112 protein-coding genes and 2 tRNA genes (1 of these 114 cut by a window edge) are annotated in these 114,058 nt (G+C 40.4%); 76 read left to right on the top strand and 38 right to left on the bottom strand.

Annotated features, from left to right (window positions below; all coding sequences use genetic code 11):
* Window positions 1-186 precede the first annotated feature (186 nt).
* The gene (locus AC6JA8_RS16950) at window positions 187-543 is read left to right on the top strand and encodes a response regulator transcription factor (RefSeq protein WP_497974858.1); all 357 of its coding nucleotides are present in this window, start codon (window positions 187-189) and stop codon (window positions 541-543) included.
* A 67-nt stretch (window positions 544-610) separates the two neighbouring features.
* Entirely contained in the window at window positions 611-1,564 is a 954-nt protein-coding gene (locus AC6JA8_RS16945) for an ATPase, T2SS/T4P/T4SS family (RefSeq protein ID WP_497974857.1), read from the top strand.
* A gap of 34 nt (window positions 1,565-1,598) precedes the next feature.
* Here AC6JA8_RS16945 and AC6JA8_RS16940 read toward each other — a convergent pair whose 3' ends face one another.
* Entirely contained in the window at window positions 1,599-1,982 is a 384-nt protein-coding gene (locus AC6JA8_RS16940; RefSeq protein WP_497974856.1) for a hypothetical protein, read from the bottom strand.
* A 189-nt stretch (window positions 1,983-2,171) separates the two neighbouring features.
* On the opposite strand from AC6JA8_RS16940, the gene AC6JA8_RS16935 reads away from it, so the two are divergent.
* Window positions 2,172-2,792 (top strand): response regulator, encoded by a 621-nt coding sequence (locus tag AC6JA8_RS16935; protein ID WP_497974855.1) that lies wholly within the window; start codon window positions 2,172-2,174, stop codon window positions 2,790-2,792.
* Here the strand turns inward: AC6JA8_RS16935 and AC6JA8_RS16930 are convergent.
* On the bottom strand, window positions 2,777-4,120 hold the full coding sequence (locus AC6JA8_RS16930) for an ATP-binding protein (RefSeq protein WP_497976889.1): 1,344 nt from the start codon (window positions 4,118-4,120) through the stop codon (window positions 2,777-2,779). The two genes, AC6JA8_RS16935 and AC6JA8_RS16930, sit on opposite strands and share 16 nt — an antisense overlap.
* Window positions 4,121-4,265: 145 nt before the next feature.
* On the opposite strand from AC6JA8_RS16930, the gene AC6JA8_RS16925 reads away from it, so the two are divergent.
* From AC6JA8_RS16925 to AC6JA8_RS16900, 6 genes are all read left to right on the top strand, one after another.
* Window positions 4,266-4,868, top strand: a complete 603-nt coding sequence (locus AC6JA8_RS16925; RefSeq protein WP_497974854.1) for a hypothetical protein — start codon at window positions 4,266-4,268, stop codon at window positions 4,866-4,868.
* Between the two features lie 210 nt (window positions 4,869-5,078).
* Entirely contained in the window at window positions 5,079-5,642 is a 564-nt protein-coding gene (locus AC6JA8_RS16920; RefSeq protein WP_497974853.1) for a GNAT family N-acetyltransferase, read from the top strand.
* 348 nt (window positions 5,643-5,990) lie between these two features.
* Window positions 5,991-6,503 carry a GNAT family N-acetyltransferase gene (locus tag AC6JA8_RS16915; RefSeq protein WP_497974852.1) on the top strand — a complete coding sequence of 171 codons (513 nt, stop codon included), beginning with the start codon at window positions 5,991-5,993 and terminating at the stop codon, window positions 6,501-6,503.
* Between the two features lie 388 nt (window positions 6,504-6,891).
* A complete protein-coding gene (locus tag AC6JA8_RS16910) occupies window positions 6,892-9,036 on the top strand; it encodes an ATP-binding protein (RefSeq protein ID WP_497974851.1) in 2,145 nt (714 codons plus the stop codon).
* Window positions 9,029-10,171 (top strand): response regulator, encoded by a 1,143-nt coding sequence (locus AC6JA8_RS16905; protein ID WP_497974850.1) that lies wholly within the window; start codon window positions 9,029-9,031, stop codon window positions 10,169-10,171. The genes AC6JA8_RS16910 and AC6JA8_RS16905 overlap by 8 nt, the downstream gene beginning before the upstream one ends.
* Window position 10,172: 1 nt before the next feature.
* Window positions 10,173-11,339 (top strand): DNA cytosine methyltransferase, encoded by a 1,167-nt coding sequence (locus tag AC6JA8_RS16900; RefSeq protein ID WP_497974849.1) that lies wholly within the window; start codon window positions 10,173-10,175, stop codon window positions 11,337-11,339.
* Between the two features lie 832 nt (window positions 11,340-12,171).
* Here AC6JA8_RS16900 and AC6JA8_RS16895 read toward each other — a convergent pair.
* Window positions 12,172-12,247, bottom strand: a tRNA-His gene (locus AC6JA8_RS16895).
* Between the two features lie 162 nt (window positions 12,248-12,409).
* On the opposite strand from AC6JA8_RS16895, the gene AC6JA8_RS16890 reads away from it, so the two are divergent.
* The 8 genes from AC6JA8_RS16890 to arsB are packed head-to-tail and all read left to right on the top strand — an operon-like array spanning window position 12,410 to window position 16,992.
* Window positions 12,410-13,045, top strand: a complete 636-nt coding sequence (locus tag AC6JA8_RS16890) for a hypothetical protein (RefSeq protein ID WP_497974848.1) — start codon at window positions 12,410-12,412, stop codon at window positions 13,043-13,045.
* Between the two features lie 5 nt (window positions 13,046-13,050).
* The gene (locus AC6JA8_RS16885) at window positions 13,051-13,767 is read left to right on the top strand and encodes an HAD family hydrolase (RefSeq protein WP_497974847.1); all 717 of its coding nucleotides are present in this window, start codon (window positions 13,051-13,053) and stop codon (window positions 13,765-13,767) included.
* 53 nt (window positions 13,768-13,820) lie between these two features.
* Window positions 13,821-14,069, top strand: coding sequence for a hypothetical protein (locus tag AC6JA8_RS16880; protein ID WP_497974846.1), 249 nt, complete (start codon window positions 13,821-13,823; stop codon window positions 14,067-14,069).
* Between the two features lie 47 nt (window positions 14,070-14,116).
* Window positions 14,117-14,530: a MerR family DNA-binding protein gene (locus AC6JA8_RS16875; RefSeq protein ID WP_497974845.1), complete on the top strand. Its 414-nt coding sequence runs from the start codon at window positions 14,117-14,119 to the stop codon at window positions 14,528-14,530.
* Window positions 14,531-14,541: 11 nt separating this feature from the next.
* On the top strand, window positions 14,542-14,988 hold the full coding sequence (locus AC6JA8_RS16870; RefSeq protein WP_497974844.1) for an ArsI/CadI family heavy metal resistance metalloenzyme: 447 nt from the start codon (window positions 14,542-14,544) through the stop codon (window positions 14,986-14,988).
* An 8-nt stretch (window positions 14,989-14,996) separates the two neighbouring features.
* A complete protein-coding gene (locus tag AC6JA8_RS16865; protein WP_497974843.1) occupies window positions 14,997-15,422 on the top strand; it encodes an arsenate reductase ArsC in 426 nt (141 codons plus the stop codon).
* Window positions 15,422-15,973, top strand: coding sequence for a hypothetical protein (locus AC6JA8_RS16860; RefSeq protein WP_497974842.1), 552 nt, complete (start codon window positions 15,422-15,424; stop codon window positions 15,971-15,973). The genes AC6JA8_RS16865 and AC6JA8_RS16860 overlap by 1 nt, the downstream gene beginning before the upstream one ends.
* Window positions 15,970-16,992, top strand: a complete 1,023-nt coding sequence (arsB, locus tag AC6JA8_RS16855; RefSeq protein ID WP_497974841.1) for an ACR3 family arsenite efflux transporter — start codon at window positions 15,970-15,972, stop codon at window positions 16,990-16,992. The genes AC6JA8_RS16860 and arsB overlap by 4 nt, the downstream gene beginning before the upstream one ends.
* A gap of 23 nt (window positions 16,993-17,015) precedes the next feature.
* On the opposite strand, the gene AC6JA8_RS16850 is transcribed toward arsB, so the two are convergent.
* From AC6JA8_RS16850 to AC6JA8_RS16830, 5 genes are read right to left on the bottom strand one after another with little or no spacing between them, the layout of a single operon-like run.
* Window positions 17,016-17,657 (bottom strand): DsbA family protein, encoded by a 642-nt coding sequence (locus AC6JA8_RS16850; protein WP_497974840.1) that lies wholly within the window; start codon window positions 17,655-17,657, stop codon window positions 17,016-17,018.
* Window positions 17,654-18,085, bottom strand: a complete 432-nt coding sequence (locus AC6JA8_RS16845) for a disulfide bond formation protein B (protein WP_497974839.1) — start codon at window positions 18,083-18,085, stop codon at window positions 17,654-17,656. The genes AC6JA8_RS16850 and AC6JA8_RS16845 overlap by 4 nt, the downstream gene beginning before the upstream one ends.
* Window positions 18,086-18,122: 37 nt before the next feature.
* The gene (locus AC6JA8_RS16840) at window positions 18,123-18,407 is read right to left on the bottom strand and encodes a hypothetical protein (protein ID WP_497974838.1); all 285 of its coding nucleotides are present in this window, start codon (window positions 18,405-18,407) and stop codon (window positions 18,123-18,125) included.
* Window positions 18,407-19,480, bottom strand: coding sequence for an RluA family pseudouridine synthase (locus AC6JA8_RS16835; protein WP_497974837.1), 1,074 nt, complete (start codon window positions 19,478-19,480; stop codon window positions 18,407-18,409). The genes AC6JA8_RS16840 and AC6JA8_RS16835 overlap by 1 nt, the downstream gene beginning before the upstream one ends.
* A gap of 19 nt (window positions 19,481-19,499) precedes the next feature.
* On the bottom strand, window positions 19,500-21,704 hold the full coding sequence (locus AC6JA8_RS16830; protein WP_497974836.1) for a hypothetical protein: 2,205 nt from the start codon (window positions 21,702-21,704) through the stop codon (window positions 19,500-19,502).
* A gap of 46 nt (window positions 21,705-21,750) precedes the next feature.
* On the opposite strand from AC6JA8_RS16830, the gene AC6JA8_RS16825 reads away from it, so the two are divergent.
* Both AC6JA8_RS16825 and AC6JA8_RS16820 read left to right on the top strand, forming a co-directional pair.
* Window positions 21,751-22,950, top strand: coding sequence for a hypothetical protein (locus AC6JA8_RS16825; protein WP_497974835.1), 1,200 nt, complete (start codon window positions 21,751-21,753; stop codon window positions 22,948-22,950).
* Window positions 22,947-23,813: a hypothetical protein gene (locus tag AC6JA8_RS16820; RefSeq protein ID WP_497974834.1), complete on the top strand. Its 867-nt coding sequence runs from the start codon at window positions 22,947-22,949 to the stop codon at window positions 23,811-23,813. Before AC6JA8_RS16825 ends, AC6JA8_RS16820 begins: the two co-directional genes overlap by 4 nt.
* Here AC6JA8_RS16820 and AC6JA8_RS16815 read toward each other — a convergent pair.
* Genes AC6JA8_RS16815 through AC6JA8_RS16795 form a run of 5 tightly spaced genes read right to left on the bottom strand, consistent with a single transcriptional unit; the run spans window position 23,799 to window position 27,824 of the window.
* Window positions 23,799-24,494, bottom strand: coding sequence for a hypothetical protein (locus AC6JA8_RS16815; RefSeq protein WP_497974833.1), 696 nt, complete (start codon window positions 24,492-24,494; stop codon window positions 23,799-23,801). The two genes, AC6JA8_RS16820 and AC6JA8_RS16815, sit on opposite strands and share 15 nt — an antisense overlap.
* A complete protein-coding gene (locus AC6JA8_RS16810; protein WP_497974832.1) occupies window positions 24,494-25,651 on the bottom strand; it encodes a cysteine desulfurase family protein in 1,158 nt (385 codons plus the stop codon). The genes AC6JA8_RS16815 and AC6JA8_RS16810 overlap by 1 nt, the downstream gene beginning before the upstream one ends.
* An 11-nt stretch (window positions 25,652-25,662) precedes the next feature.
* Entirely contained in the window at window positions 25,663-26,772 is a 1,110-nt protein-coding gene (gene nadA / locus AC6JA8_RS16805) for a quinolinate synthase NadA (protein ID WP_497974831.1), read from the bottom strand.
* 12 nt (window positions 26,773-26,784) lie between these two features.
* Window positions 26,785-27,105, bottom strand: coding sequence for a rhodanese-like domain-containing protein (locus tag AC6JA8_RS16800; RefSeq protein WP_497974830.1), 321 nt, complete (start codon window positions 27,103-27,105; stop codon window positions 26,785-26,787).
* A gap of 14 nt (window positions 27,106-27,119) precedes the next feature.
* Window positions 27,120-27,824, bottom strand: a complete 705-nt coding sequence (locus tag AC6JA8_RS16795) for a DUF481 domain-containing protein (RefSeq protein WP_497974829.1) — start codon at window positions 27,822-27,824, stop codon at window positions 27,120-27,122.
* 151 nt (window positions 27,825-27,975) lie between these two features.
* Here AC6JA8_RS16795 and mscL point away from each other — a divergent pair, with 151 nt between their 5' ends.
* Window positions 27,976-28,398, top strand: a complete 423-nt coding sequence (gene mscL / locus AC6JA8_RS16790) for a large conductance mechanosensitive channel protein MscL (protein ID WP_497974828.1) — start codon at window positions 27,976-27,978, stop codon at window positions 28,396-28,398.
* A 1-nt stretch (window position 28,399) separates the two neighbouring features.
* On the opposite strand, the gene AC6JA8_RS16785 is transcribed toward mscL, so the two are convergent.
* Window positions 28,400-29,545, bottom strand: coding sequence for an esterase-like activity of phytase family protein (locus AC6JA8_RS16785; RefSeq protein WP_497974827.1), 1,146 nt, complete (start codon window positions 29,543-29,545; stop codon window positions 28,400-28,402).
* Between the two features lie 168 nt (window positions 29,546-29,713).
* On the opposite strand from AC6JA8_RS16785, the gene AC6JA8_RS16780 reads away from it, so the two are divergent.
* The 9 genes from AC6JA8_RS16780 (at window position 29,714) to AC6JA8_RS16740 (ending at window position 38,162) form a co-directional block, all read left to right on the top strand.
* Window positions 29,714-30,487 (top strand): ParA family protein, encoded by a 774-nt coding sequence (locus tag AC6JA8_RS16780; RefSeq protein ID WP_102244963.1) that lies wholly within the window; start codon window positions 29,714-29,716, stop codon window positions 30,485-30,487.
* Window positions 30,488-30,529: 42 nt separating this feature from the next.
* Window positions 30,530-31,411 carry a ParB/RepB/Spo0J family partition protein gene (locus tag AC6JA8_RS16775; protein WP_102244962.1) on the top strand — a complete coding sequence of 294 codons (882 nt, stop codon included), beginning with the start codon at window positions 30,530-30,532 and terminating at the stop codon, window positions 31,409-31,411.
* Window positions 31,412-31,522: 111 nt separating this feature from the next.
* Entirely contained in the window at window positions 31,523-32,011 is a 489-nt protein-coding gene (locus AC6JA8_RS16770) for a hypothetical protein (protein WP_497974826.1), read from the top strand.
* Window positions 32,008-34,149 carry a hypothetical protein gene (locus AC6JA8_RS16765; protein WP_497974825.1) on the top strand — a complete coding sequence of 714 codons (2,142 nt, stop codon included), beginning with the start codon at window positions 32,008-32,010 and terminating at the stop codon, window positions 34,147-34,149. The genes AC6JA8_RS16770 and AC6JA8_RS16765 overlap by 4 nt, the downstream gene beginning before the upstream one ends.
* A 194-nt stretch (window positions 34,150-34,343) precedes the next feature.
* A complete protein-coding gene (locus tag AC6JA8_RS16760) occupies window positions 34,344-35,132 on the top strand; it encodes a hypothetical protein (RefSeq protein WP_497974824.1) in 789 nt (262 codons plus the stop codon).
* A 79-nt stretch (window positions 35,133-35,211) separates the two neighbouring features.
* Window positions 35,212-36,471, top strand: a complete 1,260-nt coding sequence (locus AC6JA8_RS16755; RefSeq protein WP_497974823.1) for a Glu/Leu/Phe/Val family dehydrogenase — start codon at window positions 35,212-35,214, stop codon at window positions 36,469-36,471.
* A 148-nt stretch (window positions 36,472-36,619) separates the two neighbouring features.
* Window positions 36,620-37,057, top strand: coding sequence for a hypothetical protein (locus tag AC6JA8_RS16750; RefSeq protein WP_497974822.1), 438 nt, complete (start codon window positions 36,620-36,622; stop codon window positions 37,055-37,057).
* 42 nt (window positions 37,058-37,099) lie between these two features.
* The gene (locus AC6JA8_RS16745; RefSeq protein WP_497974821.1) at window positions 37,100-37,585 is read left to right on the top strand and encodes a hypothetical protein; all 486 of its coding nucleotides are present in this window, start codon (window positions 37,100-37,102) and stop codon (window positions 37,583-37,585) included.
* Entirely contained in the window at window positions 37,572-38,162 is a 591-nt protein-coding gene (locus AC6JA8_RS16740; protein ID WP_497974820.1) for a FecR domain-containing protein, read from the top strand. Before AC6JA8_RS16745 ends, AC6JA8_RS16740 begins: the two co-directional genes overlap by 14 nt.
* Here the strand turns inward: AC6JA8_RS16740 and aspA are convergent.
* Window positions 38,148-39,587 carry an aspartate ammonia-lyase gene (aspA, locus tag AC6JA8_RS16735; protein WP_497974819.1) on the bottom strand — a complete coding sequence of 480 codons (1,440 nt, stop codon included), beginning with the start codon at window positions 39,585-39,587 and terminating at the stop codon, window positions 38,148-38,150. The two genes, AC6JA8_RS16740 and aspA, sit on opposite strands and share 15 nt — an antisense overlap.
* A 125-nt stretch (window positions 39,588-39,712) precedes the next feature.
* Between aspA and AC6JA8_RS16730 the strand changes: the two genes are divergently transcribed.
* The 3 genes from AC6JA8_RS16730 (at window position 39,713) to AC6JA8_RS16720 (ending at window position 41,098) form a co-directional block, all read left to right on the top strand.
* Window positions 39,713-40,234: a hypothetical protein gene (locus AC6JA8_RS16730; protein WP_102244953.1), complete on the top strand. Its 522-nt coding sequence runs from the start codon at window positions 39,713-39,715 to the stop codon at window positions 40,232-40,234.
* A 51-nt stretch (window positions 40,235-40,285) separates the two neighbouring features.
* Window positions 40,286-40,630, top strand: a complete 345-nt coding sequence (locus tag AC6JA8_RS16725; RefSeq protein ID WP_497974818.1) for a hypothetical protein — start codon at window positions 40,286-40,288, stop codon at window positions 40,628-40,630.
* An 84-nt stretch (window positions 40,631-40,714) separates the two neighbouring features.
* Window positions 40,715-41,098: a hypothetical protein gene (locus tag AC6JA8_RS16720; protein WP_497974817.1), complete on the top strand. Its 384-nt coding sequence runs from the start codon at window positions 40,715-40,717 to the stop codon at window positions 41,096-41,098.
* A 6-nt stretch (window positions 41,099-41,104) separates the two neighbouring features.
* On the opposite strand, the gene pfkA is transcribed toward AC6JA8_RS16720, so the two are convergent.
* The 3 genes from pfkA to AC6JA8_RS16705 are packed head-to-tail and all read right to left on the bottom strand — an operon-like array spanning window position 41,105 to window position 44,380.
* The gene (gene pfkA, locus AC6JA8_RS16715; RefSeq protein WP_497974816.1) at window positions 41,105-42,088 is read right to left on the bottom strand and encodes a 6-phosphofructokinase; all 984 of its coding nucleotides are present in this window, start codon (window positions 42,086-42,088) and stop codon (window positions 41,105-41,107) included.
* 11 nt (window positions 42,089-42,099) lie between these two features.
* Entirely contained in the window at window positions 42,100-43,632 is a 1,533-nt protein-coding gene (gene gpmI / locus AC6JA8_RS16710; protein ID WP_497974815.1) for a 2,3-bisphosphoglycerate-independent phosphoglycerate mutase, read from the bottom strand.
* On the bottom strand, window positions 43,607-44,380 hold the full coding sequence (locus tag AC6JA8_RS16705) for a TrmH family RNA methyltransferase (RefSeq protein ID WP_497974814.1): 774 nt from the start codon (window positions 44,378-44,380) through the stop codon (window positions 43,607-43,609). The genes gpmI and AC6JA8_RS16705 overlap by 26 nt, the downstream gene beginning before the upstream one ends.
* A 166-nt stretch (window positions 44,381-44,546) precedes the next feature.
* Here AC6JA8_RS16705 and AC6JA8_RS16700 point away from each other — a divergent pair, with 166 nt between their 5' ends.
* From AC6JA8_RS16700 to AC6JA8_RS16690, 3 genes are read left to right on the top strand one after another with little or no spacing between them, the layout of a single operon-like run.
* Window positions 44,547-45,401, top strand: coding sequence for an SAM-dependent methyltransferase (locus AC6JA8_RS16700; protein ID WP_497974813.1), 855 nt, complete (start codon window positions 44,547-44,549; stop codon window positions 45,399-45,401).
* Window positions 45,398-45,667 (top strand): hypothetical protein, encoded by a 270-nt coding sequence (locus AC6JA8_RS16695; RefSeq protein WP_491638018.1) that lies wholly within the window; start codon window positions 45,398-45,400, stop codon window positions 45,665-45,667. Before AC6JA8_RS16700 ends, AC6JA8_RS16695 begins: the two co-directional genes overlap by 4 nt.
* Window positions 45,651-46,562, top strand: a complete 912-nt coding sequence (locus AC6JA8_RS16690) for a class I SAM-dependent methyltransferase (RefSeq protein ID WP_497974812.1) — start codon at window positions 45,651-45,653, stop codon at window positions 46,560-46,562. The genes AC6JA8_RS16695 and AC6JA8_RS16690 overlap by 17 nt, the downstream gene beginning before the upstream one ends.
* On the opposite strand, the gene AC6JA8_RS16685 is transcribed toward AC6JA8_RS16690, so the two are convergent.
* On the bottom strand, window positions 46,559-47,797 hold the full coding sequence (locus AC6JA8_RS16685) for a hypothetical protein (RefSeq protein ID WP_497974811.1): 1,239 nt from the start codon (window positions 47,795-47,797) through the stop codon (window positions 46,559-46,561). The genes AC6JA8_RS16690 and AC6JA8_RS16685 overlap by 4 nt on opposite strands.
* Before the next feature lie 355 nt (window positions 47,798-48,152).
* On the opposite strand from AC6JA8_RS16685, the gene AC6JA8_RS16680 reads away from it, so the two are divergent.
* The 4 genes from AC6JA8_RS16680 to AC6JA8_RS16665 all read left to right on the top strand — a co-directional run bounded on the left by AC6JA8_RS16680 (window position 48,153) and on the right by AC6JA8_RS16665 (window position 52,740).
* Window positions 48,153-48,728, top strand: coding sequence for a hypothetical protein (locus AC6JA8_RS16680; RefSeq protein WP_497974810.1), 576 nt, complete (start codon window positions 48,153-48,155; stop codon window positions 48,726-48,728).
* Between the two features lie 121 nt (window positions 48,729-48,849).
* Window positions 48,850-50,559 carry an acyl-CoA dehydrogenase family protein gene (locus AC6JA8_RS16675; RefSeq protein ID WP_497974809.1) on the top strand — a complete coding sequence of 570 codons (1,710 nt, stop codon included), beginning with the start codon at window positions 48,850-48,852 and terminating at the stop codon, window positions 50,557-50,559.
* A 52-nt stretch (window positions 50,560-50,611) separates the two neighbouring features.
* The gene (locus AC6JA8_RS16670) at window positions 50,612-51,439 is read left to right on the top strand and encodes a hypothetical protein (protein WP_497974808.1); all 828 of its coding nucleotides are present in this window, start codon (window positions 50,612-50,614) and stop codon (window positions 51,437-51,439) included.
* Window positions 51,440-51,501: 62 nt separating this feature from the next.
* Entirely contained in the window at window positions 51,502-52,740 is a 1,239-nt protein-coding gene (locus AC6JA8_RS16665; protein ID WP_497974807.1) for a formylglycine-generating enzyme family protein, read from the top strand.
* A 33-nt stretch (window positions 52,741-52,773) separates the two neighbouring features.
* Here AC6JA8_RS16665 and AC6JA8_RS16660 read toward each other — a convergent pair whose 3' ends face one another.
* Together AC6JA8_RS16660 and AC6JA8_RS16655 are read right to left on the bottom strand one after the other, a co-directional pair.
* Window positions 52,774-54,183, bottom strand: coding sequence for a THUMP domain-containing class I SAM-dependent RNA methyltransferase (locus AC6JA8_RS16660; RefSeq protein ID WP_497974806.1), 1,410 nt, complete (start codon window positions 54,181-54,183; stop codon window positions 52,774-52,776).
* 3 nt (window positions 54,184-54,186) lie between these two features.
* Window positions 54,187-55,134 carry a phosphotransferase gene (locus tag AC6JA8_RS16655; RefSeq protein ID WP_497974805.1) on the bottom strand — a complete coding sequence of 316 codons (948 nt, stop codon included), beginning with the start codon at window positions 55,132-55,134 and terminating at the stop codon, window positions 54,187-54,189.
* Between the two features lie 89 nt (window positions 55,135-55,223).
* On the opposite strand from AC6JA8_RS16655, the gene ahcY reads away from it, so the two are divergent.
* The 3 genes from ahcY to AC6JA8_RS16640 are packed head-to-tail and all read left to right on the top strand — an operon-like array spanning window position 55,224 to window position 57,630.
* Window positions 55,224-56,519 carry an adenosylhomocysteinase gene (ahcY, locus tag AC6JA8_RS16650; protein WP_497974804.1) on the top strand — a complete coding sequence of 432 codons (1,296 nt, stop codon included), beginning with the start codon at window positions 55,224-55,226 and terminating at the stop codon, window positions 56,517-56,519.
* Between the two features lie 2 nt (window positions 56,520-56,521).
* A complete protein-coding gene (rpiB, locus tag AC6JA8_RS16645; RefSeq protein ID WP_497974803.1) occupies window positions 56,522-56,962 on the top strand; it encodes a ribose 5-phosphate isomerase B in 441 nt (146 codons plus the stop codon).
* Entirely contained in the window at window positions 56,959-57,630 is a 672-nt protein-coding gene (locus AC6JA8_RS16640; RefSeq protein WP_497974802.1) for a hypothetical protein, read from the top strand. Before rpiB ends, AC6JA8_RS16640 begins: the two co-directional genes overlap by 4 nt.
* Here the strand turns inward: AC6JA8_RS16640 and AC6JA8_RS16635 are convergent.
* On the bottom strand, window positions 57,627-58,355 hold the full coding sequence (locus AC6JA8_RS16635) for a polyprenol monophosphomannose synthase (RefSeq protein ID WP_497974801.1): 729 nt from the start codon (window positions 58,353-58,355) through the stop codon (window positions 57,627-57,629). The genes AC6JA8_RS16640 and AC6JA8_RS16635 overlap by 4 nt on opposite strands.
* A 2-nt stretch (window positions 58,356-58,357) precedes the next feature.
* Window positions 58,358-60,148: a hypothetical protein gene (locus tag AC6JA8_RS16630; RefSeq protein ID WP_497974800.1), complete on the bottom strand. Its 1,791-nt coding sequence runs from the start codon at window positions 60,146-60,148 to the stop codon at window positions 58,358-58,360.
* Window positions 60,149-60,328: 180 nt separating this feature from the next.
* On the opposite strand from AC6JA8_RS16630, the gene AC6JA8_RS16625 reads away from it, so the two are divergent.
* From AC6JA8_RS16625 to AC6JA8_RS16605, 5 genes are all read left to right on the top strand, one after another.
* Window positions 60,329-60,883 carry a metal-dependent transcriptional regulator gene (locus AC6JA8_RS16625; RefSeq protein ID WP_491637992.1) on the top strand — a complete coding sequence of 185 codons (555 nt, stop codon included), beginning with the start codon at window positions 60,329-60,331 and terminating at the stop codon, window positions 60,881-60,883.
* Between the two features lie 19 nt (window positions 60,884-60,902).
* Window positions 60,903-61,571, top strand: a complete 669-nt coding sequence (locus tag AC6JA8_RS16620; RefSeq protein ID WP_497974799.1) for a hypothetical protein — start codon at window positions 60,903-60,905, stop codon at window positions 61,569-61,571.
* Window positions 61,572-61,580: 9 nt separating this feature from the next.
* A complete protein-coding gene (locus AC6JA8_RS16615; protein ID WP_497974798.1) occupies window positions 61,581-63,617 on the top strand; it encodes a M3 family metallopeptidase in 2,037 nt (678 codons plus the stop codon).
* Between the two features lie 9 nt (window positions 63,618-63,626).
* The gene (locus tag AC6JA8_RS16610) at window positions 63,627-63,917 is read left to right on the top strand and encodes a hypothetical protein (RefSeq protein ID WP_497974797.1); all 291 of its coding nucleotides are present in this window, start codon (window positions 63,627-63,629) and stop codon (window positions 63,915-63,917) included.
* A gap of 171 nt (window positions 63,918-64,088) precedes the next feature.
* Window positions 64,089-67,535 (top strand): CHASE domain-containing protein, encoded by a 3,447-nt coding sequence (locus AC6JA8_RS16605; protein WP_497974796.1) that lies wholly within the window; start codon window positions 64,089-64,091, stop codon window positions 67,533-67,535.
* Here AC6JA8_RS16605 and AC6JA8_RS16600 read toward each other — a convergent pair.
* A complete protein-coding gene (locus AC6JA8_RS16600; protein ID WP_497974795.1) occupies window positions 67,528-68,517 on the bottom strand; it encodes an NAD(P)H-dependent flavin oxidoreductase in 990 nt (329 codons plus the stop codon). The genes AC6JA8_RS16605 and AC6JA8_RS16600 overlap by 8 nt on opposite strands.
* A gap of 147 nt (window positions 68,518-68,664) precedes the next feature.
* On the opposite strand from AC6JA8_RS16600, the gene AC6JA8_RS16595 reads away from it, so the two are divergent.
* From AC6JA8_RS16595 to AC6JA8_RS16580, 4 genes are read left to right on the top strand one after another with little or no spacing between them, the layout of a single operon-like run.
* Entirely contained in the window at window positions 68,665-69,876 is a 1,212-nt protein-coding gene (locus AC6JA8_RS16595; protein ID WP_497974794.1) for a M20/M25/M40 family metallo-hydrolase, read from the top strand.
* Between the two features lie 48 nt (window positions 69,877-69,924).
* Window positions 69,925-72,594, top strand: a complete 2,670-nt coding sequence (locus AC6JA8_RS16590) for a helicase-related protein (protein ID WP_497974793.1) — start codon at window positions 69,925-69,927, stop codon at window positions 72,592-72,594.
* A 3-nt stretch (window positions 72,595-72,597) separates the two neighbouring features.
* A complete protein-coding gene (locus AC6JA8_RS16585; RefSeq protein WP_497974792.1) occupies window positions 72,598-73,413 on the top strand; it encodes a ferritin-like domain-containing protein in 816 nt (271 codons plus the stop codon).
* Window positions 73,413-74,417: a hypothetical protein gene (locus AC6JA8_RS16580; protein ID WP_497974791.1), complete on the top strand. Its 1,005-nt coding sequence runs from the start codon at window positions 73,413-73,415 to the stop codon at window positions 74,415-74,417. The genes AC6JA8_RS16585 and AC6JA8_RS16580 overlap by 1 nt, the downstream gene beginning before the upstream one ends.
* Here the strand turns inward: AC6JA8_RS16580 and AC6JA8_RS16575 are convergent.
* Window positions 74,414-76,348, bottom strand: coding sequence for a sensor histidine kinase (locus AC6JA8_RS16575; RefSeq protein ID WP_497974790.1), 1,935 nt, complete (start codon window positions 76,346-76,348; stop codon window positions 74,414-74,416). The genes AC6JA8_RS16580 and AC6JA8_RS16575 overlap by 4 nt on opposite strands.
* Window positions 76,349-76,383: 35 nt before the next feature.
* Window positions 76,384-77,019: a class II aldolase/adducin family protein gene (locus tag AC6JA8_RS16570; RefSeq protein WP_497974789.1), complete on the bottom strand. Its 636-nt coding sequence runs from the start codon at window positions 77,017-77,019 to the stop codon at window positions 76,384-76,386.
* A gap of 23 nt (window positions 77,020-77,042) precedes the next feature.
* Between AC6JA8_RS16570 and AC6JA8_RS16565 the strand changes: the two genes are divergently transcribed.
* Entirely contained in the window at window positions 77,043-77,984 is a 942-nt protein-coding gene (locus AC6JA8_RS16565) for a hypothetical protein (protein WP_497974788.1), read from the top strand.
* On the opposite strand, the gene AC6JA8_RS16560 is transcribed toward AC6JA8_RS16565, so the two are convergent.
* Window positions 77,981-78,751, bottom strand: coding sequence for an HD-GYP domain-containing protein (locus AC6JA8_RS16560; RefSeq protein ID WP_102244922.1), 771 nt, complete (start codon window positions 78,749-78,751; stop codon window positions 77,981-77,983). The genes AC6JA8_RS16565 and AC6JA8_RS16560 overlap by 4 nt on opposite strands.
* 223 nt (window positions 78,752-78,974) lie before the next feature.
* On the opposite strand from AC6JA8_RS16560, the gene AC6JA8_RS16555 reads away from it, so the two are divergent.
* Complete coding sequence (locus tag AC6JA8_RS16555; protein WP_497974787.1) at window positions 78,975-80,054, top strand: hypothetical protein; 1,080 nt, start codon at window positions 78,975-78,977, stop codon at window positions 80,052-80,054.
* A 33-nt stretch (window positions 80,055-80,087) separates the two neighbouring features.
* On the opposite strand, the gene AC6JA8_RS16550 is transcribed toward AC6JA8_RS16555, so the two are convergent.
* On the bottom strand, window positions 80,088-80,444 hold the full coding sequence (locus AC6JA8_RS16550; RefSeq protein ID WP_497974786.1) for a MerR family transcriptional regulator: 357 nt from the start codon (window positions 80,442-80,444) through the stop codon (window positions 80,088-80,090).
* 64 nt (window positions 80,445-80,508) lie between these two features.
* Here AC6JA8_RS16550 and AC6JA8_RS16545 point away from each other — a divergent pair, with 64 nt between their 5' ends.
* Window positions 80,509-80,901, top strand: coding sequence for a GFA family protein (locus AC6JA8_RS16545; protein WP_497974785.1), 393 nt, complete (start codon window positions 80,509-80,511; stop codon window positions 80,899-80,901).
* Window positions 80,902-80,929: 28 nt separating this feature from the next.
* Here AC6JA8_RS16545 and AC6JA8_RS16540 read toward each other — a convergent pair whose 3' ends face one another.
* From AC6JA8_RS16540 to AC6JA8_RS16510, 7 genes are read right to left on the bottom strand one after another with little or no spacing between them, the layout of a single operon-like run.
* Window positions 80,930-82,114 (bottom strand): trans-sulfuration enzyme family protein, encoded by a 1,185-nt coding sequence (locus AC6JA8_RS16540; protein WP_497974784.1) that lies wholly within the window; start codon window positions 82,112-82,114, stop codon window positions 80,930-80,932.
* A gap of 11 nt (window positions 82,115-82,125) precedes the next feature.
* Entirely contained in the window at window positions 82,126-83,508 is a 1,383-nt protein-coding gene (locus AC6JA8_RS16535) for a pyridoxal-phosphate dependent enzyme (protein ID WP_102244919.1), read from the bottom strand.
* A 14-nt stretch (window positions 83,509-83,522) separates the two neighbouring features.
* Window positions 83,523-84,740, bottom strand: coding sequence for a glutamate--cysteine ligase (gene gshA, locus AC6JA8_RS16530; RefSeq protein ID WP_497974783.1), 1,218 nt, complete (start codon window positions 84,738-84,740; stop codon window positions 83,523-83,525).
* 16 nt (window positions 84,741-84,756) lie between these two features.
* Window positions 84,757-85,806: an ArsA family ATPase gene (locus AC6JA8_RS16525; protein WP_497974782.1), complete on the bottom strand. Its 1,050-nt coding sequence runs from the start codon at window positions 85,804-85,806 to the stop codon at window positions 84,757-84,759.
* Complete coding sequence (locus AC6JA8_RS16520) at window positions 85,803-86,603, bottom strand: ArsA-related P-loop ATPase (protein WP_497974781.1); 801 nt, start codon at window positions 86,601-86,603, stop codon at window positions 85,803-85,805. Before AC6JA8_RS16520 ends, AC6JA8_RS16525 begins: the two co-directional genes overlap by 4 nt.
* A gap of 1 nt (window position 86,604) precedes the next feature.
* Window positions 86,605-87,285, bottom strand: coding sequence for an outer membrane protein (locus AC6JA8_RS16515; protein ID WP_497974780.1), 681 nt, complete (start codon window positions 87,283-87,285; stop codon window positions 86,605-86,607).
* A 39-nt stretch (window positions 87,286-87,324) separates the two neighbouring features.
* Window positions 87,325-87,696 carry a polyhydroxyalkanoate synthesis regulator DNA-binding domain-containing protein gene (locus AC6JA8_RS16510; protein ID WP_102244914.1) on the bottom strand — a complete coding sequence of 124 codons (372 nt, stop codon included), beginning with the start codon at window positions 87,694-87,696 and terminating at the stop codon, window positions 87,325-87,327.
* Between the two features lie 449 nt (window positions 87,697-88,145).
* Here AC6JA8_RS16510 and AC6JA8_RS16505 point away from each other — a divergent pair, with 449 nt between their 5' ends.
* The 10 genes from AC6JA8_RS16505 to AC6JA8_RS16460 all read left to right on the top strand — a co-directional run bounded on the left by AC6JA8_RS16505 (window position 88,146) and on the right by AC6JA8_RS16460 (window position 100,032).
* Window positions 88,146-89,999, top strand: a complete 1,854-nt coding sequence (locus AC6JA8_RS16505) for a tetratricopeptide repeat protein (RefSeq protein WP_497974779.1) — start codon at window positions 88,146-88,148, stop codon at window positions 89,997-89,999.
* 191 nt (window positions 90,000-90,190) lie between these two features.
* The gene (locus tag AC6JA8_RS16500; RefSeq protein WP_497974778.1) at window positions 90,191-90,598 is read left to right on the top strand and encodes a hypothetical protein; all 408 of its coding nucleotides are present in this window, start codon (window positions 90,191-90,193) and stop codon (window positions 90,596-90,598) included.
* A 107-nt stretch (window positions 90,599-90,705) separates the two neighbouring features.
* Window positions 90,706-92,463 (top strand): ABC transporter substrate-binding protein, encoded by a 1,758-nt coding sequence (locus AC6JA8_RS16495; protein ID WP_497974777.1) that lies wholly within the window; start codon window positions 90,706-90,708, stop codon window positions 92,461-92,463.
* A gap of 21 nt (window positions 92,464-92,484) precedes the next feature.
* Window positions 92,485-93,426 (top strand): ABC transporter permease, encoded by a 942-nt coding sequence (locus tag AC6JA8_RS16490; RefSeq protein ID WP_497974776.1) that lies wholly within the window; start codon window positions 92,485-92,487, stop codon window positions 93,424-93,426.
* Window positions 93,427-93,436: 10 nt separating this feature from the next.
* The gene (locus AC6JA8_RS16485; RefSeq protein WP_102244909.1) at window positions 93,437-94,339 is read left to right on the top strand and encodes an ABC transporter permease; all 903 of its coding nucleotides are present in this window, start codon (window positions 93,437-93,439) and stop codon (window positions 94,337-94,339) included.
* 1 nt (window position 94,340) lies between these two features.
* On the top strand, window positions 94,341-95,354 hold the full coding sequence (locus AC6JA8_RS16480; protein WP_497974775.1) for an ABC transporter ATP-binding protein: 1,014 nt from the start codon (window positions 94,341-94,343) through the stop codon (window positions 95,352-95,354).
* Window positions 95,351-96,328, top strand: a complete 978-nt coding sequence (locus tag AC6JA8_RS16475) for an ABC transporter ATP-binding protein (RefSeq protein ID WP_102244907.1) — start codon at window positions 95,351-95,353, stop codon at window positions 96,326-96,328. The genes AC6JA8_RS16480 and AC6JA8_RS16475 overlap by 4 nt, the downstream gene beginning before the upstream one ends.
* A gap of 150 nt (window positions 96,329-96,478) precedes the next feature.
* On the top strand, window positions 96,479-97,357 hold the full coding sequence (locus tag AC6JA8_RS16470; protein ID WP_497974774.1) for a hypothetical protein: 879 nt from the start codon (window positions 96,479-96,481) through the stop codon (window positions 97,355-97,357).
* A 31-nt stretch (window positions 97,358-97,388) separates the two neighbouring features.
* Window positions 97,389-99,887 (top strand): Rad50 family protein, encoded by a 2,499-nt coding sequence (locus AC6JA8_RS16465; RefSeq protein WP_497974773.1) that lies wholly within the window; start codon window positions 97,389-97,391, stop codon window positions 99,885-99,887.
* A 62-nt stretch (window positions 99,888-99,949) separates the two neighbouring features.
* Window positions 99,950-100,032 (top strand) — tRNA-Leu (locus AC6JA8_RS16460).
* 68 nt (window positions 100,033-100,100) lie between these two features.
* Here the strand turns inward: AC6JA8_RS16460 and AC6JA8_RS16455 are convergent.
* On the bottom strand, window positions 100,101-101,237 hold the full coding sequence (locus AC6JA8_RS16455; RefSeq protein WP_497974772.1) for an SGNH/GDSL hydrolase family protein: 1,137 nt from the start codon (window positions 101,235-101,237) through the stop codon (window positions 100,101-100,103).
* Window positions 101,238-101,316: 79 nt separating this feature from the next.
* Between AC6JA8_RS16455 and AC6JA8_RS16450 the strand changes: the two genes are divergently transcribed.
* Window positions 101,317-101,739: a DUF1761 domain-containing protein gene (locus tag AC6JA8_RS16450; protein WP_497974771.1), complete on the top strand. Its 423-nt coding sequence runs from the start codon at window positions 101,317-101,319 to the stop codon at window positions 101,737-101,739.
* Window positions 101,740-101,770: 31 nt separating this feature from the next.
* On the top strand, window positions 101,771-102,070 hold the full coding sequence (locus AC6JA8_RS16445; protein ID WP_497974770.1) for an MscL family protein: 300 nt from the start codon (window positions 101,771-101,773) through the stop codon (window positions 102,068-102,070).
* Between the two features lie 3 nt (window positions 102,071-102,073).
* On the opposite strand, the gene AC6JA8_RS16440 is transcribed toward AC6JA8_RS16445, so the two are convergent.
* The gene (locus AC6JA8_RS16440; RefSeq protein ID WP_497974769.1) at window positions 102,074-102,976 is read right to left on the bottom strand and encodes a CorA family divalent cation transporter; all 903 of its coding nucleotides are present in this window, start codon (window positions 102,974-102,976) and stop codon (window positions 102,074-102,076) included.
* Between the two features lie 88 nt (window positions 102,977-103,064).
* Between AC6JA8_RS16440 and AC6JA8_RS16435 the strand changes: the two genes are divergently transcribed.
* Window positions 103,065-103,607 carry a MarR family winged helix-turn-helix transcriptional regulator gene (locus AC6JA8_RS16435; RefSeq protein WP_497974768.1) on the top strand — a complete coding sequence of 181 codons (543 nt, stop codon included), beginning with the start codon at window positions 103,065-103,067 and terminating at the stop codon, window positions 103,605-103,607.
* 3 nt (window positions 103,608-103,610) lie between these two features.
* On the opposite strand, the gene AC6JA8_RS16430 is transcribed toward AC6JA8_RS16435, so the two are convergent.
* Window positions 103,611-103,910 carry a hypothetical protein gene (locus AC6JA8_RS16430; protein WP_497974767.1) on the bottom strand — a complete coding sequence of 100 codons (300 nt, stop codon included), beginning with the start codon at window positions 103,908-103,910 and terminating at the stop codon, window positions 103,611-103,613.
* Window positions 103,911-104,363: 453 nt separating this feature from the next.
* On the opposite strand from AC6JA8_RS16430, the gene AC6JA8_RS16425 reads away from it, so the two are divergent.
* The 9 genes from AC6JA8_RS16425 to AC6JA8_RS16385 form a co-directional block, all read left to right on the top strand.
* Window positions 104,364-104,837, top strand: a complete 474-nt coding sequence (locus tag AC6JA8_RS16425) for a fimbrial protein (RefSeq protein ID WP_497974766.1) — start codon at window positions 104,364-104,366, stop codon at window positions 104,835-104,837.
* 67 nt (window positions 104,838-104,904) lie between these two features.
* Entirely contained in the window at window positions 104,905-105,381 is a 477-nt protein-coding gene (locus AC6JA8_RS16420) for a hypothetical protein (protein ID WP_497974765.1), read from the top strand.
* A 53-nt stretch (window positions 105,382-105,434) separates the two neighbouring features.
* Window positions 105,435-105,788: a hypothetical protein gene (locus AC6JA8_RS16415; RefSeq protein WP_497974764.1), complete on the top strand. Its 354-nt coding sequence runs from the start codon at window positions 105,435-105,437 to the stop codon at window positions 105,786-105,788.
* A 62-nt stretch (window positions 105,789-105,850) separates the two neighbouring features.
* Window positions 105,851-106,567 (top strand): fimbrial biogenesis chaperone, encoded by a 717-nt coding sequence (locus AC6JA8_RS16410; protein WP_497974763.1) that lies wholly within the window; start codon window positions 105,851-105,853, stop codon window positions 106,565-106,567.
* On the top strand, window positions 106,554-109,010 hold the full coding sequence (locus AC6JA8_RS16405; RefSeq protein ID WP_497974762.1) for a fimbria/pilus outer membrane usher protein: 2,457 nt from the start codon (window positions 106,554-106,556) through the stop codon (window positions 109,008-109,010). The genes AC6JA8_RS16410 and AC6JA8_RS16405 overlap by 14 nt, the downstream gene beginning before the upstream one ends.
* Window positions 109,007-109,963 carry a spore coat protein U domain-containing protein gene (locus AC6JA8_RS16400; protein ID WP_497974761.1) on the top strand — a complete coding sequence of 319 codons (957 nt, stop codon included), beginning with the start codon at window positions 109,007-109,009 and terminating at the stop codon, window positions 109,961-109,963. Before AC6JA8_RS16405 ends, AC6JA8_RS16400 begins: the two co-directional genes overlap by 4 nt.
* Before the next feature lie 79 nt (window positions 109,964-110,042).
* A complete protein-coding gene (gene trpS / locus AC6JA8_RS16395) occupies window positions 110,043-111,137 on the top strand; it encodes a tryptophan--tRNA ligase (protein ID WP_497974760.1) in 1,095 nt (364 codons plus the stop codon).
* A gap of 14 nt (window positions 111,138-111,151) precedes the next feature.
* A complete protein-coding gene (locus AC6JA8_RS16390; protein ID WP_497974759.1) occupies window positions 111,152-112,228 on the top strand; it encodes a hypothetical protein in 1,077 nt (358 codons plus the stop codon).
* A 161-nt stretch (window positions 112,229-112,389) separates the two neighbouring features.
* Window positions 112,390-114,058, top strand: partial view of a DEAD/DEAH box helicase gene (locus AC6JA8_RS16385; protein WP_497974758.1) — the 5' portion only. 113 nt of this gene lie beyond the right edge of the window; 1,669 of the gene's 1,782 nt are visible here — the first part of the coding sequence; its start codon is at window positions 112,390-112,392; its stop codon lies off the right edge, out of view.

Raw genomic sequence — 114,058 nt, 5'->3', positions numbered from 1 at the left:
CAAAAGAAAAAAAGATCGGAGTTGATATGGTCTTCAAAATGAAACTGTATTGGAGAGTCGGGGACACGATGTCACTGTGTGATTTGGTAGGGAATTGCGAATGTGTTTAGAGGAGATGCAAGTCTATGATAGTCTTCAGTATTAGAATTGCTTGATAGGAATAGAATCTTTCTCTATGATTTCAGAGTGGATAATATTCAGACACTTTTAGGTGAATTAAAGAGACTCTCTAAGGAATGCAGACTGCATTCTAAAGGAGCACGCCCTGAATTGACCCTCATGAGAGTGGCCAATTCTCTTGAATCGCTAGTTGTCTCTTTAAATGATTCTCCCTCTGCAGATAGCCCTCTGACAGCGAGAGAAAAGGAAGTTCTTTTTCACGTTTCACAGGGCTACACCAATAGAGAAATTGCCTCTGCCTTCAATCTTTCTGAAAAAACGATCGAGTTTCATTTGAAGTCGATCTTCGCCAAGACCGAGGCTTCAACCAGGACAGAAGCCGTTAAGAATGCCATTAATAACAGATGGTTAACCCCATCCTAGGGGATTCCCGAGGTTCTTTAAATCCATTTTTTAGTTAAGCTGGTGTTACCTAAAACAGGAGAACACCATGGCAACGAAAACAAAAAAAGAACCGACCTCTGAAATGAAGTCCCTTCTAGGTCCACTATGGAGCGCTTTTAATTTAAAGAATGTTTGGGAGATTGTGGTCGATGCCTATAATGAAGTTTATTACATTGATAATGGTAAAATTGTCGTGCTCGATAAAATTTTTAAAAAGAGCTCCGAACTCGACCAGGTCGTAAGTAAACTTCTGGCCTTTCATTTAAAGAAGAAAAAATCAGATGAGCTTTCCTATTTTTTCAACCTTGATCAATTTACAAAAATTGCGATTGTTCTTCCTCCTCTGAGCGTTAAAGGGCCGAGCATTGTGATCACTAAGCTTCCTGTTCACAATTTAACACTTGATGATCTAATTACTTTTAAAGCTCTCGATACAGAAGGAAAAGACGTCATTGAAAAGATGCTCGCTTCAGGGAAAGGTTTTATCGTTGCCGGAAATATGGGCTCGGGAAAAACGACAATGTTAAATCTTCTGGTAAATGGAATCCCTCAGCCCAATAGAGTTGTGACATTGGAAAGAAGTCCGGATTTAATTATTAATCGTCCTCATGTCTGCCGTATTCAATCGCAGACACATAAAGCAGAAGAGATGATTGAGCTGGTTGGCATGGCCGAAAGAATGAGAGCTGATTATCTTGTGCTCTCAGATTGTGTTGGTCCTGAGTTTATGCCATTTATGGAAATTGTCAGAAGCAATTGCATTGGAGCGATGTTAACGACAGGTGAGAGTGTATTTGACACCATTAAGCGCCTTGAGACAAAGGCCGTGATTTCATCGGATGGAATGACGCTCGAAGAAGTTCGTTATGCCATCGCTCAGTCGTTTAAATACATCTTATTTCAAGAAAAGACCGCAGAAGGCAGAAGACAAGTTTCATCTATTAGTGAATTGAGTTATGAATCTGGTGAATTAAAAGTAAAAGCGATCTATAAAAGGTAAAAAAGAAAGCGGCCCATCTCTGGGCCGCTGTTAATTAGTTTCTAAGCAGTTCACATCTAAAGCTTGAAGCCAGTGGAGTTTCGGCCCCATTTAGATTTAAAGTTCCTTTTAGTTGAACAGAGTTGCTCTTTAGAAGAACTGTTCCAGTAAAAGATGAAGTCTCAGACTTTAAAGTGACAACACCTGTATCCACTTCAGTCGAATCAAAAGCTCCAGTTAAAAGATGTCCACCAAAGATAAGAGTCAGGTCAGTTGTTCTGCCCATCCCATCATCACTTCTATGTTCATATCTGTTAAGAAGAAGAGTTTCTTTTTCTTCGTAAATCATCGTGCTTGTTTTACAAATTGACCACTCGCTGTCGCGAGCAAAAGCTGAGCTTGAAAGAATGACTGCTAAACCTAGAACGATTGCTTTCATGTAAACCTCTTTGAATGTTTTGATCCGAGGAAGAATTAACAATTGTTTTGGGGTTTGTATATTGATATGAATAATTTTTATGGAGCGATTCAGTATGAAAAACATGTTTTTCCTGACACTTAGGTGCCATTTTTTAAGAAAAGTGACAAAGGCCTGCGCTTTACCTACGATCTATTGAAGGAAGAATGAATGGCCAATAAAAAAATTCTTATCTGCGATGATCATCCCATTATCCACGCAGGTATCAAATACACTTTAAAAGAGTTATTTCCCGAAGTGCAATTCGATATAGATTGTGCGACTTCTGGAAATGAAGCTCTTTTGAAAATTGAGGATTGTCCACCTGAGATCTTTTTTTTAGATTTAAGCCTTCCAGACATTTCTGGTCTTGAATTATTAAAAGTGCTCGAAAAAAAGAATCATCAATTTAAAGTTATTATTTTGACGGGTGAAACTAATCTCCCTGTGTTTCTTCAATTATCCAGGTATAAAATTTCTGCTATTTTATTAAAGTCTTATAATAATGATTCTTTTAGGAAAGCTTTTCTGCAGTTGGATACGAATGACGATACAATCTTTCTAGATGCAGAGCTGGAGCAGGGCCTGCAAAAAGAAATGAACAAAAAACAATTGTCGGCCAAAGAATTTGAAGTCCTAAATCTTTTGGTGAAAGGATATAGCAATAAAATCATCGCTCAAAAACTGGAGTGCTCACCAGAGACAGTAAAAACTCATCTAACGAGTATCTCAAGAAAAACCAGCATTGATAACCGGGATGATCTTGTGACTTGGTTTTATGAAGGAAAATAGAAAGAGACTTGTGTCCCTTGATTTTTTTGAGACTTCATTTCAATAGTGCCTCGGTGAATTTCTATCATCATTTTTACCAGGTAAAGTCCTATCCCATACCCTTGCCCAGAACTCTTAATTCTACTTGATTGAAAGAGGTTCTCTAGTACATTCTTTTCCAGACCAACACCATCGTCATTGATTTCAAAGAGTGTTCCCTTTGTCGTCTGATTCACTTTGATGAAGATGCATGGTTCTTTTTTTTGCGCGCAGGCCTTGTAAGCATTAGTTAAAAGATTGCGCAATATTGAGGCCAGCATTTCTTTGTCTGCCTTTAGATAAAGTGGTTCTGGATTGATTTCGTAGACGACTTTTTGTTTTATTTCAGGATAGACCGGAGAAAGTGAATCTATAATGAAGGGAAGAAGTTCCTTAAGATTGATAGATTCTTGCTGAATCGTAAAGTCATGGCTTCCCTGAGATTTTACCCATCTCATCACATTGCTGATTAATTCCGCTGAGGACAATGAGGTGTCGTTGATAACTTTAATAAGCTCTTGATTACCTTCGTCGCTATTGCGAAGTGTATTTGAAAGTCTTGCCAACTGATGAATATTTCCACTCAGGTCATGACCAACTAATGAGAGAAGTTTGTTCTGAAAATGAAACTTGTCACTAATCTTGGTCTCTTCCTTTGCTAATTCAAAGAAAAAACTTTTTTGTAAAAAGTAAAAAATAGCACACTCCGAAATAAGGAATGTTCCAGCTGAAATCATGGTGAAGCGAAAAGGGGGATTGAAAGCAACGCTATAGAGGTCGATTAAGTAACCACAAACCATTCCAAGGGATAAAATTAAGTAGTCTTTGAAGCGCTCTTTTTTTTGAAAAGCCGCTAAAAAAAGCAGAGCACAGGCCAGGACGATAAGTAGGTTGCTCCACAGGTAGTGAAGAAGAAAGAGTGGACCATTATCAAATTGAACGACTGCTAATCCATAGATAGAAGTCGAAAGATGATTTGTGACTAGCAAGTCTTTGGGGATTAAATCCAAGCTAGAAAGAATTGTTATCACTGCAGGAGTGAAGAGAGCGAAGGTAATAGGCTTCTTGTGCAAAAAATTTAATCTATTGGTGATAGATGAAATAAAGAGAAGGCTTGAGGGGCACAAGAGAGCGTATCCAATATAACGAAGCCTGGAAAAAAGTACTTTATGTGCAAGCTCCGAACTAGAGTAAATGTTTAAAGTAAAAAAAGAGACGATTGAAAACGAAATTAAAAGAATGAAAAGATATTGAATCGCTTTTAGTTTTTTATAATTCCATGCTTTGGCCATTAAGAGGACTGAAACAATGAAGATCGTAATATTGAGAGAGGTTAAAAACCAACTGATATAGTCACCCTTCGTGGTTGTATTTGTATCCCCGGTTTTGGGGGATGTTTGAAAAATTTATTTTAAATACAATTTTCTTAAAGATAAATACCCTCAAGGATAAAAAATGAAGTTTATAAGTTTACTCGCATTAATGAGTGCGTCTCTTTTTCTTTTTGGTTGTGGAGATGATAGTAGCACAACAACTGGTGGAAGTGGCGGAGCGAGTGGATCATCTATTTATGCTTTTCAAACTGATCGTACCTTCCAGCCGGGAGATCTAAAGCCAGATGCTTCAAATTTTGCCACTATTTGCAGGGATGCTTTTGCCACTTATACACGCAATGTAAGTTGTTCAAATTTTTATCCCTTCCTCGGAAAAAGTTCTACGAATGGATTCAAGAGTTTTATCTCGGCTAATGGCCTGACGTCGACTGCGGCTGTTAAGCTTATTGATGGCACAACGACGATCGCAAGCTCTTTACAGTCAATGATTGATAATGGACCTAATCTTATTGGTTCCGACACTTGGGGGGGCTGGCCAGATGCTTACTGGTTTTCTGGTGTGGCCAGTGATGGAAGTGCAGGAAACAATTGTCAGGATTATTCTAACGATACAAGCTCTGCAACAATTAACATCGGAACAAATGGTTCATCGTTTGCTTGGGATATGAGAGGACCTGTTTGTGATTATTATGATGATTACAGATACGTTTGTTTATGTAATTAGAATGGCCATTAGGCGTGGAAGCTCACGGCTTGATAATAAATCTGAATATGGTAAGCTTAATCATCCCTAAAAGCCCGGTTTGATAGACCGTTTAGAGATTTTTAATGCCTTGAAACCCCTCTACCATGAGGGGTTTTTTATTGGTGCTTTTCTTTGGCGTTGACTGCAATCATTTTTCTGAATCGAAACAACACGAATTTTGGATTAGCAATGGAAATTCAAACAACAAATCTCATCTTAAGACCTTTTCAATTATCCGACGCTGATGAGCTGCATGTCTTTTGCTCAGATCTTTCAAACGTTGAGCATATGGATTGGGGACCAAATACGTTGGAGGAAACTCAAAAGTTTCTCTTAGAAGCAACAGCTTTACAAAAAGACAAAAATCCCAAGGTGTTTAATTTTGCGATTACTCTAAAGTCTTCTGGGTGTGTGATCGGAAGTTGCAGCATCTGGATTCGAAGTGAAGTTCATCGCCATGGTGGTTTTGGTTATATTCTTAATAAGCAATTTTGGCGTAAAGGTTATGGTGCAGAGTTAGCGGAGGCTTTACTTGAATTTGGATTTAGCACTCTGAAGTTCCATCGAATTTCTGCGACATGTTTTCCTGGTAACCTGGGTTCGAAACGACTATTGGAAAAAGTCGGATTAAAGCAGGAAGGTTATTTGCGTGAAGAACTCTACGTTCGTGGGCAATGGCGAGATTCGTTACTCTTTTCGATTCTTGAAAATGAGTATTTCGACAGTCATAGACAAAATATAATTTCTCCATAGATATAAACAGAGGGAGAATTTCTTCTCCCTCCCAAGTTCTAAAACCAACCTTTTAATAATCTTAAAACTGTTGTTAGCAATTTTAAAATAAGGATAAATAGTCTTAGTACTTTCAACGCTTTGAGCATCCCTGCCTCCTAAGGTAGCCTTCATTGGCCATCAGGAGCTCTCAGCTTTGATCAAATTTATAAATGTGTTACAATGGGGTACCTCCCAAGTTCAGGTTTGTTAGGCCTTTGGGAACTTTCAATGCTTAAACCCCTCTTATCATGAGGGGTTTTTTATTGGTGCAGAAGTTTATAATCCTCAATTGAGATTTTTACATTTGAAATAGGAAGAGTTTCGACGATGGGCCAGGTATATTTAAAAGTACTCACAGGCAAAATTGATGAAATATTAGAACTACAAAAGGTTTTAGAATCAGCTCCAAACTATTCAATGAATGTTTCTGGAAGTCTTCCTTCACCAGTTGAATCTCAAAGTCTCTTCAGCGCTCTTCCTCCAAACAAAGAATACAAAGATAAATTTGTTCTTGGGTTTTATTCAGACAATGAGATGTTTGGATGCGCTGATATCATTCGGGGTTATCCAAATGAAAAAGTTGCGATGATTGGATTACTATTAATATCTGAAAAATTTCAAACAAAAGGATTTGGTCGAATGACATATGACTTAGTTGAAAAACTGTGTCTATCTTGGCCCGAAATTGAAATAGCTCGCATTGGTGTTGTTGAAACAAACTCCGTGGTCATGCCCTTCTGGGAAAAGATGGGGTTTCTTAAAACGGGAGAGCGTAAACCATATAGCGAAGGTGTAATTGAAAGCACAAATATCGTCTTAGAAAAAAGAATTAAAATTTAGCTTAGTTTGAATTTTGGGCAAAAAAAAGCCCGGTGGGTTAAACCGGGCTAATTATGATTCCCTTCTTGCGAAGTTCCTCAATTTGAATTTTTTGAAACGAACCATTCAATCTGGAAGAAGAATGGGGTGGCTTTGTAGGCGAGTTTATAAAAATACTAACTAGTCATCTAGAGTAAATACTCAGCATTTTAAAGACTTACAGCTTATGAGGGGGGGAGTTAAGCCAATAAGTCCTTCTGCCTTAAAAGCTGAACATGCACGTATCCTTATCGAACTACTTTAACTCCTGAGTAAGTATGAATACTTTTAAACTTAGAGATTTCAAATAGTTGTATCTATATCCAAAATAGCATATCATTTGAATATTAAATAAATTCTAAGGGAAAAAATGAAAAAATCATCTCATTTTATGCGGCCTAGCGGAAGACATATTCTGACTATCGGTAAAGATCTAATTCAAGATCCACAAGCAGCGATCATTGAATTGGTGAAAAATGCTTACGATGCAGATTCTTCTGAAGTTCATATCAGCTTAAAGCAAAAAAGAGGCGGAGTTGAAATCATTATTGCAGACACTGGACATGGAATGTCTGGTGATATTCTAGTGAATAAGTGGCTAGTCCCGTCGACTGATGATAAAGCTTCAAGGAAAAAGAGTCCCGCTGGAAGAATTATGCAGGGACGAAAAGGGATCGGGAGATATTCAGCTTCAATCTTGGGAGATATTTTAGAGTTAGAAACTATTGATTTGGAAAAAAATAAAAGCCATTTTATTTTGAATTGGTCTGATTTTCAAAGTGCTAAATTTTTAGATGAAGTACCAGTTGAAATCAGCACTGAGAAAGTTAAAACAGGAACAGGAACTAAGATTACAATTTTTGGAGGGCCTGATTATTTAAAATCTTGGACACCAAAAGAGTATGACAAACTAATTACACAGTTAAAGAAATTAAAATCACCTAATGAGGGGGATGGTTTTAAAATTTTTTTACATTCTGATAATTATTTTTCTCCAAAAGAAGAACACAGAAGTATTGAAATTACTCCTTTTAAAATTTTAGAATATTTTGATTACAAGGTTAACGGGAGTGTTGATTCAACTGGAATTATGAATCTTGAGTTTCATAATCAACGTGGTAAAAATATAAAAAAAGAATCTATAAAAATTAAACTTGACTTTGAAGTGATTTGTGGAAACGTCATATTCGATATCAGAGTATTTGATAGAGAGCCTGCAGCTATAGAGCAGCTAATTAAAAGAGGGCTTCAGGGCGAACGTGGCGAACCGTTACAGAAAATTGAAGCGAGACGATTACTTGATACTTTTAATGGAGTTGCTGTTTATAGAAATGGCTTCAGAGTGCGTCCATTAGGAGAGCCTGGATTTGATTGGCTAAAGCTCGATGCGAGAAGAGTTCAAATGCCTTCATTGCGAATAAGTAGTAATCAAGTTATTGGTTCTATTTTTATTGAATCCGAAGAAGAGTCTAATCTTGATGAGAAAAGTGCTAGAGATGGTTTAAAAGATAACATTTATTATTCAAATTTGATCAATGTTGTAATTAGAGCAATAAAAGAACTTGAGCCAAGAAGATTTAAGTACAGGCAGGCAACTGGGCAAGGAAGAGATTTAGGTAAAATAGAAAACCGTATTGAATCTCTTTTTCATTTTGATGATTTTAAAGCAAAAACTAAAAAAGAATTAGAAAATGCAGGAGTAAAAAAAGAATCGGTCAATGCAATCATGAACATGATTGAGAATGAAGAAAGAGAGAAAAGCAAAATTGCTGAAGAGATCAGAAGAGCAATAGCTTTGTATCAGGGGCAGGCAACATTAGGTAAGATTATGAATGTGGTTCTTCATGAAGGTAGAAGACCACTCGCTTTTTTTAGAAACCAAGTAAAAAATATTAAATTTTGGGGAGAGGAACTTTTGGTTGAGTATAATCAAGAGAGTCATAATTACTTGCTGGAAAGAATGGGGTCAATTGAAGAGAATTCTCAAATGTTAGTAAAGCTTTTTGACAAGATCGATCCACTTGCGTCCGGTCGACGAGGTAATAAGAAAAGTTTTAAGCTAAATAAAGCTATTTCAAAATCATTTGATATTTTTGAAGATGAAATTATAGCAGAAAGAGTTGGTATCGCGGTTGATTGTCCAGACTCAGTAGAGGTCTTTGGTTGGGAGGAAGATTTTATCGTTATTTTTACAAACCTAATTGACAATAGTTTATATTGGCTAAAAAAAGGGCAAATAGAGAATAAAGGTATCAGCATTAGCGTCGAGGAAGATGAGGGAATACTAATAAGTTTTGTCGATAATGGACCAGGTATTCCTGTTGAGTATATTGAGAACAAGCTTATTTTTGAGCCTGAATTTTCATTGAAAGATGAAGGCGGTGGCTCCGGCTTAGGTTTAGCGATTGCAGGAGAAGCTTCCGAGAGAAACGGTTTTACGATTGGAGCAATTGAGTTTGAAGAAGGAGCTTATTTTCAAATTTCATCGGTTTTAAAGGAGAAGGAAGATGAATAACATAAAATTATTTATCTTAGAGGACAGCGATCAAGATTTTCAATCATTTGAAGATAGTCGAAATATTCTTCAAAAACAAAATAAAGTTAATGCAAGTCTTCATCGCTTTGCAAATTGCGAAGACTCCCTAAAGAATTTAGACAATACATTTGATGGTGCAATTTTAGATCTTAAAATTGGGTCAACTTCTGGTGCTGGTAATGAGATTGCAAAAAAGATATTAGCGGATTACAAAATACCGACAATTATTCACACAGCAACTCCTTCAGATAGTGATGTAAATATAGATCAAATTCCTGTTATGAAGAAAGGTGTTATTACTTGTGACGAAATAATTATGCATTTTGATAGTATTTATAGTACGGGTATCACCAAAATATTTGGTGATAGAGGCCACGTTAATATTTTAATGAAGGATTTATTTTGGAATACACTCGTTCCAAATATCAAAACATGGCAGGGGCATTCCTGTTCTGTTGATGAAAAAGAAAAATCACTGCTAAAAGTTACAATAAATCATTTGCAAGAACTAATTGAGAACGACTCAGATTTCGTTCTTGGTGAAGAGATGTATATTAGAGGTACTGCTCGTATAAAAACTGGTACAATTGTAAAATTTAATGGCATTTATTATGTCGTGGTTACTCCTGCTTGTGATCTAGAGCTTAGGGATGATGGTAAAGGCAAAAAAGAACCTAAAACCTCTAGGGTTTTATTATGTGAAGTGGATGAGTCAAATTCTTTTTTTAAAAATGCCATTGGCCCTAAAACTGGTGCAGACCCAATTAAAGATTTATTAAAAAAATTTGTGACAAATCAAGTTCCTTACCATCATTGGTTACCTAAAATAGAAGGATTTCAAGGAGGAGTAATGAACTATAGACATATTATATCTGTTCCTTGGGATGATTTTAACGGAAAGCATGAAATAATACTTCAGATTTCTCAATCATTTACGAAGGATATAATTTCAAGACTCTCAAGTTATTATTCAAGGCAAGGTCAGCCTGATTTTTCTTTGAATTATCACGTAGAAAAATTATTTCAAGACCATGGGGCGAGTGTTGTTGCAGCTGCCGCCGTCGCAGCAGCTGCTCCCAAGAAAGTTATGGCTAAAGAAGAAGGAAAAAAATAAATTGAAAAGTAATGATATTAAAAAATTAGATTTGTTTGCAGGGGCCGGTGGATTTTCACTAGGATTTGTAAATGCGGGTTTTAAACCAGGGGTAATGATTGATTTTTGGCAACCTGCTGTTGAAACTCTTGAAAAAAATTTTTGTTCATCGGGTGGATATGCATTAGAGAAAGACTTAAAAAGTTATACACCCAAAGAACTTTCAAACGATTTAAAAAATCTCAATATTGATGATAGTTTTGATTTGATCATTGGTGGTCCGCCCTGCCAAGGGTGGAGTAGTATCGGGCGCGCCAAGCTAAAGTCTTTGGGAGTTGGACATCACTCGATCTTTGAAGACCCAAGAAATAATATGTTTAAGAATTTTTTTAAATTTGTGAAGTTCTACCAACCTAAAGTCTTTGTAATGGAAAATGTTTCAGGCATGTTGAAATTTAATGGCGTCAACGCTGCGAAGGTTATTGAAGGCTATTTTGAAAAACATGAGTATGTTGTTACATGCAGCTTGCTAAATGCTGTTGATTTTGGAGTTCCACAAAGCCGAAGAAGATTATTTTTTGTTGGAGTTAGAAAGGATTTGGGCATCGAGTTCGAAATGCCTAAAAGTACCCTGAAGAATGGTAAAGCTAAATTTCCAATGGTCAGTGTAAATGAAGCTATCGGTGACCTACCAGCCATTAAGGATGGAAGTCGGAATTGGGTTATGAAATATAAGAAACCAGTCACATTTTCTAACTATGTTGGATTAATGAGAAAAAAAATAAAGGGAGATATTTTATCTGATCATGTGTGTAGAGGACATAGAGAAGAGGATATTGAAGCCTTTAGATTTTTGAAACAAGGGCGAAGATATTCAGATTTGCCAGAAAGATTAAAGCGCTATAGAGACGATATCTTTAAAGACAAGTATAGAAAGTTACAAAGCAACTCTTATAGTAATTGCGTAACAGCACATCTAAGTAAAGATTGCTATTCTCACATACATCCCACTCAGGCACGCACTATTTCAGTAAGGGAAGCTGCAAGATTACAATCTTTTCCTGATCATTATTTTTTTGCAAGCGAAGGAATGACGACAAAGTTTAAATTAATTGGAAATGCCGTGCCTCCACTTTTAGGGGAGGTTGTAGCTAGAGAAGTTAAAAGACAAATTTTTGATAAATTATAATCTAAAGAATTGTAATTGCGATTTCGTTTTGGATTGTTTTTTGAAAAATTGTCTCTAATTCTCCATGCCCTTACAATATTATCTGTTGGAAACACGATTCGCTCGACACTATTTTGGGGAAGCCATTTGATGTCGAGCTTAGATAGGTGTTTCGGATGAAAAGCCATAGGTTGTGAATGTCCAGATGTTGTAATATCTCTAGTCGTAAGATCAATAAATCATATTTTAGATCGTTGCTGTAATGTGTTCTAGAAGGAGATTGGGATATATTGGTCAGACGAATTATTTTTTCTATGATATTTACTTTCACAATGTAGAGAAAACCAATCTCTTTTTTAGACATTGACCACATTAAAATACGCTCATAGTTTTCTATAGAAATTAGTAATTCTTTTACTTCAGTTTTTCTTTTAATTTTTCCAGACATTCAATTGTCGTCTCCGATGAAAGCCATGGTCCCAGCAGATTTTTTGTTAATCTCTCAAGAGGAAAATGGCGAGATTCATTGCTCTTTTCGATTCTTGAAAATGAGTATTTCAACAGTAATCAGTAATTAATAAATATAAGATTTGAATTTAGAATTTTAGACAAAAAAAAGCCCGGTGGGTTGACCGGGCCTTAATATGATCGCTTCTTACGAAGTTTTTCACCGTGAATTTTAGAAGGAGTTCAGTGTAGGAGCTCCTCTTTCGGATTGAATCTGAAGATTCAATCCTCTCTCGCCGCCTCGTTCGCTTCATCGCTTTCGCGCGCTCACTCGGTTCTCGCCCCACTGGAAAAAATCCTGTGAAGGTTTACGAAACATCATTCAAAATGAGAGATGAGTTTTGAATGGGGTGGCTGATGGGGCTCGAACCCACGACACCTAGAATCACAATCTAGTGCTCTACCGACTGAACTACAGCCACCATATTTTCGTAGGACATTTATAGGGGCATCACCCCATACAGTCAACGGAAATGTTCTCATATCTGGGGCTTAATGTAGTTTTTACCCATTAAATTTTGACTCTTTATCTTTTGTGCTATTAAATTAATTAAATGACATTATGCTTATTTAGGACGGTAAACATGAAGAATTTAAAAGGATTATCACTTTTGGCCTTAACCCTGTCAGTAGGACTGGGCTCTAGTGCAGCATTTGGTTACGGGATGGGGATTTCGACATTCCCTCTGGCAGAAGACAAAAAGGTGCTTTCGGCAGAAGTAACTGGAATCGTTTCTAACGGTGGCGGTGTTGGACTTCAGGCAAGATACACTCAAAAACTAAACGAACTTTCATCAATCGATGCAGGTCTGGGGATTTCAGGTGGTGAGCGTTCAGCAAGACTATTTGCTGGTTACGACTATGAACTTTTCCCTGATTACGATATCCAACCTCGTACATCGATCAAAGCTTTCTTAGAAAACTCAAAAGAATTCGGAACAAGAAGAAACATCATTGGACTTGCTCCAACTGTTTCAAAAGGTTTCAGCTTCTGGGGTAACGAAGCTTTCCCATATCTTTCACTTCCATACGGGATCAGCCTTGATGGCAAAAGAAACCGTTATGAAACAACTCTTAGTGCAAACATTGGTATCTCTGGGGTGATCCCAGCTGAAAACCTAATCACTAACAAGCCAGTCACGGCAAACGCTGAAGCAATCATTGGTCTAAAAGACAGCTTCACAGCGGTGTTCGTAGGATTTGGTTACCCGATCGAATAATTAATATGTTTAAAATTGTTTTTAGCGATTTTGATGGGACTCTAACTTACAAAGAAGGTTTGGGTCCCATTTTTTTTGATGTTCTTTCTCATCTTGAGAAAAAACAAGTTCCTTTAGTTATCGTCACTGGGCGCTCACTTTCATGGGGCCATTTCCTTCTGACTCACTTCCCATTCTTAACAGACGTTATCGTTGAAGGTGGGGGAGCGATTGTCACTCGCAATGGAAAATTCATCACTGAAGAATGCCTGATTTCAAAAGAAGAAGTTAAACGCCTGGCGGATTTTTGTGTGAACTTTGAAAAGAAGTTCCCGAACGTTCCTCTTTCGGTTGATTCATTTGGAAGAAAAACTGACAGAGCAATCGAGCTTCACGATCTTCAGGATGGAACACTTTTTCATCATATCGAAGATTACCTGCGCGAAGAAAAAATCAATTTCTCTACATCGAATGTTCACCTTAATTTTTGGTGTGGTGAAGTCTCTAAGTATAAAGCCGTTCAGCATTACTTGGCTGCTAAAGAGACCGACGCTAAAGATTGTGTTTTCTTCGGCGACTCTCTCAATGATCAGACAATGTTTAAGTCATTTAAAAACTCAGTGGGCGTGGCAAATATTTCCGCCGTCATTGATAGACTCGAGTACAAACCGACGACGATTCTTACAGGAGAAGATAACGTTGGTCCTTGGGGCGTTTTGAATTATTTGAAAAAAACACTATAAAACTTCGCAATTTTCGATTTTAAATAAATCCCATCATCCCGTACCTTTAAATAATGAATCAACACAACAAAGAATTAGAAGTTAAGAGCAACTGGTCTTATTTGTATCAAAAATTTCAGCGCATCGATCCCAAAATGAGAAAAAATATCTTAATAGGCGGCAGCATGATTTTCATAGTTGTCGGAACAGGTTTTTTACTGGCCACCATCTCACTAGTGAAAAGTGGTGTAAATTACTTTGATGCAAAAGTAGTTGATTATAAAGCGGGAAAAGAGCGAAAAAACTCATCTGAAAATATCTAAAAAAATTCTTTGACCCTGTACCATACTACAGGGTTTATTATTGTTATATGAAAGATATAACAATCAAAAAATTAGCAGAACTTGTCGACATCAATCCAGAAACCATTCGCTTTTATCACCGTGAAGGAATTCTAAAAGAGCCTGCCAAAAGGGCCAATGGCTATCGTTATTATAACGAAGACCATGCTTTGCGCTTGAACTTCATTAAGCGCGCTAAGGATTTAGGATTTACTTTAAAAGAGATCAAAGATCTTTTTGAAATGAACCAAAAGTCACGCGCGACCTGTGCCACGGTCAAAACGAAGGCCGAACATAAAATAGAAGAAATTGACCAGAAGATTGCAGACCTAATGCAAATTAAAAAATCGCTACAAGATCTTTGTCTTGCCTGTGAAATTGGAAGTGCTGAAATGAAACAATACCGAGTGATGGATTGTTTCGATGCTAGTTGTAAATGCTAAAAGGAGAAATTATGAGAGCTCATTTATCCATTAATGTTTCAAACGTCTCAGAGTCAGTTAAGTTTTACGAAAAGGTATTCGGAGTAAAACCGCAAAAAATGAATGAAACTTATGCCAAGTTCGATTTAGAGTCACCTTCACTTAATTTTTCAATGCAGTCTGGAGATGGGAGAAAAATCAGTAGCGTTAATCATTTAGGAATCGAAGTCGAGTCAGCAGATGAAGTTATGCAATGGCAAAAGAAGCTTACGGAATCAGGACTCGTGAAACTAGTTGAAAGCGATACTAATTGTTGTTTTGCTAGACAAGACAAGGTTTGGATACAAGACCCGGATGGAAATTCATGGGAAATATTTTATGTTCATGAACAACTTCCAGTTGAGGGAGAAATTAATAAGAGCAATGCAAGTGCATGTTGCGCACCCGCGATTGGAAGAAGCAAGTCTTCATGTTGCTAAAAAAAGATATGAAAATTAAAATTAAAATTCTATTTCTTTGCACGGGCAATTCTTGTCGGTCTCAAATGGCTGAAGGATGGGCCCGTCATTTCCATGGAGATAAGTTTGATTTTTACTCAGCTGGTATTGAGAAGCACGGAATGAATTCCCGTGCTATTGCAGTGATGAAAGAAGTTGGAGTCGATCTCTCTACTCATACTTCCAAAACACTTGATGAACTAGGTATTGCGGAATTTGATTTTATATTTACTGTTTGCGGACACGCCAATGAAAATTGTCCTTATTTTCCAGGGAAAGCAAAGATTATTCATGTCGGCTTTGATGACCCACCAAGATTGTCTAAGGGGTTAACAAACGAAGAAGAGATTTTGTCTCATTACCGAAGAGTTAGAGATGAGATTCGCGAATTTGTAAAATTATTGAAGGTTGATTAATGAATATTTATGATTTTTCTCTTATTTTATTAATGATATTTTCATTACTTTCCTTTGTTGATGGGATTGTTATTCATCTTTTTTATTATCGCTTACATGAACATCCCGAATCTCGTAAGGAGCACTACCTTCATAGCTTAAGGGCCTTGTTGTTTTTTCTTACAGTATTACTAATTTACTATTTTGAATCGACAGGTTTCTGGCTTTGGATTGGATGTATAATTATAATTATTGATTACATTGTGGAATCAATTGATATGTTTGCAGAAAAAGAAAGTAGGAGATTAATGGGTGGACTCTCAAGCTTTGAGTATTGGCTTCATGGCACTCTTGTGATGTTTAGGAGTCTGTCTTTAGGATTGTGGTTTTCGGACTTTTCTATTTATCGAGATTCAGCTGAGAGAAAGTTAAGTGGTGTTTCATTAATTGCTATTAAACAGATAATGATTTCTACCTTGATCGTTTTTTTTATCCATGTTTTACTCATTTTAAAGCCGGATCTGTTTTCTCTTTTCAGTAGGCAGTGTTGCCGCATAGGAGAAGAGAGATGAAAAAATTATCTTTTCTGGATAACTACCTGACTCTCTGGATTTTTATCGCCATGGGCTTGGGTCTTTTAATTGCCAGATTTATTCCAGGTTTTTCACATCAAATTCAGGCAATGAACTATGGAGCCACTTCAATTCCTATTGCAATTGGGCTTATTGTTATGATGTATCCTCCACTTGCAAAGGTGAAATACGAGGATATAGGAAAGATCTTTAAAAATAAAAAAATACTTTTATTATCATTGATTCAAAACTGGGTAATCGGACCTGTTTTGATGTTTTTTCTGTCGTTGATTTTCTTAAAAAACTATCCTGATTATATGTTGGGACTAATTTTGATTGGATTGGCCAGATGTATTGCAATGGTTCTCATTTGGAATGATTTAGCTGACGGCAATAGGGAGTACTGTGCAGGTTTAGTTGCTTTTAATTCTATTTTTCAAATTCTGTTTTTCCCCATGTATTCGATGTTCTTTATTACAGTCTTACCTAAATTTTTTGGTTTAAATGGTTTGGAAATTCAGTTCTCGATGGAAGAAATTGCTAAAAATGTAGGAGTTTATTTGGGAATTCCTTTTGTGGCAGGATTTTTAACCAGGTATACTTTTGTGAAAATGAGGGGCGAGGGATGGTATCAAGTTCATGTTGCAAACAAAATTGGACCTCTTTCCTTAATCGCTTTACTCTTTACGATAATTATTATGTTTTCTCTAAAAGGCGAGAAAATTCTTGAATTACCATTAGATGTCGTCCGAATTTCGATACCACTATTAATTTATTTTATCGCAATGTTTTTATTATCATTTTTTGTGAGCAAAAAATTGGGAGCAAATCACTCAGAGTCGACGACTCTTTCATTTACTGCTGCTTCAAATAATTTTGAGCTGGCCATCGCTGTTGCAATTGCTACTTTTGGAATTAATCATGGCGCAGCTTTCGCTTCAGTCATTGGACCGCTGATAGAGGTTCCAGTGATGTTAGGATTAGTTCATGTTGCAGGGTGGTTAAAGAAGGTGCAGTGAATTCTCACTACACCTTCAAATTGTTAACGTTTCAGTTCAGATTCAATTGCTTCTTTTAAATCCTGATAGCTCAGTCTCATCAGCATTTTGCCGTTGATGAAAAATGTTGGTGTACCTTGAACTCCCAATTGATGACCATCGGCCATATCTTTGGCCAGGGCCGCCTTGAAAGTGATGTCTTCATACGACTTGTTGAATTCTTCAATATTAAGGTTAAGTTCTTTAGCAAACTTTTCAAAAATAGAGTTCACTGGTTCTTTCTGGTGAGACCATTCATTTTGTCTCTCTAACATGAAGTTGTACATTTCCCAGAATTTCCCTTGTTTTCCTGCGCCTTCAAGCGCTAGAGCTGCAAAGTGAGAGTTGCCGTGGAAAAGCATGTAGCGAGCAACAAGCTGAACATCGTTAGGGTACTCAGAAATAACTTTCTGAAGGATCGGATGAAAAGCTGCGCAACCTTCGCATTCAGGGTCAAAGAATTCAACGACTGTCACCTTTGCAGAGGCTGGACCTTTTGTGTAGTTGCCTTCTCTTAAAAGTGTAGCTTGAGGAGGTGTTGCTGTTGTGATTTCTTCTTCTTTTTTCCCGTTAACATACCAAAGAGTAACGGCAAAAAGGATAATAGCTGCAATAGGAAGGAGAATAAATTTAATATCTTTTTTCATGAGTGAGATTTCCTTGTGTTTTTGTAAAAGAGAATAAGACAAATAAGTGTAATAGTTAAACTTGTGAAGGCCATTAAAGGGATGGTGATAAATCCTAAGAACTCAATCTGTTTACTGGTGCAAGAGACACCGCTGGTGCAAGTCTTAATCGCTTCAGGGATAATCTTGTAGTAAAGCAGATTGTGATAAAGGGAAATAATCCATCCAATACTGACTAGTGGAATCGTATATGAAAAAACATTTTCATCTTTTTTCAAGAAACCTACGGCCAGAAGAATACTTAGCGGAAAGATACAGATGCGCTGGTACCAGCAAAGAGTACACGGAGGCAGCATCATAAAATTGCTAAAGTACATTGATCCGGCAAAGGAGACGATGTTCACTAGCCACGCGAGGTAAATAAGCGTGAAGTTATCTTTAAATTTCATAAAAATCCTAAATCAGTGTTAGAGCACGAAAGACGTATTAAGCGGTGATTGTCGGAGGTCGATCCACTGGGGGAATGTAGTTCATTTCTTCAATGTGAATAACTTGGAAAAATATTTGTCCGATAAAAACCGGGCGAAGAAAGAGGTGATGGGGAATTGTCTTGATATCGTAAGCAGACTCAGGACTTGTGCCACATACAGAGCATTGGCTTGATGAAGAATGGCGCTCTTCACAACAAAAGTAGCCTCTTTCGCAAGAAAACGAAAGCGATATTGAAATGAATATCGATAGAATCGAGGCAAGGACGAATAGCTTCTTCATTAGAAGCTATTGTAGTATTTTTTCACCGTTAATTGAATCTTTTCTTCAATATCACTTGGTTTGAACTTCGTTTTTTGTTCAATCCATTCGCGAAGATCGTTAGGGATTTTAGTAATAAAGAGCTTTTCTTCACCTTTGTAAGGGATTCTCAAGGCGATAGCGTGAAGCGCATGGCGAGGAAGCTCCATTTCTTCGAAATCTTCCTCTTGTGCTAAATGATCTTTGAAGCGCTGGAACATTTCATAGCTACCCAAATAAAGTTTATCTCCAACTAGTGGAATGCCATGGGCCTTAGCATGAACGCGGATTTGGTGTTGGCGACCTGTTTGAGGACAGGCGATGCCGATAACGTAATCATCGTTTTTCTCTAAAATATAAAAGAATGTACGGGCGTGTTTTCCTTCCAATGAATCTTCAGGATAAGACTGAACTAAAATGCGCTTTAGTCCTTCATCGGGATTGCCCATTCGTTCATTTGCGACAAAATAGTCCTGGTGCTTAAAGCCATCTTTGATCTTAGCGATAAAGAGATAGCATTTTTTTACGTCATCATCTTCAAAGCGCTCCATCATCTCTGTGGCCATCTTCGGATTTTTTCCCAGCATTAAAATGCCGGATGTTTCACGGTCGATGCGGTGAAGAGAGTGAATGGTGTGATTGTATTTCATTTCAAAGAAGACAGTGGCACAGTTAAATAAATGTCTTCCGGCCGGGTGAGTGGACATGAAAGCTGGTTTGGAAATAACGATCAGATCCTGATCCTCATAAACAACATCGGGAGTTGTCTGAAGTTCCAGTTTTTTTCCTTTCCAGTACTCGTCTTCATATTGGCTTTTATAAAACTTAATGATGATTTCATCGCGGTGATGAATAGGGCTTGATGGTTTGTGAGTCCCGGGGCGACCCACGATTTCAATTTCACCGCTCTTGATTTTCTTTTTGATAATTTCACGCGAGAACGACTCTAAATAGACACCAAGAAACTGATCCAGTCTCATGCCATCGTGCTCTTCGTCCGCCATATGGCGGACTTCGAAGAGGTCATCTCGGTAAATTTTATGAATTACAGTCATTTTAACAAAGGTGCAAAGTCTAGTAGCGTTCCTTGATTAGGAATTTTACTAACGACATCGCAGCTCCCTCAGTATAGCCAAAGCGGCTTTCTAAATTCGACAGAACAGACTTAATTAACTTTCTATTTTCATCAGAAAGTGGTGAGTTTTGTCCCGGCCCCAACGTTTTGGCGTATTCTGCTTCAAAGAAGACAATATTGCGAGAAATGTTTTGAATAATCTTCTTTTGCTCACTTCTATAAGATTCTTGTAAACGGTCTACAAGATCAGGGAAAACGTCAGTGTAAATCAGAGTTTTACCACGGTTATCAAGTGAGTAAGCTCCAAGTTTTGACAGTAAGTGTGAGCGGAATGTTTTTGAGTCTTCTTTTAGACCGATAGCTGCTTCAAATTCTTTAATGAAGAAGTCATCCGGGTCAACGAATTTCCCCATCGCTGTGTTTTTGATTTTCTCGCCTTTATTTAAAGCGTTGATGTTTTCAATGTAGCGGCGGATGTAGTCTTCGTATGAACGGTCGTCTACGAGTCCAAGAGCACTTCTTAGCTCGCGGTCGAAGTTATTTAGGTTGTGCTCCTTAATAAGCTCCAGGTAGCGGGCCGGATTGTGGTAATCCGCTTGCGGGGCCATGTTCAGGAAGTCGTATTCACTCTTCTTTTGAATTAAGTGCTGAAGGTACTCAAGCACCTCGACGAACGTCACATTCTTATGAAGTGAAGAAAGCCTGAAGACAATGTGCTTAACATCGCGAGGAGAAAGACCAAACTTTCCTTCGTATAAGCTATCGTTAACGTATTCATTTACGATTTCATCAAAACCTTGTTTTAAAATTTGTTTTGATTCAACGTCTAACTTCTCTGGAAGCTCCATTCCTGCAAGATAAAGAGCTTTTTCAAGTGGGTTGAGGTTTGTAGCGATATTGGCCAATTTTTTATCGTTGTAGTTTTTTGTCTGACAAACTCTTAAACGCGACATCACTGCAAAGAAGCAAAGAGCGTTTAGTGCGTGAGGTGAGAAGTGAGAGCGGTCCTTGATCCCTTCAACTTGTTCAGAATAAATCTTCTCTTCATGTCTTACGTCGAGAAGGTAAGGAACTGTGATGAAGTTAAATCTTCCTTTAAATGAATTGAAGTCCGGGTGCTGTTTAAAAGCAGCAAGGTGGATTTCATTTGAAGTTCCGATAAAGAAAATATCCAGTTCAGTTAAAATCCCTTGCAGGTTGATTGAGCCGGTTTCCATTGTCATTAAAAGATATTTGTAAGCATCAAGTGGACGTTTCAAAAGGTCAGAGTACTCAAGCACCCCACGGTTGGCCATGACAGCTTCACCTTGTAGAGAGAAGAGGTTCAATGACTGAAGGCTTGGTGGAAGACTTGCTAGTCTCTTATCCATCGTAATCTGTTGCATGCGAGCATCAACGTGGATTTGAGGCTCAATTGTTACAGCTGCAGTTGAGTAACGTTTACTGATTGAGAATCTTTCAACTCTGATGTGTTTTAGCACTTCCTGGTGTTTGCCTTTGTAATTTTTTAAAAGGGCATCGTAGATCATGCGGTTTCTTTTTGAGAGGTCTCCGCGGTATAAGTAAGACTTTCTGATTGAGGCCAGAAGTCTTTCATCGCCTTTAAGCGCTTCTTCAATAAGTTTTTGTCTGTGCTCTTTTGGAACTAATAAGAGCGGATGATCTTTGAGTTCACTTGGCATGATGGCCGAAATTTCTTTATCTTCCAGGTAAGCAAAACTTCCATGCTGGCTTTCGCGGATAGTGCTGGTTAATCCCAGTGAACCCTTAACATAAGTGTCTAGCGGGAAGATCCAGCTGAAAGAATAAAGTTTTCCTGATTCAGTTTCAGAGTACTCTTCCAAACCTTTGATCATCTTGTTAACTAGAGATGACTTTGAAGAACCGTTAGGTCCAATAAGCAGAATGAACTTGTTGTTAAATCCTTCTTCGCTGAAATTCACCAGGTTTTGGTAAAGTGCTTGTTGCACTTTTACTTGCCCGTGAACAGCAGGAGAGTCTGGGTGTTTCATTCCAAAAAGTTTAAATGATCCATCGCTGTTAACACCGTAGTGGTTAAGCATGTCGCGGATATATTCATACGTAGGACGACATTCTAGTTTTGCGTTTTTTTCGAAAACGTCCATGTAATCAGAAAATGAAAGTGTTTCTAAATTTGCATCGCTTTGTTCAGAAGCTTGATTAATCCAATCTTGATAACTCATAAGTGTATTTCCTTTGAGGGCATTGTTAGTTATATTGTAATCTCTTATGAAAAATTTCAAAAGGTTCATTGTTCCAGTAGCTCTTTGTGCCGTCCTAATTGGTGCCGGAATTGCTGTTTTCATGAAAGGACTTCCGAAAAGCGATAAACCTGATTATTTTGTTCAAGAAAAAGCTGGTTTAAATCGCCTTATTCAAAACTCTTCAGAGATTCATCGCATGTGGATTGAGGGGGAAGAGTCTCGCGAATGGAGCCTGATGAAGGCCGATTGTTTGAAGTATCTGGAAGTGAATCAAAAGTTTGATGAATCACTTTTGCGCTGTAACCCGATTCTGCTTCAGTGCCACGCTTTATTTTCAAAAAATCTCAATTACAAAATCATAAACCTGGAAGAAGTTAAAAATCTTCCTTACCGTTATCTGACGAAGTCCAATAGTTCTTATGGTGGACTTCGCGAAGTTGGCGTGGCGATGACTATTGAAGACCCGGCGACAAAAAGAAAACTCGATATTTTTTTAGAAGATCAGTGCCAGGAAGTTTATTTAGAGCAGAGAGCTTACGCTTACGGTGAGCAGGTTCAGGAAAAAGATGCGGAAGACTACCGCTTTGATAATTTCAACCGCCATATTTATTTCGATACACATTTAGTGACCAATGGAGAAATCAACCAATGGATTCGTTTTGGGAATCCTGATTTTACTCGTGGGCTAAGAGAAAAAAAGGGAGATGACCTCTTTCTTCCTGCGGTGGATTTAACGTTTAATCAAATGGAGAACTACTGTTCTTTTAAGGGCAGACAAGTCATGCTTGCTCATATTTTTGATGCCGCTACATTTCTTCCAATGGATTTGGGAGATAAAATCCCAAAGAGAAACCTGCGCTCGCCTTATTATTGGACGAAAAAAGCGAGTGAGTATAAGTCAGACTGTAACTTGATTTACTCTAAAGACTGCTTAAGTAAAAAGGCCTATAGCTTAAATTCTACAGAGCCAAGCTGGTCAGGACTGCGCGATTCAATGGGCGGAGTGTTCGAAGCATTTAGAAATCCAATTGATCCCGACAGCAATTTGAAAGCTTCATCGTTTTATTTTGATTCAAAATCTTCATGGCACAAATTAGGCTTTCGCGCCGGATGGGATGGAGAAGGCTTTGACCTGAGGAATTTTGATTTCAGAGGACTTAATCCTTTTGTTGCCGTTGAGAAATTCCAGGTAGGCTTTCGTTGTATGCGCGAGGTGATGCAATGAAAATCCTAAACCTACTTATTCTTGTTCTACTTGTTTCTTGCGTGAAAAGTAACGACAAGATGAGTGTCGCAGAAATGGATTTAAGGCTTTCAGAGGAGTGGATTTATACAACGGCTCTCGATGGCCTTAAAAACTCTGGTGAAATAATCTCTAGACCTCCTGGTTTTGAGCAACTCGTCGTTTCTGTCACTCTACCGGCAAAAGGTGGACTTAACCAAATACGCCAATGCCTTTACTACACGGTTCCTTATAAAGAAATCATTGGAAGCCTAAAGGTGATGGTGTTAAAGAACCTGGAAAATTGCCCGGAGACAGCAGAAAGAGGAGAGAAACTCCTTGAGCTTCAAGGATTATCAAACTTAGCTGTAAGCTTCACACGTTTTAAACTCGCACTAGATTTTGATTACCAAAAAGAGAAAAAGAAAATTGAAATCCCAATGCCTAATATTGAGTCTGGCCTGGTTCACGAAAAGTACAAGGCCTTGACTGAAAGAAGTATGATTAGCGGATTAAAGTTTCTGCGTTTAAACGATGACAGCTTTGATTTTGGCAGCAACAGATACCTTGGAAAGATCTCAGACCGCTTTAGCCGAGGGACGGCCATTAGATGCCAGCAAGTGAATAAAAACTGCGAGACCGTAGGTGAAAACCGCTGTGGTGATTGCCGTTATGGTTGGTATGAAGTCGTCGATTTCCAATGCCCACAAGGTGGATCAAAATTCTGCGGACAAAATCACTGTGGAGAAAAAAATGAACCAGCTTGCCCGCGCGGGGTAAAAGTCGTGCCAGAGGAAGAGGCGGGGATTTGTCAAAGTGACTTAGAGCCGGTGCTTAACGCCGATAAAATCTTAGTCTGCCAGTGAGTTAATGAAATTAGGCGGAAGTCTTTCCATCACTTCATTGATGTCTGCACCCATCGTATGAACAATCACAAATGAAGTCAGTGGCCTCTCCGGATTCGTCGCTTGCGGGTCTTTTAGCGCAGCTTTTCTGGCGCGAAGGATGGCCAGGACGTAGTCGCTTACTAAAAATTTATCCATTGAAAGAAGCTTATCGATGTTTTTATCTGAAAGCCCGATCAGTGCGACGCCGTCGTGGATGACGTAAGGAGCGATATTAGATTTAGCGATAATATTGTCTTCGTTTAAGTCGACAACAGAGCTGTTTAAGAATTTTTGAGGGTATTTCTCAAAAGAGATTTCTTGTTGATCAGCGATGATGAAATCTTCGATTGAAAGATTAACCAGATCGATTCCCTTGCCAGTTAAAGAGTCTAAAACGGCCATGTTTTGAGCTTTTGAAGCGTTGGCCTTTAGTAAGTGACCAGTGTGAACGATAAAAACATTCTCGTTTGTTTTATCGACAATTGCTTCTCTCGCTTCAATTTTATTTGTCAGGTAAAGCGGGAAAGGAACGCTGTGGTTTTTCACCACTCCAGTGCTTGCTGAAGAAATCGAAACGCTGTTTTTTTTCTGTGAGCTTGAACAAGAAGCCACTACCAGCATTGCGAGGATAAGAAGGAACTGGAATTTAAGTTTTGTCATTAGAAGCTCTTTACCTTAGTCAGTTTTGTATAAGCTTTTGTCAGTGCATCTGCCAGTTGGTCGTAGTACTCAAGAGGCGAGTTCAGGCAAAGACTGATGCGAACAACACCGCGACCAACATCGTCTTCAACGCCCATGGCGCGTAGAACTTTAGAAGTCACTGGCATATTGTCAGAGCAGGCAGAAGAAGTGGTTACAAAGATGTCTTGAGACTCAAGTTCAATTTGCACCGCTTGCCCGTGAATACCTGGGTATGAAATGTACGTTGTCGAAGCAAGTCTTGGAGCTTTTTCCCCGATAATGACAACATTCGGGAAAGCTTTTTTCATCTTAGCTTCAAATTCAAGTCTCTTTTCTGCAAGAGCATTAAGGTTATTTAAAACGCTGTCGATCGCTGTTAAGGCAACGGCAAGAGTTTCGTTTCCAAGATAGTTTTGAGTTCCACCGCGGTGACCTTTTTCCTGGCCTCCACCGATGATTAATGGTTTTAGAGTTGTCGCGTCTTTAACTAAAAGAATCCCAGTTCCCGTCATTGCTCCTAGCTTGTGGCCAGAGCAAACAGCGTAGTCGAAGTTTGATTCTTTGAAGTTGAAGCGAGTTTTACCGATGAACTGAGTTGTATCGCAAAGAAAAGGGATGTTGTTAGACTTACAAAGATCGTTGATTTCTTTGTATGGCTGGATAACACCAGTTTCGTTGTTTGCGGCCATGATCGAAACCATAGCGATATTCGTTTTTTCTTCAGCGATCCACTTCTTTAGTGTTTCAAGTTCAACCACGCCGTCTTTAGTGACTGGAAGAACTTTTACATTGTAGCCTTTTTCAGAAGCGTAGTAGTTAGCTGTGTTGATGATGGCAGAGTGCTCGATTCCAGAAATGATGATGGTTTTTTTCGTGTTTTTGTCGCAGCCTAAAATGCTGTGGAAGACAGTTGAGATCCCTTCCGTGGCCCCAGAGTTGAAAATAACCTGGTCATAATCAGCGCCTAATACCTTAGCGCAAACCGCCCTCGCATTCTCCATTCCCATAAGTGTCTTAGCACCAAGGTGATGAATAGCATTTGGGTTAGCAAATGGTCCTTTTTCAAGTCTCTTTAAAAGATACTCTTTTACTGGAGGAGAAAGGGGAGCACTGCCGTTATAGTCTGCGTAAATCATATTTCCTTCTTTTATTTAATAGCGAGCATTCTATCGAGCGCCTTCATAGAAGAGTGCGCGATATCTTCTGGTACACTAATAATATTTATCGGCTTATTCTCTTTGATCGCACGGAAACTGGCAAGTAACCAACGCGGTCTTACGCGGTACATAGTTGTGCAAAGACATTGATAAGGCGATAGCGAAACAATTTTTTTATCGGGAAATTGAGCGGCCAGGCGGTTAATCAGGTTGATCTCGGTTCCTACAGCGAACTTACTTCCTGCTGGAGACTTGGCGATTTTATCGATGATGTACGAAGTTGACCCGTTATCATCGCTTGCTGCCACAACATCAAATGGACACTCAGGGTGAACGATAACTGTCATTTCCGGGTCTTTTTTCTTAATCGCCAGAACTTGATCTTTAGTGAATCCCTGGTGAACAGAGCAGAAGCCGTACCATAGGATGACTTTTGCTTTGTCGATTTGTTCACTTGTTAATCCACCGTTAAGCATGTTCGGGTTGTAGATCACCATATCTTCTAGTGGGATTCCCATTTTAAAACAAGTGTTGCGCCCTAAGTGCTGGTCTGGGAAGAAAAGCAGCTTCTCACCTTGAGAAAGCGCCCATGAGATAATTTTTTCTGCATTTGATGACGTACAGATACTTCCGCCGTTATCGCCTACGAAAGCTTTCAGTGTCGCCGCACAGTTGATGTACGTTACTGGGACAACTTTTTCTTTCGTCGACTTCTGGATGAAGTTCCATGCGCGGTCGATTTCAGATCTTCTTGCCATGTCGGCCATTGAGCATCCCGCTTTTAAATCGGGAAGGATGACTTTCTGGTTTTTTGACGTCAGCATGTCCGCTGTTTCGGCCATAAAGTGTACACCACAGAAAATGATGTATTCTTTATCTAGTTTAGCAGCTTCACGCGCTAGTTGAAGCGAGTCACCAGTGATGTCGGCGAACTCGATGACGTCGTCTTGTTGGTAGTGGTGACCAAGCACCACAACTTTGTCTTTTAATTCTTCTTTAAGCTTTCTTAGTTCAACTAAAACGTCAGCATCTGAAAGCTCGGCTTCCGTGATGGTTGGTTTGTAGCTGTCTTCTTGCTCTTCAGAAAATAAATCTAACATTGCTTTCTATCCTTATGCCTTCGTTGGGAATCCAGCTTCCTGCCATGCCATGATTCCACCTTCAAGATTGTTCAGGTCACTGTAGCCTTTTGAAAGAAGGAACATGCAAGCGTTCATACTTCTTTTTCCGCTTCTACATTGAACAACAATAGTGGCATTTTTGTCTGTTAACACAGCTTCGTATTTTTCCTGGAAAGCAGAAAGAGGGATAAGTGTCGCGCCTTCAATGTGCGCTTCATTCCATTCTTCTTGCTCGCGGCAGTCGATGAAAACGAAGTTTTCTTTGTTATCTAATTTGCTTTTTAATTCTTGTACGTCGATTTCTTTAATCATGATTAATCCTGTAATTAGAATTTCGCTACTAAAGCAGTTGTTAAAAGGGTGTCTGTTTTAGTCGCTGTTCCTGGTGCTGGTAGATGATCATATCTTAGCAGGAATGCTGTCTTAATTGAAAACATAGTTGAAAGAGCGGCAGAAACTGAAAGTTCTGTATTGATTTGGTAATCTTTACTTTCCTTAAGGTTTGGAATGTATTCAAGGAAGTATTTTGTTGAAACAGTTTCAGTCCATTTTTTTTCTGTTTCTGTATAAGCTCTTAAAGAATTTTTATAGACGTGAGAGCCGTTGTTTAGCTTCTCATTCACGTAGCGGTAACCGGCTTCAACAAACCAGTAAAAGTTTTCAACTTTGTAGATGTTGTACTTTCCACCGATGTCATTGTTGTGGCGAAGTTCGTAGCCCGCAAATTTGTCGCTTTCTAATCCTTCTTCAACAAACAGAGAGAATCTATCGCTAAGTTCGCGCTCGTAACGAAGGCTTCCCAGGATATAACGCGCGCTTTCATCGTTGTTGCTGTACGTGTTTAGGAAACGAGCTTTGAACTTTAAAACGTTCGCGTCAAATTTTAGGGCGTTTTCTTGTTTTAAGTTATACGTCTGAGACTTAGTGTTACCGTTAGCAACGGCGATCCCTGCTTCAGATTCATTGGTAAAATCAGCAGCAAATGCTGATGTCATAAGCATTGCAGATAGAAGGAAAACGAGACATTTCATCTATAACCTCACTGTTAAAAATGGTTAAAAAATAGACCCCCTGTAAATCCCTCATACACCCAAAAATGTCTAGTGAAATAGGTGCTTGCCCATCAATAGCTTTTGATGCAATCTCTAAATAAATAACTAATAATTGGTTGAGGATAAGATTATGTTAAAAGAGTTTAAAGAATTTGCGGTCAAAGGAAACGTGGTTGATTTGGCGGTAGGGGTCATTATCGGGGCGGCTTTCGGGACAATCGTAAAATCCCTGGTTGATGACATCATCATGCCACCAATCGGAGCACTTCTAGGAAACGTGGATTTTTCTAACCTGTTTTTAGTCGTCAAAGAAGGAGCGAAAGCACCTGGACCTTACGCGACTCTTGCTGATGCCAATGCGGCCGGTGCTGTTTTAATTAAGTATGGGACTTTTGCCAACACAGTGGTGAGTTTTTTAATCGTTTCATTTTCAGTTTTCATTCTGGTCAATCAGCTTCAAAAACTTAAAAAAGCAGAACCACCAGCGGCGCCGGCAGGCCCGTCTGATGAAGTTAAGCTTTTATCTGAAATTCGCGATCTACTAAAAAAATAATTTAGAGGCTTGAATCAAGCAGGCTTTCTTTGAATTCTAAAACCAACAACTGGTTTGTACTTTCGTTAAGGGGAGTCAGGCCAGTTGTGTGGTTTGATTTCCCGGCAATTTGAAAATCATTGTCATAAACCAGCGCCAGTCTTTTGTTATCAATTAACGCTAGGCCTTCAATCTTTTCAAAGTTGTTAAACGGAGTTGTCTTTAAATCAGCAATCATGGTTTTTTTCACCATCTGGTCTGATTCACCCAAAGTGATCTTGTAGATGTACTTTTGGCTTTGTTCTCCCACTTTTCCATTTTGTTCTAAAACCAGAAAGTTTTTAGCATCAAGCGCGATGGCATCGCCGATTTTGTCGTTGCCTTTGGCAAAAAGGTAGAAGTATTCGGCCGAGGTTTTCATCGTTTCAAGGTCAACTTCCACGATTCTTGAAAACTCACCATCTTTAGAAGTTTCTTTTGGAAGTGGGCTTTGCAGGAATCCGTAAAGTTTAGTCCCCACACGGGCCACGGCTTCAAATCCGCGGTTTGGTTTTCTTTCACTATACATTCTTGGCAACTCTTGGCCTGGCGTCAAACGTCTGGTCATTTTGCCTTCAACATTGAAGTGAACCAGAGAAGGGGCGTACTCATCAGAAAGCCACCATCCGCCCTCACCATCAGTTGTGATCCCTTCCGTGTCCAAACCTTGTGGATCAACTGAGTAATAAAGACCAAAAACGTCCGTTGGGTTTTCTTCAAGTCTGCTGTTTGGAAGTCCTGTTAAAGGAGCGCCATCTTTCTTTTTAAGTTTGATTTCAGCGGCGACAGTAAGTTCTTTTGTTTCTTTTGTGGCCTTTAAGACAACAATCGTCGGGCTGTATTCTGGAAGCAAAAAAGGTCTGTCTGTGCCTTCTGGTTCACCATTGGGCCCCCTGTCAGTGACAGTCTGGAAATAAAGTGAGCCTTCTTGTTCGTGATCAAAGACCAGCCCTGAAAAGCCACCTAGTTTGATTTTTTGTCCCGACATCGTCGTTCCGATCACCGGAGAGTTGGGCATATTATAAAGAGTGAAACTAGAAATTGATTGCGCTTTTTGAGTTCCCGAAGTGCTCGCACATCCAGCAAGCAAAAGAGCGACGAGAGAAGAAGCGAGTGAGATTGATTTCATTTTTTTCTCGATAAAAAGTTTGTCTATTTACGATATACCCAACGGTGGTTTTTTAAAAGCAGGTTAATTTTTATCGCCCCTACAATTTTTGATAGGGGCATTTTTTCTTTGACAACTCATTTCAAGTCCAACAAACTTTTAAATGAGTATAAAAAACAGGAGTGATTCATGGAAGTTATCACAATCGGTAATAACAAGGGTGGCGTTGGTAAGACAATGCAATGCTATCAGTTATCTTGTTACCTAGCTAATAAAGGTCATAAAGTTCTAGTTATTGACCTCGATTCACAAGCAAACCTAAGTTCGACTTTTGGGGTGCAAATTCAAAGAACATTAGTTCCAGAATGGTTAATCGGTGACGTTGGTATTAACGACGTAATCGTGAAGCCGGAAATGTCAGGCAAGCTGTACAAAAATATCAGACTGATCCCTGCCAGCCGCCACCTTTCTAACCTTTCAAAGCTTCTGATCCTTTCAGAAGGTGAGATTAGAAAAGAAGCGGGAAGAAAAGAGCGTCTACTTAGAAAGAGACTTCAGGATGCGAATCTTGATTTTGATTATGTAATCATCGACACTCCACCAATGCTTGGAGATGAGTTGATCATGTCTTTAGTGGCTTCAAACCGCGTTCTTATCCCTACTCAGGCACAAGATTATTCAATCGACGGTCTGGAAGAGTTAATGGACACATTTGAAATCATCAAAGAAACAGAAAACCCATCTTTAGAGTTTTCTATTATTCCATCTATGGTTAACCCGAGAAGAAAAATCGAGCAGGCCAGAATGGAAGAGTTGTCACAATCGTTCAACATCACTCCAATGGTAAGAAACATGGTTCAGCTTCAAGAGTCGATCTCTACAAGAAGACCAGTTTGTGTTATGGGAGCGAAGTCTGCCGGCCGTCGTGACTACGAAGAACTTTGGAAATCATTAAATTTATAATTGATTGACAGTTAATTTACATAAGGATGTGGAGAATTATATATGTCTAAGACATTTGCTGCGCGTGTATCTAAAAAAGAAAGAAACACCATCGACCTGGCAGAAAAAGTAGGTCGCGAAATATTTAAAGTATCAGATGATCGTCTACTTCAGGGAGCTAAGCTTACTGAAATCCAGATGAAGGAAATTGTTGTTAAAGAACAGGTAAGAACTAAGTTTAACGACGATTCAATCAAAGATTTAGCTAAAAACATTGAACTAAACGGTCTTATTCAACCACTGGTTCTTCACCAGGACAAAAACGGCCGTTACAGACTGATTTGTGGTGAGAGACGTTACCGCGCTCTTACTTTCAACAAGGCCGTTTCAGCTCCATGTTTTGTTCTTGAAAACAAGACAGAAGAAGAGTTAATGGCGATCCAGTTCTCTGAGAACTCGGCCCGCGAAGAACTTCACTACGTTGATAAAGCTGACGGTATCCTGAACTATCAAATTGCGACTGAAGCAAGTGAGAGAAAAATCCAGGCGGCGCTTGGGATTTCTAAGTCAGAAGTTCACCGTTCACTGCTTATCGCGAAGATGCCAAAGTTTATTAAAGAAGCTGCTAAGAGATACGACATTGAAAAATACGTTCTTCTTGAGTGGGATGCTCTTCCAAAAGGATCACTAAAATCTGATGTAGAAAAAAAGATCCTGGCTGGAGACATCACTAAGAGAGCTGAGCTTGCTCGCATTATCAATGCAGGTGGATTAGTAAAAGCTGGAAAGAAAACTCCGCTTAAAGCAGCTCTACCAAAAGGTGTGAGTGCCAATGCTTTCTTAAAAGCGATGTCATCTAAAACGAAAGATTTAAATCTTGATAAAAAAACTCAAGAACTTCTAAGAACTTTAGTTGAAGAAACTAAAGAGATGATGGATCAATAATCAAAACAATATCAGGGGGTTTCGGCCCCCTTTTTTTATGTCTTTTTCTAAATAAAGTTCCCTCGTTTCTCCTCCGAAAAGCTAATAGTTTTCTGTAGGTAGGAGAGTCTAATGAAATCCGTCTTAATGTTGTTTCTTTTAGCGCTGACATACTCAGTTCGCGCAGAAATTAAAACTGTAAAATACGAGCAGGGATTATCGCTGAAATTTAGTGATCAAAACTGGAAGTATCAATACATCAAAGAGTTGAGATCAATCACTCCGCATATTTTTGAAAACAAAAAAGACAAAGAATTAAAAGTTGTCGTTCAAAAAGAAACACATCAGGAATCCCATTATAAAAAACAATCACTAGTGAGTGATAAATGTGCTGCCGCCAACAAGTTCTACAAAGAATCAATGCAAGGTTCAGCTCAGAATATGAAAATCAAAGGTCAGGATGTCTGCCTGATTAAGATGGTAAAACAAGATAAGAATAGCTATCAGATTATTTATCCAGTCCATTTTGCCAAAGGCTCTTATGACTTGATCTCGTTTGCTTGGTATGGTGACGAAGGAAAACTTGAAGCAGTCAAAGAACTAGTAGGAGAAAACCTATGAAAATATCTGCTTTCATTTTAATTTTTTCTCTTCTTTCTCCCACTCTTCGAGCTGAAGATTTCCCTAACTTCTTTTATGGTTACGGCGGTGGTGGTGCTTATCCTGGCCTAGGCGTTGGTATGGGTGGTGGTATTGGCGGGGGAATGGGCAGTTACCAGTTTCAGGGCGACAACAACCAATCAGTTCCTGTTTTTGATAATGGTTTAAGTGGAAGTGGTGTTCAGTATAAAAATGTTAAAGTGAATGCGAAGTGTCCGCTTTTAACGTCAATGAATACTGACGAGGCAGACTTACTGTCTGACTTGAAGAGTTTTTTAAGTACAGCTTCTAAAAATCCTAAATGTTCATTAAAGCAGGATGCAATGGCCGATGCCATGGGGAGAAACCAGCTGTCGATGTTAGAAACGATGCTTAATGGATCAGATTCTAACAATCCTTATGCGGGAATGGGTGTTTCAACTGCCAGCGTGAAATGTTACTCAAAAAACGTAGAACTCATTGGACAGAGAAACCTTGCTTATTATTATGCTGAAAAAAAGATGACCCAGGGATCGACAAATCCTTTTTCAAGTTGTCTTACTGATTCATCGGCCACGGGAACAACGGGGTCTACATACACTTATCCATACACGACAACAGAGACAGAAACTAAAGAGATGACTCTGGAAGAAAGAAGAGAGTGTATTTCTAAAAAATACGAAAGTATGGTGGAAGAAAACCAGATGATTTGCCGTGAGAGCATTGCTCCTCAGGCCGTGCAAAAACAAATCAATAAAGGACTGGCGGGACTTGAACAAATTCTTAACCAGGCCATCGCTAATCAAGAAGACTGTGGATTTAAGTCGCAGGATCTCTTTAAGGTGACAATGAACACTTTCTTAAAAACGAAAGCGCTTTCAGTTGTTGGGCCTTGGGGTGCCGTGGCCGGTTTTGGTGCCGACCTGGTATCAAATCTATTAGATAAACTTTTCCCGAGCGATGCCCAGAAAGCGACTGCTCTAATGGAAGAGATTTTAAGCGAAGAAACTTTTGAACAAAATGCGTGTTTATATTTTAACGTTCAACAAAAAATGTACTGTGAAGATAAGCCGGTTGAAATCGCTACACCAAATCCTGGATGCCAGAGCATTCCGGTGAGTTCAGATTTATTATCGTTGATTCAAAAGTACCGCGACATTAAAAAAGTAACGGACTCTATTCCTTCAAGCTCGAAGCCAGGTATGAACATTAACATGATGAATGCACCAGGAATGAATACTATGCCGGGAATGCCTGGAGTTGCATCAACTCCTTCTATTTCGCCGGAGCTGGAATCAGCTGTTTTAGATCATATTGAAGACCTGTCGAAATACGCTGTTTCTAATGAAGAGGAATTGCGCGAAAGAGTAAAGTCTCTTCCAAAAATGCAGCAATCAAGAGAGCAGGCCAAGATTAATAAGTTCATTGGTAAAATGAAAGACTATCAAAACTATGACCCGGCCAATGACCCAACCGGAAAGATGGGAAGCCAGCTTTTAGGCGAGATCGTGGAATTTTTTAGTAGCAAAGACCCGACAGTTGAACTTGATCTCTCAATGTTCATCGTTAGGACAACTCCAGGAACAAAACTGGAAAACATCAAACAAAAGAGTATCGCGCGCACGATCGAACAACTGATGGCAGTTAAAGACGAAGGCTCAGTCCAAGATGAATCAAGTAGAGCGATGGCCCGTTTCAATAAATACAAAAATGGAATGGCGATGCTGGCGAGAAAGAAATTTGAAGACCGCCTAGAAAAGCAGTTTAAAGAATTCGAAACTCAGGTGAAGTTTGTTTCAGGTAAAGATAAAGGTGTCGTCAATGACCCGGTTGCGGAAGGACAGCTACGTAACCTGGTTCGCCACTGTACTCTTTTACAGGAAGTTTACGATCCAGGATTAGAAGGGAAGATGCCGAGAGTTTGCCAGAAGCTTACTTGCGACAACAATAAGCTCGACTACTTTAAACCATCTGCTAATAAGGCCAACTTTTCTGAGTTTAAAAAGAACTACTGTGACAAGAGCTTAAGCTTCCAGAAAATCGAAAACAGCTATATTAAGGATCTCAAAGATAAGTCAGGTGCGAAGATTTGCGGTGTAAAGGCCGATAGCTTCTTCTAAGTCTTAAACCATTATATCCCATAGAACTGACCAAATTTTAGACAGTTCTATGGGAGCAAAATTGTCGGCCATCCCTCGAATAAATCTCTTTTCAATAGATTACCCCTCAATCAGATACAATTTACCCATTCATCTCTTTTGGCACAGGCCTTGCGATAATTAATGGTAAGAAACATTAAAAGAGGCTCAACCTTATGAAAACTATGACAACAGCAACTTTGAAGAACTTACACAGGTGTTTAACTTTTAAACACTCACTGTGCGCATTGTTCGCTTTTGCTGCTTTTCAAGTAAATGCGGCCGACACTAATAAGATGTCGAGAAAGCCAGCGGCCGTTGAGGAAGAAGTCCTGACTGTTCCATTACATGAAGAAAGTTTTTTTACTAACGATAATATGTTCGCTGAAGATGATGCCGGAATTATGAAAGATATGAAGGCTTCAATGAACGGTTGGGAAAAAACAGAAGAGTACGCTCGTCTTTGGGACCTACAATCTACTGGTCTGTACACAACACCGACAGCTTCCCAAAAAGGAAAATATATCAGTAAAAAAATCCTTCGTTATGCTGATAAAAGATTATCAGGTGAAATGAAGAAAGCTGATGAAGGCTCAACTCTACACAGAATGAGTAAGGTTGAAAAAAACCTTCGCCCAAATGCTTCAGTAAACGTTTCTAAAAACTTTGGTTTTAAATTTAAGGTCCGCGTCCTTCAAGGTAAGGCCATCATGGAAGTAAAAAACCCATGGGTTGATTGTTCGGCCCAAGTTGGGGCCAACGGTAAAGCAAAATTAATTACACGCAAAGAGTTCAAGTCTTTAGGCTTGGCGTCAGGAGCAGAGTACTCTGTGAATGATTCTGAAATGCTAACTTACATTGACCAGCAAATTACTGACAATGTGAAGGCCCGTCTTTCAAATACATCAGGAAATGACGCGGACTCAAGGCTAGAAATGACAGCTAGCTTCCCATTTAATCTTTAATTCACTCGGACCACTGGCAATCTCATAGAAGCAAGAGTAGACTCGAGGGCACTTATTTCTATGAATCGGAGGTCCTTAAATGAGTTTATTCGACGCTGCTCTTTTTCAAGACGCTATTAAGCAACTTGAAGACGCTGCAAAGATCATGGGTCTAGACCCAAACGTAGCTGAAAGATTAAAATACCCAAAACGTGCACTACAAGTTTCTGTGCCTATTCGTCTTGATGATGGAACAGTTAAAACGTTCATCGGATACAGAGTTCAGCACAACTTATCTCTAGGGCCAGGTAAAGGTGGGATTCGTTACCATCCAGGTGTAGACCTTTCTGAAACTGCAGGTCTAGCGATGCTTATGACATTTAAGTGTGCCCTTGTTGGTCTTCCATACGGTGGAGCAAAAGGTGGTATCTGTGTTGATCCAACACAACTTTCTCGTCAAGAGCTTCAAGCGCTAACTCGTCGTTACGCTACAGAAATTAACATGATCATCGGGCCTCACGTAGACATCCCAGCTCCAGATATCGGAACTGATGGACAGACTATGGGTTGGTTCATGGATACATACTCTCAAATCAAAGGATACACTGACGGCGCAGTCGTTACTGGTAAGCCAATTGAAATTGGGGGTTCTAAAGGACGTGCTGAATCTACAGGTAAAGGGGTTGCATTCTGTGTAAACTTCGCTGCTGAAAAGATCGGTATGACAATCAACCAAAACACAACTGTAGCGATCCACGGATTCGGTAAAGTTGCTATCCCTGCTGCTAACGATCTTCGCGCTCAAGGTGCAAAAATCGTAGCTGTGTCTGACGTTTCAGGCGGTGTTTATGATCCAAACGGTCTGGACATTGAAAAATGTGAGAAATGGGTAAAGGAAAACAAAGTTCTAAAAGGTATGCCAGGAACAAAACACATCACAAACGACGAGCTATTCGCTCTTAACGTTGATGTTCTTATCCCTGCTGCTATTGACGGTGTTATCACTAAAGACAACGCTCACGTCGTAAAAGCAAAAATCATCGCTGAAGGTGCTAACGGACCTTTAACAAAAGAAGCGATCGATATCGTAACAGAAAAAGGTGCATTCCTTATCCCAGACGTTCTATGTAACGCTGGTGGGGTAATCGTATCTTACTTTGAATGGGTACAAGGTCTTCAGTCATTCTTCTGGGATCTAGACGAAGTTAACAAGCGTCTTCACTCAATTATGAAAGATGCTTTCGAGAACGTTTACTCTGTTTCAAAAGAGTATAACTGTAACATGAAGTCAGCGGCTTTAGTTGCAGCTATCAGACGTCTTGAAAAAGCTATGAAACTTAGAGGGCTATGGCCGTCATAGTCTTTAAAAGGCTTTACGATCTTACTTAGGTATCAAAACAAAAGGGCCATCTTCGGATGGCCCTTTTTTTTGCTGTAAAATCTTCACAAAACCACACCTGATTTTTATTTATGGTAGTTTGCCTAAAAATTTTTTTAGGAGTCATAATATGAAATCATTCATCCTTGCCCTTACTCTTCTTTTTGGAACTGTCTCATTCGCCAACGATTCTATCGAAGCTTCAAATGCTTCAGAACTAAAAATCCTGGATTTGGTTATTGGTGTTCAACAAACATACTCTGTGACATCAGAGCTTCAGGCGAAAGTAGTTGAGATCCTTGCTGGTGACGGGATGAACGCAACTCGTATGATTTTAGTTCTAAATACAGGTTACCAGGATTCAAAAGTATTTGAACTTGATGAGATGATGTATGAAGTAAAGAGAATCGTTTTCCTGGCAAAAGACGTTATCGTTATTAACTACGTTCAGGACAGTTTTGACGACGCTGAAGCGATGAACCCAATCCAAGTAAAAAAATCAATTACTATCAAAGTTTTAAGAAACGCTGATGGAACACTTGCTGACAAGATTGAAATCGTAAGATAATTTTTTTTCTTCGTAGGGGAAATTGGCGATATAATTTCCCCTATGAAGACTATAATCACATTTTGTATTCTGCTTCTTTCCTTAAACGGTTTTGCTGCTGTTTTAAAGCATGAAACTTCCAAAGCCCGCTATGATGAATACCCTTTCCGCGAAGTCTGCGAGAAATTAGGCGCTAAAAATTTTGAACTCATTGAAGCCAAGTCCATGAGCGAGATTGATTGCATGGGGAAGGTCTATCAGGCGATTGATTTTTGCCTTAATAAATTTCCGCTGGATAAAACTCTCTCGCGTGCAATCGTTGATGAAAAAACCAAGATGGTTAAGTGTGAGCACAGTGAAAGTGTCATGATTTCTGTGTCGTGTGATGAGCGCGATTTAAAGTATTGTTTTGACCCTAAAAAAGGCTGTGATGAATTAAAGAAAATCTACGCCAATAGGCTCGATGTGGCCCACTACTCGATGCTGGAGAAAAATATTAACTGTTATTTCGCTAAAAAAATTGGAGAGAGTTTCAATGAAGATCCTTAGTTTAATTTGCTCACTGTGCTTTTCTGTAAGTATTTATGCTAGTGGTTTTCTTCCAATCGCTAATATCGTAAAAGTTAGTGGCCATGCTTTTATTAATAAAGAGGAAATCTCTGTCGGAGCAGAAGTCGCCAAGGGAATGACGATCACAATCCCTAAAAAAGGAGATTACATTGTTGTTAAATTTCAAAATGGTCATATGGTCAGATTTACAGAAGCAACTGTAAAAATCGAAGAACTGACAGAAAAAACAAGCCTGATTAATCTATTAAAAGGACAAGTTCATACATTGGTAAAAAAACTCACTCCAGATGAGACATTTAAAATTAAAACTAAGTATGCTTCTTTTGGAGTGCGCGGAACCAAGTTTGGTGTAAGTCTGGATGAAGAAAAGAAGAAAGCTTATCTTTGTGTTTGCGAGGGTGTTGTCCAAGCTACAAAGGGAAAGCTCTCTGCCAATGTAAGTAAAAATGAAGACCTGTGGGTAGGTGCCCAGACAAAGAAGTTGGAAGTTAAACCTTCAACTGAGCAAATGTTTAATATGACCAACCAGGTCATTGAAGAGCTAGAGCGTTTGTAGCTTAAAGTTCTTCCCGATGTATTTTGGATTTAACATGTTTTCTGTAGAGAAAATCTGGTCTAACTGCTCTTGAGTTAGAAGCTTGTTTTCTAAAACAACTTCGCTGACAGTTTTACCAGTTTTCGCACACTCTTTTCCAATCAGGTCACACTTTTCATGTCCAAGAATCGGATCTAAGAAAGTCACGATAGCAATGCTGTTCATAACGTTGTTCTTACAGATATCCGGGTTAGCTGTGATTCCATCGATACATTTATATTTTAGATTGTATGAAGCATTTTCTAAAAGGTTGATTGATTCAAATAATGAAGACGCAATCACTGGCTCCATTACGTTTAACTGGAGCTGTCCTGCCTCTGAGGCCATGGTAACAGTTAAGTCGTTTCCAATAACTTTGAAACAAACCTGATTGACGACTTCCGGGATAACTGGGTTTACCTTGGCAGGCATAATGCTTGATCCAGCTTGTAGCTCTGGAAGATTGATTTCTTTTAATCCTGCACGAGGGCCACTTGAAAGCAGGCGAAGGTCGTTGCAGATTTTAGAGAGTTTTACGGCCGTTCTTTTTAGAGCGCCAGAGATCATAACGTAAGCTCCACAATCAGATGTGGCTTCAATAAGATCTTCTGAAACTGTGTATTCAAGTCCTGTGATTTCTGCCAGCTTTTTTACGGCCACTCTAGAGTATCCCTCTGGAGCGTTGATACCAGTACCAATCGCAGTGGCACCTAAGTTCACTTCAAGAATTAAATCTTTTAGTTTTGAGATCAGTTTTACTTCTTCTTTTAGGAGAGTGGCATAAGCGTTGAACTCTTGCCCTAATGACATGGGAACTGCATCTTGAAGTTGAGTGCGACCCATTTTTAAAATAGGTTTAAACTCTTCTGCTTTGTGAGCAAATGAAGAGCAAAGAGACTCGAGTGCTTCAATCAAGAGAGTGATATGTCTATAAAGGGCAATCCTGAAAGCCGTTGGATAAGCATCGTTTGTCGACTGGCATTTATTGACGTGATCATTCGGGTGAATGATGTGGTAGCTTCCTTTTTTCTCACCTAAAAGTTCAAGGGCCAGGTTAGCGATGACTTCATTGGCGTTCATGTTAACTGAAGTTCCGGCACCACCTTGGTAGATATCTGAAGGAAACTGATCCATGCAGCGGCCGTGAATAATAATCTCATCACAAGCACGCGCGATGATTTCTGCAATCTTTGCATCGATGGTTCCGATTTCACCGTTTGCTAAAGCACAGGCCTTTTTAGTAATCGCTAAAGACTTAACCATGATGTGGTTGTGACCAATCTGGCTGTCAGAAATCTTAAAGTTTTCAATCGCACGTTGAGTGTGAATCCCATAATAAGCATCCGCTGGCACCGCCAGGTCTCCTAGAAGGTCATGTTCAATTCTCACGTCTTTTTGCGAACTCATAGCGTATTCCTTAAATCCCACGCCTTTCAAAAATTGATTTTTTCAGGCATTTTTTCTATTAAATTTTGGTAATTAAGAATGATCTGCCTGAGCTTCTTTTGCAAGGGGGAGCGCAGGAGATTTTTATGAACATGAGAACGAAAAGCATTTACCCGTACGGCGGAGTTTTGTGTCCGGTGGATATCTTTGGCTACGCTTCAAATGGGATTCCCGGCATCGAAATAGTAGGGTTAGGAAAACATTCCCGAGGAGTGAAAGAAAAATTTATTTATCTCTCGCGAGAGAGGAAGCTCAAGTTCCCGTTAAAGCGTTTTGTTTTATGTATAGAAGGCGAAGTTGAAGGAAAAAAGTTTAAAGAAGAAGAGTATAGGTACTTAGAGCTGCCTTTGCTCCTGATGCTTTGGAGCCTGACTGGGCATTTGCCATTGGGGCATCTGGAAGATTGTTTTGCAGCAGGAAAAATTTCAGTGGAAGGCGAAGTTTCACCGCTTGTTCTGACTTCTACGGTGCAAGAGTTTTTGCGTGACATGTTTAGATTGGAAGACAATCAAATGCTCAAAATTATCGCGCCCGGTAACGTGCAAGTCCTAGATGATCAATATCATCTTCCAATAGAAGGGCTTTTTGAGTCTTTGAGCAGGAATTGAACATAGACAAGGCAGCAGCATCCTCGCTAAGATTTCTTTAGAGAGGTATTTATGAAAACATTCGCAGTTTTATTTTTCACATTTTTCACGACATCTTTATTTGCCGGTGTGGTGAATTTGGGAGTGGGAGAAACGATCACTATCCAGGCCAACACACAAACAGTTGTGACGTGTGGAATTGATGGAAGTAAATGTACAACACCAATTAAGAATCTAAAAAGCCAGCTGGATTATTGCAAAACATCTCAGAGCAACTCGGTAGAGGATTGCCTGGTTGAATACTGGCCGAAGTTTAAAAGAGGCTATGCTAGTTGCGTGGATGAGGCCTTTCAGACGTGCTTAAACTTCTGTAAAAGTGACCCATTTGGATTAGATTGCCTGGAGCTTTGTAAATAAGCCTGTAAATACTTCACAAACTCTTTAAAAAAATCCTGAAAACTGTAATGTCCTTAGACACACAACAGTTTTCAGGAGTTTATCATGAAAAAATCGATTCTTTCACTGGCGCTTGTCGCAGCTTTATCTTCAACATCTGTTTTCGCAGGAAACACGACTGGGGCACAATTGTCTTCAATGCGCGTTTTAGGTGCGGCTTCATGGATTGCTATCACGGTCTATTCTCCAGCAGCAGGAGCTGTTATTGCAGGAGTATCAAGCTCAGGGTTCTCAACGTTGATGGCCTCGGCAGATGAAACTGTAAGAAAGCAAGTTCAGGAAGTTGTAAATAACGACGCTCAACAGTTCTACCAAAACGGAACGGTGACTCTTTCTCTAAGAACGGCAATTAATGAACTACAAAAAGTAGATGAAACATTAACAGATGGTGACGCTGTTGATGCAATCGTTGAAGCTGTTAATCAGTAATTAGTCTTAAATCGACAGCGAAGTCAGTAACTCGACTTCGCTGACGTCAAACTCATTCTTCTTTCTTAGACAGTCACCTAGTGGAGCAAGTGAAACTTTACCGTGGATATAAACGGTCGCGCTGGCATTTTGCCCGCTAGTGATCGCCTTAACTGCTGAGTGCCCCATTTGCGAAGCAATCAAACGATCAGTTGGCGTCGGGTTTCCACCTCGCTGGATATGACCCAAGATACAGACGTGAGCGTCTACCTGGAATTGGTCTTTTAAATTTTTTTGAATAGTGTAGCCGATACCAGCTTCTTCTCCTTCAGCTGCGATAATGATCGATGATGTTTTTCCGCGTTTAATCCCGCGGTCGATATCACCGGCAATTTTTTGGTAATCAATGGTGGCCGTCGGAAGGACAACGTTTTCAGCACCAGTGCAAATCCCAACTTTAAGGGCGATGGCCGGAGACTTTCTTCCCATAACCTCAACGATAAAAGTGCGGGCGTGAGAGTTTGCTGTGTCTCTGATTTTATCCACGGCTTCAACAGCGTTTTGAACAGCAGTATCAAATCCGATTGTATAATCTGTTCCACTAATATCATTGTCGATTGTTCCCGGGATTCCTACAACCGCAATGCCGTGCTCTTGGTGAAGGGCCATAGCACCGTTAAATGATCCGTCTCCACCGATAACGATAAGAGCATCAATGTGACGTTTCTTTAAGATGTCTGCTGCTTTTTTTCTTCCTTCAGGAGTTCTGAATTCTTTTGAGCGCGATGTTTGAAGAATTGTTCCACCGTGCTGAAGAATGTTACCTACAGAAGAAACATTGAGTTCTCTGATATTGTTTTCAAGTAGACCTTCGTATCCTTTTTGAATACCGTACACGCCTAGGCTTTCACCAATTGCCGTTCTGACAACAGCTCTGATTGCGCAGTTCATGCCCGGGCTATCGCCACCACTGCAAAGAACACCGATATTTTTGATAGAAGTTTTACTCATAAAATTAATCCTTACTTAAAGACGCTCACGCCTTCAAAAAGCGGAGCTTGTGGGACACCCATAATATTTAAAACTGTTGGGGCCACGTTTCTTAAGGCCATTGGCCCTTCATTTAACTCTATTGTCTCATTTTTTAATTTAGGATCAACAACAATAAACGGCACCACGGCTTCTGTGTGAGAAGTGTGGACGTCGCCATTTTCATACATCATCTGATCCGAGTTTCCGTGGTCAGCTGTCACTAACATAGTGACACCTTCTTTCGCGCACGTTGCAGTTAATTTCCCCATTACCACATCCAGGGCCTCGATGGCCTTAATCGCGGCTTCAAAGTTACCAGTGTGCCCGACCATATCAGAGTTGGCGAAATTCACGACGTAGAAATCGTATGAGTGATCGCGAAGAGCTTCTTCCAATCTATCGCAAACAAGATAAGCGCTCATCTCAGGTTTTAAGTCATAAGTTGCTACATCTTTTGGAGATGAAATCAGAACCTGGTCTTCGCCTTTAAATGGATGTTTATCTCCACCGTTAAAGAAGAAAGTCACGTGAGCGTATTTTTCTGTTTCAGCGATTTTAAATTGTCTCTTTCCTAAACTTGAAAGGTACTCGCAAAGAGTCCCGCTTAGTTTTTCTTTATCAAAAAGAATAGGAAGGTTTACCCAGTCCTGCACGTATGGAGTCATACACAGGAAGTAGCCTGGGCGAACAGGAACAGAAAATTCTGTAAATTTTGGATCAGTCAGTGCCAGCGTGATTTGAATCGCGCGGTCTGGACGGAAGTTAAAAAATAAAACAGCATCGTCTTTTGTCATCGCCAGAGACTTGTCAAACATTACCGGATTGACGAATTCATCGTAGCGTCCTGCTGCGTATTCGCTTTGCAGGTATTCAAGAGGGGAGAAACTGGTGAAAAGATCTTTCCCCATAAAACATTTATAACAATGCTCAATTTTATTCCATCTGCGGTCGCGGTCCATCCCAATTGAGCGGCCTTGCATCGAAGCGAATTTTAGACCAGGGATATGCATTGCTTCTTCAACATACTTCACCCCGACATCGCGAGCAGTGTCGCGCCCATCAGTAAAAGCGTGCAGGCACATTTCAATTTTATGTTCGTGGAAAATTTTAGCGAGCTCTTTCAGGTGATTGATGTGTGAGTGAACGCCACCATCAGATAAAAGGCCCATCAAGTGAATGCGATTTGAGTGAGACTTAGCATACTTGATAATATTTTTGATTTCTTCCATATCTTTAAGCGAATCGTTTTCAATCGCCTCGTTGATACGAACAAGGTCCTGGCGAACTGAGCGACCTGCGCCCAGGTTCATGTGACCGACTTCAGAGTTACCGGCAACACCTTTAGGAAGCCCGACCAGAGTTCCGCCCGGCTCAATCGTCGTCATTGGGTAGTTGGCCATTAAGGCATCAATGTTTGGTTTCTTGGCGTGCTTGATAGCGTTTTTTAAATCCTTTGGATTGATTCCAAAACCATCGAGGATGCAAAGAAGAACGCGATTACTTAAACCGTGGATTGATTTCATTTGTTTTCACCTTTTGATAATAGTCAGAAAGTATGACTGCACTAGCGACGGAAACGTTTAAGCTTTCAACGTGGTCAGTGCCAGGGATTTTAATAGTTGTACCAACTGCAAGAAGGTCTTTACTTAAACCTTCTGCTTCTTCTCCAAAAACGATCACGACTTTCTTTTCCCATTTCACATCGTAAAGACTGGCCTTAGCGTGTGAAGAAGTTGTGATAATTTGGAATTTACTTTTTGCCAGAAGGGTCAGTGCCTTCTTAAAGTCTTTGGCCTCAAAAACATCGACGAATTCTGATCCACCTTCAGAAGTTCTGATGGCCGAAGCAGAGTCAGCAATTTTTTTATCAGGAACGATAATTCCTGTTGCTCCAAAATGAGCGGCATTTCTTAGGATGGCCCCGATGTTGTGTGGGTTGGATACGTTTTCCAAAGCGATGATAACAGCATTTTCCGGTTTTAATGAAAGATAGGCCTCAAGTGACTTTGATGGAGCCTCTTTAATCAACATGCAGATGTCTTCATGGTGAGTGGCCTTGGTCATTTTCTCGAGTTCTGCGCGCTCGACAATGTGATACGCTTTTTTGTTTTGAGCGCAGTATTTAGTGACGTGAGGAAACCTTTTCATCATTTCCTTAGTCAAAAATAGTTGAATAATATCCTGAGGACGTTTTTTGAAAACGGCCAGGCAGGCGTTTTCTCCGTAAATCCTCATTTCTTTTGTCATTAGTCCGTTGATTTTTTTGGCCATTTGCTCTTTTCTTTTTATCTATTTTGTTAGCTCTTTTGATTCCCAAGTTTACGCCCCTATGGTATCAATTTTAGTACGTATGGGTCAAAGCAATTTAGAACAGACAATCACCGGATATTTAGCCCCGGAGGGCTTCGAGACGGACTTAAAAACCGAACTCGGGCTAATGGGTATTGAAATCCTCTCGCAACATGGCAGATTAGTGCTTTGTAAGGGAGAGGCGCAAGATGTGGTCTTTGCTCAGGATACCTGGTTAAAGGTCGAAATCCTGCCATACACCTCAATTTCTCATGCCGCAGAACTTCTAAAGGCCCGCGCTCGCAGATGGAGCCACTTTTCACTCAACAATCACCGCAGAGCTGAATTAATCCTGGATAAAGTGCCTAAGGCAAAAATTAAACGCTACGATTTCCTGGAAGAAATCCCTAAGACTCCGATTGGTGTTTTCTCACTTCTTTCAGATGCAGAGATCATCATCTCTCCAGAGACGACATGTCCGCTTCCTTTTGGAGAAATCCATTTTAATGAAGATAAAGTGAATCCTCCTTCACGCGCTTATTTAAAGCTGTGGGAGCTCTTCACGCTGTACGGTTATAAACCAGATCCAGGAATGAAGACGATTGACGTTGGAAGCTGTCCTGGTGGATGGACCTGGGTACTGCAGACTGTGGGAACGAATGTCGTGAGTGTTGATAAAGCTCCTCTAGACCCGAAGATCGCAGCTCTTCCCAATATTGAATTTAAACAAGAAAGTGCTTTTGGTTTAAGACCACAGCACGTAGGAAAACTGGATTGGTTTTTCTCTGATATTATTTGTTACCCGGATAAACTTTTAGAACTGGTCAATCGCTGGCGTGAGTCGGGACTTGTCGATAACTTTGCGTGTACGATTAAGTTCCAACAACCGACGGACTTTGAGACGATGTTTAAGTTTAAAGCTATTCCAAATTCTCGCGTTGTTCATCTTTCATGTAATAAACACGAAGTGACGTGGATTCATACTAAGGAGCCCATTAAATGAAGAACTTTCACAAGAATCTAAACATTGCTTTTATCGGAGGCCTTGTTGGTCTTGCTGTCATGACATGGCTTGGGCCAAAAATGATTGGAGTGCTTTTAACTCCTCCAGTGAGTTTTGGCGTTAACTGTGAACCTGCCACTCAGTACTCTATGCAGAAACTTATCCTGGCCCAAATTATCGGGTTAGTGATTGGTGTGCTTTTAACTTTCTTTATCCGCTACAAACTTTTCGGCGGAAAAGCGCAGACGAATGCACCAACTGCTTAATGTGATCAAAGAGCACATTCCTCACAATGGGGAATGTGCCAGGCTTTTCCATGGAAGAGGAAAGAAATGGGAAGGCTATGAGCATCTTTCCATCGATTTTTTTCCACCGACGATTTTAATCACTACCTACAAAGAAATTGAATCCAATGAGAAATCGGCCTTGGTCGATCTTTTACTTTCTATTCCTGAACTTTCATTTGAGTCCATTGTTTTACAAAAGCGCCATTTGAAAAATGACAACGTAGAAGTTTTAAAAGGAGAAATGCCTGCTGAAGCTTTTGCAGTAGAAAAGGGAGAAAGGTACTCGCTCAATCTCAAAAACCCACAGAATACAGGTTTTTTCCTCGATATGGGCCAGGGAAGAGAATGGCTGAGACAACACTCGCAACACAAAAGAGTGCTCAATCTTTTTTCTTATACCTGCTCACTTTCTGTCGCTGCCTTTAAGGGCCATGCCCTGGCCGTGGCCAATGTAGACATGAGCCAGCCGGCGCTTAATGTCGGAGAGAAAAACCACCGCTTAAACGGCATTGAGATCAATGGCAGGAAGACTAAGTTTTTTCACTATGACATTATGAAATCGCTGGGAGTTATCTCTAAAAGAGGCCCTTACGATATTGTGATTATCGATCCACCAACCAATCAGGGGCTGAGTTTTAAAGTCGAAAGAGACTATCATAAAATTGTCCGCCGCCTGCCGGAAATGGCCAGCGAGGATGCTGTGATTATGGCCTGTTTGAATTCGCCATATTTAGGCAGTGATTTTCTTTTAAATGCTTTTAAAGAACACGCACCGGAATTCATTTTTCAAGAGAAAATGTACGCGAGCTTTAGCGACATGGAAGTTAATCCGGAAGAAGGATTAAAGATTCTCTTCTTTAAGCGTCAATCCTAATAATAAGTCCCAATAGTATCCCAGTTAGCATCTTCCGGAATGTCTTTAGACTTTAGTGTATCCAGAGATGTAACGATTCTATTGACATAATCAGCTTCAAAGAATTTCTCCAGAACATCCTGGGCCCTTTCTTTAACTTTTGGGTCAGCGATCTTGTTTTTTATTCCGCCGGCAATCGGGTAATCAAAATCGTCAGCAATTTGATAGTTAGGAGAAGGAAGTTTAATAAAAATTGAATAAGCTGAAAAACCATAGTGATGGTAGACCATACTTTGCTCAATCATCATTGCCAGGTCTTCTTGAGAAGTAGAGTATCCATAAAGGTTAGCAGCTACATCGTGCTTAAATTCATCAACAACTGTGTAGGCCTTAGTATTGATTTCTGTATCCGTGGCTTTTTCACCTTGATAAAGAATGGCCCCCATCTTTTGCAGAAGTTTTGATGTGAGAGGTGACTTAAGTTTTTGAGAAATAATCAGCTCGTGATCCCAACGGTCATTTGTCAGATCGTAATAGGATTGATTTTTATCAAAGCTTGCAGAGTTGTAGTAACTCTTTGGAAAGAAATCGTTGGCATGAGCAAGTTCATGATAAAGAAGCCTGGCGAGAACTGGTCCCAGTGTTTCTTCAGAACGATACTTGGCCGAGTTGTTTCTATAAAGAGACTTTCCATTTTTGTAGTAATCAGAGCTTTCAAGAAATTGCAGGCTAAGTCTGAACTCTTGGCGGTAGTCTTTTCTTTTGATTAAGGCCTTCTCTTCAGGAGTCTTCCAGAAATAAGAACTACTTAAATAAATGGCTCCACTTCCGTAGTGATAAAAGCTTGGAACAATTCTTTCTGAAATGACGATGGCGTTAACGGCTCCAAACATCTGCAATGATTCTTTCGGCATCTGATTAAGGATGTTGCGGAATGTTTGCAGGTAAGAGGCCTGTGAAGACATCGTTCTATTAAGGACATCGTTAACAGTGATCGTATCTTTTCCAACTCCTAATAAAGGAGAGAGTTCAACTTTACATGAATCTTTTGCTGAAACAACAAAAGCACACTTTTTAATGTTTTCAGCATTTAGCTGATTAGGATTATAAAGAGTGACCTCTTCAGGGTGTTGGAAGAACTCATCGTTAGCAGATAAGGCTTCGGTGTTGTGATCGGCCGGTATAGATGATTTTTTAGAGCATCCATAGAAGCTGATGAATCCTAAAAGAAGAAGTGGTAGTAATGATGTTTTCATGTGGCTTTAATTTGCAAAATAAACACCATGTTTATTGAATCATCAAAAGCATCCTTATATAGGTTAAAAAAATTAGCTTAAAAACTATTCAACCTTATGAAACCTCAGAAAAGACCCAAACCTTTGATTAAACACTACCCACTAAAATATAGACATTCTCCTCTGTAATCCCCTGAATAGTGTCTAAAAAATTGACTATTTTTTAGACAGGTGTTTGTAGAATGTTCACACAGCATACACCCCCCTGAGCTAACCCCTATAAATCCATAGAGCACTCTTTGGCATGACTGTTGCTCTAATATAAAGCAAACGGTTTCTAAGAAACTATACTCAATACGCCTTTAGGGAGGACGTTATGAAAAAATTATTATTATCTATGATCGTTTTGGCTTCTTTAGTTTCATGTGGAAAGGACAATAAGGTTTCGTCATCAACTTCATCGTTGAATTACTCGAACCCATACCTTTCAGGTAACACTCAAGCTAATGCGTATGCGCAAACATTGATTGCACAAATTAACAATCCATCTACAAATTTTGGTAATGGTGTGATTGGTGCGAACTCTGCTAACCAAACTTGTGATTCTAAATTATATGGGTTGATCTCTTGGTGTTACACTACTTACTCAAACTCATCTAATTCGCAAACATGGAATCAGTTGACAGCATCTAAACCTGGACTTGTGTATGTTTACAATTATTCACAACCAGTTGTTCATAGCTCAGTAGTTGTTGCGACTAAGCAATCAAGCTTAATTAGCTTATTGAATTCAGCAACAAACATTACGATGACTGCAGTGACTGGTGGTAATGTTTATTACATTCAAACATCTACTGGAGTATATGTTATTGACACAAGATATCCGATCCAGGCTAACCCATCTGCATACCAAACAACTTCAGGATCAGATTTCCTTATCAGAGCTTACTAGTATCAGACCAAATCACTACAAAATAAAAAATAGGGGACCCGAAAGGGTCCTCTCTTTTTTTTTATGCAGTTTGATTTATAATAAAAGGACTTCAAATTAATTAAATCAAGGATGGTTTAACGTGGCTCAGTTCAAAACAGATCTAAAAGATATTCACTTCAACCTTTTTAATATGCTTAAAATCCAAAACAACGGTGTTGGTGAAAACGACATGAAAGACATTATCAATGAATGCAACAAGTTCATTGAAAAAGAAGTCTACCCAAGTAGAACGATTGGGGACCACGAAGGGGTGAAACTTGCTAACGGAAAAGTAACAGCTCCACAATCTTTCAAAGAAGGGATGAAGAAATATTACGAAAACGGATGGCACGCAATTGGATACCCGGAAGAAATTGGTGGTATGCCAGTTCCTCACACTGTGTCTCTTGTTTGTCAGTCGATCATGAACGGAGCCAACGTTTCATTCTCTATGTACCCGGGGCTTTCTCGTGGGGCCATGGATGTAATCCTAAAAGTAGGAACTCAAGAACAAAAAGATACATACGTGCCAAACATGATCTCTGGATTATGGGGTGGGACAATGTGTTTAACTGAGCCGGGAGCGGGGAGTGATGTTGGTGCAGTTATCACGACGGCCACTCCAAATGGCAATGGCACTTATAAAATGAAAGGGATCAAAATTTTTATCTCTTCAGGGGATAATGATTTCTACGAAAACATCATCCATTTAGTTCTGGCAAAAACTCCAGGAGCTCCTGCTGGAACAAAAGGTCTTTCATTATTTATCGTTCCAAAAATTCGCCTTGATGGAACTCCAAACGATGTAGTGTGTACAAAAATTGAAGAGAAAATGGGAATTCACGGTCAAGCGACATGTGAAATGACTTTCGGAGCTCAAGGTAACTGTGAAGGTTACTTGATTGGAAAAGAGTTTGAAGGGATGGTCAACATGTTCATTCTAATGAACGAAGCCAGACTTCTATGTGGTGTTCAAGGTGAAGCACAAGCCAACCTGGTTTATATGCTAACTGAACAATACGCGCGTGAGAGATCGCAATTCGGAAAAGAGATTGTGAATCACCCGGATGTTAAAAGAACACTTTTAAAAATGAGATCAATGGCCCGCTCAATGAGAAGCTTGATTCTTTATACAGGGGATCAGTTCGACCGCGCTCACCACGGAGATAAAGCCGCTGAAGATGAAATCGCATTCTTAACTCCAATTTGTAAATCATACTGCTCAGATGAAGGTTTCCAGGTTGCTGTTGATGCTATCCAGACTCACGGTGGATATGGATTTTGTTCAGAGTACGGAATCGAGCAATTCGCCCGCGATCTAAAAATTGCTTCAATCTACGAAGGGACAAACGCTATTCAGGCGATGGACTTCGTGATGAGAAAAGTTTTAAAAGATAATGCTAAAACATTTATGGGAATCGGAGCAAAAATCCAGAAGACAATGGCGCGTCCTGAGGCCCAAGAGTTTGCTGATGAACTAGCGGCATTAGGAAAGAATCTGCAAAAGGCGCAAGAGATTCTGGCGCAGTTTGGAGCACTGGCAAAGGCCAATAAGTTCGACACTATTCTTTTCCATTCTATGAACTTCTTAAACTTCTCTGCGAACTTAATTGGTGCATGGTTGCTCCTTGAAGGTGCATGCGAAGCAGTGATTGCAGCAAAAACAGCTCAATCTCAAGAAGATAAAGACTATTACCAGAGCAAAAAAGTCGACTTTAGGTTTTATGTCCAGCAACAACTGGTTAAAAATGCGGGAATTGCGCAGTCAATCCTGAATTTTAAAGAGGACTTATCTCAATTGAATGTTTGATCCACTTAGTGTTACACTAGAGAGGATTATACTTTTAAAAATTGAGCGCTAAATGGACATTCAAAAACTAAGTGAAGAGATTAAACTCTTCTCGTCATCTACTCATGGTAGTAGTGACTATGACAGAGATGAATACTTTGTCATGAGCGAAGACCGCAAGGAATTCGCCCCTCTTAAATACATTCAAAAAAAATTGCCTGAATGCAAAGACATCCACTCGCTTCTGCGAGTGGGCTTTGTTTATGACTCTTACGAGCTATCAAGCAATGAACACTTCTCTATCTGGTACGAAAAGCAGTTCTCTAAAAAGCTCTTACGTAAAGATGCCAAGAAGATTTCCATCGTTTATGTTCCCAACAATAAAATGATTCTCGATCAAATCGGAATCGTTAACCGCGCTTATGAAGTGCTGGCAGCAGAACAAATTCTTCTTAATGGAAAAAATCTTCCAACTCAATTAGGTGAGTGGTACGCCAAGTGTATCTTCGGCCTAAAACAAGTGAAGTCGACATCGCAAAGAGGTTTTGACTTCGTGATGGAAGATGGAAAGAGAGTTGAAATCCAGGTTGAGTGGAGTGACGCTTCTTCACCAAAAGGTGTAAAAATCAAAAAAACTCTAGTAGAGCTTTCTGATTACTGCATCATCATTTACGTTGCTAAAAACTTTATGATCAGAGAAGTCTGCTTCCTTGATTCAGAATTTATCTCAAGAAAATTTTCAAATAAAGGACACACGATCTTCTTAAAAGACTCAGATGTGTCTTCGTATTTCTTCTCAAAGTCGTCAAAACACTTTGATAAGATCATTAACCCGATCACTTTTTTAAAGTATGCTTCGCCAAATCTGGCAATGAAGCTCTCTGAAAAACTGAGCGGTTAGACACGCATTTCACCAAAAGAAAATTCATTGTATTCATTTCGTAAATCATTTAGATTTAAGAAATGAATACAATAAAATATTGCCTTTTTTCATGTCTTTTTATCGCGACCTTTTTCTCTCAAATTGCAAAGTCAGATGAACTTTGTGCGCTTGAATTAAAAGGGAAGAATGCCAACCTCACCATGTGTGAGGGCAAAAAAGCACATTCAAAACTCAAATCAGTTTTGATCACTCAACTCTCTCATGCTCTTATATTGCCTTCAGAGTTTGAGGCGATCATCAAAAGAAATAATCCTATTTATAGACCAGACCATAAAGGTTACCGCATGGGACTTGCGGATCTTCAATGGTTAAATGCCAGAGAGGCCCTGGAGCGAGTCAGAATATTTGCTACTAATACCAATTTAACAGCAACTGATCTTAAAGCATGGAGTGAACAGCAAAAAGATTTCCAGGCAGGAATTGATGCTCGTAAAGATTTTCCAGTATGGAGAAAGAAATTCAACACTGCTGTCGAAAAACTAATTCAGGATTTTTCTAAAAAAGAAAATATCACTTTTACTAAAACTCAGATATCCGCCAACGCCATCTTGCGCGATATCTTATCGACTGAGTATTGGAGCGAAAAAAAACAATGGAAAGCCGAGTGGGTTAAAATCCCAAAAGGAAAAAACATTTTAGGGTCTAATAAACTTCAGCCTGGGTATTTCCCTGATGAAGCTGAATTTACCTATGAAAATAAGAGCGAATTTACACTACAAGCTTCTCCGGTCACTCAGATGCAATGGACTCAAATTATGGGCTCAAACCCTTCGCGTTTTAAGCAAAGGTTTTTTTGTCCGGAGAGCATTCAAATTTTTGGCTCAGTTGAGATGTGTCCGGATAATCCGGTGGAAAATATTTCGGCCAATGACGTTCAGGATTTTATCACGATTTTAGCTCTGACTTTTCCAGAGCTAAAAACAAGACTGCCTGATCAAAACGAGTGGGAGTTTGCGGCCAGAGGGCAAGCTCAAACAATTTTCTGGTTTGGATCAAACTTCGATGATGTGGCAAAAAATTGCTGGGAGGAAATCGGGGCAAAAGGGCAGACTCATCCGGTGAAATCAAAACCTCTCAATCCATTTGGCCTTTCGGATACATGTGGAAACGTGTGGCAGTTAACAAAAAATAAAAATGGGTATTCTCTTAAAGGTGGAAGTTGGACTGGTGGTCCGCGCATTCTAAGACCTGCGACGAAGACGGGGATTGCAGCGGATGGAAGATTTATTAATGTTGGGTTTCGTTTAATTAAAGAATAAAAAAAGGCCGCATTGAGCGGCCTTCCTATTTATCTAGTACAGTTCGTACTTTAGTAATCGACATTCAAGACTTCCATTATAAAACGTCTTTCTCTCAGACGTTCCCAGTGAAATCTCTTTTCTTAAAAGCGGATTTGATGTGAAAACGTAAGCTCTGAAACCTTTGAAGTTGTGCTTTAAGTTTTCACCATAAGACTTATAAAGTCCTTTTAGCTCATCTTCTTCACCCATACGCTCTCCGTAAGGAGGGTTACAGATGACGATTCCCGGAGGATCATCCATCGGAGTGATTTTGGTAGCGTCGCGCTTGTTAAGAGTGACGATTTGTTGGTCAATCATAGCGTTGTGAAGGTGGATGCGAGTTGTCTCCATCGCACGTTCTGAAATATCAAAACCAAAAAACTGTCTTGTTTGAAGTTCGTTTAAAGCAGCAAGAGAGTGGTTGTAAATCACTTGTGCTCTTTCATCAAAAAGGCGTTGTGCTTTTCTGTCCGCTTGAAACCATGGGTGCTTGATAAAATCAAAAACTGGCACGCGCTTTTCAATGTATTGTCTGATTTTTAAATAAGTCGGAGCTACTTTTGCTCTGATTAGAATCGCTTCAATTAGAAGTGTTCCTGTTCCACACATTGAATCAGTGAAGATATCTTTTTCTGGATCAAAGTCTGTCGACATGATGATTGAAGCCGCTAAGTTTTCTCTTAGTGGTGCTTTTAGTGACTCTTCTCTATAACCGCGGTTAGAGATCGGGTCACCACACATATCAACCAGGATTCGGGCGTTGAATTGAGGTGTTCCTGGTTTTCTTTCGACTCGTAAAAGGAAAGTGATGTCCGGTCTTCCCGTATCAACACTTGGTCTTTCGCCGTATTTCTCTCTGAAGTTATCAGCGATAGCGTCTTTTAGAAGCTGCGAGAAGATCATTGAGTTGTTGAAACTTTCTTTAGCGTCGCGATCAAAAAGGGTATTGATTTTAAAAGTTTGTTGAACGTTAAAAATCTTATCCCACCACTTCTCTTTTGCCAGAGAGTAGAGGTCTTTTTCAGTTGAGATTGTATAAACTTGAAGCTCTTTAAAAACTCTTGAAGCGACTCTTGAGTTTAAAAGAACATCTAGCGCTTGTTCAGTTTCTGCTTTAAAAGCAACTCCGCCTTTTTCCACTTCAATACGAGTGATGCCAAGGTCTTTGATTTCTTTTTCTAAAAGATGCTCAACTTCTCTCGGGCATGAAGCAAAGAATGTCGACTGGTCGAATTCTTTTGTTCCATCAGCGTTTACTTTTGCTCGTGGAGTGCTTTTAACATCGCTGAACTGTTTAGGTTCTCTGCGGTCTCTGCGATCACCACGGTTGTCACCGCGATCGCCACGATCATTGCGGTCACGACGGTAACCGTCGCTTTCGCGTTTTTTAAATCCATCTTTTTTTGGTGGAACTTTAGCCATGATTTATATTTCCTGTTTTCTCATTTCAAAATAATTTAATGCGCGCACAAGCAGGTCTCTGTAGGAATTTTCCATCAGAGGGTTGAGGTTTCTTTCTTTAAATCTTTTGATTCTCCACAAAGAGATCGAAAGGAGCCCAAGGATAATGGACTGGTCTAAGAATTTCTTTTCAACGGTTGAAAGCGCTCTGACTGATTCATACCCCATAAGGTATGAGTTTACTAGTGGTGTTATGACCATTCCTTTTTCCAGGCATGTCCCTGAAATCGAAATCCCCAGATCGAGGATGTATTCGCCGATGCCGGCCTGCTCGAAGTCCAGTACAGTGCTGATTTTATTGTTATCAAAAAGCGTATTGTCGTAGTAGAGGTCCCCGTGAATGATCCCGGTTTCAAAGCCGGCATTCATAAACCCTTCCAGGCGATCGCTAAAAAGAACCTCAAAACCGGCCTTGAAGTCAGGCGGGCAGCTTGGAGACTTGATGTAGTCTAATATTTCTTTAGGGCCATAACCCACAGACTCATGAGGTCTAAGAGATTTCATTTTCTCTTGGTCATGTTTTAAAACATGGAGCTCAGCAATAGCTCTTCCCACTTCTTGGCAAGTGTAGTCAGAAGGCCCTGGAGGAATCCCTTGGACAAAGGGGTAAAGCACTCCGAAATACGGACCGTAATTGTAAATGAATTCCCCCGAAGTCAGAGGGAAAGGTTTAAGTGAGTAAGGGTAACCACACTCTTTTAAATACACCAAAATAGCTTGCTCATCAGCAAGTTGATGTTGGTTTTTATCATTGGAGATTTTAAGTAAAACTGTTTCGTTCTCCAAATCAACGCGGTAGTTAGAATTCGAAATCCCCAGTGAAAGCGGCGTGCACTTTTTCACCTTTGACCGACCGTAGAGCTTCAATATTTCTTCTGCCTCTGCGAGACTGATTTGTGTATAACTTGCCATGCTTAAATTACCTTGTGAGCTTCTCTCTAGAATGCTATAGTGAGCCTGTTTAATTTTATTACAAAATCAAAAAACCACTAGGGGGAATTATGGCCTTTACGGATTACAAAGTAAAAGATATGTCGCTGGCTGACTGGGGACGTAAGGAAATCGAAATCGCAGAAACAGAAATGCCAGGATTAATGGCCCTACGTGCGGAATTTGGAAAATCAAAGCCTCTAAAAGGCGCAAAAATTGCTGGATGTCTTCACATGACAATCCAAACAGCAGTACTAATCGAAACTCTTGTTGAACTTGGCGCAGAGGTTCGTTGGTCATCATGTAACATCTTCTCAACTCAAGACCAGGCCGCTGCTGCGATTGCTGCTGCAGGGATTCCTGTTTTTGCTTGGAAAGGAATGAACGAAAAAGAATTCGACTGGTGTATCGAGCAAACTCTTAAGTGGCCGGATGGATCAGGACTAAACATGATCCTTGATGACGGTGGTGACTTAACTGTTATGGTTCACAACAAATACCCAGAGCTAATCGCTAACATCAAAGGTCTATCTGAAGAAACAACAACAGGTGTTCATAGACTTTACGACATGATGAAAAAAGGCGAACTAAAAATGCCTGCTATCAACATCAACGATTCAACAACTAAATCAAAATTCGACAACCTTTACGGATGCCGTGAATCTCTAGTTGACTCTGTAAAAAGAGCTACAGACGTAATGGTTGCTGGTAAAGTGTGTGTTGTTGCTGGATACGGTGACGTAGGTAAGGGATCTGCTGGATCATTTCGCGGTCTTGGTGGACGTGTAATCGTTACTGAAATCGATCCTATCTGTGCTCTTCAAGCAGCAATGGAAGGATACCAGGTTATGAAAATGGAAGACGCTGTAAAGCTAGGAGACATTTTCGTAACAGCTACAGGATGCCGTGACGTTATCACTGGTAAGCACATGGAACAAATGAAAGATGGAGCGATCGTTGCGAACATCGGTCACTTCGACCTTGAAATCGAAGTTGCTTACCTGAACAAAGTTGGTAAGAAAGTAAATATCAAGCCTCAAGTTGACCAATACATCATGCCATCTGGAAAGAAACTTATCGTTCTTGCAGAAGGACGTCTGGTTAACCTTGGATGTGGGACAGGTCACCCTTCATTCGTAATGTCTAACTCGTTTACAAACCAAGTTATGGCACAAATGGAACTATGGGCAAACCACAAGAACTACGAAAACAAAGTTTACGTACTTCCAAAGCACCTTGATGAGAAAGTAGCTCGTCTTCACCTTGAAAAAATCGGTGTAAAACTAGACACACTAACAGCGGCTCAATCAGAGTACCTAGGTGTTAAAGTTGAAGGTCCATACAAACCAGATCACTACAGATACTAATTATGAAAATAGCAATCGGCTCAGATCACGCGGCTTATGAAATGAAGGAAATGGTAAAACATTTCCTTCAGGGCAAACAGTTTGAAGTTATCGACTGTGGCACATACTCGTCTGAAAGGGCCGATTATCCTGAATACGCTAAAAAGGTGAGTCACGAAGTGATCTCTCAAGGTATTCAGGGGATTTTACTTTGCGGTTCAGGAATTGGTGTCTCAATCGTCGCCAACCGTTTCAAAGGTGTGCGTGCAGCACTTTGCCGAACTCCAATGGATGCGGAAATGGCCCGCAAACACAACGACGCCAATGTTCTTTGCTTAGGCGCTCGTTTCACAACAGAAGAAGAAACAAAAAAGATCATCGAAGCTTGGTTTGCCAATTCATTTGAAGGTGGCAGACACTCAGACCGTTTAAAGTTATTTGAAGATTTGGGAGAGAGCTGTTGAAACTTTTTGAAAAGGTCATGTACCCGGTTCTGGTACTCCTTATTTTCTTTTACATGTACCACGCTAGAAACAATCCAATGTATTTTGAAAGCGAGCTTGCTGTTGAAGGTGGACCATTGCAATGGTTAATTATTTCAACGCTACTCTTTGCTTCAGTTATGTGTTTTTACCGCGCCAGCATCTTGAAACCTTTTAGAGGTGGAGTGTTTGCTGCTTGTAGCGTGTTTACCGGAATTGTTTTTTTGGCCTTTGCCTTAGATGAAATGTCTTGGGGGCAGATTATTTTTCACTACCCGACACCTGAATTTATCAAGGTGAGAAACGCATTGGGGGAGATGAACATCCGCCATTTAGTTATCGCTGGTTTTGAAATTACCGATATCATTTTCACTTTGGGGATTAAGATCCTGGCGACACTTTATTTTATCGTGCTGCCGTTTTTCTACTCTCGCCTAGAGCAGATTAAGAATTTTGTGAATCGTTTTGCTATTCCTCTGCCTCGTTACACGCAGACGGGAGCTTACGCTGTGGCAGCGATTCTTATGAGCTTTATTCCCTCAGCTCTTCGCTACATTGTTTTTGAACTTGTTTTCTACTGGATTCTGGTTCTGATGATGTACAACCCGCTTAACGACGAAGTTTTTTCAAGAAAAAGCCTGGTTCGTTAATTCAATTGATTAAATAATTTTTTCAGGCGTAGCCTGAACATTACACTGAAGGCCTCAAGCACGATGCCTAAGTTCATTTTGGATTTTCCGTAAACTCTCTCGGAAAAGACGATGGGGATTTCGACAATGTCATACCCCATGGCATGCACTTTATAGGTCATTTCAAATTGAAAAACATAACCTTTAGAGATGATGTTATCGAAGTTAATTTTTTCGAGGGCCTCGCGCTTAAAGCACTTGAAGCCACCGGAAATATCGCGGATTTTAAGACCGGTAAAAAGGCGCAGGATAAAACCAGCACTCAGTGAAATAAGCAGTCGATACCATGGCCAGTCTTTGGTCCTGATGTCGTTGCCACTATAGCGAGAGCCAATGGCGATGGCCGTCCCATCATAGAGGGCAGTAATCAATCGTCCCAGGTCCTTTGGATCATGAGAGAAGTCGCAGTCCATTTGGGCGATAAACTTAAATTTTTTAAGAAGGGCCCACTTAAAGCCTTCAACATAAGCTGTGCCCAGACCTAGTTTTCCGGCCCTTTTAATCAAAAAGAGGTTGGGGTGCTTGGTCTTAAGCGCTTCTACAACTAAGGCCGTTTTATCGGGCGAATTATCGTCGATAATCAGGACTGAAATATCAGGGTAGAGCGTAAACAAACGCTCGATCATTGAATCCACATTGAGGGCTTCATTGTAAGTTGGGATGATGACCAGAGACTGATTAATCACTTCTATTTGCCTTCAGCATCGACTTCTAAAAGTCTTCTTCCCGAAGTTTGGTATCTCATTGAGATAATCTCAAATAGAGGAGTGCTATTATCTTTTCTGATCTGGTTGGCCTGTTGAGCACGAGCTTCTGCTTTTTGTGCGAACTCAAGGATTTTTGAATTTGGAGCAGCTTTAGCAGCGCCTGGTTTTAATTTTGCCAGAATTTCTTCAGCGCCATTTCCACCTTCGCTCTTTCTTCCCGCTGTCCCTAGTCCATTTCCACCGGAGAAGTCGACAATGTTTGATCCTTTAGGGCCTACTGAAGCCAGCTTTAAACCAGAGCCAGATGCACCTTGAAGTTTTGCCATGGCCGCATTTGTTGCTGAAGCACTTGGCTGGTTCTGGGCCATTAAAGCGGCCACATTCGCCGGCACACCTTTAGAGGCGATAGCATCAGCGATACCTTTTTGATCTTTTGTCAGAGGAGAGTTATCGAGTGGAATTTTGCTTGCGAGCTCTCTTAGACCTTTTTTGGCAATGGCCATTGTTGAATCGTACGATGATGAGTTCACTGTTCCACCGACAAGTTCTCCACGTGCCAGTGAGCGGATTGATTTATAAGGCGAGCTTGTATAACCCATCCCTCCTAGCTCCAGTGCACCTTCACCTTGAACTTCAAGATAATTGTCAAAACATGTGTTGGTCTTTTCACAGTTACAGCTGGGATCGATGGCCAGTGTATCTGTGGTACAAGCTACGCGGTATGAACTCGCGGCCAGTGATTTTTTATGCAGACCTTTTGCACAGTAAGTAGGATCATTTTCAGTTGATGGTTGTGAACAGTAACAAAGGTTATCAGTGATTGGGTTACAATCTCCTTTGTTTGGAAGCATATCTGCAATCTTTCTTGTCTTCTCTGCGTATTCTTTGTTGGCCGAAACTTCACTTTGGTAAAAACCACCTAAGAGGGTAGCTGCACCCATTTTGATAAGTAGGTTTTTATCCCAGGCAAAGTTTCCAAGGCTCGCATTAGTCGCGTAACAAGCAGCTCCTCCCCACCATCCAGCGGCCTGGATTTGGGCCAGCTTCGCTCGAGAGTCGTGGCTTTTAGCGGCCTTTAATAAATAATCTTTTTGAGCTGTATCACCGTTTCCGATGTCTTCACCCAACTCTTTTGTTTTTATCGCCTGCATTGCTGTGGCAATCCCTTCAGTCGCAGTAGGGATGAATTTGCAGTAATCGTTTGCTTTTGTATCTGTTTTGTCCGGCGATTCACCTTTTGCTTTCGCTTCTTCAGCAGCTTTTTTGTCTGCCTCTAGTGCTTTGTCGCCTTTTGAAATTGAACCTAAGCTATCTCCGGCGATGGCACCAAACATCGCATAGGCCTGGGCCACGGCCTTAACCATGTTCGGGTCTATTCCTAAGAATTTATGTTTTCCTTCATTACCATTACAAACTGAGGCCATGTCACCACTACAGTTTTTCTTCAAGACATCGTTTGAAAGACCTTGGTGAAGGTATTGCTGACTCAATTGTAGTTCTTGGTCAGTAAGGTTTGTGGTGTTGATATTGTTTTGTCCAGGTCCGAGCGCGCGGATTTCTTGAACAGGCTTATTGGCATTTTTCTTTTCAACTTGCTCGCGTGAAGCTTTTGCATTTTCTAAAAGCTGAGCATTGTTGCTTGTTTCAGTAGCAGTTGTCACTCCGGTTGCTGTCGAGATGGTCGCAGCCGTCGTATTTGTCGTCGCCTGGGCCATGGCCGAAACAGGTCCAAGAGTGAGTAGGGAAATAAGGGCCAAATTTAATGTTTTCATAAGAGTATTTTACCTTAGGGTCTTTCTTTAATCGCTGGGCAAAAAGGTTTCGGTTTAACACTCTTATAAAAACAGGGTGTTAGGTCACGGAAAGCTGGCCCCTTAGGCACAGTTAAGTGCCTTGTTTTGTAGGCTTTTGGTGCGTTGACGTGGGAGGTTTTGGTTGGTACAAATTTGGTTATGATGACAAAAAACAATGACCAAAAAGACGCTCACGAAAATGATTTATCTCACTCGATGGTTCACTATCTTTTAACGATTCATAAGTTAAAAGAAAACAGAGGATTTGCTCGCGTGACAGACATTGCAAAAGATCTGGACCTGACAAAAGGATCAGTTTCTACAATGCTGAACAATCTAAAAAAGAAGGGTCTAATCCAGGAAGAAGACGAATGTAAATTTGTTGTTCTAACTGAACTTGGTCACGAAGAAGTTCATCGCATTCTTTCTTCAAGAACATTATTGTTTTATTTCCTAAGAGATTTCGTAGGCGTAGATGAAAAAACTGCAGAGTACGATTCTTGTCAGATGGAACACTTAATGAGTCCACAAACCAGCCAACGTTTCTTCAACTTCATGAAGACACTTGCCTGCACATGTGAGGATCTTGATAAAAAAGGACAACTACCAAAGTCCTTCCAATTCAAGACAACTCTGGACCTGTGCTCATACAACACGGCCGACGAGTTCATTCACAACCAAAAAGGCGACAGCCATTTACCGACAGATAAGTAGTTTATTAATTGCACTACTTGTGACTCCAGTCTTTGCGCAAGAAGACCTGGCCAGCTTTTGTTTTGAGCAAAAAGTCAGTCTTTCCGAGGCAAAAAACTCGATGGAGTTCCTTCTTTTGCCCAAAGAGAAGGTCTTTATGCGCTCCGGTGACAATTGTCTCGATATCGTCACATCGCCCGATAGATCAAAATTATTGGAGAAATTCCTTAGTAAAAGATACACTTTGTTGAGTGAAACCAGCGAAGCAGCTGCCTCGAATTCTGTAAAGACAGAAGAGCACTGCCAGTTGGAAATGAAAACGACGAGGACCAGAAAAGTTGATTCAATCAATGTAAGAGTGGGAAGAACCAACGATGCCCAAGCTTCCAACCGCGATTTGAAAGAGACATCAACTGCGCAAATTCTCCTTGGGATGGGAAAACCAGGCTCATTGGACCTCGAAGGAAAAGCTTTGTTTGTCGAATGTAGACAGGGAGCAAGTGGAGTTTACCAATTGATCTTTTCATTCACTGAAATCAATAGAACTAAGGTCACATCAGAAGTGAACCTGAGAAAAAATGAACCTCTCAGCATCGCTCAAATTGTTACTGACCTCAATAGTAAAAGTAAAACACTGGGGCTGCCTGAGACAATTATCCAGGAAGCTGAAGGTAAAGATAGTACGACATTTGAATTGCAAATTAAGTAGGAGATAGACATGAATATTCTTTTAAACAAATTCACCACACCATTTGAAACAGTTCCTTTCAACGAAATTAAGCCGGAAGATTTTCTTCCAGCAGTAAAAGAAGCAATCGCTACAGCTAAAGCTCGCATTGCTGACATTAAAAACAACAAAGAAACTGAAACGTTTGAAAACGTAGTTGAAGCACTGGAAAATGCCGGGCCGGAAGTAGAACTTATTTCAGGAATTTTCTTTAACCTTCACTCTGCTGAAACGAACGATAAAATCCAGGCGATTGCTAAGGATTTTTCTCCACTTCTAACTGAATACGGAAACGATATCAGTCTGGATGCAGACCTGTTTAAGAAAATTAAAAAAGTCTGGGACCACAAAGAAAACTTCAATCTTTCAGCTGAACAAAAAATGCTGTTAGAAAAAAGCTACAAGGGATTCGTAAGAAATGGAGCTCTTCTAAACGACGCTCAAAAAGAAAGACTGAGAGAAATCTCAACTAAACTTTCGACTCTAGGGCTGAAGTTTGGCGATCACATCCTGAAAGAAACAAACGATTTCGTGATGCTGGTTGAAGATAAAAAAGATCTTGAAGGTCTGACTGAAGATGTAATTGAAGCAGCAGCAATGACGGCAAAAGAAAAAGGCCACGAAGGCAAATGGGCCTTTACACTTCAATACCCAAGTGTGATTCCTTTTTTAACTTACGCTAAAAACCGCGAGCTTCGTCATAAACTATGGCTGGCAAACTCGACAAAAGGTTTTAAAGACGGCGAAACAGACAACAAAGAAATCATTAAAGAGATCGCGACTCTAAGACACCAAAAAGCAAACCTGCTTGGTTATGAATCACACGCTCACTTCATTCTTGAAGAGAGAATGGCCTCTAACCCAAAAACAGTTTTTGAATTCTTAGACAATATTGTTAACCATGCGACTCCTGCAGCAGTTAAAGAAACTGAAGAGCTAAAAGCTTATGCGAAAAAGCTAGACGGTATTACAGAGCTTCAAAAGTGGGATACAGCTTACTACGCTGAAAAACTAAAGAATGAAAAATTCCAGGTGAATGATGAAATGCTTCGCCCTTACTTCAAACTTGAGAACGTGATTGATGGTGTTTTCAAAGTAGCGAAGAACCTTTACGGTTTAAAATTTGAGCAACGTTTTGACATTCCTGTTTATCACGAAGATGTAAAAACGTATGAAGTTTTGGATGAAAACGATAAGCACGTTTCTGTGTTCTACGCTGATTTTCACCCGAGAGCAGGAAAGAGAAACGGGGCGTGGATGACGTCATTTAGAGGTCAAAAAATGGATCACGGTGTGAACGTTCGTCCACATGTGGCCATCGTTTGTAACTTCACAAAACCAACTCCAACAAAACCTTCTCTTCTAGGATTTGATGAAGTTGTCACTCTATTCCACGAGTTTGGTCACGCCCTTCACGGTATGCTGGCAAACACTCGTTACGAAACTCTTTCAGGAACAAACGTTTACTGGGATTTCGTAGAGCTTCCATCACAGATCATGGAAAACTGGGCATACGAAAAAGAGTGCCTGGATCTTTTTGCTGAACACTACGAAACAAAAGAAAAAATCCCAGCGGATTTAATCAAAAAAATTAAAGACTCTTCAAGCTTCCTTGAAGGACGTGCAACACTAAGACAAGTTAGTTTTGCAACGATCGATATGGCATGGCACTCAGCTAATCCAGATCAAGTTAAAGACATTGAAGCTTTCGAAACAAAAATGACTAACAAGATGGATTTTCTTCCAACTGTTAAGGGAACAAGCATTTCAACTGCGTTCTCTCACATTTTTGCCGGTGGATACTCAGCAGGATATTACTCATACAAATGGGCCGAAGTTTTAGATGCTGACGCTTTTGAATTCTTCAAAGAAAAAGGGATCTTCAACCGCGATGTCGCCAACAAGTTTAAGGACAATGTCCTTTCAAAAGGTGGAAGCGAGCATCCGATGAACCTTTACGTGGCCTTCAGAGGAAAACAACCAAACCCGGACGCTCTTTTAAGAAGAGCTGGTCTATTGGCAAAATAGGAGTTTCAAATGATTGCATCAGGGATGATTTTAAAGTGTATTCTTTTGGCCAAATTTCAGGTGGATGTCGTGGAAACACCGATTTCTGAGTATGAGATGGCCACTATGAACAAGCTTCACAATGGCGTTGCCTTTGAAGCGACTGTTCTTGAGGGCCGATTGAACTCGGTCTCAATTGAAGACCCTGCAACTTCCGCAAAAACGATGAGTTATTCGATGAAGGACTACACTCAAAGAAGTCTCTCAACTAAGCTGGATGTCTTAAACACCCATTCGTCTGTTGACTGTGAAATTATCTGAGCCAACCTAATTAAATTTTACCTTAAAGAAGGCCCGCTAAACGGGCCTTTTTTAATTGCCATCTCCAATGGAAGTTGAGGTAAACTTAATATTCAATTTATAGATAAAATGACACAAAAGTGATAAATGAAGTCGCTAACTTAGTGGTGTGTTTTACGTTTTGGGGACATTGTGAATTCTGAGCGCATTCAGAGCGACGTTGCTTCGACATTTTTGCAAAATTATTTTGTGAAGCTTGTTGCTTTCCTGGCCCTCTATCTGGTCTTTGCTCGCGTTGGCCTTTCACTGGCGACGATTAATGAAGTAACCTCTCCAGTGTGGCCGGCAACAGGCGTGGCCATGGCCGTCTTATTTCTTTTTGGTCTTCGCTTCTGGCCCTTCGTTTTTGCCGGTGCTTTTATCATCAATTCGCTTTCAAGCCTGTCGCTTATATCGATTCTGAGTATCGCGACAGGAAATACACTGGAAGCACTTGTTGGCGCAATAGTGCTCTTTTTTTTTAGTCAAAAGAAATACCAGTCTGAAACTCACTCACGAACACTTGCAATTGTTTTAGCTTCAATTATCGGAGCTTCTATCAGCTCAATGGTGGGAACCCTAACTCTGGTTTTATCAGGAGTTTCACCAGGAGAAATGTTTGATCAGGTTTGGTTGACTTGGTGGACTGGGGACTCTCTTGGGGGCATCGTAGTTCTGCCTTTGGTATTTTCTTTCGTCAAAAACTCTTTTAGCTTACAGGATGAAGCTCACGAAGCTCCAGGCATTTTTATGAGCCTGGCCCTGATTTTTGGTGGAGTGCTTCTGTGCTGGTTGCTTTTCTTTCAGGTTGAAGGGGCACCTTACTTATTTTTTATTTTCCCATACATGCTTTGGTGTGCAGCTCAGGCAGGAGAGCGTGGCAGTTCTCTGGCCACGATTCTTGTTTCCTTTATCGGAGTGTTAGCTGTTAAGTTTGGTTACGGTGTTTTCTTGCATGGAACGACTAATACAAACTTGATTAACCTACAAGTATTCCTGGCCAGCGTTGGAATTAGTTCATTGATGATGACTGATTTAAAGCGCATCTCTTCTCTTAAGCAACCGGGGTTGGTTCTGCTTTTTAGCTGGATTTTTGCCAGCCTTTTATTTTTGGGATTCTTTTTTAAAAATAGCCGCGACTCTGATGATTATTTGAAAACCATTGTCGAAGGTGTTGAGCCATTACTTGAATCAAAAATGAATAACTATTTTTTTGCTCTTCAAAGTGGCGCGAGTTTATTTACCGCCAGCGATAAAGTGACACAAGAAGAGTGGAGCAGTTTTTTGGAATACAATCAATTTCAAAAACAACTTCCGGCGCTAAGGGGGCTCGGTGTTGTTTTCCGCCTTCCTAAAACTGAGATCGAATCTTTTATTAAGAAAAATGAACTGAGAAAAGGGCAGGACTTTGAGTACCATGTTGTTCCTGGCGCTTCTCCAGAGGAAACTTCCCAAAACGCACTTCTTTCTGAAGCGTATCTGGTAACTTATATTGAACCCTTTGGTGGCAATCGCTTAAAGGCAGGTCTTGACTTAGCGACTGAAGAACAGCGTCGCATGGCCGCCGAATACGCCCGTGACACCGGAGAGCCGGCAATTACAGGAAAAATAAAGCTCATTGATGACCCTGATGGACAGCCGGCGATGCTGGCCTACTACCCTTTTTATGGAAGGGGAGAAATACCTAAAACAGTAGCAGAAAGAAGAGAGAGATTGATTGGCTGGACGTATGCTCCGGTGATGACTGATCAATTCTTTAGTACTGTCTTTCAGCAAGGGAATTTGAAAGAAATAAGTTTCAAAGTCTCAGAAGATTCGTTAGGGAGAAGCACTTTAATTACAGCGACTCCTGGCTATGACAAACTTCCAGGCTCTAATGAGATTATTAAAAAAGTTCGTTTTGGTAACCATGATTTTGTTTTTCAATTTAAAGGTACTGCTGCTTTTTATGCTAGCCGCGATTCATTTTCATCTCGTGTAGGAGCAGTGGCCGCGATTATTAGTTTACTGTTAGGAACGTTAATCGTTTCTTTGCAGGCCATGAAAAAACGTGCGATCAATTTTGCCAGTCAGACAACAGAAGAACTCAAGGCCAGTGAAGAGCTTTGGAAGTTCGCTTTGGAGGGAGCTGGAGATGCTGTTTGGGATTGGAATATTGAAACGGGTAAGGTTCATTTTAGCAGGAGACTCAATAGTCTTTTAGGATATGAAGAAGGTGAATTAGATAGTGCTGAAATAGACTGGCCAACGACTGTGCATCCTGAAGATCTCCCTCGTGTAAGAGCGAACCTGGCAGCGCACTTCAATGGCGAGCAAAGCTTTATTACTGAATGCCGCCTCCTTTGTAAAAATGGTAGTTATAAGTGGGTTCTTGCACGCGGGATGATGATCAATAATAAGACTGATGATAAACCTCATCGTATGGTCGGAACGATTTCAGATATCTCATCACAAAAAGATTACGAATATGAAATCCAAAGACAAAGGGCCAAGGCGCATTCTATTTTTGAAGGATCGAGTGATGCCCTGATGCTTTTAACAATGGATGGGCGTTTTTTTGATTGCAACTCTCGCACGTTGAAACTTTTTGGTTTTGAGAAAAAAGCAGAGTTTCTTTCTCTGCACCCGTCTGACCTTTCTCCTGAATTTCAGCCTAACGGTGGTGATTCAGAGACCATGGCCAACAATCATATGAGAAAGGCTTTCAACGATGGTGTTAGTCATTTTGAATGGATGCATTGTCGCAAGAATGGAAAGAGTTTTCCGGCCGAAGTTCTGCTGACAGCTTTTTCTTACGACGGAAGAACTGTGCTTCAGGCCTGTGTGCGTGATATTAGCGAAAGAAAACACGCGGAAGCCATCTTAAGCAGCCAAAGAGAAAAACTCGTGGCCTCTGCCAAGATGTCTTCACTGGGGGAAATGGCCGGAGGGATTGCTCACGAGATTAATAACCCTCTGACTATTATCATTGGGAAAACATCACTTTTAAAACGTAGAATTGAAGGCACTGACAATGCTCTAAGCAATAACTTCAAATACAACCATTCAATCGCTGAAGAATTAACCAATATTCAAAATACGGCCAAAAGAATTGGCTCAATTATCCGCGGTCTGAGATCTTTTTCACGAAATGCTGAAAACGATCAAATGGAGCGCATTCAGGTTTCAGGACTGATTGATGAGACATTAGATTTTTCACGAGAAAGATTTAAATTCCATGCTATTAATTTAAAAGTGCGCATGGATGAAGGCGACTCACTTTTTATTAATGGAAGGGCCGCAGAGCTTTTACAAGTTTTGGTTAACCTCCTTAACAATGCTTACGATGCAGTTGAACCATTGAAAGAAAAATGGGTTGAGATCAACGTCGGACATGAAGAAGGCATTTGCAAAATCAGCGTCACTGACAGTGGAGATGGAATTGACCCGGAAGTTCTGGATAAGATCATGATGCCATTTTTTACGACGAAAGAAGTAGGGAAGGGGACAGGGCTTGGTCTTTCAATTTCAAAAGGGATTATTGAAAACCACCGCGGTAGATTTTATTACGACACGGCTTCGGCCCATACTTCATTTGTGATTGAGTTGCCTCTTACTTAAGCTGGCGAGCGACAAGTGCCTGGTAAGCTTCTTCGTATTCAGCAATAATTCTTTTAATAATCGTCTGAACGTCTTCGATCGCGTGAGTAAACTCAATTGAAGGTCCAGCAACCCAGACTGTTTTATAAGTGGCTGCAAAGGCCGCTTTTTCCACCGCTTTCATCCCACGGTAATAAGTCAGCATCTTGGCATATTTTTTAAGTTGTTTATTGTGATTTAAAAAAGATTCGACGAAGTTTTGTTCAGTCCCGATTTCTTTCACATAAGGAGTATTGATAACTGAACACGGACTTCCTGAAATTTTTGTCGTCATCACGATATCCATCGCTCCAAAATCAACGACGGCTTTTTTATACTCTTCTGAAACTGGGGATTCTTTTGTGGCGATAAAAGGAGACCCGATTGAAACACCTTCGCTTCCTAAGGCCATAACTGAAAGAAGGCCCGCTCCTGTACCAACTCCTCCGGCAGAGATTACTGGAAGTTTTGTTGCTTTCATTAACATTGGAACCAGGATTGACGGAGAGATATTTCCGGCGTGTCCGCCGGCACCAGAGTTGACAGCGATTAAAGCGTCAGCTCCAAGGGATTCAACTTTTTTAGCGTATTCAACATCGACCACATCACAAAGAATTTTTACTCCCAGTGGTTTTAATCTTCTGATTGTTTCTTCGGGAGAGCCAAGTGAAGTAATGATGAATGCTGGTGGATGTTTTTCCAGGACAGCAAGATGTTCGGCCAGGTGAACATTTGACTTATTTACTATGAGATTGATTCCAAATTTTCCATTGCACTCTTTGTGAAGATCCACCATTCCTGCTTCAAAATCGGCCGGGGTACGGTAGTTTAAAGAGGGGATACAGCCAATGAATCCGTTCTTATAGGCTTCAGCTAACATTTTGTTATTAGACACTAAAAACATCGGAGCTAGGATGATTGGGTACTTAATATCAAAAGTTTTTGTCAGCCAGGTTGAGATCATGGTTCTCTCCGTCAAAATTGTGAAATCTTTCTTTGTTAGATTGTAAGAAGTAAGAAGATAAAATTCCAGAAAATTAGACAAATCATACCAAAAGGAACAAACTTTTTGTTAATCACGGATGATTACCACTAAAGGAATAGGTTGTTTATGATGAAAGGTTTCAAATCGCTCTCTCTGGCAGTAGCAATGATTGCTATCCCAGCAGTGTCTCCATTAGCTACAGAAAATACAAAAAGTGTCTACATTACTATCGATTCAGATGCTCTAGCTTTCTCTGAAAAAACTTTCGGAAGAAGAGTTGAATCTATCGAGACAAAAGACGGAATTAGCGTCTTGAAAATCGATGAAGAGTCGATTCCTTGGCTTTCACTTCTTATGCACAGAAACTTCAACCGTTGTGGTGGATTCATGGTTCACGACGATAAGGAAGAAGCTCTTGAGCAATTAGATTCTCAAGATGGAGCTCAGCTCTTTGCTAAGAATAATATGTTCGCGGACTACACTATCAATCAGGAAAACTTAGTTAAGCCTCTGGTGAACGAAGTAAAAGCTGATAACATCCTGGCCACGATTACTAAACTTTCTTCGTTTAAGAATCGTTACTATAAGGGAGAATTCGGAAAGCAGTCAGCGACATGGATTAAGGAATACTGGACAGGTTTGGTCAAGAATCGCACTGACGCAACAGTAGAATTTTTTCCACACTCTCAATGGGATCAGCCTTCAGTTATTTTAACTCTGAAAGGTGCGTCAGATGAGACGATTGTTGTTGGTGGTCACCAGGATTCAATCAACGGATCATTTGGTGGTGCTACTTCCACAGCTCCTGGGGCAGATGATAACGCATCTGGAATCGCGACGATTTCAGAAGTTATCCGCATTCTTGCAGACAGCTCATACCAGCCACAAAAAACAATTAAATTTATGGCCTATGCAGCTGAAGAAGTTGGTCTGTTGGGATCAAAAGAAATTTCAAGAAGCTTTAAGCAAAAAAACGTAAACGTCATTGGGGTTATGCAACTTGATATGACGAATTTCCAGGGAACAAAAGATCTCGATATCGTTATGATGAGAGACTATACCAACGACCAGCAAAACAACTTCGTTGGATCGATCATTGACCGTTACGTTCCAGGTGTGAAGTGGGGATTTGATAAGTGTGGATACGGTTGTTCAGACCACGCTTCTTGGCATTCTCAAGGTTATCCGGCATCAATGCCGTTTGAAGCGAAGATGAATGACATGAATCACAACATCCATACAGCAAGAGATACTCTGGCCGCATCAAATGGAAACGCCAACCATGCTGCAAAGTTTGCGAAAATGGCCGTAGCGTACATTGTTGAATTAGACCGATAGAAAGCAAGATGATATAATCAGTCGTGAAACATTAAAAAGGAATTTTTATTGAGCACGACTGATTTTCCCGCCCTTCCCGATTACCAAGGTATCCGCGACCTCTTAGATACCGAAAGAAAGACCCTAATTAAAATTCATTCTTTTTCCGAAAGCGATGATTATCTTCGAACTGTTGAAGATGCAGGCATTGTTTTAAATTTCGTTGAAAAAACTCAAAGTGCTCTTTGGAATGTTTTTAAGCAGTACCCTTCATTGGTAAGTATTTTCAATACCGAGTATGTAAACTTCTTTGAATTTCTTCAAAGAGAGAATATTATTTCGCTCATTTTTATCGACGACTGTCTGATGCCGGAAAAAGAGATTTTCTATTTCGGCCAGGATGGGGGACTCACCCCGGCAGTTCTTGAACTTCACTATGCTGTTTTAAAGAAGTGGGTTGAAGGGAAAGAAACAAATCACGTTGAAACTCAAAAGAGTTTCAAAGAAAATTTCAATGCAGAATTAAAATCAAGCCAGCTTGCCTGTCAGTGTGTGGCCTGTCTTGCTGATTACAGAACACGCGTACGCGAAGTCGTCTACGATGAGTGCGTGGCCGCAATCAATGATACAAAAGCGAAGATTGAAGAGCAGATCGCTTTGAATAAAGAAAGCGCGATCTCTGATATCACAACGATCTATCAGAACCTTTTAAGAACTCTGGATAAAAAATTTCAACAGGTGCAGTTCAGGTTAAAGAAGTCTTCTTTAAATCGTCTTGAATCGCAAATTAAGGCCCTTCAAGATGAGACCTTCACTTATCCAAGCCCGTTGGCAAAAGAGCACGCTAATAACTTAATTCTTTTCTTTCATCGCATTCTATCTGAAGAAGGGCATTCTCCAGAACTGGTGAGTGACGAAGAATTCACGCGCTTTTTTAAGCAGCTCTCTAGCAATATCTGGAGACATGAAAAATACCTGGTTGTTGAGTTTAAAAAACTAATCAAATCCATCCTGGTGCTAAAGAGAAAAGATATCTCTTCAAACATTCTTCAGGAGTACTTAGGGCAGTTCTGGCTGCACTCACACGCCAGAAAGATCCCAAGAAAAATTATCTATCACATGGGGCCGACTAACTCTGGTAAGACCTACCATGCGATCCAGGCACTGGCCGCTTCCCGCAAGGGGTGTTACCTGGCGCCTCTGAGACTTCTTGCTGCCGAGTTATACGATACTCTTAACGGAAAAGGAGTGAAGACCACTCTTTTAACAGGTGAAGAAGTTATCGAGATTGAAGATGCAACTCACTACTCATCGACGATTGAAATGGCCAAACTGAACGAAGAGTTCTCATGTGCGGTTATTGATGAAATCCAGATGATCACTGATAAACAAAGAGGCTGGGCATGGACTCGCGCCCTGGTGAACCTTCATGCGTACGAAGTTCACGTGTGTGGTGATGGCTCGGTTCTTGACCTGGTAAAACAGATCACAGAACTTTGCGGTGATGAGTTAGAAGTAAAAAATTATGAACGTATGACGAAACTTGAAGTTGAAGATAAGCCAATCGTGCTCTCTCAGCTGCAAAAAAGTGATGCTCTGATTGTTTTCTCAAGAAGAAATGCGCTTAAGTACAAATACGATCTGGAACAGGTTGGTTTTAAAGTCTCTATTATCTACGGGATGCTGTCTCCTGAAGTTCGCCGTGAACAGGCCCGCAAGTTTGATAAAGGGATCACAGACGTTATTGTCAGTACAGATGCTATCTCAATGGGGATGAACCTTCCGATTAAGAGAATCGTTTTTACCACTCTGACAAAACATATTAACTCACAAGAGCACCCAATCACAGTGAGTGAGATTAAGCAGATTGCCGGTCGTGCCGGACGCTTCCAGCGTTTCCCAGTAGGAAAGGTGACTTGTCTGCAGAAAGTAGAAGATGGATTAACAGAGATTCAAGATGCCTTAGATTCAGTGTTGGAGCAACAGACTCAAAGTATGGTTGGTCCCGATCTGGATATCTTTACGAAGGTTAACAATGCCCTTTCATCTCACAATCTTCCTATCCTTAGGCTTTCAGAGTTTTTGAGACTCTTTAACACGATGATCTTCACGAAACCATTCTACTGTGTTGACCTGAAAGAGATGATTGAACTTGCTGAAACGGTAGAAGATATTGATAGTAATCACACACTTTCATCAGCAGAGATTTTTGGATTTGCCTGTGCCCCTGTTAACTTAGGTCTGCTGGAGCATGTTCAATATTATGTTTGGATTTTAAAGAAATTCGTTACTAATGAAATTATTAAGAACGAACACATCAATCATGCTTCAAATGAGATTGATTATCTTGAGACGACAATTAAGTGCGTGGAGCTCTACCAATGGCTTGCCCGCCACTTCAACAATAAGAATTTTGAGTTTGATGAGAGAGATCTTCTGGAAAATAAGCTTCTGGCCATCGACAAACTCAACACACTTCTTTCCGACAAGATCACGCCGACTTGCTCAAGCTGTGGAGTTAAACTCCCAGAAAATGCTAAGTTTGCTATTTGTGAAGACTGCTTTCAGCAAAGGCGCTTCACGAGACGTCCATTCCAGGGTAGAAGAGGGTCACCTCCAGGTGGAAAACCGGGAGAAAGGCAATCAAACCTGGCCTCGGCAGTGGGCTCAACGAAGAGCAACTTCCGTCAGGGGAAACCTTCTAAGAAGAGAAAGTTTCAAGGGAAACCAAAAAGATAGTTTATGCATTACCGCGATTTTGCCAGACAGGTTCTAGAAGGGGAGAGTTTAGAAGACAAACTACTTTCTTCAAAAGACATTATTCTGACTGAGCATCTTCAAGATTATGAATTACCGCAAAATCCCGGGCGCACCAAGCGCCTGGAGTTCAATAACGAGCAGGTTAAATTCCCTCGAAGCGCAAGCTTTCACCTGGAAGATAAGAGAGGGCTTGCTTTACACTTTTTTGCCAACCACGAGCTTCTGGCAATCGAAATGATGGCCGCGGCCCTGCTGGTTTACCCGGATACTGGAAAAGAAATGATCCAGTTTAAAAAGGGATTAATTAAAACCATTCAAGACGAACAAAAACATTTAAAGATGTATCTTGCGCGTATGAAGGAATTTGGAATTGAGCTAGGGGATTTCCCGCTCAATGACTTTTTCTGGCGCTCAATGGAGAAACTAAAAACTCCTTCGCACTTTTATTCTGCTATGGCGATGACGTTTGAATCGGCCAACTTAGATTTCGCTCAGTTTTATGAGCAGAGTTTTAAGGCCGTAGAAGATTTTAAGACAGCAGAGATTATGCGTGTGGTTTTAGAAGATGAAATTTCTCATGTGGCCCTTGGCGCTCACTGGTTAAATCAGTGGAGAGGAAACCAGGATCTATGGAACTATTATCGTACGCATCTGCCGGGAGTGATGACTCCTGCCCGCGCCAAGGGGATTCAATTTGATAAAGAGATCAGAAAAAAAGCAGGCCTTGATGACGCTTTCATTCAGTCGCTAGATGAGTTTAGAGATGAATTCAAAGTCACCAACCGCAAGAACTGGTAATGAAAACCTATAAAGTCGACCTGGACTATGAAGCCTCTCTTTTTGATCCCCGCTATGAAGAAGGATCACCTTCTTCATTAAAAGTGATTAGAGAGTTTGAATATGTTTTTTTTCTGATTAATCAGGAAGCCTGTCACTTAAAAAATATCAAACAATATGATGATAATTACCTCAAACATTTAAAGTCTCTGGGGTTTAATATTCCGTCGTTTGCTCCCGATGAAAAAACATTCACTTATTGGTGGAGTCATCGCCATGAACGAGATTTAGAAAAAGAATTAAATTCTAAACTCACATCAGTTGAAATCGCAAAAGAAAGAGGATGGGGGTTTTGGCAGGGAAAAATTGCAGAGAGTGTGGAGGATGTTCTTTCCCATTTAAAAACACACCCGAATATTAAATATTGGATCATTAAGCGTCCACATAGCTTTAGCGGTATCGGGCATTATTATTTTCACGCTGATCAGGTTAATGTTGAAACATTAAAAAAGATCCTGGTCGAAAAAGTTTTATTGGAACCTGTTTATCAAAGAGTTTTTGATATCGGCACAACATTTATTATCCACAACGGAGAAATTAAGCGCCAGTTTATGGTAGAGAATTTTAATTCAGAGAGTGGGGGATTTAAAGGCGGAGCGGGCGCTTCCAATGTGGATAACTTCAAAAAATATATTCTGGAAAAATACCACTTTTCTTTAGATGAACTGGAAAAAATCACTCAGGAGATTGCTCGTACATATTTAAATAAAGGCGCTCTTTTTAATGTGCAGATCGACTCATTTATTTACCAAGAAGAAGGGCAGTTAAAACTCTATCCATTGGTAGAAGTTAATTATCGCAAAACGATGGGACTGGTTATACAGTCACTTGCTGACAAATATTCTGAAGCTCATCATGTTGAATGGAAAGTGCTTTCTTCCAAAGAAGTGACTAATGAGATGGACTCATGGATTAAAGTCTCGCCTGAAGGGAATCATTTTAGAAGTTTTTACAAAGCTTTTTAGACAATGCCGACTTTACTGAAGGCCTCATCGACATGTGAAGGGGCCGACTTATCAATGTATTTAAAAATCAAGATGACTTCTGTCCCTCGGCTGGATTCTTCTGTTGATGACTGAATACTAACTTCGCCATCAAATGATTCCATATAAGATTTCATTAAACGCATTCCAAAACCAGTTCCTTTTTCATTGTCAGTCCCTTCGGTACTCTCGATATGACCATTTAGAATGAACTGGGTCTGATCCATTTTTTTCATCCCAATACCACTGTCTTTGATAGAGACATACACGCGCTCAGGGCAATGATGAAGCTTTATGATGACTTTTGAGTTGCGATAGCTAAATTTAATAGCATTGGAAAGAGAGTTATTGAGAACCTGATTAAAGATAGCGACTGGATCCCCCCAAACTCTCACATGCTCTAGTTCCGAATTCCACTCTGTTGAGAACTCAATATTTTTAGCTTTTGCCCGCTCTTCAAAGAGATCAATTGATTCTTTGATGAGTGGAATAATGGCCACAGGCTCATTTTTGACATTAATTTTTCCATCTCCGGCCAGGATCCAGCATTTCACTCTGCTTAGAAGGAGTTTACTCTGCTTGAGCGATTTTTGCACACGATCCAATCGCGCATGTGATTTATGATCAAGAAGTGGACTCGTTTTTTTAATCGCCTCGATACTATGTTCAGCAACAAAAAAGTGATTTGCCAGGTCGTGACTGATTGTTCTCATCGCCTGTTTTAAAACTTCATTTTGTTTTTTTCTTATTTCAGATTCGACAAGATCGCGCTGAATTTTTCTCATGTTGAAATAAGCAGCAATAGAACTGACAATCATTTCAAAAACAACTGGCAAGGCCATGATGGCCGGATCATAAATTTTACGGGCAGGATAAAGATTAAAAATGGCCGTGATGGCGTAAATCATGACTGGCATCCATGAAATAATGACAAGAATGGCCAGGTTTCTATTGGTTTTCAATCCTAAGAAAGTCAAATAAACCATCGAGAGCAACATTGTAAGCTGTATAGACTGCTTAATATTATAGAAGTATCCAATCTGTTGATTGTCATACATAACCAGCATACTGATACCAATAAAGACGGTACCCAAAATTTGGTTAAGCTTAAGGACCCATTTATGATTTTTTAAATCTAAAAGAGTGTAAGTGAAGTAGACCAACGAAAGATGAAGTGTGGCCGTAAAAAACCAGTTGGCATAAAAACTTGCACCCACTGGAATGGGATTATCAAAGAAATACCCGGCAACACCTGATGAGCAATAAAAGGCCATGGCGCACGACCAGGCAAAAATCATGTAGTATACAGGGTTTTTATTTCTAAAAGAAAAGAACACAACGACCTGAACGATTGTCATCATGAAAATAAAACCAAAAAATCCATAAGCAATAATTCTTGCAACCTCCATCTCAAATTTAAATTCAGATGAAGTTTTTAAATCGATGGCAAGATGAACAAATTTAGGCGATTGAATTTTGATATAAATAGATTCTTCCGGCTGGGCTACGGGAATTTTCATCAATGGAGAATTGGTATAGATATTCAGGTTATCATTACCAATAACATTCCCCCCAGCTGCAAGCCATTCAACTTTTGAATTTTTGAATGAGTAAAAGTCAGCGCGGTCAATAAAGCGAGAGCCAACAAATAAGTAACGGTTTTTGACTGCTTTAGTGAATGTTACTTTTGCAAGTATCATTTTGGTTGATTCTTGAACTTTGATCGTGTCGTATCCGTAATAAGATCTCGGGCCTTGATCCCACTTCGCAATCCAATCTTCTTCAGCTAAATGAGAATTTAATTCTTTGATCTCGATTGATTGAATTTCAGAGTTGGTAGAAAATGCACGTCCTTCCTGGGAGGCTCCAAGAAAGATAAATAAAAAAAGAATGAAAAGACCCGTGACTTTCATGGGTCTTTTTTCGGAAAAAAAAATTAAATATGTACTTAAATCATATATTTTTGATAGAGGGAAATCGTCAGGCTTCCTGCTTCTTCGAGAGAGCGGGCATAGATGACGATTCCATCTTCATGTCCATGCATACAAAAGACGCCTGAGTCTTTGTTTTTAATGCATGCTTGAGTTGCATGGGCCATCTCAACTGTTCCATAAGGAATACTTTCACAAGTAAAGTCTGACTTATCTTCAATCATTTTTTTCCAAATCTCGCTTGAATGAATATGAAAGACAGCTGTGATGTTTGGGTTGGCCGCGTAGATAGCAGCGTGGGTAAGAGCTTCGCTGGAAGCCTCAATTGCTCCCATCATTTGAATTTTTAGTTGGTCGATTTGATAGTCGAGAACGCGTGTGTATTGGAGACCATTGAGGTCAGCGTATTTTCCAGTTTGAGTACCAGTGATGACAAATTGGGGGTGCGTGCTTGAGTGATAACAGGAATAGTCTCGAAGTGTAGACATGTTTCCGAATCCGATATGCACTTCAGGGTATTCACCAATCAAGTTCATTTGGTAGAGTTTTTTTCTCCAGTATTCAAGGGCCTCGTATTCATCGGCTAAAAGCGCCCCACACTGGGAAAAATTTGACCGGTCGTACTTGATAACTCCATCATCTATGACTTTCATGAAAATCCTTTATAATTGTCTATATGCTTGAAAAACTTATCACAAATTTTAAGAAGAGTCTCCCTGAGCCACTACGCAAAAAATTAGGCGTGGCAGAAGAGGATGAACAGGTCGAAGAGCAGGAAGAGGAAGAAGTTGAGGAGTCGGAAGCCGAATCTGAAGCATCCCCTGAAGAAGACAAGAAAAAGAAGCAGATAAGCATGATTATCAGGGTCGTGATTATCCTGGTTTTGGGATACTTGGCCCTGGATGAATTTGTTTTAAAGCAAAATTCCTCTGAGCCGTCAGTCGAAGAACTTTTAGCAGCTGCGCCAAAAAAACCAAGAAGACCGAAAAAAGTAGAGGCGACTCAACCTACTGAAGCAACCGCACCGGCCGAGGGGACTCCTCCGGCAGAAGGAGCAGTGGCCACGGCAGATACTAATGCCAGTGCGACAGAAGGAGCTCCAATTGAAAATATCAATATTGCCCCAAAAGATGAGAGCACATCTTCTTTATCATCAGATGTTCCAACATCAAACGATGTTGTTGTTGATTCAAAACCTGTAGAGACAGGAGTGGATCAAAAGCTTGATCAGTTGGTGAATAATTTTGAAAGCACAACTGAGACTCCATCAACGGGACAAATGGAAGAAGTAAAAGTTCCTTCAATGGGGGGAGCTGATGCTGAAAAACAAGAAACTTCCATGGCCTCAAAGATTGTGGATGATGTGGCAGTTGAAACTGCACCACCTGCCTATGATCAAATTGGCCGCGGGCTTGTTTACAACTGCAAAGATAAATACTGGGCCTGTGTGGATAAGCCGGCCTATGTGACATGTAATAAAAACATGAAGTGGAATAAGTCTAAGGGCAATTCTGCAGAGTGTGTGGTCCAAGCAATCTACGGCTCAGATGACGATTGTGCAAAAGTACAGAAGTACAATGTGAGTACGAGCCAGGCAACGACTTTTTGTCAGAACTAAGCAGCGTCTTTCTTGAAATCCCCAGCGATAACCTGAAGAGTGAAGGTGTCTTCGTTTTTATTTTGCTCTTTCATCATACTGGAGATGAATTTCTCAACTAACATCGGGTCAAATTGAGTTCCGGCAAATTCACGAAGTTCGGCGAAAGCAACTTCAAAAGGAAGTCCTTTGCGGTATGGTCTTGTCGATGTCATAGCATCGAATGTGTCAGCAATAAGAATGATTCTTGAAAATAGCGGAATGTCTTCACCTTTAAGCCCTTCCGGGTATCCACGTCCGTCGAAACGTTCATGGTGGTATTTTGCATTGATCGCCATCTTTTCAAAAATAGGGAAGTCTTGAAGAATCTCGTATGACTTCGACGGGTGAAGCTTCATTTCTAAAAACTCTTCGTCTGTTAAGCGCGAAGGTTTCTTTAAAACAGCATCAGGCACACCGATTTTTCCAATATCATGGAAAAGGGCCGAGACTTCTAGTTCATATAACTCGTCTTCTGAAAGCCCCATTTCTTTTCCTGCGGAAATACAGAAATAGGCCACGCGAAGCGAGTGTCCCCACGTGTAATCATCTTTACAACGAAGAGCACTTAATAAAGTTTTAATTGAAAGTTCGAAAAATTCTTTTTTGATGGATTTGATAGAAGGAGTGGATTTGATAGCGTCTTCAATGGCGCGAGAACGCGACAGTGCTTCAGCTTCAGCCTTAAGCTTTAATTCACGCTTCTCTTTTAAAGCTGACAGTTGAATTACGTTGCTTTTCTTTGTCATTACTAGTTCCAGGTTCCCATCAAAAAAGGACTACCACTTTCATTTAGTATCGGTGAGAAAAGCCTGGGACTTTAGCAAGAAAGCTAATTTGACCAAAATACGCGGAGATAGAAATTGTGGAGCGGTTGTCATCCGCCTTATAAAGTAGGCAGAACATTTTTAAATATCGCTTTTTCCAGCCTTATTTTAAAATGTTAGAGATCAAAGAAGCTTTAGGAGAATTATGCGAGAAATGGAATGCGTGCGCCAGAACCCGGCGACAGATGAGTATATTAAGAAACTTTTAAAAGAGGCAGACCTCTCGCCAAAATTCATCTCATGGGAGGATTCTCGGGTTTCAGCAAATTCACCATTGCTCTTAATCGTAGATGAAGACCATATAGATGCTTTAATTGATGTGTGTGAAGAGCGCGATTTAAAGTTAGTCGTGGCCTTAAACACAAGAAGAGAATTTAAACTAGTGTCTCAGTTAAAGGATCACTTTGATAAAATTTTTGGTTTTATCGACTTGTCTCAAGAAATTAATTACAACACTCCCTTGCTTAAAAACTATATCAATATGAATTTTTCTGCTCATGCAGTGAAGTTAGAGCAATTGGCTTCGGACCTGGATAAAGTTTATGAATTCACGAGGAGCGAGCTGACTCGAGTAAAGGATCTGCATGATCGTTTAGTGAAGGTAAGAGTCGATAGCTTAAAAGGTGTCACGGTGACTAGTAAATTCATGGCCGGAGAAAAAAGCGGAGGTGAGTTTTTTGATATGATTCAGACTGATCATAACTTCCTCTTTATTCAGGCAGGAAGTGACAGTTATATTCTTTCATCTTTAATTCTTTCTGAGCTTGAAGTTCTAAAAAACTCAACTCCAACGACAGCGGTGAAAGCTCAGAGTGAACATTTTGAGAAAATGATCAATCACCATGCTAGAGAAAACAATGCTGAAATCAGTTACTGTATTATCAACGTTGATCTAAAGACTCTTCAAGTCGACTGCCAATTCAAAGGCAATGGCGCCCTTTACTATCAGGGAGAGTTAATTGATTTCTCTGAGCCAGTAAAATTAAAACTTAAGCCCGCTGAAAAATTTTATCTGCTTTCAAATGGAGCTCTTAAAAACTTAAAAGAGCTTAATCCAAAGCTTTCTTTAAAGAGCTTCTATAAAGACAATAATGATAAAAACACGCGCGATCTGATCAATGAGTTTTTCTTTGAGGTTTCGCGAAACAAAGCAGGGAATTTCTTAATATATGATGCCCTGATGAGTGTAATTGAAGTAGACCAGAAGACCCTTTATCAAATTTAATTGTCATAAAAAGGCCCTCTTTGAGGGCCTTTTTTAATCTTCAACAATTTCTCTATTTTTTATAATTTCCAAAAGTATTTTCTTACTCTTTTGCAGCGTCTTGATTCTCGTCTCTAACTTATCGACTTCATCAAAAAACATCGCCTCCAGGTCTCTGCACATTAAAACCCTTTCTGTCTCCAGCGTACAAGGCACGATGTATTTAATATGCTTAAGCGGCACACCGGCCGCAATAAAAAGCTGTATCTTCTCAATGAGTTTTACATGCTTTTTTGAGTAGACCCTGTAGTTATTAGAAGAGCGGTCCGCTTTGATGAGCCCCATTTTTTCGTAATATCTGATAGATCTGGCAGAAACTGTAGTTAATTTGGATAGTTCATTTATTTTCATAAAGTGCTTTACCTTGACACAATGTCATAGTTTATCATCCTTAAAAACCTAAGGAGATCTTATTATGTTACAAGGTAGTTGCTGCTGTAAAAAAGTAATTTTTGAAATTTCAGAAGTTCCTAAAATGATGGGCACTTGTCATTGCAGCCGATGCCGCAAAGTCGGGGCAAGCACCATCATGTTGGTTAATAAAGACACAGTAAAGATCACTCAGGGCAAAGAATTCATTGCAACCTATGTCCCGGAAGAAGGATTCAAGTATAAAAGAAACTTCTGCAAAAACTGCGGAACATCTCTTGGGGAAATTGCATCTGAAGATGAAATGTTTCCGATTCCTGCGAATACGATTGATAGTAAGTTAACTTTAAAAAATACGTTTCATGAATTTGTGGGTGAAAAGCCTGAATGGTATGAGATTTGTGATGATGCAAAACAATTTACAGGGCATCCGGAATAAAAAAGGCTCCCGTAGGAGCCTTTCTTTTTTAAACAGATTTAAATGCTTGCTCCAGGTCATCAATTAAGTCTTGAACATGTTCAATCCCCACTGACAATCTAATCAAGTTATCCGAAAGACCAATCGACTCGCGGACTTTCTTTGGAACAGAAGCGTGAGTCATGATCGCCGGGTGCTCAATTAAGCTCTCGACTCCACCTAAACTCTCAGCAAGAGCAAAAAGTTTAACAGTTGATAGGAACTTTTTTGATTTTTTGATGTCACCTTTTAAGAAGAAAGTAATCATTCCACCAAAACCAAGCATCTGCTTTTTAGCAATTGCGTGTTGAGGGTGAGACTTTAGACCAGGGTAAACCACTCTTTCAACTTTTGGGTGTTTCTCAAGATATTGAGCAACCGCCATCGCGTTTTTCTCGTGAGCGGCCATACGGATCGCCAGAGTTTTTACTCCGCGAAGAACTAGCCATGAATCAAACGGAGACTGAGAAGGTCCGATTGAGTTTTGTAGACGGAAAAGTTCTTTTCTGTAGTGGTCGTCGTTTAACATAATACATCCACCAACAACATCGCTGTGTCCGTTGATATATTTTGTCATCGAGTGAAGTACAAAGTCAGCTCCAAGAACCAGAGGGTTCTGGAAGATTGGGCTCATGAAAGTGTTATCAACAACAACTAGGGCCTTGGCCTTTTTTGCCATGGCAGATACCGCCTGGATATCAGTAATCTTTAGAAGCGGGTTTGTTGGAGTTTCAAGCCAGATCATTGCTGGTTTGAAGTCTTTAATTTCTTTTTCAAGCTTCTTTAGGTCAGTTGTATCAACGAATCTGAAGTTGTGAGTGTGATTAAATACAGTCGTAAAAAGTCTGTATGTTCCACCGTAAACATCGTCACCGCAGATAATGTTTGATCCTGGAGGAAGTAAGTGCATCATCAGCATTTCGGCAGAAAGTCCTGAAGCTGTTACACAACAGTGTTTTGCTTGCTCAAGAGAAGCAAGACACTCTTCAAGGCGCGTACGAGTAGGGTTGTGAGAACGAGTGTACTCATATCCTTTGTGAACGCCTGGAGACTCCTGAACGTATGTCGAAGTCTGGAAAATAGGAGGCATAATCGCGCCTGTTTCTTTATCCGGCTCTCCGCCAACATGGATTGTTCTTGTGGCAACATCGTGAAGTGCTGCTTTTGTTTTTTTAGGTGTAGCTTTTTTAGTCATATCTTTCTCTCTTAAATGTTTTCTCTTTTGGCAATAAAGTTCAGGATATCAATGTTTGTCAGAAGGTTTTTAAGCTTCCCATTTTCTGTGATCAATACCACTTCTTTCTTTAAAAGTGAGTCTTGAACGTTTGCCAGAAGGTCATTGATATCAACAACTCTAAAGCCTTTGTTATAGGCAAGACTTACGTTGTCTGTAAGCTTGAATTCACCTGTGTAAAGTGGCTTTAGTAAACTCGTCTCACTCACGACACCTTTAATGATGTCTCCCTGAATAACCGGAAGCTGAGAAACATTTTTTTGTTCCATTAATTTTACAGCGTCACCGATTGTTGCATGGTCAGTGATTGAGATCACTTCGTTCTTGTCTTTACCAAGGTCTTTTAGAAGATCCCCGATAATAACGTTGAAAGAAGAATCGATGTATCCTTTGCTCATCATCCACTCATCGTTATAGATTTTTGAAGCGTATCTGTTTCCTGAATCTGGCAGAACAACCAGGATCTTTTTTGGCTCTTTTAGAGTCTTGGCGTACTTGATTGCTCCAACAACAGCTGCACCACCAGATCCACCAGTGTAGATCCCTTCTTGTTTTAGAAGAGCGCGAGTCATTAGGAATGATTCTTTATCGCCGACAACGACCCAGTCATCAATCACTTTGAAATCGTAGTTTTCTGGAATGAAGTCTTCTCCGATTCCTTCGATAACGTATGAGCGAGCGCCACTTAGATCCCCTGTGCGGGCGAACTGAGCAACGATTGATCCTTCAACGTCAACACCAACTGTTTTAAGATTTGGCATTTTCGTTTTTAGGTACATTGAAACACCAGTGATTGTTCCACCAGTACCAACTCCGGCCATATAAACATCGAAGTCACCTTTAGTTTGTTCAAAAATTTCAGGCCCTGTTGTTGCCACGTGAGTTTCGCGGTTCCACAGGTTGTCGTATTGGTTTACGTAGTACGAGTTTGGAATTGTTTCAGCAAGGCGCTTTGAAACTGAGTAGTATGATCTTGGATCTTCCGGCTCAACATCTGTAGGGCATACAACAACTTTTGCTCCGAAAGCTTTCAGGTTATTTACTTTTTCAATAGACTGCTTGTCTGCCATAACGAAGATACACTTGTATCCGTTAACCGCGGCCCACATCGCAAGTCCTACACCAGTGTTTCCTGATGTTCCTTCGATGATTGTTCCACCTGGTTTTAGTTTCCCGGCAGCGATCGCACGGTCCATGATAAAACCACCGATACGGTCTTTACTTGATCCACCTGGGTTCATGAACTCTAGTTTTACATAGATTTCTGACTCCACACCTGTTGTTACTTTGTTAAGTTTTACAATCGGTGTCCATCCAATGGCATCTAAGATGTTTTTCTTAGCTCCTGTCATCATAATATATTCTCCCTTTAAATTACTTCTTTGATCTCATGGGCCGAAGCTAGCGTCGATAATCTTGCGATAACCGAATACACAGCTTCTTTCATCGTGTGGTCTTGAGCTTCTTTAACAACTTCACTCATGCAAAGTTTTCTAAAAACCATCCCACGGCTGTTTAAGTTTCCAATATTGTCTTTTTCACCGTTGATTCTCATGAACCCACCAATTGACTGGCAATTGATAAGGTAGATGGTGATCTCAGCTGGTTTGTCATCGTACTTAATGATCGTCTCAACACCTTCTTGAACCAGAAGGGAAGTGAACTTGATTGAGTTTTTACCCACATCCATTTTGTTGCGGGTTTTGCGGTTCATGTTGATGATCTCTTCACCAGACGACACAACTGAAATTCCCATTCCGTATGTCCCTTGAGAAGCTTTCACGAACACTTTTGATCCCGGAGGAAGTTCAGCAATGATCCCATCAACTGCAGCACCAAGTGTGTCTAGTCCACTTTTTTCTTCGAAGTCGACATGGTCAACGCCGATAAATCTTGCCTGGATTAAATTCGGGTCAATTCCAAAGTGAGCACAAAATTCATCCGCCACTTGTTTGTAGTATTTGAAGTGTGTATTTTTTTGTCTTCTAAACCATCCGATCTTCGGAGTTGGATTGATGAGAGTCTTAACTTCGTTCCAGTTAACAGGAAGCGGATTAGACTGATCGTTATTGCAGATAACGAAATCACATTTTTTTGTCAGACCGTAGATCTCACCGTTTTCTAATCTGGCCTTTTCTATTGTCAGCGATGTTCCACTTTGTGAAACCAGAGAAAGAGAATTGCTTCCTTCAAAAGGCGCTTCATCAAAAGTCAGGAAGATGACCTCGTAACCAGAGTCTCTTACTAATTGAGCAAGCTTCGTCAGGTGATCAAGATAGAAAAGGTTTTTGGTGTGAGACTCTGGAATGATTCCCACAATCTTTGCCTCAGGTGCAATTTTAGAAATGGTATTCTTCACAATCACGGCAGCGTCTGCAAAGTCGGCCGCGCAGAGATTATTAAATCCTGCAGGGTACATGTTGTGATCAACGGGAGCGTATTTTGTTTTACTCTCTCTTACGTCGACGCTTGAATAAAAGGGGATGGGCAGACCTTGCTTTTTATCGTGCAGGTATTGATTAACGATGTCGTAGTTATTGAAAATGAAATTTTCAAATTCTTCTTTAGTGTTGATTTTGAATGCCATGAAACCTTCAGTGATATCAGGCCTTAAATTGTAAGGCCAGGCCCTTAACGTGCTCCAATGGAGAAGGACTATTTATTTCATGGAATTTTAGTACGTTTGTGAAGTTTTTACTAGCAAACTCAGCAAGCTTAGCCTCGCGAGTCACCATACCTGACTTTAGCTTTGAAAGTGGAGCATTTCCTGCGGGTTCCCAGGCGTTCAAATACGGCGTTAGGCACTTATTGATAACTAGAAATAAGTCATCGTGAATAAAGTGTCCTGCCTGATCTTTTAGCCCCTGTGCTTCATTGATTTTTTGCTGCTCAACCGAAGTGACCAGAAACCAGTTGGAGAATGCCTCATTCTTTAACTCTTCCTGGAATTCCAGCGCGTGAAGGAAGGAGTCGCGGCTTCTATAAAGGGCAAGGACAGCGTCAATGAATTCACGAACAAATTCGGCACCCGTCACATCTTCCAGATAACTTAAAAGTTTGTTTACCCCTGTGGAGATAATCTTAGTGAAGATTCCCTGGCTTTTTGACGAACCACCGTGAATGCTTTTTCCGAGGTACTCAAAGATTTCCAAAAAGGATTTATCAAAGAAGTTTTTAATCTTCTCAGAAGACTCGAGGAAGTCGATAAAGTGTTTTCCAGGAGGAGTGTCGAGGATAATAGTATCGTAGACATTTTTTTTGATTTGATACTGCACTTCAATGATCGACATAATCTCATTCATTCCGCCATAAGGGCGAGAGAGAGTTTTGATGATGGTCGATTCAAACTCAGCTTCCAGTCCTTTTTCAACTGCAATGCGCTTGAGTGTCGCTCCCGGCGACATTAACATCGCATCGAAGGACTTATTTTTATCCTGGCCGAAGAGATCAAGAGTAATCGTGTTAATCACACCATCATCTGTGTCCGGAAGATTGAGAATTTGTTTTAATCTTTTAGCGGGATCAATAGTGATCAGAAGAACTTTTCGCCCTTCTTCGGCTAAGGCCAAGGCCCTGGCCGTGGCCACAGTCGTTTTTCCCACGCCGCCAGTTCCGCAAAAGAGTTCAACTTTTTTCTGAGGGATATTGATCATAGAAAAGCCCCCATGTGAGGAGCGAGTTCTTCGATCACACCCACTTGTTCACTCTCATCAATATGCGGAAGAGATTTAATATTTCCGATGATTTCTTTTTCCAGTTCAATCTTGTTTTTTAAAAAGTCCGGAAGATCTTTTTCATCGATATGGTTGTCTTTTAAATATTTCAGGTAAGAATCGTTCACCATCAGCTCGACATTTAAATCAGGCCCATTGCTGTTGGCCAGCTCGTTTTGCAGGTCGCGGGCTTCATTGATAGCGAGTTCTGTTGCCAATGAAACAATCAGCGTTTTTAAATGCCCTGGACGGCTTAAAAAGGAGTGCATTTTCTCAATGTCTTTAACGATGAGTCCTGCTCTGAAAATCTTTTTAAAGTTCGACGAAGACTCAAACATCGTGAGTGCATGCCCTGAGGCCGGGGAGTCGAGAACGATGACCAGGTCGGGATTTTTATCCAATTCATCCAGGATATGCCCGAGGAGAATCATGTGACCAAGGCCCGGGATCATTTGAAAAAGCGATTTAAAAAAATGCGTTTTCATAATCCATGAAGCAATGGTTTTGGAATTGAGTTTTCTTCCGATGTAAATTTCAGCAGAAGTATTGAGATCGATATCTAAAACCGGAAGTGCGAGCTTTTTCCAAAGCGTTCTTTCCGGTTCCTGATAAAATGAATTGTATTTTACGTTATGACCAGTGCTCTCAAGATGCTTGGTCATTGCCATGGCCAGAGACGTTTTTCCTACGCCGCCTTTACCTGTCAAAATGTAGAGTCGTTTAGGCGGAACTTTCATATTAATTGAAAGTGTACATTCCAAGGATCAGAAGTTTCATATATGAGCCTTCCAGATCTGGACCGTTTTCTTGTCTAACATCAAATGGGTCGTGATAGTGGGCGATAACACCTACTGTGGCCTGGCTATTAAGTCTTAATTCAACTCCGGCACCAAGGTTCATACCGAAGACTAGTTGTTCGCGTGTCTTGGTTAAAACGCCATTAATGTTTCTTGTCGCGCTCGGCTCATAAAAGCCAAATCCACCAAGAACGAAAGGTGAGAAGGCATCAAATTGGAAACCCTTCCCTTTAATTGAAAGCGCTAGTCCTTTAATCGTGACGTCGCGGTTTAAGTATTTGTGCTTTGACCAATGTAGGTTGGCCATAAAGTCAAAAGAGTAGCTGGCAGAGTAGTTGTAATAAAGATCAGGAGTGATCTTATCCGTTCCGTGATCGTGGAAATCAGAGCGAAGAAACGTCTGACCTACACCAATACCAATAGAGTGCTTATTAATCTCATCTGGGATGCGAGAGTCACTGGCAGAAGGAATGTTGTTGTTAACTTTTTTGGCGCTTTCTTCGCCGGTGAGCACATGGATATTTGGCTTGATTTGTTTTTCCTGAGCCTGGGCTGGAGAAACAAAAACACCCGCCATAAAGACGGGTGTCATAAGAACTATTTTTAAAATGTTGTTTAGCATTAAGTACCTTTAGTTTAAGAGGGAACTAATGCTTAAATTTTAGTTTAAAGTAGTTGTAGTTTCAATAGCAGAGTTTTCATTGTTCATGAAAGGTGCTTTGAACTCAGAAACTTCACCACCAAGCTTCTTTTCTAGAGCTTTGATGTGTCCTGTGAATGTTCCTTCTTCTGAGCGGATTACACGCTTAAGAAGTTCAACATCTCCAGCTCTAGTTGATTTTTTCTCTTGATCAAAAAGAAGTTGGATTTGAGTGATGTAAGTGATGTCATTCTTAGTTTTGTTGTCGATAACTTGGATTTCGTTACCTTCGCGAATGATTTGTGCGATCTCTTCTAGAGTCACGTAACAGCTCTGGTGAGTGTCATAAAGTTTTCTGTTTTGGTAACGCTTAATGATTCTTACGTCGCTCATACTAATTTCCCCTATTTTATCGAGAACCTTTTTAATTGGTTCTCAGAATATTGGTTTTAAGGCTTTATGCCGTAAACTTTCTATCACAAAAAAAAAGCACAGAATCTCGGTTTCGCAATATTAAGTACTTTTTTCACTAAACCTTTAGACTACCTTTTTTTCTTTTGAAAATCGGGTACTTAGGGTGCATTCCAAACGAAATGGTGCCCTCCTAAGGCTTAGCGAGCCAAGAAATAACAACATTGATTTGATGCTGTCAAACATTTCCCAAATAATTTTTGCTGTTCTTTTTAAATTTTTTTAATAATGCAATTAAATCAAGTATTAGGAGTGATGCGAAAAAATGGCCGCTTTGCTTCTAAATCCTAGTTTTATTTAAAGCTCATGGGGGCAGAAGTCGATGAAGTTTCGAGGGAGATTATTTCCTCGACTGCGATGGATATCAGCCTATGCGCACTTTAAGATTTTCACTTTTGGCCATTCTTTTAACATTCATTTCATGTTCACAGATGACGTATTCTCCTAAGGGCGAAGCGTATAAAGAAATTAAATTTAATCCCACTGCAGAACTTGGAATTAAGAATGGCGATCTCAAAGAGATGGTGGAAAGCGCTCTTAAAGTGGGAGGAAAAGCTCCAGAGTATCTGGCCACTGATTTATTCATCAAAGGAAACGATGCTTCGATTCGCGGAGATTTTCAAACCGCGGGAATTATCTTTAGAGCAGTCAGTGAACTGCAGCCCGATGATCTTTATGTGAAAAGAAAATTGGCCTATGAGCTTATTCGTTCAGCAAAAGAGCCAGACTTAAAAGAAGCAGAAAAAATCCTGGAAACTGTTTTTAAAAAAACAGACTCTAAAGATGAAACTGTCGGTCTTATTTTAGGAAGTGTTCATTCTTCATTGGAAAAAACGAAAGAAGCCCGTGCTGTTTATCAGCGCCTTTTAGCGGTTAATCCCAATTCAGAGGAAGCGTGTTTATACCTTACTCGATCTTATGTGGCAGATAAAATGTTTAAGGAAGCGCACTCGCTTTTAAGCAGCTGTGAAAAGCGCTCACCTGATAGTCCTGTCTTTTCATTTTTCCGCGGAAGAATGGAGTACGACAGAGGAAACAAAGCCGTTGCTCAAGCACACTTTGAAAAATCATTAAAAATTGATCCTACATACTCGCAAGCGGCAATGGCGATTGGCGCTCTTTATGAAGAAAAAGAGCAGTTTGCTAAAGCGCTTAAAGTTTATAAGAAGTTTGTAGATAATGAAGAAAACGCCGGCAACACCCAGGTGCTCTCGCGCATGGTGACGGTGATGTTCTCAATGGAAAAAACAGCAGAGGTTCTGCCTTATGCTGAGACATTAGTTTCTTTAGATAATACGGATTTGAACTTAAAGGTTCGTCTGGGATTATTGTACTCAGATATGGAACGCTATGATGAAGCGGCTAAACTTTTTAAAGATGTTTTAGAAGTTGTGCCTGAGTCGGATAAAGTTCTTTACTATCTTGGGGCCCTTCATCAGCAAACAAACCAGCCGGCAGAAGCGATAATGTATTTTAAGCGCATCGGTGCAAGTAGTCCGCTGTTTGGCGACGCTGGACTTCAAGTTGGACAGATTATGGGCGTGCGTGCGCGCGAAGAATTTGTTCAAGGCAAAGTTGATTCTATGAAGACCTTTAACCAATTCGTTGATGGAAGAGTAAAAGAGAATCCGGAAATGACGATGGAGCTTAAAATGCTTCAGGCGAGTTTCTTTGAAGACACTTTCCAATACAAAAATGCAATTGCCACTTTATCGTCTTTAAAGGAGCACAAGAATTTTACAGAAAGCCATAGCTATTACCTGGCTTCGATTATGGAAAAAGACGGACAGTATAATGAAGCTAGAAAACTAGTGCAGGTGATTGTAGACAAAGATCCAAACAATGCTCATGCGCTTAACTTCTTAGGTTACTCATATCTAGAAAGAAATGAAAAAATGGATGTGGCCTTCGAATATATTTCGAAAGCTGTTTCATTAAGACCGGATGACGGGTATATTAGAGACTCACTTGCATGGTATTTTTACCAGACAGGCAAATACCACGAAGCTTTAGCAGAAGCGAGAAAGGCCATCGAGTTAGTCAAAGGTGATCCCACGATCACGAAGCACCTCGGAATGATTTATCAGCGTCTGCACAATTATGATAAAGCAAAAATGTATCTGACTGAGGCGCTAAAGAGTGCTCAGGCAAAAGCAGAGAGAGAAGACGTATTAAGACTTTTAGAAGATGTGGAAAAAAGCAGATTACCGGCCTCTATTCCTTAGGGCTTGGCTGTTTATTATTTCTTCTAGCTTCTTGTGCGACAGAAACTCCAAAATCAGCGGCCAATTTTCAAACCGAATTCCAAAAGATTTGTGTAGAGGGAAGTGGAAACGGCCGCATCGAGCTTTTATCTACTAAACATATTTTTTCTTACGAATCTCAGATTTCACGAAAAGAAAACAGGTTCGATTTAGTGTTAGATTTTCCTGTTATCGGCGAGAGAGAGCTTGCGTTATCTCTTGATCCAGAGTTCGTAAACCGTACGATTAAAAATTCTGAGATTACTGAGCTTTTAAAAGATCAACTAGGCGAGAGAACTGACAAGGCAAGAATAGCTAAGAGCATTGAAGAGTTCTTTGTTTTTGCTTCTGATTTCATGCGCTTCAAAGCGGCGAAGGTTTATCCTAAACATTTTTCGGCCAGCTTTTCTGACAACCATTTCATTATGGAGCGCACTACACCTTCATATAGATTTGTTGTTGATAACTCGGTTCCTAACCAAAAATTCTATGAGAGAGTCGTCTTTAAAATCTTCGTAAAAGACCTCTCAAATGATCCCATTTTGACACTGTTTTTAGTCCCTAAAGAATGCGACATGTAAGTATTGTGACGCATTAAAAAAAAATCCCAAAAAAAATGACAAATGCAGAGAATCATAGATATAAATAAAAGTCCGACCATTTTATTTTGTTAATCGAGGATTTTTAAATGAAAATGCGAAACATCTTATTGGCCCTGTCTGTTGCTGCAGCGACTGTATTAACTGGCTGTGCAAAAAAACAAGACGCGAGTGAACGCGTTCTTAACATCGTGAGCCCTGCTGAAATTAAAGGTTACGATCCGATTATGTCGGACGATCTTTACTCTGGTAGAGAGATCGCAAAAATCTATGAAGGCTTACTAGCATATCATTACCTAAAAATGCCGTATGAGCTAATTCCTAACCTTGCTGAAGCAATGCCGGAAGTTTCTAAAGATGGTATCACTTACACTTTCAAAATTAGAAAAGGTGTTCTATTCCAAGACGACGCTGCTTTCCCTAATGGAAAAGGTAGAGAAGTAGAAGCATCTGACTTCGTTTACTCAATCAAGCGTCTTGCTGATTCAAAAAACCAGGCGAGCGGATGGTGGATCCTTGATGGAAAACTTAAAGGTCTAAACGAGTGGCGCGATAAAAACGCTAATCTTCCAGCGACTAACTACGATGAAGAAGTTGAAGGTCTAAAGGCCCTTGATAAATATACACTTCAATTCAAACTAGCGAAGCCATTCCCGCAATTCCTATACTCTCTAGCAATGGGATTCACTTCAGTAGTTTCTAAAGAAGTTGTAGCGAAGTACGGAAAAGAGTTCATCAACCACCCGGTTGGAACTGGACCATACGTTCTTCCAAAGTTCGACCAAGGTAAACGTATCGTTTACACAAAGAACCCAACTTTCAGAGAAAAGTTCTACCCAAGTGATGCTTCTCCAGAATACCAAAACCTTCTAGGGGATGCTGGAAAGAAACTTCCACTTGTTGATAAAGTTATCGTGCACGTAATGGTTGAATCTCAACCAGCATGGTTAAAGTTCAACAAAGGTGAAATCGATTACTTTGGTGTTCCAAAAGATAACTTTGCAACTGCAGTTAAAGACAACAAGATCTCAGGTGAGCTTGCTGATAAAGGAATCGTTCTTACGATCTCTCCACAGCTTGACGTTACTTACACAAGCTTTAACTACGACAACAAACTTTTCCACAACACGAACCTAAGAAGAGCTATGTACCTTGCTTACGATGAAGCAAAGGCTAACGAACTATTCTACAACAACACAGCTTTCCCAGCTCAATCTATCGTTCCTCCTGGAATTGCTGGTAACGATCCAGCTTACAAAAACCAGTGGAAAGGACCAAACATTGAACTAGCTAAGAAGACTCTTGCAGCAGCAGGATACCCAGAAGGGAAAGGTCTTCCAGAAATCGTTTACGACATCCCAGATTCGACAACATCTCGTCAGATGGGTGAATACTTCCAAAAGCAAATGGAGCAAATCGGAATCAAAATCAAGATCTCTGCTTCTCCATGGCCAGAATTCCAAGCTAAGCTTAAGAAGAGATCAGGACAAATGTTCGGTATCGCATGGGGAGCAGATTACCCAGATGCTGAAAACTTCCTACAACTTTTCTACGGACCAAACTCAGCACCAGGTGCTAACAGCTCGAACTACAACGATCCAAAGTTCAACAAGGAATTCGAGCAAGCTGTTATGATGCAAGATTCTCCAGCGAGAACTGCTCTATACGTAAAACTAAACAAGTACATTGCTGAAGAAGCAGTAAGCTTATTCGGTGTTCACCGTCAGGCGTACACTCTTCAACAATCATGGTTAAGAAACTACCGTGCATCTGATCTTCACCACGACAACGTTCAGTACCTGAACCTTGATACGGCTAAAAAAGAAGAGATGGCTAAAAAGTTTTAATCTCAAATAGGTTTATAAGAAATGAATTTGTACTCTTACATTCTACGCAGGCTCCTCTATGTCGTCCCAGTACTACTGGGAGTCTGCTTAATTATCTTTGTTATCTTTAACGTTGTTGCTCCAGATCCAGCGTTCATCCTTTTAGGAAAACACGCGACTCACGAGCAAATCGCCCAACTTCACCACGAGCTTGGAATGGACCGCCCTTTTTGGGAGCAGTACCTTTCAATCGTAAGATCAGCTTTCACATTTGACTTTGGTTATTCATGGTCATCTAAGCAGCAGATTTGGGAAATGATTAAGGCCGGAGCAGGGCCATCTTTATCGATCACTGTTCCACTATTTATCATCGTTAACATCGTCTCTATTTCAACAGCGCTACTTGTTTCTTTCTACCGCGGTAAATTGCTGGATAAGACAGTTCTTATCCTTTCTATCGCGATGATGAGTATTCCAAGTTTAGCGTACATCCTTTTTGGTCAGTGGTATTTCGCTTACACACTTGGATGGTTTGAAATCTCAGGGTACGAAGCAGGATTTCCAAACTTCATTCCTTATACAATCCTTCCAGTTCTTCTTTACATTGCAATCAGCTGGGGACCAGACACAAGATTCTACCGTTCAGTAATCCTGGACGAAGTTTATCAGGACTATGTTCGTACAGCGCGCGCTAAAGGTGTGGGCGAACTAAGCATCATGTTCAAGCACGTACTAAAGAACGCGATGATCCCGATTCTAACTTATGTAATTATCCAGATTCCTTTCCTTATCCTAGGGCTCTTACTTGCTGAAGCTTTCTTCAGTATTCCAGGATTAGGCGGGATTACAATTAAAGCAATCAATACGAGTGATTTCCCGGTCATTAAAGCTATGACGATTTTAAGTGCGGTAGGGTTTATCATTTTCGGTGTTATCACAGACGTTCTATACACTGTGGTTGACCCGCGTATGAGATTGAAATAGGACGAGAAGAATGACGACAGATACTAAAACTATTGCACTAGAAGTTCCGGCTACGAAAAATAAAGCATCAAAGTCTCTGTGGCAGCATGCTTTCTCTACAATCGTTAAAGACAAGCTTGCGCTTGTTTCTTTGATCATTGTTGGGTTTTACTTTTTGATCGCTCTTTTAACTTTCCTTGGCGTTATCGCCAGCAACTGGGGAGTTGAAGTAGGTCCTTCATACGCACCACCAAGTGCAGAATACATTTTCGGAACAGATATTTTCGGAAGAAGCGTTTTCTTAAAGATGGTTAAGGGGGCGGAAACGGCCGTTGCCATCGGTTTAGCGACTTCTTTCATCGCTTTATTCATCGGAACAACTCTTGGAGCTCTTGCTGGTTATTTCGGTGGGATCGTTGATGAAATCATCGTTTGGTTTTACACAACATTCTCATCAATCCCATTCATCATGCTTCTGGTTGCGATCGCTTTCATCATGGGGAAAGGAACCTCTACAGTATTTATCTCTCTCGGGGTTACGAGTTGGGTAGGTCTGTGCCGTATCGTCCGTGGTGAGGTTATGAAGCATAAAGACCGCGAGTACTCTCAAGCGGCAAACGCTTTAGGTGCTGGTCACACAAGAAAAATTTTCAAGCATATTTTACCGAACATCACTCACGTTCTTATCATCAACTTCTCGCTGACTTTCGAAGCAGCGATTAAGTCTGAAGTTATTCTTTCTTACCTGGGTCTTGGAGTTCAAGGACGTCCGAGCTGGGGAACAATGATTGATGACTCGAAACTGGAGCTTGCTCGTGGAGTGTGGTGGCAGTTAGGTGCTGCGACTCTGGCAATGTTCTTTATCGTTCTTGCTTTTAACATTCTTGGAGACGCTCTTCGCGATGCTCTCGATCCAAAATTGAAAGGGAAATAAAATGACTGAAAAAGTCTTAGAAGTAAAAGATCTGGTCGTTGAGTTTAAGACTGACCGTGGAACGATTAAAGCGGTTAATGGTGTAAACTTTGACGTTTTCAAAGGGAAAACTGTAGGGATTGTAGGAGAGTCTGGATCAGGTAAATCTGTTTCTGCTCTAGCGATCATGGGACTTATCCCAAATCCTCCAGGGCGCGTAGCAAGTGGACAAATTCTTTTTAAAGGAAAGAGTTTAGTTAACATGGACGCTGCTGAAATGAGAAAAATCCGCGGTAACAAAATCGCGATGATTTTCCAGGAGCCAATGACTTCACTTAACCCGGTATTCACTATCGGAAATCAAATTGAAGAAGTTATTGAACTTCACCAACCTCAATTATCTAAAAAAGAAAGAGAAGCAAAAGCTGTCGATATGCTACGCCTGGTAGGAATTCCTTCTCCTGAAAAGAGAGTTAAAGAATACCCTCACCAACTTTCAGGTGGGATGAGACAAAGGGTAATGATTGCTATCGCGCTTTCATGTGAGCCAGATGTTCTTATCGCTGATGAGCCGACAACTGCTCTGGACGTAACAATCCAGGCTCAAATTCTTGAGCTAATGAAAAAACTACAAAAAGAACTGGGAATGGGAATCATCCTGATCACTCACGATCTTGGTGTCGTTGCTGAAACATGTGACACTGTTGCGGTTATGTACTGTGGTCAGATCGTAGAGACGGCCGACGTAAAAACACTTTTTAATCACCCAAGACATCCATACACGAGAGGGTTGATGAACTCGATTCCTTCTTTTGACTCTACTAAGAGCCAGAGAAAAGAAAGACTTCAGACAATCGAAGGAATGGTTCCATCGCTGTTTGATCTACCAGCAGGATGTAATTTCCAGGACCGTTGTTCAAGTGTAACTGAACACTGTCGTGGGTCTCAAGGTGAACCAACACTAAGAGACATGGAAGCAGGTCACTTAGCGGCTTGTTTTAACCCTCTAAAGCAATTTGAAGGTAAAGGTCTATGAGCGAATATTTATTAGAAGTAAAAAACTTAACGAAAGTTTTCCCAATCAAGGGTGGGCTTTTAGGGCGTGAAGTTGGGGCCGTGAGAGCGGTTAATGACATCAGCTTTAAAATTAAAAAAGGTGAAACTCTTGGTCTTGTAGGGGAGTCTGGATGTGGAAAGACAACTCTGGGAAGATCAATTCTAAGATTGATTGAGCCAACTTCAGGTGAAATCATTTTCGATGGAAAGAACATCGAGAAAGCATCTCCAGCTGAAATGAGAGCGATCAGAAGAAAAATGCAAATCATTTTCCAGGACCCATACGCTTCATTAAATCCGCGTATGACAATTGGTGATATTCTTGCTGAGCCAATGGATATCCATGAGCTACACACTGATAAAGCTGCAAGAAAAGCTCGTCTTCTTCAACTACTTGCTCAAGTTCAACTTCCAGCAGACGCTCTTAATAAGTACCCACACGAATTCTCTGGTGGACAAAGACAGCGTATCTGTATCGCTCGCGCACTTGCTGTTGAACCAGAATTCATCGTATGTGATGAACCTGTTTCTGCTCTAGACGTTTCGGTACAAGCTCAGGTTGTAAACCTGCTAATGGATCTTCAAAAAGAACTAGGTCTAACATACCTTTTCATCGCTCACGACCTTAAGGTTGTTGAGTATATTTCGAACCGTGTAGCGGTAATGTATTTAGGAAACATGGTAGAAGTTGCTGAGTCTAGCGAACTATATGGGGATGCAAAGCACCCTTATACTAAAGCATTATTCTCGGCCATTCCTCATCCTAGTACGGATAAGAGACCAGATCGTATTATCCTTGAAGGAGACATCCCAAGCCCGATGAATCCACCACAAGGATGTCATTTCAATCCAAGGTGCTGGAATGCCACGGATGTTTGTCGTCAAACTTTTCCAAGCGTGACTCAACATTCTGGGACGCATATGTACCGTTGTTACAATCCGATTAGTAAGTAAAAGTTCATTTAGTTTAATAGGTCTAATCCAATAGAACTACAGTCTAAAGCCTCAGGTATTCTGAGGCTTTTTTTTGTCTAAATTATGTCAATTATTTTCATTTTGTTCCGAAAAGATTGAGAGGGAAAACCCTCTAAATTTAAGGAAAAAATGAACTTCAACTTTAAACTCATCAGAAACGAAATGCTCGCACCTGGAGATATTTTTTGGCAGAAAAAATCTGGTCAAAACTTACTTGTTTCTAAAAAAGGTGACGTCATCAATTTCGAGTTAATTAAAAAACTCGAGGCCGCTGAGCAAACGCTTACAATTGAAAATTTAATTGATCCACATGTTCGTCATGAATTTGAAGCCGTCTACGAAAAATACTCTTCTGAAGTTTTAATGAGAGACAAGATTAAGTGGCGTGAGCAATTAATTGAGCTTTTAAGAGTAGAATTTATTGAAAAAGAAAAAGAGCAGTTTGAACTTAATATGCTGGCGTGGAAGTTCTTCTCTAAGTTTTCAAATGAAGAAGGGATGACCTTCATGGAAAGAGACAGCGAACTCTTTAAAAGACACCTGAGTGTGGCAAGCTCTTATGCTTTCTGCGCTTTTCTTCTTGGTTATTACGAGTCTGATTTCCTCTCTAGACTATTCTCTTCAACTCTGGAGAGTTTGATGCATTTAGGGGAAAGCGTAAACGTTATGAGCTTAAAAGAGAAACTAGACTACTTATCATTCCAGGAAAGTTTTCTTCCTGAAGATTTTAAAGTGGTCAGAGAAATCGCCACAGATGAAATGTTAAATAAGAGCGTTCTATTTGAAAAATATGACGGGTCAGGAATTCGCAATATTAACTCTCGCGAAATGAGTGACCTGGAAATTGTAATGGTAGCTTTAAACAGTTCTTACGGCTTTAAAAAGTGCCTTGATAAGAATGTGCTTCAGGCAATTGATTGCGGCGATTTTAAATGCGAAGGCAAGACCCAGAGGCTTTTAAAACGCGTGCTGATGAAAAAAGAAAGAACGGCAGATGTAGCCGCTTAAGAGGAATAAGAATTTGAGTCAAAACTCTAAAATGAAGATCTTAGTGACACCGGAGCTTATGAGCTCTAAGGTCGCGCATTTCTTTTTAGAGATGGGAGTAGAGTTAGAACAAAAATACACAGAGGGTCACAATTATCTTTTTGCTATCAATAACGCTTGCCCGGAAGTGACTCATCTTCCACGACTGCAGACGAAGGCCGACCTGGATGCAAAATTTTTGACTCATGTGAGAAGTTACATCAGTGAAGGATTGTTTGCGACAGAGGCCGGTAAAAAACTTCTGACGTCTTATTTCACTGAAGCTGTCGACTTCGATTTGGTTGACCGCTACTCAAAAGATTTAAAGAACATTTACTCGGTAAAGATTCATGAGTATCTCAACGTGGGATACTTTGTGGACTCAATCGTGGTTGAAGCTTATAAAGCAAAATTTGATATCAATGCTCTTCGCGATTATATGCACACGGCGCTTAAGTTTGCTTTCAAAAAAGTTGAAGCAAGCCAGGAGAGAATGCCAATTGATCTCTCTTACTCTCATAACGGAGAGGCCTTCACTGTTCAGATTTCAATGGAAGTGGAGTTCTTTGGTGGCAAGAGTGAGTTTAAAGAGGTGTTGGATCTTCTCACTAAAGATGCAAACTATTTCGACGTGACTTATTTTGATAAGAAAAAGAAGCTCACACTTTCAATGCTGATGTTTAAAGACAAGAGCTTTAAAGGAATGAAGTCATACTTCTTTACGGAAGTGGCCAAAAAAGCTACTAGCTCTGAAGTGACAGAGTCACCGGCAGAACTTCATCCAGGGCTTGTACCTCAGGAACCAGTTCGTTACGAAGCACCCAAAGGTGCAAATGAGCAGTCGAAGAAGCTCGCCCTCGCCAGAAAGTTTGCTATTTTCATTAAAAACTACCGCAACAATGAGGAACACCCAAAGCCACTTGAAAGGCTTGAGCTCATTGACATTGAATACTACTTAACACTTTATCCGAAACAAGAAACAGTCAAAGAAGTTGATGATGAAATTAAAAATTTTATTTCCCGCTTGATCAAAGATGACCAGCTCTTTGGCGGAATTACAGATTACGTTCAAAAGATTGCCAACTCTAAACTCGATCCACAGGTTCAGGAAATCCAGAGAATCCTTGCAGAAAAATCTCTAAGTGATATTGAAGAAATCCTGATGGTTCACGGTAAAGGAAATGAGAAGGAAGGCAGCGAGCGTGTAAAAGGCTGGGTTGATACTTCTGATAATGAAGCGATTAGAGTGTCTGGAAAAGATGTCGCTGTCGCCAACAACGAGAAATGGGAAGTTAAGCGCTCTCAAATTAATGAAAAGATCCAGGATGAAGTTACCCGTATCAACTCTGAAGGCCGCAATGTCATTCAGGAAGATATTATCCGTGTTGTCGCTAAAGAACTTGATGCCAAAGAACAGGATGTTAAGACTGTTGTGAGTGGTATTGTGGAAGAAGCTGTTTCTTCTGAACTGGTGAAAAACCAGAAGCTGGAAGAAGCTTTTGCTCTGAAAATCTTAGGGAATCAGACACCTGATGAAGTAAGAGAAAAGCTAGAATCTCAAATTGTCAGAATGAAAAAAGTTATCGAGCAGATGAAAAATGAAATCATCCGCTTCCAGAATGAGAAGACCCTCCAGGGAATCGAAGGCAACCTGGCAGCACCTCTTCAGGAGAATCCTGAACTTGGAAAATTAAAATCAGCACTTGGTAAAGCTGTTGAAGTGGCCAAGGCAAAAGATAAGATTATTGAAAAATATAAAAACGATGCAGAAATCAATCTTCGCGCTAAAGACATGAAGATCACCGCTCTTGAAGACCGCATTGAAGAGATCAAGTCGGAATTTGCCCGCAGCCGTGAATTTGCCAATGAAGAAAAGCTTCAGATCCTGCAAGCGGAAAATAAGAGCTTGAAGGGCAGACTTGAGCTGGCCAATAAAAAGGTCAATATCATCAATGAAAATATTGAAAATCGTGAAAGCGAAACGACAGAAAAACACGAAAGAGAGATTGAGAGTTTGCGTGCAAACATGCAGATGGCCCAATCGGTAATCGAACGCTTCAAACAAGATAAGCTGGAGATGGAAGCTCGCTTCCAGGAAGAGCGCGAAGCTAATCGCAAACTCAAAGAAGAAATCTCGACCGCAGGTTCAAACTCAGCAATGAAGTCCGAGCTTGCCGAACGAGAGGCCCAGATTGCCATCCTACAGAGCGATAGAAAGACCTCAGAGGATAAGTATAAGCTTCTTTCTATCGAGCTTAAAAAGACCGAGCAAAAGCTTAAATACGTCACCAGCCAGCTGGAATCATCTAACAAGAAGGGTGGATCAGGTCAAAAGAGTGCGGACGCCTATGCAAAACAGCTCGATCAGGCCAACTCTCGCCTAAGTGAAGCTAACAATGAAGTGGCCGAAAAACGTAAAGAAATCGTTAAACTTAAACAAGAAAACACGCTAATGAGCTCTAAAATCGCCGAACTAGAGAAAAAACTCGGCGTTACCAAAAAAGCTTCATAATTTTTTCATTTTTCACTTGTCAGCCCCAACATTTTTGAGTAAAAATAGTGTCTCAAATCGACGCCCTGCTGGTGAAATTGGCAGACACGCCAGACTTAGGATCTGGTGCGCAAGCGTGGGGGTTCAAGTCCCTCGCAGGGCACCATTTGAAAATTCAAAAAAATAAAATAACCCAACTTGATTGGGTTTTTTTGTGCCCAAAATCCTGGATTCTTATTTCAGCTTATAATTTTGTCCAATAGTGCGGAAGATGGCATCGGCGATAATCTCGTTTCCTTTGTCGTTAATGTGGCAGCAATCATCTATGTAAACCGTTTCTTTTATCGGTTTAAAAACCATCGCCAGGTCATACACTCCAAGCTTTGAGGCCTCTTTTCTCAAGGCCAGAAAGTCAGCAACACTATTTGAGAAGATGTTATTAATGACAGTGGATTGCTCTTCACTGCTAAGAGTTTTTGATTCTGGATTGTATTGACTAGGTTGAATGAAAAAAAAGCCAGGTTTATTGTGGAGTTTTAAAATGGTTTGCTCCATTGTGGTGTATTTTTTCCAGTTGCCAACAAGTATCTGTTGAATGTCTTCAGCACTATTCATGCGATTATAAAAAGAAGCTTTGGGGTTGGAGAGATCCTGGGATTCACTGTAAACATTCTTTAAAAGAATATTGCGATAGAGAATCATAATGGCGCTCTTACCTAAGATAGGATGCATTCTAATAGCTTCGGCCCTTTCTTTTTTTTCAAAGACATCACTTATTCGTCCGTTGGATTCATCGTCGTAAAGAAACTCACTGAAGGTTGGATAGTCCATTGGATAAGCACCACTGGTTCTTGACCAAACTTCATTCCATCCGTCTAGTTGAATGACCATGTCGATATGTTCAACGAAATAAGAAAGAGCGATAAATTGCTGGGGTTGTTTGTAGCCAGGAATGGCAAGGTTCATGAAGCGTATATATTTATTCTTTAAAGCAGGGACATGCTCTTTAAGTCTATCAGTCAATCGTTCATTGGCCACGATGTGACGGACGAAGTAGTCAGCGACAGAGCCTCCAAGAACGGCAATAACAAAAGTATTGTCGTCTTTGGCCAGGGGGTAATCTTCGCTTGAGCTAAAACCATAGTTGTTTCCGTACTTGGTAACATATCCAAAAAAAGGTGAGCGTTTAAAATTGCCGTGCCAGTCTTTGATGCGTTTGAATTCTGTTGGGTTTTCTTGTTGGTAACTTTGGCGCAGAAGATCTCGTCTGTAGTTGTGAATATAGATTTGAGAGGCCAGCTCAAGCGACGCTGTAACAATAAGAACGATAAAGACTGAATACCCAACCCACGACAATATTTTCTTTTTCATAAATAAAATTAAAGCATGGCGACTTTTTCTCTACAAGTTTGATGTTATACTTTGTGAATAAATATTTTAAGGAGAAGTCATGATTCCTGTGAGCGTAAATTTTTTCGCGGTCATTGCCTGTAGTGTTTTGTCATTAGCACTAGGATTTCTCTGGATGACTAAGCTCTTTGGAGTTCCTTACAGAAAGTATATGTACGGGGTTAAAGACCAAGGGAATGCCAGCAAAAAACAGCAGATGATTTCTTTTAGTATTTATATTCTGGTGTCTTTAATTACGGCCTACGTCTTTGGACTGATGGTCTTTTTTACAAAATCCTTAAGTGATGGCTCTCTGGAAGTGGGAGTGTTGGCAACTCTTCTGGTATGGGCAGGTTTTTTCCTTCCTTTCGCCGTTAATAAAGCACTCTGGCAGTTTAAAAGCTGGGTTGTTGTGGCGATTGACGCGAGTTTTGAGCTGCTAAGGCTTGTGATGATGCTTTTCATTTTTTGGTACTGGAATTAAACTGCTCCCCAATATCTAATTGGGGGAGAAGATGGTTAAAGAATTTTTTTCATTTCTTAAAGCTTACGGAGTTATCGGTTTAGCTATCGCCGTGATCATCGGTGGTAAACTTAATGAACTTATTGGAAGCTTGGTCAATGATCTTATGATGCCGCTTATTTTTAAGCCGGCGCTTAAAGCAGCTAATGTGACGAATATCAGAGATCTTCAGTATGAAGGAATTTTCTATGGCAAAGTGATTGGCTCTGCTGCTGACTTCTTTATCGTAGCGCTGGTGGTGTTTTTGATCGCCAAGTTTATTCTTAGAGAAGAAACTGTGACAAAAAAATAATTCTTAGTTTGGACGCTTCAGCCATCCACGGCGATAAACCCAGATAAAGATCCCGATTGAAATAGCGAGCATACTTCCTAAAACCAGGAAGTATCCGCTCTCATGGTGAAGCTCCGGCATATTATCGAAATTCATCCCGTAAACACCTGCTAAGAAGTTTAGGGGTAAGAAGAAAATCGAAAATACCGTCAGGACGCGCATGACTTCATTGGTCTTTTGGGCCGAAAGAGAGATGTGGAGATTGAGAAGACCTGTGACATTTTCTAGAACGTCTTCAGTATAAAAGAGGTTGCGCTCAATACTTTCGCGCAGTCCTTGAAAATCTCTCCAGACAAAATCCGGCCTGCTTTGAAGAGAGGCGAGAATATCAAGAGAGAACTTGAGAACTTTTCTAATGGCCGAAGCTTTTCTTTTTAAGAAGTAACCTTCGCGGACAATGTTTTCACTTTTACTAGTTTCAAAAATACTTTCTTCAAATATCTCTACTCTGTTTTCTAAAGCAGACAGAGGTGCATCGAAAGTCATCATGGAAGAGGTGATGATTCTCTTGATAACGTCTTTTAGCGTATAGTTTTTTTCAACAGCTTCGTGACGGAGTTCCTCTAAAAAGGGGTGATCCATACGGTGAATGCTTATAAGTGAATCGTTACTTATAAGGAGAGTGATCTTTGTTGTCAGGTCCTGAATATTGGCCGCATCTGTCTTTGAATGATCAATCGTTCGCAGATATATAACCGCGGCAGACTCAAGTAATTCGTACTTAGGTAGATGCTCTGGGTCCAGGGCATTCAGCAAAACGCGATTCGGTATATTTAACTCTTGCGACAGGTGATTCAAATCGCTTTTTTTAGGAGTCGTTAGATCAACCCAACGAATGTTTTGTAACTGTGTCTCAAATTTCTTCATAATTTTATCTTAAGATGATCAAGGAACGCAAAATTTAAGGTTTTCCTAAATTGACCAATAACCTACCTTACTATCATAATCAGAATCTATGGAACACACTAGTATTTTAGACATTAAATCAGATCCCGTTTACCAAGAACTTTTGACAAACTACCCGGAAGTTTCTCCTGAAGCAGTAGAGACGATCCTTCAGTTTCACAAAGTTTCATCTCTCATTAACATGAGACGAGAAGCCACTCTGTCTGAGTTTGGTCTTACTCCCGGACGCTTTCAGCTCCTCATGCTTTTAAAGAGACAAGAGCCTGTACATGCTCTTTCTCCTTCTGAGCTCGCGAAGAGAACAGGTGTCACGAGAGGAACGATGACTCAATTCATTGATGCTATCGAAAAAGATGGTTTTGTGAAAAGAGTTGAAGATCCGAAAGACAGAAGAGGTATGTTGGTTGAGCTAACCCCAGTTGGTGAAGAAAAACTGAAACAAGTATTGCCGATTCACATCTCGCGTATGGAGCATTATACGCGTGTACTTAACAGTGATGAACGCAAGATGATGATTCACATTATGACCAAGATGGTTAGCACATTCGACGCCGCAGCTCAGGATGAACTAACCATCAAGCATCAAGCTTAAGAATTATTCGATAACGATCTGGCCATCTTGAACAACAAGGTACCCAGAAACCGCGTCGCCATCTTTCAGGCTGCATGAAGCGTCTACGAATTCAGTAGTAGATGCTTCAGATTCGCTTAGTGGGCAAACCATACTTGGTCTGTAATCAGTATAATTGATCTTAAATGAGCAATCGAACATGTTCTGGTCGATGCGAACTTTTTTGTATTCAGTTACTTTTCCAATAAATTGAGCCTCTGGATTACATGCTAGTGCAGATCCCGCGCTAAATAAAAAGCCAATAGCCATAACTAAGTTCTTCATACTTCACTCCCAATTAAAAATACTAATGACAGCCTTGTAGCAGGGTCCAAGATTTGGTTCAAGTTAAGATTTGATTGTGTGTAGAAACCACCTTATATGAGCTTCGGCCGGTTGTGCGTTTAAGCTTCATTTTTAAGTTTTTGATTAAGTAAAATTCTACTTGGATTATTGATAATTTTTATTGATAGTTCCATGGTCTAACCAATTATAATTAATCCTTTTTTAATGGTGTTGTTGTGGCGATATTAGCAACTGGCAAAAAGCTCCTTTTGACACTTTTTTAGACACGTTTTGACATCAGTGTTTAAAATATAATCACGTCTTTACTTAGACGAGAACTTGATGCCAAGGACTTAAGGTTGTTTTGAACTTGGCACCGGAAGTGCTTTAGATAATGACAGAAACAGGTTTTAGAAATAAACCAAACAACGATCCAAACACACAGGAGTATCTATGAAGAAGTTTTTAGCAGTAACTGCACTTTTAACTCTTACAACAACATCAGCTTTTGCTGCAACAACAGGTTCATTACTACTTCAAGGTGTGGTAGCTCAAAAGGTAGCTATCGTTGTAACTCCAGTAGCAGTAGCTTCTGCTCTAGACCTAGCGACAACTCAATCGGACCTAAAAGTAGCTACAGTTAATGAGCAATCGAACTCAAAAACTGGTTATAAGGTAACAATCACTTCTGCAAACTTAGGGAAACTTAAGAGAACAGACGGTGCTGAAGTTTTCTCATACACACTTAAGTATGCTGGATCGTCTGTAGGTCTTTCAACTGCAGCAGGTTCAACTTTTACAAACTCATCAGCTGCAGCTGTTAACGTGAATAAAGACCTTAACATTTCATACACAGGTGTTGCTGCTGAATCAATGGTAGAAGGTACATACGCTGATACAGTTACTTTCAACATCGCTGCTAACTAATTTTTCAAAAATAACAAAGGCCCGCTCATGGATGGCGGGCCTTTTTTTTGCTTAAAAATCAGGGAAGATGAAAACTATAATTTCCAGCCTGCTATTTTCAATTCTTTTTTCCTTCTCTGCCTTTTCAGCGGTGACAGGATCGTCCCTTTTGCAGGGGAAAGTTTCTTCGAGAGTTTCCATTGAAGTCTTTCCTGAAATGATTGCAGGGGCCCTGGATCTTTCAACAACCCAGACCGATTTAAAAGTAGCGAGCTACAGAGAGAAATCAAATGCCATTTTGTCTGGTTACCGGGTGAGGATTTCCAGTGCGAATCTGGGGAAACTTAAACGTATTGATGGGGCAGAGGTTTTTCCTTACTCGCTCAAGTACGATGGAACGACATTGAATCTTTCAACGTCATCGGGAACGACGTATGAGCGCTGGCATATCTTTCCAGTGAGCCTCCTGCGGAATCTGACGATTTCCTACACGGGAAAACCTCTCGAACAAATGGTTACTGGTACCTATACTGACACTATAACCTTTGAAATTGCAGCCAGATAGGTAGCTAAAAATACCCGCTCAAGAAAGTCGGGTATTGTACCGATAAGTCTCATATGAAGACTTATTTAGCATTGATTGTTTTCTCTTTTTCTTCTCTGGCCTTTGCTGATGGAAGCTCAAGACTAGTCCTTAGGGCCTACGTCCCACCGGCGATTAATACGACTATAAGTCAAACCCAGCTTAGTTCTTCAAAAAGCTTAGTGACTTTTACCAGCCAAATGAATTCCAGGTATTTAAGTAACGAACAAAAATTTGAAGTTGAAGGTCTTGATCAGTCTGGATTAGAGGCGAACTTAAAGAGAATTGCCGGCAGTGACCGCAGTATTCAGTATGAACTTCTGGTGAAACACTTAAAAGATACAATGCCAGTGCACAAACCAATTTTCCTCAAAATATCTGCAAATTAGTTTTGTAGTAATTCCATTTAACCGCTAAAATTAAAGGAACTTTTAAAAGGCGGTTTCAAGGAATGAAGCGCAACATTTTATTCATCCTCACAAGTTTACTGATCTCATTTAATACTTATGCATTTAAGTTTTCTCCAATGTCGACTTCGATCGGCGTAAAAGAAAAAACGAATTCAACTTTATTTTATCTGGAAAATGACTCTGATCAGCCGATTGCAGTTACAGCATCAGTCATGAAAAGAGAGATGAATGTTGAAGGTGTCGAGACCAACAAAAAAATCGATAACGAAATTACAGTTTATCCATCGCAATTGATCATCCCACCAAACGAAAAGCGCTCAGTGAAAGTGACTTGGGTTGGAAAGACGGTTCCAGTTAAAGAAGAAGCTTACCGTTTGATCGCAGAACAACTTCCCATTGAACTTGATAAAAATAAAAAACAAAAGGCCAGTATCAAAGTTCTGCTTCGTTATGTAGCAGCTCTTTATGTTGAGCCGGAAGGACTTTCTTCTGATGTGTCTTTAAAGAAAATGGAAGTTGATGAAAAGAAGGTTTCATTAACAATGAATAATTCAGGTAAAAAGCACCAGGTGCTTTCGAACCTGGTCATCAAGTTCAGTGGTAAAAAAGATATCACGGTTGAAGGCGAAGAACTAAAAGGCATGATCGGGGAAAATGTACTGGCGGAAAGTGAGCGCGTTTTCCATTTTCAGAAAAACGGTAAGTTCAAAGATGTTCAGTCTACAGATAAGGTGAAAATTAGTTTTGATAAAGATTAATTTTAAACCCATTTTTTTATCGACGCTGGTTCTGTTAGGTCCGCTTTATAAGGCAGAGGCTCAATCTCAATCTACAGACGAACTTTTCAAAAAAGTTTTTGGGAAAGCAAGCGAAGAAAAAAAGACTCCGGTAGATGTGTCTCTGGGAGACTTTTTTATTGGAGAAGTTTCAGTCACTCTTCAGGGAGATAAAATTATTTCTATCTCAGGTGGAGAGTTAAGAAAACTTCTGACTGATAAAATCCGCGAAGACAAAATTATGAAGTATCCCGTGAGCGACGGAGATGTCAGTCCGGATAAGCTACCTTTTAAAGTGCAGTATCATCCTTCGGAGCTAAGGCTTTCGGTTCAGGTTCCTCCTGCGGATTTGCGCCCGACAGATGCCAACGTCTACGATGATTTAATTCCTTATTATTCACGCAAAGCGATTGAACCAGCACCTTTTTCGCTGGGGTTAAATTATAAACTCGAGCAGACATTTAACCATAACACTAATCAGGCGGATTCATTTACAGCACAAACAGATGCGTTTATGAACATCCAGAAAGTCGCTTTGGAAAACCGCATGACTTATCTTTCGACGAGAGATCGTCAGTGGGGAAGACAGGGCTCAAGGGCCATTTTTGATCGTCCTAACCGCATGCAAAGAATTGAAGCGGGGGATGTGAGTTACCCTATTATTGGTTATCAGCAGGCTTACTCTATTGGAGGGCTTTCTTTTTACCGCGACTTTTCATTGAATCCTTATCGCGTAGTAACGCCGACTTCTTCTTTTGAATTTCAAGTCGACAGCCGTTCATTGGTTAAAACTTACGTGAATAATATTTTACTTAAGTCTGAGTACATGAGTGCCGGCCGCTATTCGGTAAAAGATATCCCACTAAACAACGGGCTTAACCGCATCGTGGTTGAAGTGACTGATGAATTTGGAGTCACCAGGTCTTTCACTTTTAATGAATCAGGCTCTTTGGATTTATTAGCAAAAGGTGTAAGTCGATATGCGCTAGCGACCGGGTACCCATCTTCGGAAGTTGACGGGAACTTAAAATACAACGAAGACAATGGGGCCTTTGCCTCTGGTTTTTACCAACATGGGCTTTATAAACATTGGACTGTTTCTGCCTATGCTCAGGGAAATAAAAAGTACAAAATGCTGGGAACTAACCACATTCTGTCTTCTGCCTACGGTAACTGGTCATTTGATGTCGCCGGAACAAAAAATGATTTCAATAATGGTTATGTCACTCAGGCCACTTATCAGCTCAACTTATTCGGAGCCTACTGGTATGACTCTCATACTCTGACCACTAAGCTTGAATACCGTTCGCCTTTTTTTAATGAGGCCGGTGAGAATTTTAAAAATCGTTTTGATGTTACTGGCACAGTTTCGTATAGCGTGCCGCTTTTTGAACGCTTCAATGTGGCCTTAGGTGGAAGTTATCAAAATCCAACTCTCGCTGAAAATGCACGATTGGCCTTTAACGGAAGTTTAACAACTAAGATTTTTGAATCGAGCTCACTGACGGCCTATGCTGGAAGAAGTAGAGATGAATTCAAGACCTGGTCTAATCAGATTTATTTTTTCTTTAACATGACGTTTGGTGAGAGTTCGACATTTGCCTCGGCCTTCTATGAAAAAGAATCGCAGACAAAACGTTTAACGGTTATCAGAGATACAGGAAAAAAATACAACGATCTTAAAGTTTCAGCTTCTGCTGATGACAATAACTCTTCTAAGAATGCTTCTCTTGATCTGCAATACAACACTGTTCTGGCCGATTTAGGGGCCAGACAAGAAGTGATGAAAAATAATGGTCAGTCCGAAGGCTATAAAACCAGCGTGCGTCTTTTAAGTGCTTTTGCTTTTGTTCACAATGGTGATGATTCGGCCTTCTCAATTGCCAGACCGATTTCAAACAGCTTCGTTATTTTTAAACCAAATAAAGAATGGAGTGGACAGAAGTTCGGAGTCCAGACGGCCGGAGGAGTTAACGACACAACGACAGGGCTTTTTGGCGAATCGTTGGTTTCCAGTTTAGCACCTTATCAATACAGAAGGCTTCAACTTGACCCAAGTAACCTGGACCCGGGATATATTCTAGGGCAAGAGAGTTTTGTGGTTTATCCAAGAAGAGACAGTGGACATTTATTTGTTATTGGAAAAGCAGGTCTTCTGGTTTTAAAGGGAAGAATTGTTGATCAGAAGAAAAATCCACTGGCACTTAAAGTAGGATTTTTTACTTCGGCCCAAACACAAAAAAGCACGCCCTTTTTTACTGACCGTGATGGAGAGTTTTTTATCGAAGGAGTTGAGCCAGGTCTAGGAACCATTCAGCTTGACGATGATAACTTTTCACCAGCACAGATTGATATGACAGGAAAGAAGCAGGGAATGGTGGATACCGGTGACATTATCCTGCCGGATGGAGGAAGCGAGTTATGAAAATGAAATCAGTAGCGGCCTTACTCTTTGCCTTGAGCCTCTTTCCAGTTAGTAGTGCTTTTGCAGATTGTGATTACAATTTAACTGTTCCGACATTTTCTTATGGAGTTGGGGACACTAACCCAATTGTGTCCGGGACTGTTCAGGTCAGTAGAGGTCAGGGTGGGAATAGTTCTAACTGTAATAATTTCTTTCTCGCTTTTACTAAAGGCTGGGCGGGAAATTACAACCGTCGCGGCTATAATATTACGACCTGGGTTGGGTACTTGTATTACAACTTTTATAAAAATAATAACGCCACCGGTGTATTGAAAGAACCAAGTGATATTTCTTCTACTAATGAAGTCATCTTCGATACACTTTCAAAAGGTTCATCAAAAAACCTGAATTACTATTTTTCACTTTCACCAATTGATGCCAGCTCTCCTCCGAGCGCCGGGACTTATTACGATGTGGTCCAGGTTCAACTTTACTCGGGGACATATACAAATATTGTTTCTTACGAAGGCTATCGCGACCTTTACGTTTACCTGAACGTCGCCAAGTTCATTTCATTATCAATGGTCGACACTGGCGGAACTTATGATGGCAATCAGACTTCAAAAACACTGGACTTTGGAGAACTAGAGCAAGGCGAACAATTGGGGTTTGATGTCCGCATTGTAAGTAACTCTGGTTATATCCTGAAAGTGTCTTCAAGTAACAACGGACTCTTAAAGCGCGTAGGTGGAACCGGAGTCAAATCGCAAATCGGTTATGACTTCTATGCCAACAACTCTATTAAGACTTTAACCTCTTCGGCATCTTCTCCGGTAACGATTGCCAGTGGCACAGGAAAAACTCCTTCTGGGGGCGCTCTGGTGCCGATTAAGGTCGCTATTAAGTCTGTTGATGATAAAGACCCGGGAACCTATCAGGATTACGTCACCTTATCCGTTATCAGCAATGACTAGTCGCTATAGAGGCTGATTTCCCCTTTTTAGAATGCCTAAAATTGTCTAGAATAGAAGGCGTCTCTCTAAGAAGGAATTTATGTCTAAAAAAATCTGTTTAACTGGGGTCAAACCAACAGGGATGCCTCACCTGGGAAATTACATCGGAGCTATCAAGCCAGCTATTGAGATGGCAAACTCTGGTGAATACGATTCATACTATTTCATCGCTGATTACCATTCACTCATTGGTGTTCACGATGCAAAACTTTTAAGAAATTATATTTATGAAGTCGCGGCCACATGGCTGGCGATGGGGCTTGATCCAAAAAAAGTCACTCTGTATAAGCAAAGTGATATCCCGGAAATTTTAGAACTAAACTGGATTACAAATTGTTTTACCAGCAAGGGGCTAATGAACAGGGCCCATGCTTACAAGGCGATGGTTCAGGCCAATGAAGAAGAAAGCCGTGATAGAGATGCGGGCGTGAACATGGGACTTTTTTCTTATCCAGTTCTTATGGCGTGCGATATTATGATTTTAAATGCGGATGTTGTTCCAGTTGGAGCAGATCAGCTTCAGCATATTGAGATTGCCCGCGATATCGCGCACTCATTCAACAGCAACTATGTTCCAGGTTATGAAAAAATCAGAAAGAATTTAGATCATGAAAAGAACACCAAATCTCTGGCCGAGTTCATCAGATCAAACGACAAAACAAAAGACGTTGCTTTCTTAAATCCACCAAAGGCCATCGTTGCAGAAGGAAACAAACTTCTGGCAGGTCTTGATGGAAGAAAGATGAGCAAGAGTTACAATAACCACATCCCACTTTTTTCAACTGAAAAAGAACTACAAAAGCTCATCAATAGAATCACAACGGATTCAAGCGGTCCAACTGAACCCAAGAACCCTGACGATTCATTAATTTTTGATTTCTATCAGACATTTGCTTCTAAGGAACAGACTGAAGACTTAAGAGCAAGATACCTGCGTGGTATCGGATGGGGAGAGGCGAAGGCCGATCTTTTAAATGTACTTAACAACACTTTGAAAGGACCTCGCGATATTTATAATGAACTGATGGCCGATACGAAAAAGATTGATGCAATTCTAGAAGAAGGTGCACAGAGAGTTCGTCCAAAGGCGCGTGAACTTATCCGCAATATTAAAAACACAATTGGTGTTAACTAAGGAATGTTGGCTCTATGAAATTACTAGGATGGTTTTTACTTTTGTCATTATCACAAGCGCATGCTCAACAAGTCATTGAGAGTGCTCCTTTAAGTATTACGGAAGAAGGGACGAGAAAGATCATTGAGCGCGCTGACGGCGACAAAGACGCTAAGCCTGCTGAAATTCCACATGGTGTTGAAGTGGTTGCTCCGCCAGCAGCAGAGGCCCTGGTCATCCCAAACGATGACGTGGTTAACCCACCAGTTGAGAAGAAGACAGCTAAATCAAAAAAGAAATCAAAACTGATTTCGAAAGAAGCGAATAAAGATGCGGCTAAAACAGTTGAGCCATCAGAGGCGATTCCTGCGATTGCACCGATTGAGTCAGCTCCTGTTGTAAAAAAAGAAGCCCCGGTCAACCCAATAGATGGCCAGTTAAAACTTGGGCCAGTCACAGAGGCACCTGTTCAAGTCCAAACTCAAACACCAACAGCTGCTCCTGTGGTTAAAGACGGTGAGATTAGGCTTGATGATAATAAAAAAGCACCAACTTTTGAGAATGATGTCATTGCCATTGCGGTTTATGACAACACGTTAAGACGCTACTTGCAGTTTTCATTCGGTTACTTGAATTCTAACTATGAAAAGTTTCACCCGTCTTTAGATAATGGTTCAATGCTAACATCATTTCGTTTTGTTGGTGACATGACGACAAAGATCCAGACTGGTTTTGCAGTTGAGATTATTAGCGACAGAAGCAATCAGAATATCCCGGATGTGATCCGTGCACTTCAATACCGCTTGTTTGCCGATTACCATGAACCTCTTTTTGAAAAGGGCGCAGTTAAAACTGACTGGATTGGAAGTATGGCCTTTTCGATCGGAGACTACGGAGTGAGAAGACGCTACTTGAATGCTCAAGGGCAGGAATTGAGCACTAAGATCAAGGAAGGGACTCTTGTTGGGCTTATTCCTGGGGCCGGGATTAGAATTTATTTAGTCGGTAAGTCGAGCTTTGACTTGATGGTTGAATACCATTTATATTTCGGAAAACCCCAGACTTACATCGGTGGATTGGCCTTTAACCCACGATTAAGCTTCGAATTCTAATCTTTTTTACACATTGGGCTAGTCGTATCGTTATTTATGACGTATGAAGCCTATAACATTTTAACGTTTCTCCCTTCGATGTTGCTTTTTTTGCGTCTAGTGGTTCAGGTTTCATTTCAAGCAATTAAGATCGGTGGAACCACATTCAGACGAGGTATTAAGTGACATTTCAAGAATTGCCACTACGTGAATCATTAATTAAAGCGATCACGGAGAGGGGCTATGTAGAGCCAACAGAAATCCAGGCTCAAGCTATTCCAGCACTTGCAACAACAGAAACAGACTTTGTAGGACAAGCGCAAACAGGTACAGGTAAAACTGCTGCCTTCTCACTTCCACTATTAAACAAGATCGACTTCACTAACCGTGATGTTCAAGCACTAATCTTAACTCCAACTCGCGAGTTAGCTAACCAGATTACTGAAGAAATCAAAAAATTCTCGACTTACGAAAAAGTAAAAACACTTGCTGTTTACGGTGGTGTTTCTCTTGAAGGACAAATCAGAGGATTAAGAAAAGATCGCCCACAAATCGTAGTAGGAACTCCGGGACGTGTCCTGGATCTTATCGATCGTGGAGTTTTAATTCTAGATAACGCTAAATACGCTGTCTTGGATGAAGCTGATGAAATGCTAGATATGGGATTCATCGACGACGTAAAACAAATTCTTTCTAACCTAGGTGAAGATAGAAAAACTTGGATGTTCTCGGCAACTATGCCAGCTCCAATCCTTTCATTAATCAAAACTTACCTGAAAGATCCTCTTGTTGTTAAAGTTCAAAAGAAAACTTTATCTAACGAGTCTATCGAGCAAAAGCACTACGTTGTTCGCCACAACAACATGAGCGAAGCAATCTGCAGAATCCTTGATTCTCTAGAAGACTACTACGGAATGATTTTCTGCCGTACAAAAGTAGACGCGAAAACTCTTGCTGACGAACTAAACGCTCGTGGGTATCCATCAGATTCACTTCATGGTGATATGTCACAACAACAACGTGACATCACAATGAAGAACTTCAAACTTAAAAAGATCAACATGCTGGTTTGTACAGACGTTGCCGCTCGCGGAATCGACGTAGACAACCTTACTCACGTAATTAACTTTGGTCTTCCACAAGATATCGAGTCTTACGTTCACCGTATCGGACGAACTGGTCGCGCGGGAATGAAAGGGGTGGCGATCACTCTTGTTGAGCCATCAGAAAGATACAGACTTCGCATGGTAGAAAACAATACGAAAGCTCGTATTGTTCAAGCAACACTTCCAACTCCAGCAGAGTTAAAGGAAGTCATGGTTAGAAAAGAACTTAAGAAATTTGATAACGTTATCGAAAATCTTGATAAACTTTCTACAGATGCTGTGTTTACAGAAAAATTTAATGACCTTTCAAAAGAAGATTTATTAAAAGTTATGTACAACCATATCTTCAAGTCACAAATCTCTCGTTACGACCATTCTCCATCTCTTGAAATCCAGGAAAGACGTCCTGATAACAGAGACAGAAACCGTGACTTCAACGATAGAGGAAATGACAGAGGTAACGATAGAGGAAGCAGAGACCAGGGACGTCCAAACCATTCTGGTAACATGAGATTCTTCGTTAACATCGGTAAAGACCACGGCTTAACTCTAAAATCACTTCTGGGATCAATCTCGGATATGGTTAAAGTTGAAGAGCGCCTGATCAGAAACGTAGATATGAAAGAAACTTTCTCTTTCTTAGAAGTTCCTGAGCAATATGGTGAAGTTTTATTAAAAGTTAACACTCCAATGATCATCGACCGCACTGTGCGTTTCGAGCTTACTCGCTCGGCACCAATGAGCC

The sequence above is a fragment of the Bacteriovorax sp. HI3 genome, from assembly GCF_059738875.1.
Note: the sequence above shows the minus strand (reverse complement) of the source record. Positions and strands in the feature narration are given on the sequence as shown.

What these genes read in the sequence shown, in the direction of transcription:
- AC6JA8_RS16945 (WP_497974857.1), top strand. Translation starts at nt 611, where the DNA reads ATGGCAACGAAAACAAAAAAAGAACCGACCTCTGAAATGAAGTCCCTT.
- AC6JA8_RS16940 (WP_497974856.1), bottom strand. Translation starts at nt 1,982, where the DNA reads ATGAAAGCAATCGTTCTAGGTTTAGCAGTCATTCTTTCAAGCTCAGCT.
- AC6JA8_RS16935 (WP_497974855.1), top strand. Translation starts at nt 2,172, where the DNA reads ATGGCCAATAAAAAAATTCTTATCTGCGATGATCATCCCATTATCCAC.
- AC6JA8_RS16925 (WP_497974854.1), top strand. Translation starts at nt 4,266, where the DNA reads ATGAAGTTTATAAGTTTACTCGCATTAATGAGTGCGTCTCTTTTTCTT.
- AC6JA8_RS16920 (WP_497974853.1), top strand. Translation starts at nt 5,079, where the DNA reads ATGGAAATTCAAACAACAAATCTCATCTTAAGACCTTTTCAATTATCC.
- AC6JA8_RS16915 (WP_497974852.1), top strand. Translation starts at nt 5,991, where the DNA reads ATGGGCCAGGTATATTTAAAAGTACTCACAGGCAAAATTGATGAAATA.
- AC6JA8_RS16910 (WP_497974851.1), top strand. Translation starts at nt 6,892, where the DNA reads ATGAAAAAATCATCTCATTTTATGCGGCCTAGCGGAAGACATATTCTG.
- AC6JA8_RS16905 (WP_497974850.1), top strand. Translation starts at nt 9,029, where the DNA reads ATGAATAACATAAAATTATTTATCTTAGAGGACAGCGATCAAGATTTT.
- AC6JA8_RS16890 (WP_497974848.1), top strand. Translation starts at nt 12,410, where the DNA reads ATGAAGAATTTAAAAGGATTATCACTTTTGGCCTTAACCCTGTCAGTA.
- AC6JA8_RS16885 (WP_497974847.1), top strand. Translation starts at nt 13,051, where the DNA reads ATGTTTAAAATTGTTTTTAGCGATTTTGATGGGACTCTAACTTACAAA.
- AC6JA8_RS16880 (WP_497974846.1), top strand. Translation starts at nt 13,821, where the DNA reads ATGAATCAACACAACAAAGAATTAGAAGTTAAGAGCAACTGGTCTTAT.
- AC6JA8_RS16875 (WP_497974845.1), top strand. Translation starts at nt 14,117, where the DNA reads ATGAAAGATATAACAATCAAAAAATTAGCAGAACTTGTCGACATCAAT.
- AC6JA8_RS16870 (WP_497974844.1), top strand. Translation starts at nt 14,542, where the DNA reads ATGAGAGCTCATTTATCCATTAATGTTTCAAACGTCTCAGAGTCAGTT.
- AC6JA8_RS16865 (WP_497974843.1), top strand. Translation starts at nt 14,997, where the DNA reads ATGAAAATTAAAATTAAAATTCTATTTCTTTGCACGGGCAATTCTTGT.
- AC6JA8_RS16860 (WP_497974842.1), top strand. Translation starts at nt 15,422, where the DNA reads ATGAATATTTATGATTTTTCTCTTATTTTATTAATGATATTTTCATTA.
- arsB (WP_497974841.1), top strand. Translation starts at nt 15,970, where the DNA reads ATGAAAAAATTATCTTTTCTGGATAACTACCTGACTCTCTGGATTTTT.
- AC6JA8_RS16850 (WP_497974840.1), bottom strand. Translation starts at nt 17,657, where the DNA reads ATGAAAAAAGATATTAAATTTATTCTCCTTCCTATTGCAGCTATTATC.
- AC6JA8_RS16845 (WP_497974839.1), bottom strand. Translation starts at nt 18,085, where the DNA reads ATGAAATTTAAAGATAACTTCACGCTTATTTACCTCGCGTGGCTAGTG.
- AC6JA8_RS16840 (WP_497974838.1), bottom strand. Translation starts at nt 18,407, where the DNA reads ATGAAGAAGCTATTCGTCCTTGCCTCGATTCTATCGATATTCATTTCA.
- AC6JA8_RS16835 (WP_497974837.1), bottom strand. Translation starts at nt 19,480, where the DNA reads ATGACTGTAATTCATAAAATTTACCGAGATGACCTCTTCGAAGTCCGC.
- AC6JA8_RS16830 (WP_497974836.1), bottom strand. Translation starts at nt 21,704, where the DNA reads ATGAGTTATCAAGATTGGATTAATCAAGCTTCTGAACAAAGCGATGCA.
- AC6JA8_RS16825 (WP_497974835.1), top strand. Translation starts at nt 21,751, where the DNA reads ATGAAAAATTTCAAAAGGTTCATTGTTCCAGTAGCTCTTTGTGCCGTC.
- AC6JA8_RS16820 (WP_497974834.1), top strand. Translation starts at nt 22,947, where the DNA reads ATGAAAATCCTAAACCTACTTATTCTTGTTCTACTTGTTTCTTGCGTG.
- AC6JA8_RS16815 (WP_497974833.1), bottom strand. Translation starts at nt 24,494, where the DNA reads ATGACAAAACTTAAATTCCAGTTCCTTCTTATCCTCGCAATGCTGGTA.
- AC6JA8_RS16810 (WP_497974832.1), bottom strand. Translation starts at nt 25,651, where the DNA reads ATGATTTACGCAGACTATAACGGCAGTGCTCCCCTTTCTCCTCCAGTA.
- nadA (WP_497974831.1), bottom strand. Translation starts at nt 26,772, where the DNA reads ATGTTAGATTTATTTTCTGAAGAGCAAGAAGACAGCTACAAACCAACC.
- AC6JA8_RS16800 (WP_497974830.1), bottom strand. Translation starts at nt 27,105, where the DNA reads ATGATTAAAGAAATCGACGTACAAGAATTAAAAAGCAAATTAGATAAC.
- AC6JA8_RS16795 (WP_497974829.1), bottom strand. Translation starts at nt 27,824, where the DNA reads ATGAAATGTCTCGTTTTCCTTCTATCTGCAATGCTTATGACATCAGCA.
- mscL (WP_497974828.1), top strand. Translation starts at nt 27,976, where the DNA reads ATGTTAAAAGAGTTTAAAGAATTTGCGGTCAAAGGAAACGTGGTTGAT.
- AC6JA8_RS16785 (WP_497974827.1), bottom strand. Translation starts at nt 29,545, where the DNA reads ATGAAATCAATCTCACTCGCTTCTTCTCTCGTCGCTCTTTTGCTTGCT.
- AC6JA8_RS16780 (WP_102244963.1), top strand. Translation starts at nt 29,714, where the DNA reads ATGGAAGTTATCACAATCGGTAATAACAAGGGTGGCGTTGGTAAGACA.
- AC6JA8_RS16775 (WP_102244962.1), top strand. Translation starts at nt 30,530, where the DNA reads ATGTCTAAGACATTTGCTGCGCGTGTATCTAAAAAAGAAAGAAACACC.
- AC6JA8_RS16770 (WP_497974826.1), top strand. Translation starts at nt 31,523, where the DNA reads ATGAAATCCGTCTTAATGTTGTTTCTTTTAGCGCTGACATACTCAGTT.
- AC6JA8_RS16765 (WP_497974825.1), top strand. Translation starts at nt 32,008, where the DNA reads ATGAAAATATCTGCTTTCATTTTAATTTTTTCTCTTCTTTCTCCCACT.
- AC6JA8_RS16760 (WP_497974824.1), top strand. Translation starts at nt 34,344, where the DNA reads ATGAAAACTATGACAACAGCAACTTTGAAGAACTTACACAGGTGTTTA.
- AC6JA8_RS16755 (WP_497974823.1), top strand. Translation starts at nt 35,212, where the DNA reads ATGAGTTTATTCGACGCTGCTCTTTTTCAAGACGCTATTAAGCAACTT.
- AC6JA8_RS16750 (WP_497974822.1), top strand. Translation starts at nt 36,620, where the DNA reads ATGAAATCATTCATCCTTGCCCTTACTCTTCTTTTTGGAACTGTCTCA.
- AC6JA8_RS16745 (WP_497974821.1), top strand. Translation starts at nt 37,100, where the DNA reads ATGAAGACTATAATCACATTTTGTATTCTGCTTCTTTCCTTAAACGGT.
- AC6JA8_RS16740 (WP_497974820.1), top strand. Translation starts at nt 37,572, where the DNA reads ATGAAGATCCTTAGTTTAATTTGCTCACTGTGCTTTTCTGTAAGTATT.
- aspA (WP_497974819.1), bottom strand. Translation starts at nt 39,587, where the DNA reads ATGAGTTCGCAAAAAGACGTGAGAATTGAACATGACCTTCTAGGAGAC.
- AC6JA8_RS16730 (WP_102244953.1), top strand. Translation starts at nt 39,713, where the DNA reads ATGAACATGAGAACGAAAAGCATTTACCCGTACGGCGGAGTTTTGTGT.
- AC6JA8_RS16725 (WP_497974818.1), top strand. Translation starts at nt 40,286, where the DNA reads ATGAAAACATTCGCAGTTTTATTTTTCACATTTTTCACGACATCTTTA.
- AC6JA8_RS16720 (WP_497974817.1), top strand. Translation starts at nt 40,715, where the DNA reads ATGAAAAAATCGATTCTTTCACTGGCGCTTGTCGCAGCTTTATCTTCA.
- pfkA (WP_497974816.1), bottom strand. Translation starts at nt 42,088, where the DNA reads ATGAGTAAAACTTCTATCAAAAATATCGGTGTTCTTTGCAGTGGTGGC.
- gpmI (WP_497974815.1), bottom strand. Translation starts at nt 43,632, where the DNA reads ATGAAATCAATCCACGGTTTAAGTAATCGCGTTCTTCTTTGCATCCTC.
- AC6JA8_RS16705 (WP_497974814.1), bottom strand. Translation starts at nt 44,380, where the DNA reads ATGGCCAAAAAAATCAACGGACTAATGACAAAAGAAATGAGGATTTAC.
- AC6JA8_RS16700 (WP_497974813.1), top strand. Translation starts at nt 44,547, where the DNA reads ATGGGTATTGAAATCCTCTCGCAACATGGCAGATTAGTGCTTTGTAAG.
- AC6JA8_RS16695 (WP_491638018.1), top strand. Translation starts at nt 45,398, where the DNA reads ATGAAGAACTTTCACAAGAATCTAAACATTGCTTTTATCGGAGGCCTT.
- AC6JA8_RS16690 (WP_497974812.1), top strand. Translation starts at nt 45,651, where the DNA reads ATGCACCAACTGCTTAATGTGATCAAAGAGCACATTCCTCACAATGGG.
- AC6JA8_RS16685 (WP_497974811.1), bottom strand. Translation starts at nt 47,797, where the DNA reads ATGAAAACATCATTACTACCACTTCTTCTTTTAGGATTCATCAGCTTC.
- AC6JA8_RS16680 (WP_497974810.1), top strand. Translation starts at nt 48,153, where the DNA reads ATGAAAAAATTATTATTATCTATGATCGTTTTGGCTTCTTTAGTTTCA.
- AC6JA8_RS16670 (WP_497974808.1), top strand. Translation starts at nt 50,612, where the DNA reads ATGGACATTCAAAAACTAAGTGAAGAGATTAAACTCTTCTCGTCATCT.
- AC6JA8_RS16665 (WP_497974807.1), top strand. Translation starts at nt 51,502, where the DNA reads ATGAATACAATAAAATATTGCCTTTTTTCATGTCTTTTTATCGCGACC.
- AC6JA8_RS16660 (WP_497974806.1), bottom strand. Translation starts at nt 54,183, where the DNA reads ATGGCTAAAGTTCCACCAAAAAAAGATGGATTTAAAAAACGCGAAAGC.
- AC6JA8_RS16655 (WP_497974805.1), bottom strand. Translation starts at nt 55,134, where the DNA reads ATGGCAAGTTATACACAAATCAGTCTCGCAGAGGCAGAAGAAATATTG.
- ahcY (WP_497974804.1), top strand. Translation starts at nt 55,224, where the DNA reads ATGGCCTTTACGGATTACAAAGTAAAAGATATGTCGCTGGCTGACTGG.
- rpiB (WP_497974803.1), top strand. Translation starts at nt 56,522, where the DNA reads ATGAAAATAGCAATCGGCTCAGATCACGCGGCTTATGAAATGAAGGAA.
- AC6JA8_RS16630 (WP_497974800.1), bottom strand. Translation starts at nt 60,148, where the DNA reads ATGAAAACATTAAATTTGGCCCTTATTTCCCTACTCACTCTTGGACCT.
- AC6JA8_RS16625 (WP_491637992.1), top strand. Translation starts at nt 60,329, where the DNA reads ATGATGACAAAAAACAATGACCAAAAAGACGCTCACGAAAATGATTTA.
- AC6JA8_RS16615 (WP_497974798.1), top strand. Translation starts at nt 61,581, where the DNA reads ATGAATATTCTTTTAAACAAATTCACCACACCATTTGAAACAGTTCCT.
- AC6JA8_RS16610 (WP_497974797.1), top strand. Translation starts at nt 63,627, where the DNA reads ATGATTGCATCAGGGATGATTTTAAAGTGTATTCTTTTGGCCAAATTT.
- AC6JA8_RS16600 (WP_497974795.1), bottom strand. Translation starts at nt 68,517, where the DNA reads ATGATCTCAACCTGGCTGACAAAAACTTTTGATATTAAGTACCCAATC.
- AC6JA8_RS16595 (WP_497974794.1), top strand. Translation starts at nt 68,665, where the DNA reads ATGATGAAAGGTTTCAAATCGCTCTCTCTGGCAGTAGCAATGATTGCT.
- AC6JA8_RS16585 (WP_497974792.1), top strand. Translation starts at nt 72,598, where the DNA reads ATGCATTACCGCGATTTTGCCAGACAGGTTCTAGAAGGGGAGAGTTTA.
- AC6JA8_RS16580 (WP_497974791.1), top strand. Translation starts at nt 73,413, where the DNA reads ATGAAAACCTATAAAGTCGACCTGGACTATGAAGCCTCTCTTTTTGAT.
- AC6JA8_RS16575 (WP_497974790.1), bottom strand. Translation starts at nt 76,348, where the DNA reads ATGAAAGTCACGGGTCTTTTCATTCTTTTTTTATTTATCTTTCTTGGA.
- AC6JA8_RS16570 (WP_497974789.1), bottom strand. Translation starts at nt 77,019, where the DNA reads ATGAAAGTCATAGATGATGGAGTTATCAAGTACGACCGGTCAAATTTT.
- AC6JA8_RS16565 (WP_497974788.1), top strand. Translation starts at nt 77,043, where the DNA reads ATGCTTGAAAAACTTATCACAAATTTTAAGAAGAGTCTCCCTGAGCCA.
- AC6JA8_RS16560 (WP_102244922.1), bottom strand. Translation starts at nt 78,751, where the DNA reads ATGACAAAGAAAAGCAACGTAATTCAACTGTCAGCTTTAAAAGAGAAG.
- AC6JA8_RS16555 (WP_497974787.1), top strand. Translation starts at nt 78,975, where the DNA reads ATGCGAGAAATGGAATGCGTGCGCCAGAACCCGGCGACAGATGAGTAT.
- AC6JA8_RS16550 (WP_497974786.1), bottom strand. Translation starts at nt 80,444, where the DNA reads ATGAAAATAAATGAACTATCCAAATTAACTACAGTTTCTGCCAGATCT.
- AC6JA8_RS16545 (WP_497974785.1), top strand. Translation starts at nt 80,509, where the DNA reads ATGTTACAAGGTAGTTGCTGCTGTAAAAAAGTAATTTTTGAAATTTCA.
- AC6JA8_RS16540 (WP_497974784.1), bottom strand. Translation starts at nt 82,114, where the DNA reads ATGACTAAAAAAGCTACACCTAAAAAAACAAAAGCAGCACTTCACGAT.
- AC6JA8_RS16535 (WP_102244919.1), bottom strand. Translation starts at nt 83,508, where the DNA reads ATGATGACAGGAGCTAAGAAAAACATCTTAGATGCCATTGGATGGACA.
- gshA (WP_497974783.1), bottom strand. Translation starts at nt 84,740, where the DNA reads ATGGCATTCAAAATCAACACTAAAGAAGAATTTGAAAATTTCATTTTC.
- AC6JA8_RS16525 (WP_497974782.1), bottom strand. Translation starts at nt 85,806, where the DNA reads ATGATCAATATCCCTCAGAAAAAAGTTGAACTCTTTTGCGGAACTGGC.
- AC6JA8_RS16520 (WP_497974781.1), bottom strand. Translation starts at nt 86,603, where the DNA reads ATGAAAGTTCCGCCTAAACGACTCTACATTTTGACAGGTAAAGGCGGC.
- AC6JA8_RS16515 (WP_497974780.1), bottom strand. Translation starts at nt 87,285, where the DNA reads ATGCTAAACAACATTTTAAAAATAGTTCTTATGACACCCGTCTTTATG.
- AC6JA8_RS16510 (WP_102244914.1), bottom strand. Translation starts at nt 87,696, where the DNA reads ATGAGCGACGTAAGAATCATTAAGCGTTACCAAAACAGAAAACTTTAT.
- AC6JA8_RS16505 (WP_497974779.1), top strand. Translation starts at nt 88,146, where the DNA reads ATGCGCACTTTAAGATTTTCACTTTTGGCCATTCTTTTAACATTCATT.
- AC6JA8_RS16495 (WP_497974777.1), top strand. Translation starts at nt 90,706, where the DNA reads ATGAAAATGCGAAACATCTTATTGGCCCTGTCTGTTGCTGCAGCGACT.
- AC6JA8_RS16490 (WP_497974776.1), top strand. Translation starts at nt 92,485, where the DNA reads ATGAATTTGTACTCTTACATTCTACGCAGGCTCCTCTATGTCGTCCCA.
- AC6JA8_RS16485 (WP_102244909.1), top strand. Translation starts at nt 93,437, where the DNA reads ATGACGACAGATACTAAAACTATTGCACTAGAAGTTCCGGCTACGAAA.
- AC6JA8_RS16480 (WP_497974775.1), top strand. Translation starts at nt 94,341, where the DNA reads ATGACTGAAAAAGTCTTAGAAGTAAAAGATCTGGTCGTTGAGTTTAAG.
- AC6JA8_RS16475 (WP_102244907.1), top strand. Translation starts at nt 95,351, where the DNA reads ATGAGCGAATATTTATTAGAAGTAAAAAACTTAACGAAAGTTTTCCCA.
- AC6JA8_RS16470 (WP_497974774.1), top strand. Translation starts at nt 96,479, where the DNA reads ATGAACTTCAACTTTAAACTCATCAGAAACGAAATGCTCGCACCTGGA.
- AC6JA8_RS16465 (WP_497974773.1), top strand. Translation starts at nt 97,389, where the DNA reads ATGAAGATCTTAGTGACACCGGAGCTTATGAGCTCTAAGGTCGCGCAT.
- AC6JA8_RS16455 (WP_497974772.1), bottom strand. Translation starts at nt 101,237, where the DNA reads ATGAAAAAGAAAATATTGTCGTGGGTTGGGTATTCAGTCTTTATCGTT.
- AC6JA8_RS16450 (WP_497974771.1), top strand. Translation starts at nt 101,317, where the DNA reads ATGATTCCTGTGAGCGTAAATTTTTTCGCGGTCATTGCCTGTAGTGTT.
- AC6JA8_RS16445 (WP_497974770.1), top strand. Translation starts at nt 101,771, where the DNA reads ATGGTTAAAGAATTTTTTTCATTTCTTAAAGCTTACGGAGTTATCGGT.
- AC6JA8_RS16440 (WP_497974769.1), bottom strand. Translation starts at nt 102,976, where the DNA reads ATGAAGAAATTTGAGACACAGTTACAAAACATTCGTTGGGTTGATCTA.
- AC6JA8_RS16435 (WP_497974768.1), top strand. Translation starts at nt 103,065, where the DNA reads ATGGAACACACTAGTATTTTAGACATTAAATCAGATCCCGTTTACCAA.
- AC6JA8_RS16430 (WP_497974767.1), bottom strand. Translation starts at nt 103,910, where the DNA reads ATGAAGAACTTAGTTATGGCTATTGGCTTTTTATTTAGCGCGGGATCT.
- AC6JA8_RS16425 (WP_497974766.1), top strand. Translation starts at nt 104,364, where the DNA reads ATGAAGAAGTTTTTAGCAGTAACTGCACTTTTAACTCTTACAACAACA.
- AC6JA8_RS16420 (WP_497974765.1), top strand. Translation starts at nt 104,905, where the DNA reads ATGAAAACTATAATTTCCAGCCTGCTATTTTCAATTCTTTTTTCCTTC.
- AC6JA8_RS16415 (WP_497974764.1), top strand. Translation starts at nt 105,435, where the DNA reads ATGAAGACTTATTTAGCATTGATTGTTTTCTCTTTTTCTTCTCTGGCC.
- AC6JA8_RS16410 (WP_497974763.1), top strand. Translation starts at nt 105,851, where the DNA reads ATGAAGCGCAACATTTTATTCATCCTCACAAGTTTACTGATCTCATTT.
- AC6JA8_RS16400 (WP_497974761.1), top strand. Translation starts at nt 109,007, where the DNA reads ATGAAAATGAAATCAGTAGCGGCCTTACTCTTTGCCTTGAGCCTCTTT.
- trpS (WP_497974760.1), top strand. Translation starts at nt 110,043, where the DNA reads ATGTCTAAAAAAATCTGTTTAACTGGGGTCAAACCAACAGGGATGCCT.
- AC6JA8_RS16390 (WP_497974759.1), top strand. Translation starts at nt 111,152, where the DNA reads ATGAAATTACTAGGATGGTTTTTACTTTTGTCATTATCACAAGCGCAT.